This window comes from Halomonas sp. C22 (assembly GCF_007655045.1).
GTDB lineage: Bacteria > Pseudomonadota > Gammaproteobacteria > Pseudomonadales > Halomonadaceae > Vreelandella > Vreelandella hamiltonii.
The window spans coordinates 1-113,355 of sequence record NZ_VBVC01000008.1 but is presented as its reverse complement, the minus strand read 5'-3'; the positions used below and the strand labels follow the sequence as shown (position 1 = coordinate 113,355).

104 protein-coding genes and 1 other RNA gene (1 of these 105 only partly in view) are annotated in these 113,355 nt (G+C 59.2%); 40 read left to right on the top strand and 65 right to left on the bottom strand.

The features are described 5' to 3' along the window. The 4 genes from FEU76_RS14840 to FEU76_RS14825 all read right to left on the bottom strand — a co-directional run. On the bottom strand, positions 1-376 hold the start of the coding sequence (locus FEU76_RS14840) for an ABC transporter ATP-binding protein (protein WP_144984016.1). 689 nt of this gene lie to the left of the window's left edge; 376 of the gene's 1,065 nt are visible here — the first part of the coding sequence; it begins with the start codon at positions 374-376; its stop codon lies off the left edge, out of view. 91 nt (positions 377-467) lie between these two features. Next, complete coding sequence (locus FEU76_RS14835; RefSeq protein WP_144984013.1) at positions 468-1,502, bottom strand: ABC transporter substrate-binding protein; 1,035 nt, start codon at positions 1,500-1,502, stop codon at positions 468-470. A gap of 165 nt (positions 1,503-1,667) precedes the next feature. After that, complete coding sequence (locus FEU76_RS14830; protein WP_144984010.1) at positions 1,668-2,597, bottom strand: LysR substrate-binding domain-containing protein; 930 nt, start codon at positions 2,595-2,597, stop codon at positions 1,668-1,670. 13 nt (positions 2,598-2,610) lie between these two features. After that, positions 2,611-3,519 carry a LysR family transcriptional regulator gene (locus FEU76_RS14825; protein WP_186299156.1) on the bottom strand — a complete coding sequence of 303 codons (909 nt, stop codon included), beginning with the start codon at positions 3,517-3,519 and terminating at the stop codon, positions 2,611-2,613. Positions 3,520-3,621: 102 nt separating this feature from the next. On the opposite strand from FEU76_RS14825, the gene FEU76_RS14820 reads away from it, so the two are divergent. Next, positions 3,622-4,734 (top strand): NAD(P)/FAD-dependent oxidoreductase, encoded by a 1,113-nt coding sequence (locus FEU76_RS14820; RefSeq protein ID WP_144984005.1) that lies wholly within the window; start codon positions 3,622-3,624, stop codon positions 4,732-4,734. 65 nt (positions 4,735-4,799) lie between these two features. Beyond that, positions 4,800-5,543, top strand: a complete 744-nt coding sequence (locus tag FEU76_RS14815; protein WP_144984002.1) for a transporter substrate-binding domain-containing protein — start codon at positions 4,800-4,802, stop codon at positions 5,541-5,543. 118 nt (positions 5,544-5,661) lie between these two features. Here the strand turns inward: FEU76_RS14815 and FEU76_RS14810 are convergent, their stop codons facing one another. Then, positions 5,662-6,429, bottom strand: coding sequence for an exodeoxyribonuclease III (locus FEU76_RS14810; protein WP_144983999.1), 768 nt, complete (start codon positions 6,427-6,429; stop codon positions 5,662-5,664). 151 nt (positions 6,430-6,580) lie between these two features. Between FEU76_RS14810 and pyrE the strand changes: the two genes are divergently transcribed. Next, positions 6,581-7,246 (top strand): orotate phosphoribosyltransferase, encoded by a 666-nt coding sequence (gene pyrE / locus FEU76_RS14805; protein ID WP_144983997.1) that lies wholly within the window; start codon positions 6,581-6,583, stop codon positions 7,244-7,246. Here pyrE and FEU76_RS14800 read toward each other — a convergent pair. Beyond that, entirely contained in the window at positions 7,243-7,725 is a 483-nt protein-coding gene (locus FEU76_RS14800) for a tRNA (cytidine(34)-2'-O)-methyltransferase (protein WP_039178973.1), read from the bottom strand. The two genes, pyrE and FEU76_RS14800, sit on opposite strands and share 4 nt — an antisense overlap. Before the next feature lie 94 nt (positions 7,726-7,819). On the opposite strand from FEU76_RS14800, the gene rep reads away from it, so the two are divergent. Continuing rightward, on the top strand, positions 7,820-9,889 hold the full coding sequence (gene rep / locus FEU76_RS14795) for a DNA helicase Rep (RefSeq protein ID WP_144983994.1): 2,070 nt from the start codon (positions 7,820-7,822) through the stop codon (positions 9,887-9,889). Positions 9,890-9,989: 100 nt separating this feature from the next. On the opposite strand, the gene FEU76_RS14790 is transcribed toward rep, so the two are convergent. Together FEU76_RS14790 and FEU76_RS14785 are read right to left on the bottom strand one after the other, a co-directional pair. Next, complete coding sequence (locus FEU76_RS14790; RefSeq protein ID WP_039178981.1) at positions 9,990-10,802, bottom strand: c-type cytochrome; 813 nt, start codon at positions 10,800-10,802, stop codon at positions 9,990-9,992. 210 nt (positions 10,803-11,012) lie between these two features. Further along, on the bottom strand, positions 11,013-11,942 hold the full coding sequence (locus FEU76_RS14785) for a GNAT family N-acetyltransferase (RefSeq protein ID WP_144983991.1): 930 nt from the start codon (positions 11,940-11,942) through the stop codon (positions 11,013-11,015). A 56-nt stretch (positions 11,943-11,998) separates the two neighbouring features. On the opposite strand from FEU76_RS14785, the gene FEU76_RS14780 reads away from it, so the two are divergent. The 3 genes from FEU76_RS14780 (at position 11,999) to FEU76_RS14770 (ending at position 14,808) form a co-directional block, all read left to right on the top strand. Beyond that, positions 11,999-12,670 (top strand): response regulator transcription factor, encoded by a 672-nt coding sequence (locus FEU76_RS14780; RefSeq protein ID WP_016915565.1) that lies wholly within the window; start codon positions 11,999-12,001, stop codon positions 12,668-12,670. After that, positions 12,670-14,073, top strand: coding sequence for an ATP-binding protein (locus tag FEU76_RS14775; RefSeq protein WP_144983988.1), 1,404 nt, complete (start codon positions 12,670-12,672; stop codon positions 14,071-14,073). The genes FEU76_RS14780 and FEU76_RS14775 overlap by 1 nt, the downstream gene beginning before the upstream one ends. 117 nt (positions 14,074-14,190) lie before the next feature. After that, a complete protein-coding gene (locus FEU76_RS14770) occupies positions 14,191-14,808 on the top strand; it encodes a CBS domain-containing protein (protein ID WP_144983985.1) in 618 nt (205 codons plus the stop codon). 96 nt (positions 14,809-14,904) lie between these two features. Here the strand turns inward: FEU76_RS14770 and nhaD are convergent, their stop codons facing one another. The 5 genes from nhaD to FEU76_RS14745 all read right to left on the bottom strand — a co-directional run bounded on the left by nhaD (position 14,905) and on the right by FEU76_RS14745 (position 21,705). Beyond that, positions 14,905-16,371 carry a sodium:proton antiporter NhaD gene (gene nhaD / locus FEU76_RS14765; RefSeq protein WP_144983981.1) on the bottom strand — a complete coding sequence of 489 codons (1,467 nt, stop codon included), beginning with the start codon at positions 16,369-16,371 and terminating at the stop codon, positions 14,905-14,907. Between the two features lie 155 nt (positions 16,372-16,526). Continuing rightward, positions 16,527-18,353 carry a glutamine--fructose-6-phosphate transaminase (isomerizing) gene (gene glmS / locus FEU76_RS14760; RefSeq protein ID WP_144983980.1) on the bottom strand — a complete coding sequence of 609 codons (1,827 nt, stop codon included), beginning with the start codon at positions 18,351-18,353 and terminating at the stop codon, positions 16,527-16,529. Positions 18,354-18,396: 43 nt separating this feature from the next. Beyond that, positions 18,397-19,764, bottom strand: a complete 1,368-nt coding sequence (gene glmU / locus FEU76_RS14755; protein ID WP_144983977.1) for a bifunctional UDP-N-acetylglucosamine diphosphorylase/glucosamine-1-phosphate N-acetyltransferase GlmU — start codon at positions 19,762-19,764, stop codon at positions 18,397-18,399. A gap of 15 nt (positions 19,765-19,779) precedes the next feature. Next, entirely contained in the window at positions 19,780-20,877 is a 1,098-nt protein-coding gene (locus FEU76_RS14750) for an FAD:protein FMN transferase (protein WP_144983974.1), read from the bottom strand. A gap of 27 nt (positions 20,878-20,904) precedes the next feature. Further along, positions 20,905-21,705: an undecaprenyl-diphosphate phosphatase gene (locus tag FEU76_RS14745; protein WP_039179009.1), complete on the bottom strand. Its 801-nt coding sequence runs from the start codon at positions 21,703-21,705 to the stop codon at positions 20,905-20,907. A gap of 181 nt (positions 21,706-21,886) precedes the next feature. On the opposite strand from FEU76_RS14745, the gene FEU76_RS14740 reads away from it, so the two are divergent. Further along, on the top strand, positions 21,887-23,080 hold the full coding sequence (locus tag FEU76_RS14740) for a cation diffusion facilitator family transporter (protein ID WP_039179012.1): 1,194 nt from the start codon (positions 21,887-21,889) through the stop codon (positions 23,078-23,080). On the opposite strand, the gene mgtE is transcribed toward FEU76_RS14740, so the two are convergent. From mgtE to argC, 19 genes are all read right to left on the bottom strand, one after another. Beyond that, a complete protein-coding gene (mgtE, locus tag FEU76_RS14735) occupies positions 23,077-24,459 on the bottom strand; it encodes a magnesium transporter (RefSeq protein WP_144983971.1) in 1,383 nt (460 codons plus the stop codon). The genes FEU76_RS14740 and mgtE overlap by 4 nt on opposite strands. A 119-nt stretch (positions 24,460-24,578) precedes the next feature. Next, positions 24,579-25,007 carry a F0F1 ATP synthase subunit epsilon gene (locus tag FEU76_RS14730; RefSeq protein WP_016915576.1) on the bottom strand — a complete coding sequence of 143 codons (429 nt, stop codon included), beginning with the start codon at positions 25,005-25,007 and terminating at the stop codon, positions 24,579-24,581. A 24-nt stretch (positions 25,008-25,031) separates the two neighbouring features. Then, positions 25,032-26,411 carry a F0F1 ATP synthase subunit beta gene (gene atpD / locus FEU76_RS14725; protein WP_016915577.1) on the bottom strand — a complete coding sequence of 460 codons (1,380 nt, stop codon included), beginning with the start codon at positions 26,409-26,411 and terminating at the stop codon, positions 25,032-25,034. 76 nt (positions 26,412-26,487) lie between these two features. Next, positions 26,488-27,375 carry a F0F1 ATP synthase subunit gamma gene (atpG, locus tag FEU76_RS14720; RefSeq protein WP_096921749.1) on the bottom strand — a complete coding sequence of 296 codons (888 nt, stop codon included), beginning with the start codon at positions 27,373-27,375 and terminating at the stop codon, positions 26,488-26,490. 65 nt (positions 27,376-27,440) lie between these two features. Next, positions 27,441-28,985, bottom strand: coding sequence for a F0F1 ATP synthase subunit alpha (atpA, locus tag FEU76_RS14715; RefSeq protein WP_039179021.1), 1,545 nt, complete (start codon positions 28,983-28,985; stop codon positions 27,441-27,443). Between the two features lie 16 nt (positions 28,986-29,001). Further along, a complete protein-coding gene (locus FEU76_RS14710) occupies positions 29,002-29,538 on the bottom strand; it encodes a F0F1 ATP synthase subunit delta (protein WP_039179024.1) in 537 nt (178 codons plus the stop codon). 11 nt (positions 29,539-29,549) lie between these two features. Then, entirely contained in the window at positions 29,550-30,020 is a 471-nt protein-coding gene (locus FEU76_RS14705) for a F0F1 ATP synthase subunit B (RefSeq protein ID WP_039179028.1), read from the bottom strand. A gap of 78 nt (positions 30,021-30,098) precedes the next feature. Beyond that, positions 30,099-30,326, bottom strand: coding sequence for a F0F1 ATP synthase subunit C (gene atpE / locus FEU76_RS14700; RefSeq protein WP_039179032.1), 228 nt, complete (start codon positions 30,324-30,326; stop codon positions 30,099-30,101). A 65-nt stretch (positions 30,327-30,391) separates the two neighbouring features. Then, a complete protein-coding gene (gene atpB / locus FEU76_RS14695; RefSeq protein ID WP_039179035.1) occupies positions 30,392-31,219 on the bottom strand; it encodes a F0F1 ATP synthase subunit A in 828 nt (275 codons plus the stop codon). Positions 31,220-31,234: 15 nt separating this feature from the next. Further along, complete coding sequence (locus FEU76_RS14690) at positions 31,235-31,633, bottom strand: ATP synthase subunit I (protein ID WP_227407380.1); 399 nt, start codon at positions 31,631-31,633, stop codon at positions 31,235-31,237. Between the two features lie 202 nt (positions 31,634-31,835). After that, positions 31,836-32,780: a ParB/RepB/Spo0J family partition protein gene (locus tag FEU76_RS14685; RefSeq protein ID WP_144983968.1), complete on the bottom strand. Its 945-nt coding sequence runs from the start codon at positions 32,778-32,780 to the stop codon at positions 31,836-31,838. Positions 32,781-32,846: 66 nt separating this feature from the next. Further along, complete coding sequence (locus tag FEU76_RS14680; RefSeq protein ID WP_039179044.1) at positions 32,847-33,614, bottom strand: ParA family protein; 768 nt, start codon at positions 33,612-33,614, stop codon at positions 32,847-32,849. Further along, positions 33,614-34,279: a 16S rRNA (guanine(527)-N(7))-methyltransferase RsmG gene (rsmG, locus tag FEU76_RS14675; RefSeq protein WP_096921747.1), complete on the bottom strand. Its 666-nt coding sequence runs from the start codon at positions 34,277-34,279 to the stop codon at positions 33,614-33,616. Before rsmG ends, FEU76_RS14680 begins: the two co-directional genes overlap by 1 nt. Next, complete coding sequence (mnmG, locus tag FEU76_RS14670; RefSeq protein ID WP_096921746.1) at positions 34,276-36,180, bottom strand: tRNA uridine-5-carboxymethylaminomethyl(34) synthesis enzyme MnmG; 1,905 nt, start codon at positions 36,178-36,180, stop codon at positions 34,276-34,278. The genes rsmG and mnmG overlap by 4 nt, the downstream gene beginning before the upstream one ends. Before the next feature lie 542 nt (positions 36,181-36,722). Further along, entirely contained in the window at positions 36,723-37,481 is a 759-nt protein-coding gene (locus tag FEU76_RS14665; RefSeq protein ID WP_144983966.1) for an amino acid ABC transporter ATP-binding protein, read from the bottom strand. Between the two features lie 10 nt (positions 37,482-37,491). After that, positions 37,492-38,163 (bottom strand): amino acid ABC transporter permease, encoded by a 672-nt coding sequence (locus FEU76_RS14660; RefSeq protein ID WP_016915590.1) that lies wholly within the window; start codon positions 38,161-38,163, stop codon positions 37,492-37,494. A 98-nt stretch (positions 38,164-38,261) separates the two neighbouring features. Next, positions 38,262-39,029 (bottom strand): transporter substrate-binding domain-containing protein, encoded by a 768-nt coding sequence (locus FEU76_RS14655; RefSeq protein ID WP_052196408.1) that lies wholly within the window; start codon positions 39,027-39,029, stop codon positions 38,262-38,264. A gap of 149 nt (positions 39,030-39,178) precedes the next feature. Continuing rightward, the gene (gene erpA / locus FEU76_RS14650) at positions 39,179-39,532 is read right to left on the bottom strand and encodes an iron-sulfur cluster insertion protein ErpA (RefSeq protein ID WP_026001913.1); all 354 of its coding nucleotides are present in this window, start codon (positions 39,530-39,532) and stop codon (positions 39,179-39,181) included. Positions 39,533-39,630: 98 nt separating this feature from the next. Continuing rightward, positions 39,631-40,665 (bottom strand): N-acetyl-gamma-glutamyl-phosphate reductase, encoded by a 1,035-nt coding sequence (argC, locus tag FEU76_RS14645; RefSeq protein ID WP_039179056.1) that lies wholly within the window; start codon positions 40,663-40,665, stop codon positions 39,631-39,633. Positions 40,666-40,828: 163 nt separating this feature from the next. On the opposite strand from argC, the gene FEU76_RS14640 reads away from it, so the two are divergent. From FEU76_RS14640 to FEU76_RS14620, 5 genes are all read left to right on the top strand, one after another. Next, positions 40,829-42,634, top strand: coding sequence for a chloride channel protein (locus FEU76_RS14640; protein ID WP_144983963.1), 1,806 nt, complete (start codon positions 40,829-40,831; stop codon positions 42,632-42,634). A gap of 22 nt (positions 42,635-42,656) precedes the next feature. Beyond that, entirely contained in the window at positions 42,657-43,088 is a 432-nt protein-coding gene (gene hemJ / locus FEU76_RS14635) for a protoporphyrinogen oxidase HemJ (protein WP_016915595.1), read from the top strand. Next, positions 43,088-43,897, top strand: coding sequence for a bifunctional hydroxymethylpyrimidine kinase/phosphomethylpyrimidine kinase (thiD, locus tag FEU76_RS14630; RefSeq protein WP_100731119.1), 810 nt, complete (start codon positions 43,088-43,090; stop codon positions 43,895-43,897). The genes hemJ and thiD overlap by 1 nt, the downstream gene beginning before the upstream one ends. Positions 43,898-43,934: 37 nt before the next feature. After that, positions 43,935-45,215 (top strand): glutamate-1-semialdehyde 2,1-aminomutase, encoded by a 1,281-nt coding sequence (gene hemL, locus FEU76_RS14625; protein ID WP_144983960.1) that lies wholly within the window; start codon positions 43,935-43,937, stop codon positions 45,213-45,215. Positions 45,216-45,409: 194 nt separating this feature from the next. Beyond that, positions 45,410-45,679, top strand: a complete 270-nt coding sequence (locus tag FEU76_RS14620; RefSeq protein ID WP_227407384.1) for a hypothetical protein — start codon at positions 45,410-45,412, stop codon at positions 45,677-45,679. Between the two features lie 50 nt (positions 45,680-45,729). Here FEU76_RS14620 and FEU76_RS14615 read toward each other — a convergent pair whose 3' ends face one another. The 6 genes from FEU76_RS14615 to FEU76_RS14590 form a co-directional block, all read right to left on the bottom strand. Next, positions 45,730-46,512 (bottom strand): curlin subunit CsgB, encoded by a 783-nt coding sequence (locus FEU76_RS14615; protein WP_144983957.1) that lies wholly within the window; start codon positions 46,510-46,512, stop codon positions 45,730-45,732. Positions 46,513-46,569: 57 nt separating this feature from the next. Further along, on the bottom strand, positions 46,570-47,088 hold the full coding sequence (locus FEU76_RS14610) for a hypothetical protein (protein ID WP_144983954.1): 519 nt from the start codon (positions 47,086-47,088) through the stop codon (positions 46,570-46,572). A gap of 222 nt (positions 47,089-47,310) precedes the next feature. Further along, positions 47,311-48,141 (bottom strand): CsgG/HfaB family protein, encoded by an 831-nt coding sequence (locus FEU76_RS14605; RefSeq protein WP_039179075.1) that lies wholly within the window; start codon positions 48,139-48,141, stop codon positions 47,311-47,313. A 60-nt stretch (positions 48,142-48,201) separates the two neighbouring features. Next, on the bottom strand, positions 48,202-48,579 hold the full coding sequence (locus FEU76_RS14600; RefSeq protein WP_373294998.1) for a curli assembly protein CsgF: 378 nt from the start codon (positions 48,577-48,579) through the stop codon (positions 48,202-48,204). A 41-nt stretch (positions 48,580-48,620) separates the two neighbouring features. Then, complete coding sequence (locus FEU76_RS14595) at positions 48,621-49,136, bottom strand: CsgE family curli-type amyloid fiber assembly protein (protein ID WP_039179081.1); 516 nt, start codon at positions 49,134-49,136, stop codon at positions 48,621-48,623. Positions 49,137-49,153: 17 nt separating this feature from the next. Beyond that, on the bottom strand, positions 49,154-49,846 hold the full coding sequence (locus tag FEU76_RS14590; RefSeq protein ID WP_039179084.1) for a LuxR C-terminal-related transcriptional regulator: 693 nt from the start codon (positions 49,844-49,846) through the stop codon (positions 49,154-49,156). A gap of 281 nt (positions 49,847-50,127) precedes the next feature. Between FEU76_RS14590 and rdgB the strand changes: the two genes are divergently transcribed. The 4 genes from rdgB (at position 50,128) to FEU76_RS14570 (ending at position 53,536) form a co-directional block, all read left to right on the top strand. Continuing rightward, complete coding sequence (gene rdgB, locus FEU76_RS14585) at positions 50,128-50,736, top strand: RdgB/HAM1 family non-canonical purine NTP pyrophosphatase (protein WP_026001914.1); 609 nt, start codon at positions 50,128-50,130, stop codon at positions 50,734-50,736. Next, a complete protein-coding gene (hemW, locus tag FEU76_RS14580; RefSeq protein ID WP_039179088.1) occupies positions 50,729-51,898 on the top strand; it encodes a radical SAM family heme chaperone HemW in 1,170 nt (389 codons plus the stop codon). Before rdgB ends, hemW begins: the two co-directional genes overlap by 8 nt. Before the next feature lie 44 nt (positions 51,899-51,942). Beyond that, entirely contained in the window at positions 51,943-52,614 is a 672-nt protein-coding gene (locus tag FEU76_RS14575; protein ID WP_039179089.1) for an OmpA family protein, read from the top strand. Between the two features lie 76 nt (positions 52,615-52,690). Next, complete coding sequence (locus FEU76_RS14570; RefSeq protein WP_144983951.1) at positions 52,691-53,536, top strand: 23S rRNA (adenine(2030)-N(6))-methyltransferase RlmJ; 846 nt, start codon at positions 52,691-52,693, stop codon at positions 53,534-53,536. 20 nt (positions 53,537-53,556) lie between these two features. On the opposite strand, the gene mnmE is transcribed toward FEU76_RS14570, so the two are convergent. The 4 genes from mnmE to rpmH all read right to left on the bottom strand — a co-directional run bounded on the left by mnmE (position 53,557) and on the right by rpmH (position 57,401). Beyond that, positions 53,557-54,936 (bottom strand): tRNA uridine-5-carboxymethylaminomethyl(34) synthesis GTPase MnmE, encoded by a 1,380-nt coding sequence (mnmE, locus tag FEU76_RS14565; RefSeq protein WP_144983948.1) that lies wholly within the window; start codon positions 54,934-54,936, stop codon positions 53,557-53,559. 117 nt (positions 54,937-55,053) lie between these two features. After that, positions 55,054-56,736, bottom strand: a complete 1,683-nt coding sequence (gene yidC, locus FEU76_RS14560; protein ID WP_144983945.1) for a membrane protein insertase YidC — start codon at positions 56,734-56,736, stop codon at positions 55,054-55,056. Positions 56,737-56,851: 115 nt separating this feature from the next. Next, positions 56,852-57,253: a ribonuclease P protein component gene (rnpA, locus tag FEU76_RS14555; protein WP_144983942.1), complete on the bottom strand. Its 402-nt coding sequence runs from the start codon at positions 57,251-57,253 to the stop codon at positions 56,852-56,854. A 13-nt stretch (positions 57,254-57,266) separates the two neighbouring features. Next, complete coding sequence (rpmH, locus tag FEU76_RS14550) at positions 57,267-57,401, bottom strand: 50S ribosomal protein L34 (RefSeq protein ID WP_009723348.1); 135 nt, start codon at positions 57,399-57,401, stop codon at positions 57,267-57,269. Positions 57,402-57,934: 533 nt separating this feature from the next. On the opposite strand from rpmH, the gene dnaA reads away from it, so the two are divergent. The 4 genes from dnaA to gyrB all read left to right on the top strand — a co-directional run bounded on the left by dnaA (position 57,935) and on the right by gyrB (position 64,229). Continuing rightward, entirely contained in the window at positions 57,935-59,404 is a 1,470-nt protein-coding gene (gene dnaA, locus FEU76_RS14545; protein ID WP_039179107.1) for a chromosomal replication initiator protein DnaA, read from the top strand. A gap of 55 nt (positions 59,405-59,459) precedes the next feature. Beyond that, a complete protein-coding gene (gene dnaN / locus FEU76_RS14540) occupies positions 59,460-60,563 on the top strand; it encodes a DNA polymerase III subunit beta (RefSeq protein ID WP_016915609.1) in 1,104 nt (367 codons plus the stop codon). Between the two features lie 102 nt (positions 60,564-60,665). Further along, entirely contained in the window at positions 60,666-61,769 is a 1,104-nt protein-coding gene (gene recF, locus FEU76_RS14535) for a DNA replication/repair protein RecF (RefSeq protein ID WP_096921738.1), read from the top strand. Between the two features lie 39 nt (positions 61,770-61,808). Beyond that, positions 61,809-64,229, top strand: coding sequence for a DNA topoisomerase (ATP-hydrolyzing) subunit B (gene gyrB, locus FEU76_RS14530; RefSeq protein WP_096921737.1), 2,421 nt, complete (start codon positions 61,809-61,811; stop codon positions 64,227-64,229). A 157-nt stretch (positions 64,230-64,386) separates the two neighbouring features. Here the strand turns inward: gyrB and gmhB are convergent, their stop codons facing one another. The 4 genes from gmhB to glyQ form a co-directional block, all read right to left on the bottom strand. Further along, positions 64,387-64,980 carry a D-glycero-beta-D-manno-heptose 1,7-bisphosphate 7-phosphatase gene (gene gmhB / locus FEU76_RS14525; RefSeq protein WP_039179117.1) on the bottom strand — a complete coding sequence of 198 codons (594 nt, stop codon included), beginning with the start codon at positions 64,978-64,980 and terminating at the stop codon, positions 64,387-64,389. Between the two features lie 7 nt (positions 64,981-64,987). Continuing rightward, the gene (locus tag FEU76_RS14520; RefSeq protein ID WP_039179119.1) at positions 64,988-65,785 is read right to left on the bottom strand and encodes a hypothetical protein; all 798 of its coding nucleotides are present in this window, start codon (positions 65,783-65,785) and stop codon (positions 64,988-64,990) included. A gap of 179 nt (positions 65,786-65,964) precedes the next feature. Beyond that, the gene (gene glyS, locus FEU76_RS14515) at positions 65,965-68,031 is read right to left on the bottom strand and encodes a glycine--tRNA ligase subunit beta (protein ID WP_039179121.1); all 2,067 of its coding nucleotides are present in this window, start codon (positions 68,029-68,031) and stop codon (positions 65,965-65,967) included. Further along, on the bottom strand, positions 68,031-68,990 hold the full coding sequence (gene glyQ / locus FEU76_RS14510) for a glycine--tRNA ligase subunit alpha (protein ID WP_026001915.1): 960 nt from the start codon (positions 68,988-68,990) through the stop codon (positions 68,031-68,033). The genes glyS and glyQ overlap by 1 nt, the downstream gene beginning before the upstream one ends. A gap of 109 nt (positions 68,991-69,099) precedes the next feature. Here glyQ and rfaD point away from each other — a divergent pair, with 109 nt between their 5' ends. Together rfaD and waaF are read left to right on the top strand one after the other, a co-directional pair. Then, a complete protein-coding gene (gene rfaD / locus FEU76_RS14505) occupies positions 69,100-70,056 on the top strand; it encodes an ADP-glyceromanno-heptose 6-epimerase (RefSeq protein ID WP_016915616.1) in 957 nt (318 codons plus the stop codon). Further along, positions 70,049-71,068: a lipopolysaccharide heptosyltransferase II gene (gene waaF / locus FEU76_RS14500; RefSeq protein WP_039179124.1), complete on the top strand. Its 1,020-nt coding sequence runs from the start codon at positions 70,049-70,051 to the stop codon at positions 71,066-71,068. Before rfaD ends, waaF begins: the two co-directional genes overlap by 8 nt. A gap of 19 nt (positions 71,069-71,087) precedes the next feature. Here the strand turns inward: waaF and FEU76_RS14495 are convergent, their stop codons facing one another. Further along, positions 71,088-72,740 (bottom strand): sulfatase-like hydrolase/transferase, encoded by a 1,653-nt coding sequence (locus FEU76_RS14495; protein WP_039179128.1) that lies wholly within the window; start codon positions 72,738-72,740, stop codon positions 71,088-71,090. A 167-nt stretch (positions 72,741-72,907) separates the two neighbouring features. Between FEU76_RS14495 and FEU76_RS14490 the strand changes: the two genes are divergently transcribed. Beyond that, positions 72,908-73,669 carry a glycosyltransferase family 2 protein gene (locus FEU76_RS14490; RefSeq protein WP_096921735.1) on the top strand — a complete coding sequence of 254 codons (762 nt, stop codon included), beginning with the start codon at positions 72,908-72,910 and terminating at the stop codon, positions 73,667-73,669. Here FEU76_RS14490 and FEU76_RS14485 read toward each other — a convergent pair. After that, on the bottom strand, positions 73,631-74,674 hold the full coding sequence (locus FEU76_RS14485) for a glycosyltransferase family 9 protein (RefSeq protein WP_096921734.1): 1,044 nt from the start codon (positions 74,672-74,674) through the stop codon (positions 73,631-73,633). The genes FEU76_RS14490 and FEU76_RS14485 overlap by 39 nt on opposite strands. A gap of 84 nt (positions 74,675-74,758) precedes the next feature. Here FEU76_RS14485 and FEU76_RS14480 point away from each other — a divergent pair, with 84 nt between their 5' ends. Then, entirely contained in the window at positions 74,759-75,877 is a 1,119-nt protein-coding gene (locus FEU76_RS14480) for a glycosyltransferase family 4 protein (protein WP_096921733.1), read from the top strand. On the opposite strand, the gene FEU76_RS14475 is transcribed toward FEU76_RS14480, so the two are convergent. After that, positions 75,859-76,602 (bottom strand): 3-deoxy-D-manno-octulosonic acid kinase, encoded by a 744-nt coding sequence (locus FEU76_RS14475; RefSeq protein WP_096921732.1) that lies wholly within the window; start codon positions 76,600-76,602, stop codon positions 75,859-75,861. The genes FEU76_RS14480 and FEU76_RS14475 overlap by 19 nt on opposite strands. On the opposite strand from FEU76_RS14475, the gene FEU76_RS14470 reads away from it, so the two are divergent. The 3 genes from FEU76_RS14470 to waaA are packed head-to-tail and all read left to right on the top strand — an operon-like array spanning position 76,601 to position 80,416. After that, a complete protein-coding gene (locus FEU76_RS14470) occupies positions 76,601-77,698 on the top strand; it encodes a glycosyltransferase family 9 protein (protein WP_096921731.1) in 1,098 nt (365 codons plus the stop codon). The two genes, FEU76_RS14475 and FEU76_RS14470, sit on opposite strands and share 2 nt — an antisense overlap. After that, positions 77,688-79,118, top strand: a complete 1,431-nt coding sequence (hldE, locus tag FEU76_RS14465; protein ID WP_081193783.1) for a bifunctional D-glycero-beta-D-manno-heptose-7-phosphate kinase/D-glycero-beta-D-manno-heptose 1-phosphate adenylyltransferase HldE — start codon at positions 77,688-77,690, stop codon at positions 79,116-79,118. The genes FEU76_RS14470 and hldE overlap by 11 nt, the downstream gene beginning before the upstream one ends. After that, positions 79,118-80,416, top strand: coding sequence for a lipid IV(A) 3-deoxy-D-manno-octulosonic acid transferase (gene waaA / locus FEU76_RS14460; protein WP_096921730.1), 1,299 nt, complete (start codon positions 79,118-79,120; stop codon positions 80,414-80,416). Before hldE ends, waaA begins: the two co-directional genes overlap by 1 nt. A gap of 34 nt (positions 80,417-80,450) precedes the next feature. On the opposite strand, the gene pelG is transcribed toward waaA, so the two are convergent. The 9 genes from pelG to rpiA form a co-directional block, all read right to left on the bottom strand. Further along, positions 80,451-81,833: an exopolysaccharide Pel transporter PelG gene (gene pelG, locus FEU76_RS14455; protein WP_096921729.1), complete on the bottom strand. Its 1,383-nt coding sequence runs from the start codon at positions 81,831-81,833 to the stop codon at positions 80,451-80,453. A 17-nt stretch (positions 81,834-81,850) separates the two neighbouring features. Further along, positions 81,851-83,428, bottom strand: a complete 1,578-nt coding sequence (gene pelF / locus FEU76_RS14450; protein WP_096921728.1) for a GT4 family glycosyltransferase PelF — start codon at positions 83,426-83,428, stop codon at positions 81,851-81,853. Beyond that, on the bottom strand, positions 83,425-84,495 hold the full coding sequence (locus FEU76_RS14445) for a HEAT repeat domain-containing protein (protein WP_144983939.1): 1,071 nt from the start codon (positions 84,493-84,495) through the stop codon (positions 83,425-83,427). Before FEU76_RS14445 ends, pelF begins: the two co-directional genes overlap by 4 nt. Next, the gene (locus tag FEU76_RS14440; protein ID WP_144983936.1) at positions 84,482-85,843 is read right to left on the bottom strand and encodes a PelD GGDEF domain-containing protein; all 1,362 of its coding nucleotides are present in this window, start codon (positions 85,841-85,843) and stop codon (positions 84,482-84,484) included. The genes FEU76_RS14445 and FEU76_RS14440 overlap by 14 nt, the downstream gene beginning before the upstream one ends. An 11-nt stretch (positions 85,844-85,854) precedes the next feature. Further along, complete coding sequence (locus FEU76_RS14435) at positions 85,855-86,385, bottom strand: hypothetical protein (protein WP_096921725.1); 531 nt, start codon at positions 86,383-86,385, stop codon at positions 85,855-85,857. An 82-nt stretch (positions 86,386-86,467) separates the two neighbouring features. After that, positions 86,468-90,157: a tetratricopeptide repeat protein gene (locus FEU76_RS14430; protein ID WP_186299155.1), complete on the bottom strand. Its 3,690-nt coding sequence runs from the start codon at positions 90,155-90,157 to the stop codon at positions 86,468-86,470. Beyond that, positions 90,144-92,954, bottom strand: a complete 2,811-nt coding sequence (locus FEU76_RS14425) for a bifunctional glycoside hydrolase 114/ polysaccharide deacetylase family protein (RefSeq protein ID WP_260851408.1) — start codon at positions 92,952-92,954, stop codon at positions 90,144-90,146. The genes FEU76_RS14430 and FEU76_RS14425 overlap by 14 nt, the downstream gene beginning before the upstream one ends. 39 nt (positions 92,955-92,993) lie before the next feature. Further along, positions 92,994-93,965 carry an NAD-dependent epimerase/dehydratase family protein gene (locus FEU76_RS14420; RefSeq protein ID WP_144983931.1) on the bottom strand — a complete coding sequence of 324 codons (972 nt, stop codon included), beginning with the start codon at positions 93,963-93,965 and terminating at the stop codon, positions 92,994-92,996. Positions 93,966-94,188: 223 nt separating this feature from the next. Next, complete coding sequence (gene rpiA, locus FEU76_RS14415; protein WP_039179177.1) at positions 94,189-94,863, bottom strand: ribose-5-phosphate isomerase RpiA; 675 nt, start codon at positions 94,861-94,863, stop codon at positions 94,189-94,191. 157 nt (positions 94,864-95,020) lie between these two features. Here rpiA and ilvA point away from each other — a divergent pair, with 157 nt between their 5' ends. Next, complete coding sequence (ilvA, locus tag FEU76_RS14410; RefSeq protein ID WP_039179180.1) at positions 95,021-96,535, top strand: threonine ammonia-lyase, biosynthetic; 1,515 nt, start codon at positions 95,021-95,023, stop codon at positions 96,533-96,535. 399 nt (positions 96,536-96,934) lie between these two features. On the opposite strand, the gene FEU76_RS14405 is transcribed toward ilvA, so the two are convergent. The 3 genes from FEU76_RS14405 to FEU76_RS14395 form a co-directional block, all read right to left on the bottom strand. Continuing rightward, entirely contained in the window at positions 96,935-97,555 is a 621-nt protein-coding gene (locus FEU76_RS14405) for a 5-formyltetrahydrofolate cyclo-ligase (RefSeq protein WP_144983928.1), read from the bottom strand. Between the two features lie 20 nt (positions 97,556-97,575). Next, positions 97,576-97,757, bottom strand: a non-coding RNA gene (gene ssrS / locus FEU76_RS14400) — 6S RNA. 59 nt (positions 97,758-97,816) lie between these two features. Further along, on the bottom strand, positions 97,817-98,125 hold the full coding sequence (locus FEU76_RS14395; RefSeq protein WP_039179187.1) for a cell division protein ZapA: 309 nt from the start codon (positions 98,123-98,125) through the stop codon (positions 97,817-97,819). 168 nt (positions 98,126-98,293) lie between these two features. Here FEU76_RS14395 and FEU76_RS14390 point away from each other — a divergent pair, with 168 nt between their 5' ends. From FEU76_RS14390 to FEU76_RS14375, 4 genes are all read left to right on the top strand, one after another. Beyond that, complete coding sequence (locus FEU76_RS14390) at positions 98,294-98,872, top strand: UPF0149 family protein (RefSeq protein ID WP_081193777.1); 579 nt, start codon at positions 98,294-98,296, stop codon at positions 98,870-98,872. Positions 98,873-98,908: 36 nt separating this feature from the next. Continuing rightward, positions 98,909-100,246, top strand: coding sequence for a Xaa-Pro aminopeptidase (gene pepP, locus FEU76_RS14385; protein ID WP_144983925.1), 1,338 nt, complete (start codon positions 98,909-98,911; stop codon positions 100,244-100,246). A 94-nt stretch (positions 100,247-100,340) separates the two neighbouring features. Then, complete coding sequence (ubiH, locus tag FEU76_RS14380) at positions 100,341-101,585, top strand: 2-octaprenyl-6-methoxyphenyl hydroxylase (RefSeq protein ID WP_016915633.1); 1,245 nt, start codon at positions 100,341-100,343, stop codon at positions 101,583-101,585. A gap of 50 nt (positions 101,586-101,635) precedes the next feature. Beyond that, positions 101,636-102,889: a UbiH/UbiF/VisC/COQ6 family ubiquinone biosynthesis hydroxylase gene (locus tag FEU76_RS14375; RefSeq protein WP_144983922.1), complete on the top strand. Its 1,254-nt coding sequence runs from the start codon at positions 101,636-101,638 to the stop codon at positions 102,887-102,889. Here the strand turns inward: FEU76_RS14375 and FEU76_RS14370 are convergent. The 3 genes from FEU76_RS14370 to gpmI form a co-directional block, all read right to left on the bottom strand. Further along, positions 102,886-104,181, bottom strand: a complete 1,296-nt coding sequence (locus tag FEU76_RS14370) for a S41 family peptidase (RefSeq protein WP_144983919.1) — start codon at positions 104,179-104,181, stop codon at positions 102,886-102,888. The genes FEU76_RS14375 and FEU76_RS14370 overlap by 4 nt on opposite strands. 100 nt (positions 104,182-104,281) lie before the next feature. Then, positions 104,282-105,418, bottom strand: a complete 1,137-nt coding sequence (locus FEU76_RS14365) for a murein hydrolase activator EnvC family protein (protein WP_144983916.1) — start codon at positions 105,416-105,418, stop codon at positions 104,282-104,284. Further along, entirely contained in the window at positions 105,418-106,980 is a 1,563-nt protein-coding gene (gpmI, locus tag FEU76_RS14360) for a 2,3-bisphosphoglycerate-independent phosphoglycerate mutase (RefSeq protein ID WP_144983913.1), read from the bottom strand. Before gpmI ends, FEU76_RS14365 begins: the two co-directional genes overlap by 1 nt. A 252-nt stretch (positions 106,981-107,232) precedes the next feature. Between gpmI and FEU76_RS14355 the strand changes: the two genes are divergently transcribed. The 7 genes from FEU76_RS14355 to ruvX all read left to right on the top strand — a co-directional run bounded on the left by FEU76_RS14355 (position 107,233) and on the right by ruvX (position 111,947). Next, entirely contained in the window at positions 107,233-107,655 is a 423-nt protein-coding gene (locus FEU76_RS14355) for a rhodanese-like domain-containing protein (protein ID WP_016915639.1), read from the top strand. A 61-nt stretch (positions 107,656-107,716) separates the two neighbouring features. Then, the gene (secB, locus tag FEU76_RS14350) at positions 107,717-108,226 is read left to right on the top strand and encodes a protein-export chaperone SecB (protein WP_016915640.1); all 510 of its coding nucleotides are present in this window, start codon (positions 107,717-107,719) and stop codon (positions 108,224-108,226) included. Between the two features lie 3 nt (positions 108,227-108,229). Next, on the top strand, positions 108,230-108,997 hold the full coding sequence (locus tag FEU76_RS14345; RefSeq protein ID WP_144983910.1) for a 16S rRNA (uracil(1498)-N(3))-methyltransferase: 768 nt from the start codon (positions 108,230-108,232) through the stop codon (positions 108,995-108,997). 138 nt (positions 108,998-109,135) lie between these two features. Further along, on the top strand, positions 109,136-109,840 hold the full coding sequence (locus FEU76_RS14340; RefSeq protein WP_039179221.1) for a CvfB family protein: 705 nt from the start codon (positions 109,136-109,138) through the stop codon (positions 109,838-109,840). Between the two features lie 69 nt (positions 109,841-109,909). Then, positions 109,910-110,875 (top strand): glutathione synthase, encoded by a 966-nt coding sequence (gene gshB / locus FEU76_RS14335; RefSeq protein WP_039179303.1) that lies wholly within the window; start codon positions 109,910-109,912, stop codon positions 110,873-110,875. Positions 110,876-110,915: 40 nt separating this feature from the next. Continuing rightward, on the top strand, positions 110,916-111,473 hold the full coding sequence (locus FEU76_RS14330) for a YqgE/AlgH family protein (protein ID WP_039179223.1): 558 nt from the start codon (positions 110,916-110,918) through the stop codon (positions 111,471-111,473). 18 nt (positions 111,474-111,491) lie between these two features. Continuing rightward, positions 111,492-111,947, top strand: a complete 456-nt coding sequence (gene ruvX, locus FEU76_RS14325; RefSeq protein ID WP_016915645.1) for a Holliday junction resolvase RuvX — start codon at positions 111,492-111,494, stop codon at positions 111,945-111,947. Between the two features lie 27 nt (positions 111,948-111,974). Here ruvX and FEU76_RS14320 read toward each other — a convergent pair whose 3' ends face one another. After that, positions 111,975-113,000, bottom strand: a complete 1,026-nt coding sequence (locus FEU76_RS14320; RefSeq protein ID WP_016915646.1) for an aspartate carbamoyltransferase — start codon at positions 112,998-113,000, stop codon at positions 111,975-111,977. Positions 113,001-113,355: the final 355 nt, after the last annotated feature.

Below are 113,355 nucleotides of genomic sequence, written 5' to 3'. Positions count from 1 at the left end.
GATGATCAAGACACACCAGTTCCAGTGCTTCACTGACTTGCTGACGGCTTTCACCGGCAGGGACCTTGCGCATTTCCAGGCCGAAACGAACGTTTTCCGCCACGGTCATGTGGGGAAACAGGGCATAGCTCTGGAACACGATGCCGATGCCCCGTTGATTAGACTTGCAGGACGTAATGTCCTCCCCCTTCATCAGGATACGTCCGCGAGTGGGCTCAACGAAGCCGGCAATCATTTGCAGGGTGGTCGTCTTACCGCAACCCGACGGACCGAGTAGCGAGACGAACTCGCCTTGGTCGATATCGAGGGTGATGTCTTGCACGGCAGTATTGCTGCCGAAGCGCTTGGTCAATGACTCTAAACGAAGAAAACTCATAGCAGGACTCCCCCACACCCTTGCTCATCGAACGAGGCAAGGGTGTGGTGTCTTTAGTGGATATCAACGAAGGAACGGGATTGACGCGTGTCTAGCGCTCAACCTGACGGTTCCAACGATTGGTCCAATCGAGACGATTGGGATTGATGACATCCCAGTCCACGGCTACTAACTGGTCGACCTTTTCACCATAGGGAAGCACGCTTGCCAATTCGTCGGATAACTGGGCATGCCGCTGTGCGGGGCCCCAGCCCTGGGTGTCGGCCAGCAGTTCCTGAGATTCCGGTGCCAGCAGGTGTTCGATAAAGGCCTCGGCCAACTCGCGCTTCTCGCTGCCTTCGATGACACAGGCAGCCACCATCAAGGCGACGGCACCCTCTTCGGGGTAAGCGAAGGCGCCCGGGAAGCCTGTGCTGGCCAGCGCACGCAAGCGCCCACTGCCCCAGACCGACAGAGCGATTTCTTCATTCTGGAACAGCTCGGACATCTTGCCCGCCGAAGGCTCGAAAGAGAGGATGTTAGGCGCGACTTGTTCTTTCATGAATTCGAAACCGGGGTCGATGTCGCTTTCGCTTCCCCCGTTGAGACGCGCCGCCATTACCAAGGCATGCACACCATAAGTGTTACTGATGGAAGGAACGACCAGCTTGCCGGCGAATTTCTCATCGGCCAGGTCTTTCCATGAGGAGGGCGTCTCCCAGCCATTACGCTCGAACATGTCGGCATTGTAGGCAAACCCAGAAGCGACCAGGCCAACTCCTACAGCCTTGTCATCGGGGAAACGTGCGATGTCGTAGACGTCATCCAGCATGGTGGTATCTTGCATCGGCGAGCAGAAACCCAGATTGACAGCTTGGTACATGGGGCCATCGTCCATAAGCACCACATCCAGCTCCTGGTCGCCACGCTGAGCTTGTAGCTTGGCCAGGGTATCAGTGGAGTTACCTGCCACGTAGATGATTTCCGCGTCATGCTCTTCGAGAAATGCTGGAATGATCTTATCGCGCATGGCTTGCTCGGTAGAGCCCCCGTAGGAACCAACATAAAGCGGTTCAGCGAGAGCGGTATTCATGCCGAGAAACAGCAGTCCCGCCATAGCAGTCGTTTGGCTAGTCATTTTTTTCATGCTTGCAGTGTCCTGTCATTGATGTCGATGTTTTGCTTGTTGTTATCAATGGCCGCCACCGCTTCTGGTATTGCTAGAAAACGGTCAGAAGGCGTGGGCAGTGCGACCTGCAATTGAAGCTAGCATCGCTTTGGTCATCAGGGCTAATGCCGTTTGTTAGCCATCCTATTCGCTAATGTTATGGGTCAATGGCGTAGGCGATGTATCGAGCTGATCGGCAAGGTGTCGTTTCAACTCCTCGAGAAACTCCAGTACCAATCGTGACGGGGGCCGGAAAGCGGGAAGCACTGCACTGTAATGAAAGGGAATTTCAGGAGTAAAGGGACGGGATACCAGGCCTTGCGAAAGGTAGCTATCCGCAGTGATAGGGTCGATCAACGACACTCCGGCTCCCGCCAGGACCAGTTCGCACGCCACACTCGACAATTGGGTCTCGATCCGCATTCGGCGCTTGATGCCCGCCTGCTGGAAGACCTGGTCGATAAGCGGCCTGACATCCTGGGTTTGTCCGAGAGAGACGAAAGGTTCTCCCTCGAGATCCTCGATGTTCACGACCGGCTGGCTGGCAAGGGAGTGGTCGGGCAGCATCACTAACCGCAACGCCCCACTGGCAATCGGACGAATGGTGACGGAGGGGTCGACCAGTTGCATGCCTATCAGGCCGGCATCGCACTGTTGTGTTGCCACCCACTCCAGCACCCGCTGGGAGCTATGCACCTGCAGGGAGATGGTGATGCCGGGATGTCGCTCGGAGAAAGCGTTGATCATCGTCGGCAGCGCATTCAACGCCAGGGCGGGCATACAGCTCAGCAGCAATCGACCGGTGCGAAATTCACGAATTTCGCGGGCCGTATCGGTAATTTTATCCAGGCCGACGAAGGCTCGCTCCACGTCTTCATAGAGAGCTAATGCTTCCGGCGTGGGAATCAGTCTCCCCTTGTGACGCTGGAAAAGTGCAAACCCCACATGGAATTCCAGATCCCCGACCAAACGACTGACGGCAGGCTGGGAAACGTGCAGTGTCTGAGCGGCACGCGTTACCGTCTTGTGAACCATCACCGCCCGAAAGGCTTCTATCTGGCGAAGATTAATCATCTTTCTAACGCTCCTATGGCAGTCGGGTGGCTTGCGAAAAGCGTTGGCGAAACACGCCGATAAACTCCTGTGCAAGCTGCGATACAGGCTGGTCACGTGGTGTCAACAAAGCAAAATCTTCTCCTAACAAGGGAGAAAAAGGCCGTAATACCACGTTCATGTCGCTGAGGGCTCTAGCACTGATAGGATCAAGGACCGCAATGCCCACTCCTCGGCCGACTAGCCGGACCGCTTGCAAGGCCAGCGAGACTTCCAAGCGCCGTCTGGGGCGTAACTGTCTTGCTTCCATCAACCGCTCCAGATCGAGACGTAAGGGATCCTGCGGCTCGAAGCAGATCAGGGTCTCATTGACAAGATCCTCCACTTCCACCGTGTTACGTTCCGCAAGAGGGTGGCCAGAGGGTAGCGCGCATACGCTGTCGAGATGAAATACGTCGCTGTCCATGCGGTCATCGATTGCAGAAACAATAGCAAAGCCAAAGTCACAGCGTTGGGTGAGTACGTCTTCTACTACCTGGTCTGAGCGGAAAGTGGCCAGCTCGATCCTGGCATCGGGATGGTCAGACGCGAAGTCGGCCAATACATCGGGGAGGAAGGTCATTCCTAGCAAAGGCATGGCACTGATGCGCAATCCTCCGACTTCACGTTCTCTGATCCGCCTTGCAGTGCTGCGCAAGTGCTCCATGCCGCTCCATACCTTCTGTACCTCGCGATGAAATAGGCGCGCCTCCGGTGTCGGCACCAGACGCCCCCGAACACGCTCGAATAGCGTGAACCCTACGTCATGTTCCAGTTGCTTGAGCAGGCGGGTGACACCCGGTTGTGCAATCAGCATACGCCTGGCGGCACCGGAAACTGTACCGATCTCCATGACATGCTTAAAAGCGAGGATCTGGCGGTCGCGCAAATGAAGAGAGGGCATAGTCATAACTTTTACGCATTAAGTGGACAATTATTGATATTGGATCGTATAGCACATCCCTACCTATAGTCGAGCTTACTTAAACTAGATTGAGCTAGCGGCATGAAATTTGACTTCTTAATTATTGGTGGTGGCGTAGTAGGCATGGCTGTTGCCTATGGCCTACTGCGCAGAGGTCAAAAAATTATCATGCTAGACGAAGGAGATGATGTTTTACGTGCATCACGAGGTAATGCCGGGCTAACGTGGGTACAAGGAAAAGGTATAGGCATGCCTCGCTATGCCGAGTTGAGTCTACAGTCGAGCGATGTATGGCCTTTTTTTGCTATTGAGCTTAGCGAGCGCAGTGGTGTACCGCTTGAATACTCTCGCCAGGGCGGTATTGATATTTTCTTTGACGTTCAGGAGGCCGAAGCACGTGTGGCTAGCTATCGTAAACTTCAGGCTTCATCACCCTGTCTCGCAAGCTATTTTCAATGGGAATACTTAGACAGGCCAGCCCTGATAACCCATCTCCCTGGCTTAGGTGAAAGCATTCACGGGGGCACTTGGTCTCCCCATGATGGCCATTGCAATCCGCTATTGCTTTTGCGTGCACTTTTAACAGCTAGCCTTAAGATGGGTCTTAGCTATCATCCAGGCTGCTCGGTTCAGCGCCTCGAATCAAATATCGTTGGCTTCACTGCCAATACTCTAGGCGGTAACTTTACAGCTGAGCGTATTATCGTAGCTGCAGGCCTTGGAGCGAAGCACCTCTCACCCATGTTGGGCCTGAGCGGGGAAGTGTTTCCCTTACGAGGGCAGATCCTCGTAACGGAAAAAATGCCTTTGATACCGCAACTTCCTACACCTCAGATAAGGCAAACCGGTAACGGTAGCTACTTGATCGGTGACACCCATGAACATGCAGGCTTAAACCGGGATGCGACTACCAGTATCATGGCGAAATTAGCAGCTCGTGGGGTGCGTATTTACCCGCACTTGAAGAACGCCAACATAGTGCGTGCTTGGAGTGCATTACGAGTAATGACACCTGATGGATTTCCACTGTATGAATCATCCAGAGCCTGCCCAGGTGCCTATAACATCAATTGTCATAGCGGAATTAGTTTAGCTGCTTTCCACGCTGAGGAGCTGGCTCAAGCCTTGCTCCATGACCGACTGAGCCATGAATTTAGCGAATTTTCCAGTGCGCGCTTTAGCAAGATTAAATAACAAAAACGTTACACCGAGAGTACGACGCCTCACGCAACCATCGATAAAATCAAGAGGAATGCGAAATGCGACAAGTCACCTGCTGTTTAGTTTTCACGACAGTATTAATCAGCTGCCTTGCTCATGCTGATAGTAAACCACTACGTATTGGAGTCGATGTTCCCTATGCGCCTTATCAATATAAAGAGCCTGATGGCACCATCACAGGGTTTGAAGTTGAATTAGTCAATGCTGCTTGTGAACGCATGCAGCGTGAGTGCGAATGGGTAGAACAAGGTTGGGATGGAATTATTCCTGGGTTAATGGCGCGCAAATACGACCTGATAGCGTCAGCGATGAACATTACAGAAGAGCGTTCTAGGCAAGTTAGCTTCTCGGCTCCCTACTACCAAGTACCATCCGTTTGGGTTAAAAACGTAAATAACGAGTACGATATAGAAGGTGACTTGGCAGATGTAGCAATCGGTGTGCAGCAAGCCACTATTCAAGATGAATATGTTACTACCTACTATCCTGATGCGGATATTCATCGGTATGGTGATTCAGGCTCTGTAGTTACCGATATGCATGCGGAGCGCCTCGACCTTGTTTTCACTGCCTATTCTCTTGCTCAAGAAACGATGCTCCAGGACGAGCGTTTTATACAAACGGGAGATTTAATTACCGGCCCTGAGTCGATTTATGGCCCCGGTATTGGTGCTGCTTTCCGCCCACGAGATGAAGCGCTGATAGAAGCTTTTGATAAGGCGATGCAAGAAATTAAAGAAGATGGAACATTCGACAAAATTTATAACGATTATTTTGAATAATCAGTAACTAATGATTATTTAGATTCTTTCTTAGGCATAAAGCAACAAGCCGACTCTTGGGTCGGCTTGTTGCTTATTACCACTACTGGCAGACGGCGACGCGGGAAGTAGCTAACGCTTAGAGCGCTAAATCATACTCAACGATCAGCGGTGCGAACTCGGAGAAGGTCGCATCGTAATCAATCCACGCGTCGACCACATGGCGCCGGAAGTTGGGGCCGACCAGCTGGTAGTCGATCCGCCAGCCTTCCTGCCGGTCACGGGGTACTTCCTGGTCCAGCTTGGGCCACCAGGTGTATTCGCCAGCATCGCGATTGATCTCGCGGAAGGTGTCGATGAAACCGGTTGGGCCCAGCACCTGGTCCATCCAGGCACGCTCTTCCGGGCGGAAGCCGGAGGTGAGCTGATTGTCCGACCAGTTGGCCAGGTCGACGGTCTTGTGGGCAATGTGCCAGGTACCGCAGATGATGTATTCGCGGCGCTTGCGCGACATCTTCGTCAGGTACTCCTGGTACTGCTCCATGAACGTCTGCTTGGCTTTCTGGTCACTTCCGTCGGGCATCAGGAAAGTGGCAATGCTGAAACGGTCATAGTCCGCCTGCAGAAAGCGCCCTTCGTGATCGCACTGAGGAAACCCCAGGCCGTACATGATGGCCTTGGGGATTTTGCGGCAATAGAGCGCCACACCGGCGAAACCATCCTCCTCGGCATCCAGGAAATAGCCTTCGTAGCCTTCCGGATAGAGAATATGGTCACCCAGTTCAAAACTTTTTGCCTTGATGTTCTGCACGCAGACCACGTCGGCATCCTGCTGAGCCAGCCAGTCCAGGAAGCCACGGTCGACGGCATCACGAATACCATTGACATTGATGCTGGCAATTTTCATAAATCGTCCCTTTTGCGTCGCTGCTGTATGATACCCGACGTTTAGACGTTTGGGTAAATAGACAAACCAATTCTTGCTATTTAGCCCCGTTTTATTGTTGCGTTTGACTTACATTCCTATCGACCACACCTACCGACAAGAGAACACCGCCGTGGCCACCACTCTACAACCCTACCAACGCGATTTCATTGCCTTCGCTATTGAGCAGGGCGTGCTCAAGTTTGGCGAGTTCACGCTGAAGTCGGGGCGAGTAAGCCCTTACTTTTTCAACGCGGGCCTGTTCCAGACGGGCCGAGCGCTGGCCAAGCTGGGGCGTTTCTATGCCCAGGCGATTGTCGATAGCGGCCTGCAGGCCGATGTGCTGTTCGGCCCTGCCTACAAGGGCATTCCCCTGGCGGCGGTCACCGCGTCGGCCCTGGCCGACCACCACGACCGCGACATGCCCTACGCCTTCAATCGCAAGGAAGCCAAGACCCATGGTGAAGGCGGTAACATCGTGGGGGCTGAGCTGGCGGGTGATATCTTGATCATCGATGACGTGATCACGGCGGGCACGGCCATCCGCGAAGTCATGACCCTGATCGAGCAGAGCGGCGCTCGGGCGGGCGGCGTGATCATTGCTCTGGACCGCCAGGAGCGTGGCCAGGGCGAGCAGAGCGCCATTCAGGAAGTGCAGTCCCAGTATGGCATGCCGGTGGTCAGCATCGTGTCGCTTGAGCAAGTGCTCACGTACCTGGAAGAGCAGTCAGGTAGCGACCTCAGCAGCCACGCCGAGGCCGTACGTGCGTACCGCGACCGCTACGGTATCGCCGGTTAGGTTGCGTCGCCCATGGGCAGTGCGCCAGCGTAGTCTTGTTGGCGCCACGCTTCGTAACTGACCACCGCCACGGCGTTGGAGAGGTTCAGGCTGCGGTTGTTGGGCTGCATGGGAATGCGCAGTTTTTGCTCTGCGGGCAGCATGGCGTGCACCTCGGGGGAGAGCCCAGCGGTTTCCGAGCCGAACAGCAGCACATCCCCCGGCTTGAAAGCGGCATCGCTGTGGGCGCGGGTGCCTTTGGTGGTAATCGCCCAGAGAGTACGCCCCTGCATGGCCGTGTAGAACGCCGCGAAATCAGCGTGACGGGTGACGTTGGCCAGGTCACGATAATCGAGCCCCGCACGCCGCAGCTTTTTCTCTTCGAGATCGAAGCCCAGCGGCTCGATGAGATGCAGGCGGCAGCCGTTGTTCGCCACCAGGCGCATAATATTGCCCGTATTGGGAGCCATGCGTGGCTCGAAGAGCGCTACTTCAAACATCACTACCTGCCATGATTGGTCTATGGTGCCGTTGTCAGCGCGGCTGATTGTAATGGAAATCACTCGGAAACACTTGTAGAGGTCACCCTTCGCCATGATGCCCCAACCGCCAAAGACGATTCTTGAACGTATCAAAGGGCTCAATCCACGCCAGCAGGAAGCGGTGCGCTACATCGACGGCCCCTGCCTGGTACTGGCGGGCGCGGGGTCGGGCAAGACCAGCGTGATCACCACCAAGATTGCCTATCTGGTGCAAGAGTGCGGCATGAGCGCCCGCCGGATCGCCGCGGTGACCTTTACCAACAAGGCCGCCCGTGAGATGAAAGAGCGGGTGGGCCAGATGCTGAAGGGCAAGGAGGGCCACGGGCTGACGGTTTCGACCTTCCACAACCTGGGGCTCAACATCATTCGCGGCGAGCTGAAGACCTTGGGCTACAAGCCGGGGTTTTCGCTGTTCGACCCGGAAGACGCCAAGGCGCTGCTGCGGGACTTGATGAACAAGGACGCTCAGGTGGATGCCGAGCAGATCAACGCCGTTCAGGCGAAGATTTCCCAGTGGAAGAACGACCTGGTGCTGCCCGGGGATGCGCTTTCGTTTGCTGCCGATGACGACGAGCATTTCGCGGCACGGGTGTACGAAGCCTACGTTCGCCACCTGAAAGCCTATAACGCGGTGGATTTCGACGACCTGATTCTGCTGCCCGTGGTGCTCTTGCAGCGTGACCCGGAAGCACTGGCCCGCTGGCGGCGCAAAATCCACTACATGCTGGTGGATGAGTACCAGGACACCAACGTTTCCCAGTACCTGCTGGTGAAGCTGCTGATGGCCGAACGCGCCACCTTTACCGTGGTCGGCGACGACGACCAGTCGATTTACGCCTGGCGGGGCGCTCGGCCGGAAAACCTGGTCACCCTGGGGGAGGATTTCCCGCGATTGAAGGTCATCAAGCTGGAGCAGAACTACCGCTCTACCGGCACGATACTGCGCGCCGCCAACACGCTGATTGCCAATAACCCCCACGTCTACGACAAAACCCTGTGGTCGGAGATGGGCGACGGCGCGCCGATTCGCGTGGTGGTGAACCGCCATGAGGAGGCCGAAGCCGAGCGAGTGGCCAGCGAGATGCTCACTCGGCGCATCAAGGAAAAAGCCGAGTGGCGCGATTTCGCGGTGCTTTACCGAGGCAACTTTCAGGCGCGGCTGCTGGAGCTGAAGCTGCAGCACTACCAGATTCCGTACAAGCTCTCCGGCGGCACGTCGTTTTTCTCGCGTAACGAGATCAAGGACGCCATGGCGTACCTGCGGCTTTTGATCAACCCCGCCGATGACAACGCCTTTTTGCGCATCGTCAACGTGCCCCGGCGTGAAATTGGCCCCGGTACGCTGGAAAAGCTTGCCAACTACGCCACCGAGCGCTCCATTTCGCTGTTTTCCGCCTGCCACGAGCTGGGCCTGGAACAAACGCTGCCCACCCGCGCCGTGGAGCGGCTGTCGCGCTTTACGCACTTCATCGATGGCGTGCGCAAGCGGATGGACCAGGGCGATGCCATTGCCGCGATACGCGACATGCTGCGGGATATGGATTACGAGGCGTGGCTGTACCAGAACGCCAGCGCCCCGACCATTGCCGAGCGCCGCATGGCCAACGTGTGGATCCTGATCGACCAGCTGGAAAAGTCGCTGAACCGCGACCCGGAAGAGAGTACCGCCAGCACCGAGACGGAAACCGACAGCGTCGAGGCCGCTATCTCGCGGCTGGTGTTGCGCGACATTCTGGAGCAGCAGGCCGAAGAGGACGATTCGGATCGCGTGCAGCTTCTCACCATGCACGCTTCCAAGGGGCTGGAGTTTCCCCACGTTTACCTGATGGGCTGGGAAGAGGATCTGCTGCCCCACCGTAACGCCATCGAGATGGGCACCGTGGAGGAGGAGCGCCGCCTGGCCTACGTGGGCATTACCCGCGCCCGGCGGACGCTGACGCTGACCCTGGCGCGCCAGCGCAAGGCGTATGGCGAACTGATGGACTGCCAGCCTAGCCGCTTTCTGGACGAGCTGCCCGCCGACGACCTGGAGTGGGAGGGCCGCGCCGACAAGGAAGACCCGGACAAGAAGCAGGCTCGGGGCAAGGATGCCATTGCGGGGCTGCGTTCCTTGCTGGGCTGAGGGCGTTTGACAGGAAGGCGGTTTTTCAAGACAAAAAAATATCCACAGGGGGTAGGAAAAACCCGCCTGTGGATAGTTTGGAGCATCCGCTAACGAAGGATTACTCGGCTTCGGCGACCATGTAGTCGACGATAGCCATGATCTCTTCATCGGAAGCGCTGCTGCCACCGCGCGGAGGCATCACGCCCAGGCCGTTGAACACGCTGGCGTAGAGCTCATCCATTCCTTTGTCGATTCGCGCTGCCCAGGCATCCGCATCGCCCAGCACCGGTGCACCGGCCACACCAGCGGCGTGACAAGCAACACAGCCTGCGCTGGAGTAAAGCGCGGCGCCATCCAGATCGCTACCGCCATTGGCGGCTTCTTCTGTGCTGGCCACGGCTTCGTCTTCGCTGGTGGCTTCTTCAGCCGCGGCGACGTCCTCGCTGGCACCTTCGTCTTCGGCAGCCGCTTCTTCACCGCCGCCCAGCTCAGGCACGTCCATCACCGGCTCGACCAAATAGGCCGTGGCGGCTTCCATTTCGGCATCCGACAGGTTGGGGTTGCCGCCGCGAGCAGGCATCGCGCCAATGCCGTTGATCGAGTGCTCGAGCAGCGTGGCAAAGCCCTGCTCGGTACGCTCGGCCCAGGCGCTTTCATCGCCACGTACCGGTGCACCGGCAGCGCCCGTCTCGTGACACGCCATGCAGATACGGTTGTAAATGCCCGCGCCGTCGATCTCGTCGCCACCACCGCTAGCCGCCGCCGGTGCCGATGCGGTACCACAGTCCTGGCCTTGGAGGCAGAGCTGGCCTACTGGTGCCAGGCGCTCAGCCATTGCGTCACGTGCGGCGTCGTCCAGAGCATAAGCACCCGATGTGCCTGCCATGACGCCGAGGGCCGCCAGCCCGCTCATGATCAGCTTAGATTTCACTCTCACCACCTCTTTGAGTTTTATATAAAACGTTGTGCTTAAGAATCGTGCTTGAAGATCGAGCTCAGGAACCGTGCTCAGGAACCGGACGCTCGAAGATGTAGCACTGAACCCCTGCGCACCAGCGCCACTACGCACTCTGCCGCCGAAACGCCAAGACATGCCTCTTGGAGTTAGTATACCGAGAACACAAAGGGTAGGAAAATGCTACTAAGCGCGGCAATTCAACTCGGTGGCGGGCAAGACACACCAGCCCAGCAGTTGATGCTCACCCGCAGGCAGCATCCCTGCCTGCCGATAGGCTCGTTGCGCGGGCAGGTTGTCACGGTCTACCGTCAGCGCCAGCTGGCTGGCGCCCGCCTGGGCCACCATGGCCTGCGCTTGCTGCACCAGTGCCTTGCCTTGCCCCTGGCCGCGCCAGCCAGGCACCAGCCCCATCAACTGAACGCTCCAGTGCTCGCGGCCTGGGCTGGCATCCAGCAGCAGCAGGCCCGCATGGCGGCCCTGCTCCCCCTGCAGGTAATACCAGTGTTCGCAAGCGCTCGATGCCTGGTGATAAAAGCCTTCCAGCAGAGCCTGCGCAGGCAATACATCGCGCAAGGCAGGGCAATCCAGCGAGCCCTCCCCCACCTGCTCGACCAGTGCCTGCTGCTGAGCGGGCGTCAGCTCATCAAACGGCCGTAGCGGTGGCAGCCCCCGCACGTGAGAAACCGGCCGACAGTGCCAAGCCAGGTGATCGAGGGTGGCCAACCGCTGCATGCCCAGGTTCAGCAATGGTGCTTCCCAGCTCGCCATGGTCTCATCCAGGGCAACGTGACACAGCACCAGCCCTTGGGTCGCCACCCAGCGGTGCAGTTGACTTAGCAGGGGCTCGACAAATTGGTTATTCTGCTTGGGCAACCATAGCTGCGCGATGCGGTTTTCCTGGCACTCTACCCAGGCGGCAGCGCAGACTCGCCCTGCCTGGCAAGCCACCCACAAGCCCGACCAACCCTCGGGCCGTGTGCTGGCCTTGACCAGCGCCTGCTGTAGCGCAGCCTGCTGGGCAGGATGGTGGACAGCAGCCAACTGCAGCAGCGCCTCGCGCCGTTGCTGCGCCGGGCAGACCATGATCGACGTTGCCGGGTGGGTCGAGAACATGCCAGATAGCCTTGTCGCCAGCAGGCGCAACACAACAAGAGGAGTGGCCCGTCAGTATGCGAATTTTATTGGTGGAAGATGACCCTAGCCTGGCATCGGGCATTCGCATGGCGCTAAAGCCCGAGCATTACACGGTCGATCATCTGACCGATGGTGACACGGCCCTGGTCGCACTGCAAAACGAACCGTTCGATGCCGTGATTCTGGACCTGGGCCTGCCCACCATGGACGGCATCGAACTGCTGCAAACCCTGCGCCGCCAGGGGCATCAGGTGCCTATTCTGGTGCTGACGGCCCGCGACGCCGTCGAGAGCCGCATTGCCGGGCTGGACGCGGGTGCCGACGACTACTTGACCAAACCCTTCGAAGTGGATGAGCTGAAAGCGCGCCTGCGGGCCTTGCTGCGCCGCAGCCAGGGCCAGCCCAACGGCCTGCTCTCCTGCCGGGGGATCAGCTTGAACCCTCAAACCCTCACCGTGCACTACCAGCAGCAGACCATTCCCCTGTCGCGTCGCGAGCTGGCGCTGCTGCAGGAGTTCATGAGCCACCCGGGGCGCGTCTTCACCCGTGATACGTTGGCCCGGCTGGTGTACGGCTGGGAAGAGGACGTGGAAAGCAATGCCATCGAGGTCCATATCCATCACCTGCGGCGCAAGCTGTTTCCGGATGCCATCCGCACCGTGCGGGGCATTGGCTATGTGATGGAAAAAACGGGCAAGGAGAGCTGATGCGCTCCATTCGTCGCCGCACGCTGGGGCTCGTGCTGCTGGTATTCGGCGTGAGCATGTTCATCATCGGTTTCATCAGCTATCGCTTTGCGGCACAGGAAATCGAAGAGTTGCACGACCGCAGCCTGGCGCAAAACGCCCGTTTGCTGGAGGGCCTGCTGCAAGCTCCCTTGCCTGCCCAGGACCGCACGCTGCTGCTGAGAAGCCTGGAGAGCGCCTTGCTGCAGCCCGGCGCCACAGAACCACCGGATCTGAGCGATGGCTATACCCACCAGCTGGCGTTTCAGCTTTGGGAAGGCAACCAGCTGCTGCTGCGTTCCGATAACGCCCCGGCGACCCCGCTGGTGAGCCAGCCGGCCGGGTATTCGACCGCCACCCTGGGGGAGCAGACCTGGCGGGTCTACGTGCTTTCGATGGCAGATGCCAACAAGCGGGTCATCGTCAGCGAACGCCAGGATGTGCGCGCGGCGCTGACCCGAGAAGTAGCGCTGCGCACGCTACTACCCGACCTGATCGGCCTGCCTCTGCTTACCCTGCTGCTGTGGTGGTCGATTGGCTGGGGGCTGGCACCGCTGTCACGCATGGCGGAACAGATCCGCAGCCGCGACCCTAACAACCTCCAGCCGCTGTCGTTGCAGCGCCTTCCTCAGGAGCTGGATACCATTGCCGGGGCACTCAACCGTTTGCTGGCGCGTTTACAACAGATGCGTATTCGCGAAAAGCGCTTCATCGCCGATGCGACCCATGAGCTGCGTACGCCGCTGGCGATTCTCGATCTGCATGCCCAAAACGCGCTGGCTGCCGATAACCGCGCGGATCGTGAAGAGTCGCTGCACCATTTGCGCAGCGGCGTGGCCCGCTCGACGCGGCTGGTGGCCCAACTATTGACCCTGGCAAGGCTGGACCCCGAAGAGGAGCCGCTGCCCGAGATCCGCCATGCCGACGTACGGCAAGAGACCCAGGAGACCCTGGCGAAACTCCTGCCGCTGGCCACGGAGCGCCGCCAGCAGCTGCACATGGAGGTCGAGGAGCAGCAGAGCTGGCTCATGGAAGAGGAGCCCGGGGCCATCGAGACCCTGGTACAGAACCTGGTGGGCAACGCCCTTCAGCACTCGCCCCCGGAAAGCGCTGTGACGGTGCACCTGAGCGCGTCCCGTCACCACATCACCCTGATGGTCGATGACCAGGGCAAGGGAATCCCACCCAGCGAGCGCAGCCGGGTCGTGGAGCGCTTTCAGCGTGCAGGGCCTGGAGCGGGCGCTGGCCTGGGCTTGTCGATCGTCGAACGCATCGTGAAACGCCATGGTGGCACCCTGTTACTGGAGGACGCACCCAGCGGAGGGCTGCGGGTACGCGCCACGCTGGCGAGAGATTCACTGACTCAGCGCCATGCAAAAGAATGAGAAAAAATGTAACAGATTCTGGCTGTTAAGATTTCGATAAGAATTCCGTGCAACTGTGAAGGTACAGAGCAGGCAATCAGTCAATGACCTGCTGTTCACCCCACGGAGGTACCCCCGATGAATTCACTGCTGAAATCTCATAAAGCCCTTATCCAATTTGGCGCAACACCGCTGCTGACCACCCCGGCCGCCAAGACGTTGACACCCAATAGCCCGGCGCTGTCGGTTCTGACCGATTTCACCAAGGTGGTGCCACAATCTGTCGCTGGCGATACGCCCATCGATGAAGCCCACCTGAAGATGCGCCATGGCGGTGTTCGCCTGCTGTTCGTGATGGACAAGCAGAATCACTGCGTCGGCGTGCTGTCGGCCAAGGAAGTGATTGGCTCACGACGCATCAATATTGCCATGCAGCAGCGTAATCTGGAACGTTCCGAAGTGACGGCTGCCATGATCATGACGCCCTGGGAAAAACTCAGCGCCATGCCGCTGGAGCAGCTGACAGCGCTCACCATCGAGGATCTGGTGCGTTCCATGGAAACGTTTGCCGAGCAACACCTGCTGATTACCGAGCAGACGGCCAACCACGAACTCAGCGTACGGGGAATCGTGTCGGCCACGGACATTCAAGCCGTCATGGGCAAGCAGACCAAGGGAAAAGCCGATGCCACGGTAGTACCCATGGCCCGCAGCTTCGCCGACATTTGCCAAGTGGTCACCGGTCACGATTTGTAAGTTTCAACCCGCTTACTGACCAAAACGCCCCTTATCTTCGATAAGGGGCGTTTTGCTTGCCTGCCCAGCGGCCAGCGCTGGGCAAACGGTGGGTTTTCAAAACATGCTGGCGTTGATCATCAGATGCGCCGCGATACTGGCCACATAGCCCAGCAGGATGGCGGGTACCCAGCGCAGATGAACGGCAAAGGTGTATATGCCCCTTGCCTGGCCCATCAGCGCCACCCCAGCGGCAGACCCCATGGAAAGCAGGCTACCGCCCACCCCCGCCGTCAGGGTAATCAGCAGCCAGTTGCCTTCGCTCATGTCTGGTGCCATGGAGAGCACGGCAAACATCACGGGAATGTTGTCCACCACGGCGGAAATCAGGCCCAGCACCACGTTGGCCCAGACCGGGTTCCAGCCGCCGTACAGGGTTTCAGACAGCAGGCTGAGATAGCCCATGAAGCCAAGGCCACCGACACACATGACGACCCCGTAGAAGAACAGCAGCGTGTCCCACTCGGAGCGCGCAATCCGGCTGAAGATATCGAACGGCACCACGCTGCCCAGTTGCTCCAGCTTTTGCCAATCGCCACGGCGAGAGTAGCGCTCGCGCTTGCGCTCCAGCGAGCGTGGCAGGCTGCGACGCAGGTAGTAGCCAAAGAACTGCAGCAGGCCCAGACCAAACATCATGCCCATGGCAGGAGGGAGATACAGGATCGAATGGCAGAGTACCGAGATGGCCACGGTGACCAGGAACAGGAGAATGATGCGCTTCGCGCCGCGCTTCATCCAGACGTTCTCGGTCAGGGCGGCAGGCTGACGGTTGACGAGGAAGAAGTTCATGATCAACGCTGGCACCATGAAGTTGACGATGGCGGGCACCAGCAACGCAAAGAAGCCTTCAAACGGCACTTGTCCGGCTTGCCAAACCATCAGCGTGGTAATGTCGCCAAACGGGCTGAAGGCGCCCCCTGCGTTGGAAGCAACCACCACGTTGACACAGCACAGGCTGATGAACTTGTTGTCTCCCTCAGCCACCTTCAAGACGACGGCACACATCAACATGGCCGTGGTCATGTTGTTGGCAATCGAGGAGATGGCAAACGCGAGACAGCCGGTGATCCAGAAAAGGGTTCGGTAGCTGAACCCCTTGCGCACCAGCCAGGCACGCAGCGTATCGAAGACACGCCGCTCTTCCATGGCGTTGATGTAGGTCATCGCCACCAGCAGGAACAGCAGCAGCTCGGCGTACTCCAGCAGCGTCTCCTTGAAGGCTTCTTCCGCTTCATGAGGCATGCCTGCCTGAACGTACACCCAAGCCACCATGGCCCAGATGAGTCCCGCCGCCACCAACACCGGCTTGGACTTGCGCATGTGGATAATTTCTTCACTCATGACCAACGCATAAGCAAGAATGAAGATGGTCACCGCCGCAATACCGGTCAGTGAGGAGGTCAGGTCTAGCGGGCCGGCAGCAGCAAAAGCAAAGGAGGGCAAGAGGGTCAAGCAGAGGGCGGTCAACAACCAAGCGGCTCGGCGGGAGGAGTGCCGTGCTGCGAGGGCGTTAGGTGGTTTCATGGCAAGTGGTCCTGGCAGGGTAAGAGAGTACCGCCACGATAATAAGCACACTAACTATGTGCTGCAACGCAGCGATTGCGCATAAGATGCGGCCATTCGCCGCATCCTGTAAAGCGCTTTCATGCAGGCCTTTGCAATTAATTGTGTCTTGGGTTTTATTCCACCGTCACGCTTTTCGCCAGATTACGTGGCTGGTCCACATCGGTGCCTTTCAGCACGGCTACGTGATAGCTCAGCAGCTGTAACGGCAGGGTATATAACAGCGGCGCCAGTGCCTCGTGCACCTCCGGTAATTCCAGTACGCGGATATCTTCCTGGGCGCTGATGCCTACCTTGCGATCGGCAAATACGAACAGCTGACCACCGCGAGCGCGCACTTCTTGAAGGTTGGACTTCAGCTTTTCCAGCAGCTCGTCATTGGGCGCTACCGAAATTACCGGCATCTCATTATCCACCAGCGCCAACGGGCCGTGCTTCAGCTCACCCGCAGGATAGGCTTCCGCGTGGATGTAGGAGATTTCCTTGAGCTTCAGGGCGCCTTCCAGAGCAATCGGATAATGGGCACCACGGCCCAAGAACAGCGCATGATGCTTTTCGGCAAACGCCTGGGAAAGCGCTTCGATCTGCGCATCGAGGCCTAGCACCTGCTGGCAGAGCGATGGCAGGGCCTGAAGACCCGCCAGAATCTCCGGCTGCTCCGGCTGGCCTTTCGCTTTACTGACGGAAAGCGTCAGCAGCAGCAGTGCGATCAACTGCGTCGTGAATGCCTTGGTGGAGGCCACGCCGATTTCAGGGCCAGCGCGGGTCATCAGCGACATATCCGATTCGCGCACCAGCGAACTGCCGGGCACGTTGCAGATTGCCAGCGTGCCGACATAGCCCAGGGTTTTGGCAAACCGCAGCGCTGCCAGCGTATCGGCGGTTTCCCCAGACTGAGAGAGGGTGACGAATAGCGTGCCTTCCGGTACCACCGGATGGCGGTAGCGATACTCGGAGGCCACTTCGACCTGCACCGGCACGCCAGCGTAGCGCTCCAGCCAGTAGCGGGCCACCAAGCCCGCATGGTAGCTGGTGCCACAGGCAATGATGTGCACTTGGCGGGCTTTCTGGAACAGCGCCTGGGCGTCTGGCCCGAAGCTTTCGACCAGAACGCTGCTGGCGCTGATGCGCCCTTCCAGCGCTGCCTCGATGACCTTGGGCTGCTCGAAGATTTCCTTGAGCATGTAGTGGCGATACTCTCCCTTGCTGGCAGCGCCATCGCCATGCTCGAAGGTATGTACCGGGCGCTGGACATCGTGCCCCTGACGGTCGACGATGCGGATGACACCGTGTTCGCGCAGCTCGACCAGATCGCCCTCTTCCAGGTAGATGAAGCGGTCGGTGACCTGCAACAGCGCCAGCGGGTCGGAGGCCAGGAAGGCCTCATCGATCCCCACGCCCACCACCAGCGGGCTGCCCTGGCGCGCGCCCACCACCACGTTGGGCTCGTGCGTACTCATCACGCCCAGCGCGTAGGCGCCCCCCAGCCTGCTGACGATCTCCTGGGTCGCCTCGAACAGTGTCTTGTCGGTCGCCAGTTTGTCGGCCAGCAAGTGAGCAATCACTTCGGTATCGGTGTCGGAAGTGAAGGTGTAGCCACTGCCCTGCAGCGTTTCTTTGATCTGCTCGTAGTTCTCGATGATGCCGTTATGTACCACGGCGACATTGTCACTGCTGTGGTGGGGATGGGCATTGGCCTCGGAGGGCTTGCCATGGGTGGCCCAGCGAGTATGGGCGATACCGCAATGCCCCGGCAGTGCCTCGCTGGCCAGGCGCTCTTCCAGGGCCGCCACCTTGCCCAGGGCCCGGTGGCGGGTCAATGATCCGCTGCTGAGTATCGTCATGCCTGCCGAGTCATAACCGCGATACTCCAGACGCTTGAGTCCTTCCAACAATATTCCCTGCACATTGCGCTGTGCCACGGCTGCGACGATACCGCACATACTCCACTCTCCTGGAGGCGCCAAGCGCCTGTGTCACCGATAGTTAGTTTGCTTTCTTGGTGGGGCGCGGCCAGTCGGCCTTTTCCAACTGGCGGCTGCGAGTGACCACCAAGGCATGTTCTGCCACGTCCTTGGCGATGGTGGAGCCCGCGCCCACGGTGGCTCCCTGACCAATCGAAACAGGCGCGACCAGCGCGCTGTTGGAGCCAATGAACGCATGGTCGCCAATCTGCGTGCGATGCTTGTTGGCGCCATCGTAGTTGCAGGTGATGGTACCTGCCCCAACGTTCACTTCACGCCCCAGGGTGGCATCGCCCACATAGCTCAGGTGGTTGATCTTGCTGCCTTCGCCGACCTCGGCGTTCTTGGTCTCCACGAAGTTGCCCACTTTCGCCTTGACCGCCAGACGCGTGCCGGGGCGAAGACGAGCGTAGGGCCCAATCTGATTATGGCCAGCGGCCACCGTGGAGTCGATGACGCTGTGGCTATCGATGACGCTTTCAGCACCGAGGGTGCTGTTCTTGATCACGCAATAAGGGCCAACGCGCACGCCTTCGCCCAACTCCACGTCCCCTTCGAAGACGCAACCCACATCGATGAACACGTCGTGTCCACAGGTGAGCTTGCCGCGCACATCGATTCTCGCCGGGTCTGCCAGGGCAACGCCCTGGGCCATCAACGCTTCCGCCGTCTGCTGCTGGTAAGCACGCTCCAGACGGGCCATCTGCGCACGGTTGTTGACCCCTTCCACCTCGGTAGCATCGTGGGGCTGCGCCGTGGCCACCTTGATACCTTCGCTGGCAGCCATGGCAATGACGTCGGTCAGATAGTACTCACCCTGGGCATTCTCTGCCGAGAGCTGGGGCAACCAGCGCTTCAGTTGAGCGCTGGTCATGGCCATGATGCCGGTATTGCACTCGGTGATGCTCAGTTGCTCGTCGTTGGCATCTTTTTGCTCGACAATCGCCACGGCCTGCCCGTCACTATCGCGCACGATGCGCCCGTAGCCGCCAGGGTCGTCCAGCGTGACCGTCAACAGGCCCATATGCTGCTCATCCACCTGAGTCAGCAGGTTGGCCAACGTGTCACGGCGAATTAGCGGCACATCGCCGTAAAGCACCAGCACGACGCCGTTGCCCAAACGAGCCTGGGCCTGAGCCACGGCATGCCCCGTCCCCTTTTGCTCTTCCTGCAGAGCAAACAGCACGTCATGCTCTGCCAGCGCTTCTCGCAGTTGGTCAGCGCCGTGACCGATCACCACGTGGGTCCGTGCCGGATTCAGCGCCTGAGCGGTCTCCAGCACGTGCTGCACCATGGGTTTGCCTGCCAGGGTATGCAGCACTTTCGGCAAGGGAGAGCGCATCCGCGTCCCTTTGCCAGCGGCCAGAATGACGATGTCGAGATCATGCATGTTCAGTACCTACCGTTATTGGGCCACTGCCGGTGTCCAGGCATCGATGCCCAGCTCTTCCAGCAGCGCATCACCAAAATAGTTCGTAAACGCAGGGCTGGCGATGCTGCGCCAGCGGTCGCCGTCGCGCACCAGCAGCAGTACGCTCAGGTCGTGTTCAAGGGCCAGTGCCATTCCCTCTTCCGTGCCGACGACCAGCAGTGCCGTGGCCCAGGCATCCGCCCATGCATTGGAAGGGTGGAAGACCGACACCGATACCAGGTCATGGGTAATCGGTTTGCCGTCACGAGGATTGATGGTATGCGAGTAGCGCTGCCCGTCGACTTCGAAGTAATTGCGGTAGTCACCGGAGGTCGCCACCGACAAGTTGCTGAGCGGCACGATATGCTGAGCCCTTTGCTCACCGTCTTCCGGCACTTCGATACCTACACGCCAAGCCAGTTCCTCGTCGGGCTCCCGGTAACCACGGGCGATCATGTCTCCCCCCAGGTTCACCAGATAGTGCTCGATCCCCTGCTGGTCCAGATACGCACCCACTCGATCGACGGCATGACCTTTCGCCACGCCAGAAAGATCGACAAAGATATCCCGCGTGCGTCGCGCCTGCATCTGCTGGGTATCCACTTCCAGGGCGTCATACCCGACGGTCGAAAGGCGTTCGGCAAGGGCTTCATCGCTGGGCACTTCTTCTGGCCTCGCCTCTGGCCCGAAACTCCACAGATTCACCAGGCCGCCCACTGTCACGTCGAAGGCACCATCGCTATCTGTCGCAACGGCTTGGCTGACGGCCAATACCTCGACCAGCTCATTCGACAACGGCTGCCATTCGTCCAGCGGTGCATGATTGAACGTTACCAGCTCGGCGTCATCCCGATAGGTCGACATGGAACGGTCCACGCTCTCGAGTTCGGCCAGAAAGCCCTCTTCCAACGCCTGTGCCTGACCCTGGGTCAGCGGATCCATCACCGTCACCTGGTAGAAAGAGCCAAATACCCCTCCTTCAAACCGGGTGGGCGGCTCTAGGGGGCGATCACTCTCGGAGCAGCCTGCCATCAGGGGCAACAGGGTCAGTAAGCCAATGCCAGCCAAAAAAGGGCGATAGCCGATGTTCATCGCATTTTCCTTGAAATGTGCGCGGGGTCAGAAGTGGAAGAACCACAGCAGCCAGAGACCAAATACCACGCGGTAAACCACGAACGGCTGCATGCCCAGTTTCTTGATGACGACCAGAAAATAGTGAATACACAAGTAAGCGCTAATACCAGAGAGAAGCGTACCGACGATCATGGCTGGCCAGTCGATGGCCTGTGGGTCACGGAGCAAGCCAACGGCCTCCAGTCCTCCAGCCAGCACAATCACGGGAATCGACAGCAGAAACGAGAAGCGTGCCGCGCCCTCTCGGCTCATGCCTACCAGCAGGGCTGCCGTGATGGTGATCCCGGAACGGGACGTGCCTGGAATCAGCGCCAACACCTGGGCACCACCGATGATGAGCACGTCTTTGAGCGACATCTGATACTCACTACGTGTCCCACGCTTGCGCCAATCGGCAAAGCCTAGCAGCAGGCCGAAAACGATAAGGCTCGCCCCGATGATCAGGGTTGAACGCATATAGCCTGAAATCACATCGTGGAGCAGAAACCCCACCAGACAGACGGGTATCGTCGCAATGACGACCCAAATGCCCAAGCGAGCATCTTCATCCACCCCGCGCCCTACCAACGCCTTGGAGGTGCTGGTGATCATCTGAATGATTTCATGACGAAAGTAGATGACGACCGCGCTCAGGCTTCCCAAATGCAGTGCCACGTCAAAGGCTAACCCTTGATCTTCCCAAGAGGTCAGTTCAGGCACCAGAATCAGGTGTGCAGAGCTTGAAATAGGCAAGAATTCCGTTAGTCCTTGCACTAACGCCAGAATAATGACTTGAAGCCAATCCATGGTGCATCCTGTAAACAGTGAGTCAAAGGGCGATGGCTGGGAGTACCAGAGCTGCCAAGGATACACATCCCCGCTTTCATTGTCCGCTCTGGCCAAGGACTCCTGGCAAGAAGGTATAGAGCTTGCGCCGTGGTGCGCTACAATAAGCGCCTATCGAAAGAGCGAGTCTTCAAGGTACCCCATGACTCAGACCCCAGAATCATCAGTGGTTCCCAGCAACGCCATAGACAGCCAGGAAGCCAAGCGTGTCACGTACATTGGTGCCTGGCTGGATGGGTTGCTGAGTATCGTCAAGGTAGCGGTGGGATTTCTGGTCGGCTCGGCAGCCTTGATTGCCGATGGCATTCACTCCCTGTCTGACCTTGTCACCGATGGTTTTGTCCTGGCCGCCATTCATTATGGCCGTCAGGAACCGGATAACGACCACCATTATGGCCATGGCCGCATCGAAACGCTGACCACGCTACTGCTGGGCAGCGTGCTGATCTTCGTGGCCGGCGGTATTGCCTGGTCGAGCATCGACCGCCTGTTGAGCGGTACCGAAGTGGGCGCACCCGGCGCTTTTGCCATCGCGGTGACGGTACTGGCCCTGATCAGCAAGGAGTGGATCTTCCGCTACACCATGCGGGTCGCCAAACGGGTCAAGTCCAAGCTGCTGGAAGCCAATGCCTGGCACTCCCGCAGCGATGCTCTCTCCACGGCCGTCGTGCTGGTAGCGCTGGTGGGTGCCCAGTATGGGCTGGGGTGGCTGGACGCCGTGGCTGCGATCATCGTGGGTTTGCTGGTAGGTAAGGTCGGCATCGACCTGCTGTGGGAGTCCGCCAGAGAGCTGGTGGATACCGCCTTGCCCGAAGACGTGCAGCAGCAGATGCATGACGTGGCCTGCAGCGTGCCCGGCGTGGATAGCGTGCATGACCTGCGCACGCGCCAATCGGCGGGCTGGGTGATGGTGGACCTGCACGTGGTGGTAGGCCCGCGTATCACCGTTTCCGAAGCCCATGAAATTGGCAACGAAGTGAGCCGCCGCCTGCGCCACGAGTTTCCGCTGCTGACCGATGTCATTTTCCACGTGGACCCGGAAGACGACGCCGGTGAAGGCGACCCGAGCCGCCTGCCCGGCCTGCCCTTGCGCCCAGAAGTGGAAGCCGCCCTCGACGAACGCTGGTACATGCACCCGGTATGGCGCACGTTGAACGATCTGCAGCTTCACTACCTGGACGACAAGGTATCGGTCACGCTGATCATCGGTGACGCGGTCCACCAGCCGCCCCAGTGCCTGGCCAGCCAACTCAAGGCGCTGGCCAGCGACATCGAATGGCTGGGCCACGTGGAAGTGATGTTCATCACCCGCGCGGCCAGCAGCGCCATGCGCTAGACGTTGGTCAGAATGGCGGTGGCGATGGTGAAGTAGATCAATACCCCCGAGGCATCGATCAAGGTCGTCACCAGCGGTGCCGAGGCCGTGGCCGGGTCCACCTTGAAGCGCTCCAGCACGAACGGCAGACACATGCCCATCATGCTACCGAACAGCACGATGGTGACCATGCTCAACGCGACCACCATGGCGACTTCCTCACCGCCGCGCATGACCCCGATGGGCGCGACGGCCAACGCCATGGTCAGCCCCAGCGCACCGGCCACCAGCAGCTCCCTGCCCAGCATCTTGCTCCAGTCCTTGACCCCTACGTCCCCGGTGGCCATACCCCGCACCATCAGCGTGGCCGCCTGGGCGCCCGCATTACCGCCACTGCCAATCAACAGCGGCAGGAAGAATACCAGAGCGACCTGGGCGGCAATGGTATCTTCGAAGTACGCAATACCAGCCCCCGAAAACAGGTTGGCAAACACCAGCAGTACCAGCCAGGTCACCCGCTTGCGGTAAAGGCTGGCCAGGGGCACCCGACTGACACCATCTTCCAATTGGCCAATCGACATCCCCTTGTGGATATCTTCGGTGGCCTCGGATTCGGCCACGTCCATGGCATCATCGTGGGTCACGATCCCCACCATGCGCCCATCCTGATCGAGTACCGGCAGCGCCAGCAGGTCATAGCGCGCCACGATACGCGCCACTTCTTCCTGCTCTTCGTCTACGTGGGTGCTGATGACATCCTTGATCATGATGTCATCGACGATGGCACCCGGACGGGCGACCATCAGCTGCCGCAACGACATGGTTCCCACCAGCTCGCCTTCCTTGTCGAGGATGTAGAGCTGGTAGACCGTTTCCGCATCCGGCGCTGTCTGTCGTACCCGCATCATCGCCTGTGACACCGTCATGCCACTGGCTATCGCTACATAGTCAGAGGTCATGATGGCGCCGGCCGTGCCTTCTTCATAGCTGGCCAGACGCTTGAGATCTTCCCGCTCCTGGTGCGCCATGCGACGCAACAACGCTTCGCGGCGATCTTCATCGAGCAGGTTGAACAGATCCACCCGCTCGTCCGACCCCATCTCCTCCAGCAGCTTGAGCACTTGGGTGTCGCTCAGCTCACCGACGACTTCGAGCTGACTCTCGCCTGGCAAATAGCCCAGTACATTGGCGGCTCGCTCGGTGGAGAGTATGTCCAGCACCGTCAGGGCCGCACGTAGCTCCTCATCCTCTTCGATCAGCTCTTCCAGCACTTCGCCAATGTCGGCCGAGCGAATTTCGGCGAGGCGTTCCGCCAACTGCGCCTTGTTGGGCTCTTCCTTGACCAGCTCCTCGAGCAGCTCGGTTTTCAATTCCTGTAAGGCTTCTTCGTTCAGCGCCATCGCTCTCTCCTGATGCCCATACAAATCCGGGACGACTGACCACCATACTAACAGACAAAAAAAACGCCCCTTAAACCCTGGTCGGGTTTAAGGGGCGTTTGGGTACACAGTGCGTGTAACTAGCCTTTACCCGCCTTTTTGCGCAGTTGCTGGATCGTTCGCAACTGAGCAACGGCTTCGGCAAGTTCAGCAGCAGCACGGGTATAATCCAGCTCTGCCGACTTGTCGTTAAAGGCTTTCAGCGCCTGCTGACGCGCTTCCTCGGCGGCGGCCTCGTCGAGGTCACCGGCACGAGCAGCGGCATCTGCCAGGATCGTCACGACATCTGGCTGGACTTCCATGAAGCCGCCAGAGACAAAGAAGTTTTCTTCCTTGCCGCCATCGTGGATCACGCGGATCGGGCCCGGCTGAAGCTCGGTCAGCAGCGGGGCGTGCCCCGGCAAGATGCCGAGGTCACCCATGATCCCGGAAGCCACCACCTGCTCGACCTTGCCTGAGAAGATGGATGCTTCTGCGCTGACGATATTGCAAGTGAAGCTATTCGCCATAGCGAATCCCCCTAATGGACGGGATTACTTCTTCATCTGGTTGGCTTTGTCGACAGCTTCGTCGATGGAGCCGACCATGTAGAAGGCCTGTTCCGGCAGATCGTCATACTCGCCAGCCAGAATGCCCTGGAAGCCACGGATGGTGTCTTTCAGAGAAACATACTTGCCGGGTGAGCCTGTGAATACCTCAGCCACGAAGAACGGCTGAGACAGGAAGCGCTGGATCTTACGCGCACGAGATACGGCCAGCTTGTCTTCGTCAGACAGCTCGTCCATACCCAGGATCGCGATGATGTCCTTCAGTTCCTTGTAACGCTGCAGAACGTTCTGCACGCCACGCGCCACTTCGTAGTGCTCTTCACCGACGACCAGCGGGTCCAGCTGACGTGACGTGGAGTCCAGCGGATCGATGGCGGGGTAGATACCCAGCTCAGCGATGGAACGCGCCAGTACCACGGTAGCGTCAAGGTGGGAGAAGGTGGTCGCCGGAGACGGGTCAGTCAAGTCATCCGCAGGAACGTAAACGGCCTGCACCGACGTGATAGAGCCTGTCTTGGTGGAAGTGATACGCTCCTGAAGAACGCCCATCTCTTCCGCCAGCGTCGGCTGGTAACCTACCGCTGAAGGCATACGGCCCAGCAGTGCAGATACTTCGGTACCGGCCAGGGTGTAACGATAGATGTTGTCGACGAACAGCAGAACGTCACGGCCTTCATCACGGAATTTCTCAGCGATGGTCAGGCCGGTCAGCGCTACGCGCAGACGGTTGCCGGGCGGCTCGTTCATCTGACCATATACCAGCGCTACCTTGTCGATAACGTTGGATTCGGTCATTTCATGATAGAAGTCGTTACCCTCACGAGTACGCTCACCCACACCTGCGAATACGGAGTAGCCGCTGTGTTCGGTGGCGATGTTGCGGATAAGCTCCATCATGTTGACGGTTTTACCGACACCCGCGCCGCCGAACAGACCAACCTTTCCGCCTTTCGCGAAGGGGCATACCAGGTCGATGACCTTGATACCGGTCTCGAGCAGCTCGTTGGAAGCTGCCTGGTCGGCATAGCTGGGGGCTTTACGGTGGATCGGCATGCGCTCTTGCTCGCCAATCGGGCCCGCTTCATCGATCGGCTCACCGAGCACGTTCATGATGCGGCCCAGCGTTTCCTTACCCACCGGTACGGAAATCGCGGCACCTGTGTTGACCACGTCCAGGCCACGCTTCAGACCCTCGGTGGAGCCCATGGCAATGGCGCGTACTACGCCGTCGCCCAGCTGCTGCTGGACTTCGAGGATGGTCTCAACATTGGAGACCTTCAGCGCGTCGTAGACCTTGGGCACAGAGTCCCGCGGAAACTCTACGTCAATCACCGCGCCGATGATTTGTACGATACGTCCGCTCATCTTGGTTCCTCTCAAAAACCTGCAAATGAAACCTGTCTGCCGGGAATGACCTGTCAGTCAGACCACTCCCTCGGCGTTAAACGGCAGAAGCGCCGCCGACGATCTCGGAAATTTCCTGGGTGATGGCGGCCTGACGGGCCTTGTTGTAAACCATCTCCAGATCGTCAATCAGGTTGCCCGCGTTATCAGTGGCACTCTTCATAGCGATCATACGGGCGGCCTGTTCGCACGCACCGTTTTCGACTACCGCCTGATACACCTGCGATTCGATGAATCGAACCAACAGGCTGTCCAGCAACGCCTTGGCATCCGGTTCATACAGGTAGTCCCAGCTTCCGGGACGGGCGTTTTCTTCGTCATGCTTAGCGTCTGCGCCCATATCGGACGACAGAGGAAGAAGCTGACGCACAACGGGTCTTTGCGTCATGGTGTTTACAAACTCGTTGTACACCACAAACAAACGATCCAGGCGTCCTTCGTCATACGCTTCCAGCATGACCTTGACACTACCGATCAGACCCTCGACGGTAGGCGACTCTCCTAATCCGCTTTTCGCAGCAATCAAGTTGCCACCATAGTTGCGGAAGAAAGCACCTGCTTTCGAACCGAGGGCACAGAAATCCAGCTCAGCACCTTGCTGTTTCCAGGCAACAGCATCTTTCACCACTGCCTTGAACAAGTTGACGTTCAAACCGCCACACAGCCCGCGATCAGTGGAAACCACAATATATCCGACGCGTTTTACCTCGCTTCGCTCGACCATGTAGTCGTGCTTGTATTCGGGGTTAGCGTCAGCAATGTGGCCTACCACGTTACGGATCTGCTTGGCGTACGGCTGGCCGGCCTTCATCAGATCTTGCGCTTTACGCATTTTCGATGCAGCCACCATTTCCATGGCGCTGGTGATCTTCTGCGTATTTTTGATGCTCCCGATCTGGGTGCGTATCTCTTTTGCAGCTGCCATAGCGATCTACCCTTCGTTCGTGGCTCTCAGAAAGCATGCAAGCCCGCCCACAGGCGGGCCAGACATTACCAGCTCTGAGTCGCCTTGAACTTCTCGAGACCCGACTTCAAACCGTCCTGAATCTCGCCGTTGTAGTCGCCGGTCTGGTTGATCTTGTCGAGCAGTTCGCGGTGCTCGGACTTCATGTAGTCGTGCAGAGCACGTTCGAAGTCCAGCACCTTCTCGACGCTCACATCGTCCAGGTAACCTTCGTTGGCAGCGTACAGAGACAGGGCCATTTCCGCCACGGACATCGGCGAGTACTGCTTCTGCTTCATCAGCTCGGTAACACGCTGACCGTGCTCGAGCTGCTTACGCGTGGCTTCATCCAGGTCAGAGGCAAACTGCGAGAACGCCGCCAGTTCGCGGTACTGAGCCAACGCCAGACGCACACCACCACCCAACTTCTTGATGATCTTGGTCTGTGCAGCACCACCAACACGAGAAACCGACAGACCTGCGTTGATCGCCGGACGAATACCGGAGTTGAACAGGTTGGTTTCCAGGAAGATCTGACCATCGGTGATGGAGATGACGTTGGTCGGAACGAAGGCCGATACGTCACCGCCTTGGGTTTCGATGATCGGCAGCGCGGTCAAGGAACCGGTCTTGCCTTTCACTTCGCCGTTGGTGAACTTCTCGACGTAGTCGACATTGACGCGCGCAGCGCGCTCCAGCAGACGGGAGTGGAGATAGAACACGTCACCCGGGTAAGCTTCACGGCCCGGCGGACGGCGCAGCAGCAGCGATACCTGACGGTAGGCAACGGCTTGCTTGGAGAGATCGTCATACACGATCAGCGCGTCTTCGCCACGGTCACGGAAGTACTCGCCCATGGTGCAGCCAGAGTAGGCCGCCAGGAACTGCATGGGTGCCGGGTCGGCAGCGCCAGCCGCCACCACGATGGTGTGCTCCATCGCGCCGTGCTCTTCGAGCTTGCGCACCACGTTGGCAATGGTCGACTGCTTCTGACCGATGGCCACGTAGACACAGGTCACGCCCTTGCCTTTCTGGTTGATGATCGCATCGATGGCAATGGCGGATTTACCGATCTGACGGTCGCCGATGATCAGCTCACGCTGACCACGACCGATCGGCACCATGGCGTCGATGGACTTCAGACCCGTCTGGATGGGTTCGTCAACGGACTGACGGGTGATAACGCCAGGCGCTACCTTTTCTACCGCATCGGTCAGTTTTGCGTTGATCTCGCCTTTGCCGTCGATGGGGTTACCCAGCGCGTCGACAACGCGACCCACCAGCTCGGGGCCTACCGGAACTTCAAGAATACGACCGGTACACTGAGCGGTCATGCCTTCTTCAAGCTGCAGGTAGTCACCCAGGACAACGGCACCCACGGAGTCACGCTCCAGGTTGAGTACCATGCCGAAGATGCTGTTGGGGAATTCGATCATTTCACCGAACATCGCGTCTTCGAGGCCGTGAATTTTCACGATACCGTCGGAAACGCTGACGATGGTGCCCTGATTACGGGCTTCGGATGCGACGTCAAGCTTCTCAATTCGCTGCTTGATGATGTCGCTGATCTCGGAAGGATTCAGTTGCTGCATGCCATGTCCCTCAGACTCAAGCGGTCAGCGCTTCGGAAAGACGGTTCAATCGACCACGCACCGAACCGTCAATGACGGTATCGCCGGCACGCAGGATGACACCGCCAATGAGCGACTTGTCGACCTGAGTAGTAATGGAGATTTCGCGATTCAGACGCTTCTTGAGCGCGTTTGCCAGCTTGGTCTGCTGCTTGCTATCCAGCTTGTAGGCTGAAACCACAGTGACGTCGATACGCTGCTCATGCTCTGCACGAAGGTGTTCAAACTGTTCAGCAATTGCGTCCAGCGTCATGAGTCGACGCTGATCCGCTAAAGCTACTAAAAAGCGTTTGAAAGCATCATCCGCGTCGTCAGACAACATATCTGACAGCAATGCTACTTTCTGTTCGCTGCTCAGTTTGGGGCTACCTAACAGGCTAGCAACCTGCCGATCCTTCACGATCGCTGCTGCTACTTTCAACGCTTGTGACCAAACGTCTAGTGCCTGATGATCGCGCGCGTATTCAAACGCCGCTTTGGCGTAAGGACGAGCGACGGTCGTTTGTTCCGCCATAGATCACCTCCTTACAGTTCAGCGGCAAGCTTATCAAGCAAGTCGCGGTGCGCTTTCTCATCAACAGAGGCTTCAAGAACTCGCTCGGCGCCTACGATCGCAAGGCGGGAAACCTGCGCACGCAGCTCTTCTTTCGCACGATGAACTTCTTGCTCAATTTCAGACCGTGCATTAGCGACAAGACGTTCGCCTTCAGCACGTGCTTGTTCACGTGCTTCTTCAATCATTTGATTGGAACGCTTGTTGGCTTGCTCGAGAATTTGAGATGCCTGCTCCTTGCTCTCGCGCAGCGTCTGCTCGGCACGCTCTTGAGCGAGCTCAAGATCACGCGTCGCACGGCTGGCTGCGTCCAAGCCATCAGCAATTTTCTTTTGACGCTCATGAAGCGCGCTGCTGATCGGAGGCCACACATACTTTATGCAAAACCAGACAAAGATCGCGAAGGCGATCGTTTGCCCGATAAGCGTCATGTTGATATTCACAGGAATGTACCTCTGACAAGTTCGTGGCGACCGGAGTGATACTAAGCCGAGCGGTCATTCCGCTCGGCTAACACATCATTAACCGGCAACAACGAAGATCAGGTACATCGCGATACCAACACCGATCATGGGAACGGCGTCCAGCAGGCCAGCCATGATGAAGGTTTTAGTCTGCAGCTGATCACCCAGCTCGGGCTGACGAGCGGTGGATTCAAGCAGTTTACCACCCAGCATGGCGAAGCCTAGGCCAGTTGCCAGAGCGCTAACACTGATGATGATGGCAGCAGCAATGTAGACGATTTCCATGATGAAGCTCCTGATAGTGCGTTGATTACAAGGGTTTAGGGTTTAATGCAAAGCGTTGCTCGGATTTAGTGATGCTCGTGCGCGGCGCTCAGATAGACGATAGACAGTGTCGTAAAGATGAAGGCCTGCAGCGAAACCACCAGTATATGGAAAATGGCCCATGGGACATCTAGCAGCCAGATTGCCCAGAAAGGTAGCAGGGCAATCAGGATAAAGATAACTTCACCGGCAAACATGTTTCCGAAAAGACGCAGCCCAAGGCTGATAGGCTTGACGATCAAGCCAACGGTTTCAAGAACCAGATTGAAAGGGATCAACGACCAATGGTTGAAGGGGGTCAGAGAAAGCTCCTTGGCAAACCCTCCAGCTCCTTTCACCTTGACGCTGTAGTAGATGATCATCAGAAACACACCGAACGCCATGCCCAGGGTGGCATTCACATCGGTTGTAGGAACGATCTTCATGTACTCAAGACCAAGCTTGTTGAACAGTACAGGGAAATAGTCGACCGGTATGATTTTCAAGCTGTTCATGAGCAAAATCCACATGAACAGCGTCAGTGCGATAGGCCCTATATGCTTGTTTTGGCCGTGAAAAGTTGAACGTGTCAGGTTTTCGATGAACTCGAAAACCATCTCTACAGCGTTCTGGAGACCGCCAGGGACACCGGTAGTCGCCATTTTCCCAGCTTTATGGAATAACCAAAGAAACAGGGCACCCATACCGATGGACCAACCCATCGTATCCAAATGAATTGCCCAGAAACCCATCTCTGCCGCTTCAGCAGAAGTGGATGCAAGCGACCAGCCGTTTTCCGGATGTTTTCCGAACGTCAGGTTCTGGAGGTGGTGCTGTATGTAATAGATGGCCGATACTTCATTATCCGCTGCCATACTGCTTCCTCAAGTTTAAAGGGTTGACCGCTCACGCACGAGCCAGGGGGCTAGCCAGTGCATCAGTTGGGCCACCACATAGGCGACAAAGAAAAAAGCTGGGTTTGAAGGGGGCGCTGTTGTCAGCACTATGGCGAATAACGCCACCGTCAAACCAAACTTGCCCGCTGCAGCCTGATAAAGACTGAGCACATTACGCTGTGGTTGTCGATTATTTCGCTGACGCTGCCCACGCCACACAAAATAGATGGTCGGTAGAAGGCTGATCAGCCCCCCCGACAGGGCAGATACTGCTGCCTCGATGCCGACCATGACGCTTGCCAACATGGTCACCAGCAAGAACGCCACCAGTTGAGCAAGAAACAGCCGCCGAAAATCCAATAGACGCCGACGGGCAGGCGCTGCACTTTTCACTTTGACCACGACTCCGTGCAGGCTGGGCTGCTGCTCAATGGGATACCGAGTACGCCCGTTCGTCCAAGCAAGCTTTCGACAAACACGGCGGATTATAGGGAAGCGCTATCACACCTTCAACCGAAGTTGCACGGATTTCGTACGTTTTGGCGTTTACTTGCGACCAAAGGGTTAAAAAAAGGCCACATATTTCATTAGCCTGCTACTTTATGTGCGCAAGAATGCCATCCAGCTCTTCAAGACTTGTATAACGTATGGTGACTTTGCCTTTGCCCTTCTGACCGTGATCGATGGAGACAGGCGCGCCCAAAAGTTCGCCAAGGTGCGTTTCGAGACGCGCCACATCGGCGGTCTTGGCCACTTTTTTGGCCGATGCCGCCGGCGCCTGCTGGGTGTCGTGCACTTTTTTTACCAGCGCCTCGGTGTCTCTCACCGTCAGGTCCTGGTTGACCACTTCATGGGCCACCTGGCGTTGCTGGGCGCTGTTCAGCGACAGCAGGGCACGGGCATGCCCCATGTCCAGATCGCCACGCTCCAGCAGGGTCTGTACTTCCGAGTCCAGGGCCAGCAAACGCAGCAGGTTGGCCACCTGCGTGCGGGATTTGCCCACGGCATCGGCCACCTGCTGCTGGGTAAGCTCGAACTCTTCAGCCAGACGTTTCAATGCCAGCGCTTCTTCAATGGCATTGAGATTTTCACGCTGAATGTTCTCGATCAGTGCCAGCGCCAGTGCCACGTCGTCGCTGACATGGCGAATGACCGCCGGAATGACATCCAGCTCGGCCAGTTGGGCAGCGCGCCAGCGCCGTTCACCGGCAATGATTTCATAGCGATCCGGGCCAATCGGGCGAACGACGATCGGCTGCATGACCCCCTGGGCGCGAATGGAGTCGGCAAGCTCCTCCAGTGCCTCGGGCTGAATGTCGCGGCGAGGCTGGTACTTGCCCCGCGTCAGTTGCCCCAGCGGCAGCCGCTCCAGGCGTTCGGCATGGGCATCGTCCTGCGCTGCCTCCGCGGAAGCACCTTCCGGCAGAAGGGCCTCTGTGCCTTGTGAGGCGCTACTGGTCAGGTCCAAACTGTCACGACGACGGGCGCCCGCACCAATCAGGGCATCCAGGCCACGTCCTAGCGCGCGTTTACGCGTCATTCGCTTTCCCTCGTTGAACGTTACGTACTTCGAACCTTACAGCGACAGCCGCCGTAACGACAGGCGTTACAGTGACAACCGTCGAATCATCTCTTTGGCCAGCACGCGGTAGGCCTGGCTGCCCCGCGAAAAACGGGCGTACTGGGTCACGGGCAGGCCATGGCTTGGCGCTTCTGCCACTTTCACGTTGCGCGGAATGGTGGTTTTCAGCAGCGCATCGCCGAAAAAGTCGCGTAGCTGCTTGTCCACTTCCCGCGTGAGGCTGGTGCGCTTGTCGTACATGGTGCGCAGGATACCGGAGACGGCAAGCTCGGGATTCACGCTCTGCTTGATCTGTTCCACGGTATCCAGCAGCGCCGAGAGTCCTTCCAGAGCGTAAAATTCACACTGCAGCGGGATCAGTACGCCATGGGCTGCAGTAAGCGCATTCACCGTGAGCATGTTCAGCGACGGCGGGCAGTCGATCAGCACCACATCGTATTCGTCGGCCACGCTGGCCAACGCCTGAGAAAGGCGACTCTGCCGCTGCTCGGCGTCCAGTAGCTCGACTTCCGCCGCCGTCAAATCGCCATTGCCCGGCAAGACATCGTAACGAACCGACAAACCGCGCACGATAGCGTCGCTGGCCGAGGTTTCCCCCAGCAGCACGTCCAGCACGCTCTTTTCCAGATCGTACTTGTCGATCCCACTGCCCATGCTGGCATGCCCCTGGGGGTCGAGGTCGACCAACAGTACGCGCCGGTCCAGGGCGGCCAGGCTGGCGGCCAGATTGACGGCTGAAGTGGTCTTGCCCACGCCGCCTTTTTGGTTGGTCAGGGCAATGATCTGGCTCACTACTCAACTCCTTTTGGGGTCAGGATCAACAGCTGCCGCTCGGCCGTCTCGAAGGGTACATTCAACAGGTGCCGAGCCTTCAGTTCAACACCTGCTGGCAGGTCGCGCAGCTCGTCATCGGCACCGGGGCCCTTCATGGCCAGCCACTGGCCGTCGGCGGTCGGTAGCGGGCGCGTCAAGGTCACGAAGTCCACCAGGCTGGCGAAGGCCCGCGAGATCACCTGATCGAAGTGCTGGCCCGCAAACTGTTCGACTCTTGCCTGAGTGGGCGTCACGTTGCTCAGCGCCAGCTCCATGACGGCCTGCCGTTGGAAGCGAACCTTCTTGCCGTTGCTGTCCAGCAGCGTCACCTGAAGCTCGGGCTTCAAAATCGCCAGCACCAGCCCAGGCAAGCCTGGCCCGGCGCCTACGTCCAGAAGTCGGGGCCCCCGTATGAAGGGCGCCACCGCCGCGCTGTCCAGCACGTGGCGAGACACCATTTCATCGACGTCGCGTACGGCGGTGAGGTTATAAGCCCGGTTCCACTTGTGCAATAGCGCCAGCAGCCCCAGCAGCTGCTCACGCTGGGTGGGCGTAATGGCGATATCCAGTTGGGCCAGCCCTTGCTCCAGTCTGGGGGCTACGCTACCGGGCAGGCTTTCAATCAGCGGCGGCAAGAAACTCATCCGTTGGCAACCTCGGTATGGCTGATCAGGCGGCGCTTTTTCAGGTGAATCAGCAGTATCGAAACGGCAGCAGGCGTCACTCCCGAGATACGGGCAGCCTGGGCAAGGGTTTCCGGCCGCGCGGCGCTGAGCTTCTGGCGAATCTCGTGGGAGAGCCCCTCCACGTTGTGATAATCCAGCTCAGCGGGGAGCGCAGTGGCTTCGTGGCGCTTGAGCTTGTCGATTTCGTCCTGCTGACGATCGATGTACCCCTGATACTTGGCCTGAATCTGCACCTGTTCGGCGACAGCTTCATCCTCCACGCCGCCGCTTTCCATGCCCGGCAGGTCGGCAATATCGGCGTAGGTCAGTTCAGGGCGCTTCAGCAAATCGCTCAGGCAGTACTCCCGCGACAGCGGCTTGCCGGTTTTCTCGGCGATACTGGCGGCAGCCGGGCTGTCGGGATGTACCCAGGCGCTGGACAAGCGCGTGGCTTCACGCTCGATGGCATCACGTTTCTGGCTGAAAGCCGCCCAGCGGGTGTCATCGACCAACCCCAACTGGCGGCCCTGCTCGGTCAGGCGGAGGTCGGCATTGTCTTCACGCAGCAGCAGCCGATACTCGGCGCGCGACGTGAACATGCGATAGGGTTCCTTGGTGCCCATGGTGATCAGGTCATCCACCAGAACGCCTAGATACGCCTCGTCACGACGTGGGTACCACGCCTCCAGCTGCTTGGCTCGCCGTGCCGCGTTGAGCCCCGCCAGCAACCCTTGAGCACCCGCTTCTTCGTAGCCAGTGGTGCCGTTGATCTGTCCGGCAAAAAACAGGTTGTGGATAAATTTGGTTTCCAGCGAGTGCTTCAAATCCCGCGGGTCGAAGAAGTCATACTCGATGGCATAACCCGGGCGCGTGATATGGGCGTTTTCCAACCCTTTGATGGAGCGCACGACCTGCAGCTGCACATCGAAGGGCAGTGAGGTGGAGATCCCGTTGGGGTAGAGCTCGTGGGTATCCAGGCCTTCCGGTTCGATGAACACCTGATGGCTCGATTTGTCGGCGAAGCGATGCACCTTGTCTTCGATCGACGGGCAGTAGCGGGGGCCGATGCCTTCGATTACCCCAGAGTACATGGGGGAACGATCGAGGTTGTTCAGGATGATCTCGTGGGTGCGCTCGTTGGTGTGCGCAATATGGCAGCTCACCTGCTGAGGATGCATGCCCCGATGCCCCAGGTAGGACATGATCGGCGTGGGCGTGTCGCCTGGCTGCTCTTCCAGCTGTGAAAAGTCGACGGATTTGGCATCGATACGCGGAGGGGTACCGGTCTTCAACCTGTCGACGTGAAAAGGCAGTGCCCGCAGTCGCTCAGCCAGCGCATTGGAAGGCGGGTCGCCTGCGCGGCCACCACGGCTTTGATCCAACCCGATGTGGATAACCCCGCCAAGGAACGTGCCCGTGCTCAGCACTACCGACTCGGCATGAAAACGAATGCCTGTCTCGGTCACTACACCGCGTACGGTGTCGTTATCCACAATGAGGTCGCCAGCCGCCTGCTGAAAAATCGTCAGGTTCGGCTGGTTTTCCAGCATGCCACGAATGGCGGCCTTGTAGCGGATCCTGTCTGCCTGGGCGCGGGTCGCGCGTACGGCAGGCCCCTTACGTGCGTTGAGTACTCGAAACTGGATGCCGCCCAAATCCGTGGCTAGCCCCATGGCACCACCCAACGCATCGATCTCCTTGACCAGATGGCTCTTGCCGATCCCACCAATGGCGGGATTGCAGGACATTTGGCCCAGCGTCTCGATGTTGTGGGTCAGCAATAGGGTTTGACAGCCCATGCGAGCAGAGGCCAATGCGGCTTCGGTTCCCGCATGGCCACCGCCGATGACAATCACGTCAAAGCGGTCGGGGTAGTTCAAGAGACACCTCGTCTTGTGCCCAAGGCACGGATGATGTGGTCAGCGGATCACCGCTGTTGGAATAAGCCCGCCAGTATAAACCTCCTGTGGGTAACCGTCAGGTTTTTCCACACCCCTGCTATCAGTGGTTTTATAAATTAATAACAAAATAAAAATATATAAGAGAAGTTCTGTAAATGTAGTTACTAATGGTGTGGACAAAATCTGTTGATAAATGGTTTTTTTCTATATGAATCATTATTTTGTATTGTTGACCAAGTAGTGGCGAACCGGCGGAGTGCCTGCGTAGAAGCGGTGACGGAGCTGTGGATGAAAAGCTTACTTACCCACAGGCCAGGTTAACGACGGCTTATCCACCGCTGGCTACCGCGCTTGTTACCGCACCTGTGAACAAGTGATCTGGTGACCATCATATGCGTTGAAAGATGCCCATGGCGCGGGTGTTAGCCAGATAGTGACCGCCGAGGAAAAAATATTATCCACAGGCAAAAAAAAGGCCTGTCGCAAGGACAGGCCGGTCTCTGAGGTGCCCTGATGGGCTGCTAGTGTTTCAATACGCGCGCCAAGAAGGACTGGGTGCGTTCGTGCCGAGGTGCGTCGAACAGCTGTTCCGGTGGCCCTTGCTCGGTGATTTCCCCTTTGTGAATGAAGATGACGCGGTCGGCTACTTCCCGTGCAAAGCCCATTTCATGGGTCACGATAACCATGGTCATGCCTTCCTTGGCCAGCTCACGCATGGCGTCCAGCACTTCACCGATCATCTCCGGGTCTAGCGCCGAGGTGGGCTCGTCGAAGAGCATGAGCCGGGGTTCCATGGCCAGCGCACGCGCCAGTGCAACCCGCTGCTGCTGCCCTCCAGAGAGCTGGCTGGGGTACTTCTGTGCCTGATCGGCAATGCCGACGCGTTCCAACAGCCGCTGAGCCGTCTCTTCGGCATCCGAACGGCTCCAGCCACGCACTTTCATGGGGGCCAGGGTAATGTTGTCGATGACGCTCAGATGAGGGAAGAGGTTGAACTGCTGGAACACCATGCCGACTTCGGTGCGGATGGTTTGCAGGGCCTTGCTGCTTTTGCCATCCGGCAGCAGCGTATTGCCATCGACATCGAGGCTGCCGGACTGAAACTCTTCCAGCCCGTTGATGCAGCGGATCAGCGTGGATTTACCGGACCCGCTGGCGCCGATCACGACGACGACTTCTCCGGGGACGATTTCCAGGTCGATGTTCTTGAGCACATGCAGGCTGCCAAAGTGCTTGTTGAGCTTCTGCATTTGCACAATGGGCGATGAGGTCGAAGTCATTGTGCGCTCCTTATTGGCCAACGACGCCGCGCCGTTCCAACTGGCGCAGGATGATAGAGAGGGTCCAGGTAATGGCCAGGTACATCAGGGCGACCATGAAATAGACTTCCAGCGCCGTAAAGGTGGTGGCAATGTAGATCTGCCCTTGGCGCACCAGCTCACCCACGCCAATGACGGAAAACAGCGAGGTGTCCTTGATGCTGATGATGCCCTGGTTGCCCAGCGGGGGGATCATGCGGCGGAAGGCTTGAGGCCAGATGACGTAACGAAACGACTGCGCTCGGGAGAGCCCCAGCGACAGCGATGCTTCGCGTTGCCCGCGTTCGATCGACTGCACGCCTCCACGTACGATTTCGGAGATATAGGCCCCTGAATTGACGGCAATGGCGGCAATGCCGGCCACCAGCGCATTGATGGGGCCACCCAGCAGTTGGGGCAGGCCGTAGAAAATGAACAGCACCTGCACCAGGATGGGCGTACCGCGAAAGACTTCGACATACAGGATGGCTGGCCAGCGTAGCCAGCGCGTGCGGCTGATGCGCAGCAGGCCAAAGAAGATGCCGATGAAAAAGCCAATGGCCAGGCCGCCGAACGAGATCAGCAGTGTCCACGGAATACCGGGTAACAAGTAGGGAATCGAGCGGAAAGCGGCCGCCCAGTCGAATTGAAAAGTGACTTCCACGTGACGTCTCCAGAACAGCACCACACAATGATTCAGGGCCGGGGGCTAGGCCGCCCGGCCCTGTAAACGCGAGATAATGCACTTACCTCAGACAGTGCTTACTCTTCGTCGGAGGACTCACCAAACCATTTCTGGTAAATCTCGTCGTAGGTGCCGTCTTCACGCATGGCCGCGAGTGCTTCATTGGCGGGTTCTACCCACTGGCTACCCTTGTGGAAAACGATGCCGTACTGCTGGCCTTCGTACAGGGGGCCGACGACCTTGGTGCGACCTTCACCGCGTGTTTGCGAGAAGTAGGCAACGTTGGGGGCATCGTAGAACGCCGCATCGACGTTACGCCCCAGCAGGGCCATGTACATGTCGCTATTGCCTGGATAGGGAGTGATATCGGCGTCGTCGCCCAGCTGTTCTTGCAGGAAGTCGTAGCTGGTGGAGCCGATGCGCGTGGCGATGGAGAGCCCGGCCAGGTCTTCGATGGACTCTACGTCATCGTTGTCGGCACGCACGATGATCTGCAGGCCCGAGTCGTAGTAGGGGTCAGAGAAGTCGACGATCTGCGCACGCTCTTCGGTGATGGTCACACCGGCAATGGCAATTTCCTGGCTGCCGGTCTGGACGGCCGGAATGATGCCCGCGAACTCCATGGTGGTGAGATTGACTTCGAAGCCAGCCCGTTCGGCGATTTCGTTGATGATGTCCATGTCGAAGCCGATCATTTCACCGGTTTCGGGGTCGAGCATCTCGAAGGGCACAAAGCTTGGGTCAGTCACCACATTGACCGTGGGTGTGTCAGCAAACGCAGTGGTACTGCCCAAGCCCAGTGCAACGGCAGTGGCGATAGCGGAGGTGGTAAAAAAGTGTTTCATTAGTTTCCCCGAGTTTTATGTGGTTTCCGTCACCGTTTATAGCGTGTTTCTTCTTATAAACCGGTCGATGAACCGTTATTGACCTTTTTACCTTGGCGAGAAACCGCCAAGGCGTCAAGTCATGGGGAAGTCGTTGCGACCAACGCTGGTCATACCATGAACGAGGCACCACAGCCGCAGGTGGTGGTGGCATTGGGGTTTTGCACGCGAAAACGCGCCCCTGCCAGGCCCTCTTCGTAGTCCACGGTAGAGCCGACCAGGTATTGGTAGGAGAGGGGGTCTACCACCAGCGTGGCATCTCCGAATTCGATCAGGGTGTCGTCCTCTGCCACGTTGTCGGCAAAGTCAAAACCATACTGAAAGCCGGAACAGCCACCACCGGTGACATAGACACGCAGCTTGAGGGCTGGATTGTGCTCTTCGGCCATGAGTGCCTTGATGCGCTGGCGTGCACTGTCGGACAGCATTAAAGGGGTTGGAACAAAAGCTTCTGCACCGCTCATGGGTACCTCCCGCGAGCTTTAGGAACGAATAGACGGCATGGGGGGATTATGGGTAATTCCCAGCAAAATGGTCAACTATTGCCGGGAATTACTGCGGCTCAAGGCATCAGAGCGGGGGCTTTGAGGCCCATCTGCTCATCGAAGCCAAACATCAAGTTCAGGTTCTGGATGGCCTGGCCGGAGGCACCCTTGACCAGGTTGTCGATGACGGAAAGTACCACCACCGTATTGCCGTTGCCCGGACGATGCACGGCGATGCGGCAGGTATTGTTGCCTTTTACGCTGCGGGTTTCCGGGTGGCTGCCGGCGGGCATGACGTCCACGAACGGCTCATCGGCAAAGCGTTTTTCGAACAGTGCCTGCAAGTCGCCTGGCTCGGTGCTGAGGGTGCTGTAGAGCGTGGCGTGGATACCGCGGATCATGGGAGTCAGGTGGGGGACGAAGGTCAATCCCACGGTGTCTGGCTGCATGTCGCCCAGGCCCTGACGAATTTCCGGCAGATGGCGATGGCCGCCTGCACCGTAGGCTTTCATGGACTCGCTGGCTTCGGCCAGCAGCGAGGCGACCTTGGCACCCCGCCCAGCGCCGGTGACCCCGGACTTGCAGTCGGCAATCAGCTGATTCGGGTCGATCAGGCCCGCTTCCAGCAGCGGCAGGTAACCCAGCTGAACGGCGGTGGGGTAGCAGCCGGGTACCGCGATCAGACGCGCGGTCTTGATCTTTTCACGATGCATTTCCGGCAGGCCGTAGACCGCCTCTTTCAACAGTTCAGGGGCGCCGTGGGGCTGGTCGTACCAGCGGCTCCACTCGTCGGCATCGCGCAGGCGAAAGTCGGCCGACAGGTCGATGATGCGGGTTCCGTTGGCCAATAGCTCGCCTGCCAGCGCATGGGCCACGCCATGAGGGGTGGCAAAAAAGACGGCGTCCATGGCCCCCAGGGCCTTGGCATCGGGCTCACTGAAGGTCAGGGTATCGTAGTGGCCTCGCAGGTTGGGGTACATGTCGCAGACCTTGACGCCTGCTTCCGAGCGCGACGTTATCGCTTGAACATTTACCTCGGGGTGCTGGGCCAGCAGCCTCAGAAGTTCAACACCGGTGTAGCCAGTGCCGCCTACAATGCCAACGTTTATCACAGATCACTCCTTGCGCCTTCTGCACAGTCCTGGCAGCGGTAATTAGCAGCCTAGCAAGTTTTGCGAGGCTGTTGATGTGTCTCCAGCTATGATACACAAGAGAGCAGGCGCATAAGAGCACTGCGTGTCGTAGACCCACTCTACCCAACCAAGGACGAGCGTTGTGGCAGGTTTTTCGCGGTCAGATTTCACCTTAGAGGGTTTTCGTCGCCAGCTGGCCAATGTGGATGCCTTGCCGCAACTGTGTGTGCTGGGCCTGGTGTCCGGTGTCATGACCGGGGCCGTCATGGTGGCATTCAGGCTGCTGCTGGAGGCGGGAGCCGCGCTGTACATGCCGGACGGTAACCCGGAAGGCTTCGAAGCGCTGCCCCCGTGGGTCAGAGTGCTGCTGCCCCTGCTGGCCGTGAGCGTCATCGGTGTGCTGCTGTATCGTCAGAAGGCCACCGCACGCAAGCTGGGCGTCGGCCATGTCATCGAGCGCCTGACCTACCATCAGGGGCGTTTTCCACTGCGTAACTGGCTCAACCAGTGGTGGGTCGGGGTGGTATCGGTGTTGGGCGGTCTCTCTGCTGGCCGTGAAGGACCGGCGATTCATCTGGGGGCGGCGGCTTCCAGTGGCCTGGGGATGCGGCTGCGGCTGCCGCACAACAGCCTGCGTGTGCTGGTGGCCTGTGGAACGGCGGCGGGTATTTCTGCCTCTTTCAATACGCCCATCGCGGGGGTCATCTTTGCCATGGAAGTGGTCATGATGGAGTACACCCTGATGAGCTTCATGCCGGTGATCCTGGCTTCCACCATGGGTGCGCTGGTGGCTCAGCTGGCGTACGGCAACGAGCCAGCCTTCCGCATCCCTGAAGTAGCGCTTGGCTCGCTGATGAACTTGCCCTGGATAGTGGTGACGGGGCTGGTGATTGGCCTGATGGCTGGCGTATTCATTCATCTGGCACGCCATGCCTTCCTGGAAGGGCTGCCGTTATGGCTGAGGCTGGGCAGCGTTGGAGTGGCCACGGGAGCACTGGCGTGGTGGTTTCCTGAAATACAGGGCATTGGCTACGATAGCCTGGCCGCGGCGCTGAATAACCAACTGACCGTTAGCGTATTGCTGGCGCTGATGATCGGCAAACTGCTGATCACGGCCCTGACCGTGGCGGGCGGGGTGCCGATCGGTATCATCGGCCCCGTGCTGGTGTCGGGTGCAGCCACCGGCGCACTGGCAGGCATGCTGGGTGGCTGGCTATGGCCCGACAAGGCGGCAGATCCCGGGATTTATGCCATGCTGGGGATGGCCGCCATGATGGGCGCCGTGCTGCAGGCTCCGCTGGCGGCCTTGATGGCACTGCTGGAGTTGACCCACACTCCCCACATGATGTTGCCTGGCATGCTGGCGGTGGTGGTGGCTTGCCTGACCTCGCGACAGTTGACGGGCTGTGAAGGGTTTTTCGTCAGTTCGGTGCGGTATGGCATGCACCCCTTGCAGCAGCCGTTGATGCAGGCGCTTTCCAGAGTGTCGGTGCCTGCGGTCATGGAGCGCTCTCTGGTGCGTACCGAGCGCATGATCACCCTCGAGCAGGCCCGCCAGCGGCTGGAGACCAACCCTACCTGGCTGGTGATCGAACGATCCAGCGACGACAAGCCGGTATTGGGCTTGAAAGCGGCAGAGCTGGCCCGCTGGTTGCTGGAGCATGACGAAGCCTTGAAAGAGGGAGCCGCGCAAGAGGAGGAGTTGATCGACCTGCTGGAAATTCCCGGGCAGCGGCTGGAAATGGCCCCCATCGGTTTGCAGTCCACCCTGTCGGAAGCCTTCCTCAAGCTGCAGGACAATACGCTGGATGCGCTCTACGTGATTCATGGCTACCGACCAAAGCAGCAGCGAATTTCAGGTATCATTACTCGCGGCGCCATCGAGCGCTATTACCACTATACCGATACACGTCATTCTGACCCCCGTGACCCCACTGTTTCGCAATGAGCGCACCTATTAAGGAGAGACCATGTACGAGTGGATAAAGGCCATTCACCTGATGGCCGTTGTGACCTGGTTTGCTGCACTGTTCTATCTGCCACGGCTATACGTGTACCACGCGATGGCGCGCGACAAGGGGGATGTCCAGGCCATCGACTACTTCAAGACCATGGAGCGCAAGCTTTATCGCGGCATCATGACGCCCTCCATGATCGTCGTGCTGCTGTTTGGCGGCTGGCTGCTTTACCTGGTACCTGCCTGGTTCACTCAGGGCTGGATGCACGTGAAGCTGACGCTGGTAGTATTGCTGGTGGCCTATCACCACGTATGTCTGATCTATTTGAAGCAGTTGGCCCAGGATCGCTGCACCAAGAGCCACGTGTTCTTCCGCTGGTTCAATGAGGCCCCTGTCGTGGCCCTGATCGCCATCATTCTTCTGGCGGTAGTGAAACCCTTTTGATGCGCCAACCACTTCCTCCCGTTGTACTGGTATTGGCAGGCCATGATCCTACCGGCGGCGCTGGACTGGTTGCCGATAGCGAAGCCATCGCCGCGTGTGGTGGCTGGGCAGTGACCATTCCCACCGCCCTGACCGTGCAGAACTGCCATAATGTCACCACGGTATTGCCAGCCGATGCAGCTGCCATGCGGCAAATGGCAGAAGCGCTGGTCGACATGCAGATTGCCGCCATCAAGCTAGGCTTGCTGGCGGACGAAGCAACCTTGCGTGCGGCCGAGCAGATCGTGCGGCGTTTTCCGGGTGTACCGGTGGTGGCAGACCCCGTCTTGAAAGCGGGCGGCGGCACTGAGTTATCCACACCCCGTTTGCAGAAGCTTTATAGTGACCGTCTGCTTCCCCTTGTGGATATCCTGACGCCCAACCGTCATGAACTGATCGCGCTCACGCCTGAGATCGACGCACCGTTCGATGATACGGCCCGCGCTGTTTCGTTGTTATCGCGCGGGTGCCAGGCGGTACTGGTCACCGCCACGGATGAGCCTCTGCCCGGCAGCGGGCAGCAGGTGGTCAACACACTGCATTCGCCCGATACCACTCGCCAGTGGCAGTGGCCCAGGCTGCCGGAAGTATTTCACGGGTCCGGATGTACGCTGGCTTCCGCCCTGGCCGCTCGTTTGGCGGTAGGTGAGCGCTTACCTACGGCTTGCGAACAGGCACAGCACTTTACCTGGGAGAGTTTGTCACACGGCTATCAGCCGCCCAGCGGGCAGTGTTTGCCTCAACGTTTATCACGCCCTGCACGCTTTTGATTTTTATTGTCCGTCAGCTATTGCTATAGAGGATGCCATGACCACATCTGCAGAATTATTTGATCTGGCCAGTCGCCATATTCCCGGTGGCGTGAACTCGCCGGTGCGCGCCTTCAAAGGCTTGCATCGTCCCCCGGTGTTCATGGAGCGCGCCCAGGGGGCCTACCTGTTCGACGTCGAGGGCAATCGTTACATCGACTATATCGGTTCCTGGGGGCCGATGATTACCGGTCATGCCGACCAGGACGTGCTCGCCGCCGTGCGAGCGCGACTGGATAGTGGGCTCTCCTTTGGCACGCCTACGGCAGTAGAGACCACCATGGCGGACCTGATCTGTGAGATGATTCCGTCCATGGAGATGGTCCGCATGACCAGTTCCGGTACCGAGGCGACCATGTCGGCCATCCGGCTGGCGCGGGGCACCACGGGAAGAGACAAGATCGTCAAGTTCGAAGGCAACTACCATGGCCACTCTGATTCGTTGCTGGTCAAGGCGGGCTCTGGCGCGCTGACCCACGGTGAGCCCAGCTCGCCCGGTGTGCCTGCTGCGCTTGCCGAGCACACCATCACGCTCTCTTATAATGACCCGGAAGGTGTAGAAGCGTGCTTTGCCGAGATCGGCGAGCAGATTGCCTGCATCATCGTCGAGCCCGTGGCGGGCAACATGAACTGTATCCCACCCCAGCCTGGTTTCCTGGAAACCCTGCGCCGTGTGTGCGACCAGTACGGTAGCCTGCTGATTTTCGACGAGGTGATGACTGGCTTCCGTGTGGCCCTGGGCGGGGCCCAGGCCTATTACGGCATCACGCCTGACCTCACCTGCCTGGGCAAGATTGTGGGCGGGGGCATGCCGGTCGGGGCGTTCGGCGGCAAGCGTGACATCATGCAGAACATCTCGCCGCTTGGCCCGGTGTATCAGGCAGGCACCTTGTCGGGTAACCCGCTGGCCATGGCCGCAGGCGTCGCGCTGCTGACCAAGCTGCAGGTGCCGGGTTTCCATGATGCTCTTACCCAGCGTGTGCAAACCCTGTGCAACGGCCTGCAGGAGCGTGCCAACGCCGCGCGGGTACCCATGTTGACCCAGTCGGCGGGGGGAATGTTCGGCGTTTTCTTCACCTCGCAATCTCGGGTCGATAATTTCGCTCAGGCCACGGCGTGCAACCCGGATGCTTTCCGCCGCTTCTTTGGTGCGATGCTAGACCATGGCGTCTATCTTGCACCGTCTGCCTACGAAGCGGGCTTCATGTCCAGCGCCCATACCCCAGAAGATATCCAGCTCACGCTGGATGCCGCCGAAAAAGCCTTTGCCGTCATGTAATATTCAGTAACGGAGGGTATGTCGACTGCTACACTACAAGGGCCGCTCAACATGAGCGGCCCTTGTGGTTACCGAGGTAGCTCACCATGATACGACGGCCGGTTTATCACGCTTCACGCTTTTACGGCGCGCTATTCACCGCCGTTCTCACCCTTGGCTCGCCCTTGGCAGGGTTGGCCGCACAGGAGCAGGATATGACCCAGATCCACATCACCATGAGCGGCTCCCCTGGCGCAGAGTTCTCCGCCGAGTGGCGCATTACCCATGACGGCGAAACCGTCGAGCATCCGGAAACCCGTGGTACGGTTCCAGCAGAATTCACCTTCGAAGGCGATACGTTGGAAGGCACCGTCAAGCTGTTGAGCGATGACGAGCGGCTGGAAGTCGATATCGTCAAGGGCAGCAACCGTTCCCGCTCTTCGACTCAGGGCAAAGGTGGCACGCTGACGCTGATGGTGCGTTAAGGCATAAAAAAACCGCCCCCGAAGGGGCGGTAGCGAGCATTCGGTATTGCTTAGTGGCCTTGGCTGACCACGTTGTAGTTGCCATTGCCGTTGGTCACGATTTGCGAGAAGTGCTGGCCTGCTCCGTTAAAGGCACCACTTTGGTTGACGAAGTGGGTGTTAAGACTTCCATTGGTGCTGATGAAAGAGTCATGACCGTAGCCGGTTTGAGTGACGGCTGCGTAGTTGAAGCTGCCATTGAGGATGATATCGCTGTCCAGCTCATCACCGGTTTGGGTAGTGTAAGTGCGGTTGAAGTTGCCGGATGCTTTCACGTAGCTATCGTTAAAATCGCCATCTTGCACCACGTTGGACTCGTTAGCCCAACCTTCCTGCTGTACCCAAGAGTCGTTGAGCTGACCTTGCTGGTCCACGTTGGCCAGGTTGCCTTTGCCACTCTGTACGACGATGGAGTCGTTGGTGACGCCTTCCTGGGTAACGTAGGCAGTGTTCAACTGGCCGGACTGGGTAATCGTGGAGTAGTTGTTACCAGGCGCGGTGCTGGCAGTGCCGACGATTTCGTCTTGAGTGACGTTAGCACGGTTGAAGCTACCTTCCTGCTTGATGCGAGAATCCTGGGTGCCCCACTGGGTGACCGAGGTACGGTTCAAGTCACCGTTTTGCTCGATCTGGGAGTCGCTGCCTACGGCACTGCCGGCATACAGTGAACCAGCCATGCTATCGACCGCTGCGCGGGAGCCGTTGAACTGCCAGCTGGGAGCCGTTTGTGCCATGGCGGCAGCGCTCATGGTCAGTGCGATGGCAGCAGCGATAGTAGTGATTTGAGTTTTCATGGTTACATCCCCTTTATGATGGCTTGCTTCGTTGGTTACTGAGATAGCGGCAGCAACTCAGTAAGTTTCGACGGTGACTGGGCGCAGGGTGCTGGAGTAGGCTTGTTGCTCTACGCCGATGCTGCGGTAGCCACTCCCCGATTGTGAAACTTGGATATCGCTTTGATGACCCACTTGATTGATATAGGCTTCAAGCGATTGTTGGTTTCCAGCTTGGGTGAGATGTGCTTTGTGATGGTTGCCTTGTTGGAATACCACCCCGAAGTTATTTCCCCCACGTTGCTCCATGACGGCAATGTTTCTGCTGCCCAGCTGAGTGATTCGAGAAAAGTTGCCTCTCTGGTAACTCGCTGAGTAAGACTGTGAAACCATTGCCTGATTGTTATTGCCGACTTGCTCGATGATGCTGTAGTTGCCTTGCCTGGCAGTGTCTACCGAATTGAAATACTGTTCGATACGTTGGTCAGCGGCGTTGGCCGAGGCTGAAATCGATACCATCGCTGCCACCAGGCTTGAAGCGGCGATCTTCAGGAGTCGCGTCTTGTTACTGGTGTGAGATGCTGCGGAAGGTTTCATTTTTCATCCCTCTGAAACTTTTTGTATCGTTTTGTATTTCATGTGTTGAGTTTGATCGATTATTGGGTTGACGCCATAAGCAGTTTGAATAGTTACGAGAGGGTTTTTCTCATAATTTACTACCAAAAAAGTATGAGTTTCCTAATGCTGTGATGGCATAAAAAGACGCGGCCCTATCCAAAGATAGGGCCGCGTCTTTTTATGAACTAACGCCGTCATTGATTACAAAGCAGGTATTGGCGCATTCAGATAGTCTGCTAGTACGGTATTTTGCAGCGTCGTGCCGTTGGGCAAGTTCCATAGATTGTTTTCGACGCCACGTGCGATCAGGTGAATGACCGCAGATTCAATGGCTGACATGACGGCCAACTGAACGGGCTCGTTCGTGGTGATACCTGCTTCGGCTTCCAGAAGACGCCTGAAATCGATGAAACGGTAAACACCGGCACGCAACTCTTTGGAATAAATGGTTTTGGTCGTGGTCACGTTGGCCAGGATTTCACCCGTCGAGATCTCCACGGCGCGCAAATTCACGGTGACCTGGTCTACTTGATACTGCCCCGACGCACCAATACCGAAGTATTCAGCCCCGGCACCCCCCGTACGGATGTTGGATTCATAGGCAATGATGCCGCCTTCCAGCATGACGGAAGCTGCTCTGAGAGAAGGCAAATTATCGGGTTGGCCAAAACGCTCGAACTCTGCGCGGATGATACGTCGCTCCGTCAACAGGTTTTGTAACCCTACCCGCTCCAGCGGTATGAACCATCCCGAATCAGCCAAAGCGCCGGTCAGCATGGCGGCAGCCCCCTGCGTCACCGCCGTTGAAAAGGTGCTGGCAGGTGCGGGACGGTACTGCCCGGTCTGATCACGAAAGTCATACACAGAAACAAAAATCTTGCCTGCGGGTGGCGGTAGCGATACCAGGTCCTGGTACGTGGCTCCTCTGGGGGTAAGTGTGGCCTGTGCTCCTTCCAGGTTTTCGGAGTTGGCCACCATTCCTGCGCAGCCACTCAAGAGGCTGACAAGGAGCATGGACGCGATGATTTTCATGTTGATCCCCTGACGACACTGTAAGTGATGGTGTTATGTGTTGTGTGTGCCGAAACGCTGCTAAGGGTTGAATAGCCCACCGACGCTGATGTTGGTCACGTCGCCAGTGACTTTATCCACCACTCTCACGATCAGCTGCCCCCCTTCATCGCGGACGACGACGCTAAACTCACCGCTATCGAAGGAGCCCTCTCCAATGTTTCCCGCCCCGACATCCGTGATCAGCTGAGAGATCAGCCGACTCTCCAGGCTTTGGATGAGTCGCTCGGTGGAAGAGATCGGCTCGATACCGCGTGCGTTGGGATCGACGTTGGTATCCTGTGACTGGGCTTTGCCCAGCAGATAGGTGCCCATGAACGGGTCTCCTCCAAACGAAGGGTTCAATGGGCGATAGATCAATTCGCCTGCAACGCTCTCAAGAGTAACGACTCCCAACATGACAGCCGTAGCGAAAGCGCAGGCTTTGCGGTGAGTGTTCATCAGTTCAACTCCTCTCTACCCAGGTCTTTATCGGATGTGATGGCGGCGGTAAGCTGCTGTTGAAGCAGCGCTTCTTCCACGATATTTACAGCTTCTCCGGCAACACGGTCCGCTTCGTTGATTCGGGGAGAGAGCTGTGTTCTGAAATACATGCGGTTGCCTTCCATGACCCAGATCTGGCTTCCCCAGCGAGCATCTGGGCGCTCTTGAATGGTCAGGGTGGCGTTGCCGATGATCAGGTTATCCATCGCCCGCTGACTGAAGGCGCGATAGAACGTTTTTCCGGCCATGGTGATCGTTCGATCTACCATGATGCCGGTCAGCTCACTGCCCCTGTTCACTCGGCCTTGAACTTCCGGGCCATCTGGGCTCGACAGCTGATTGATGGCATCTATCTCCGCTTGCTCATTGACGGGCAAGGTGCTGGCGGGGTCAGCAGGTTCATTGGCGTGACTGTAAAGCCCTGATCCTGAGCTCAGCAGTACCGTCATGATCAAGAAATGGCGAAGGTTCATGGCGTTTACCCCTGTGCCTAGCGATGCCGTTGCAGGCTTCGCGCGGCCTCCATGTTGGGGAGGATGGGGCCCAGGTTCTGGTGGATCCAGTTGAGCGCCTGAATACGATTGTGTACGTTGATTTTTCTGAAGATATTGTAAAGATGTGACTTCACCGTATGCTCACTGACGAACAGCTTGTCGGCGATTTGCTGGTTGGACGACCCATTGCTCAGCAGTGAAATGATTTCCATCTCTCGATTGGTCAGGCCACAAGCCGGGCGAAAGGCGTTGCTCTGATACTTGCGGTAAAAAAGGATAAGCCGCGCCATCAAGTCGCGTGACATCCACAACTCCCCCTCCAGCAATGAGAGGATGCCCTTGCAGATCACTTCCAGGCTTTCGTCCCGGTAAAAAACGCCTTTCAAATGAGCGCAGGAGAGTGCTTCCAAGGCGTGATCCATATCTCGCACATTGAAGGCTGCCAGCGGTGATTTCGCGAGCGAATCCGACAGTTTGTCCTGCCATTCTGGCAGTGCATCGACGCCGATATGGTCGCTGTCGATGAGGATCAACAGTCGATCGGTGATTGTGGCAGGCAGTTGAGCAGCAGGTGAGTGAACGCTCACACTGCAGCCCGTGTGCTCATGCAGGTAATCAGCAAATAGCTGTGCTTGAGGGCTTTTTTCGGTGACGATGTACACCAAGCCGGGGGTCTTTTGCTGGGACATTGGGGGAGCCTCATTCAAGGAGAACATCAGCAGGCGACCCTAACAGTGTTGCCTATAAGATACTTTTCGTAAAGAAATGTTATCAAAATAATGAGTAAAGTAATTTTCATATTGTTATTCTTTTTTTATCTAAAAGCCAAGTTATTGATTTATATTTTATAAATGAGTCATCTTCGAACGATTGGGCGGTAACCATAAAAATACGCTGGGTAAACATTCCATGTGCTTTAGCTGTGTTTCTGTTCAGCGTAAACTGAGGCTCCCTGTTTGGAGGTTTCGATATGTCGACGGGTACGACGCTTGTCCTGGCCAGTGGAAACGCAGGAAAACTTAAAGAGTTCAATCAGTTACTTGCCCCGCTTGGGCTCGATGTAAGAGCACAGGCAGAGTTTGGCGTGCAAGACGTGGAAGAAACCGGACTGACCTTCGTTGAGAATGCGCTGTTAAAAGCTCGTGAAGCCAGCCGAGTCAGCGGGTTACCTGCCCTGGCAGACGATTCGGGGCTGGAGGTGGATGCACTGCAAGGAGCACCAGGTATCTACTCTGCGCGTTATGCCGGTGAGCCGAAGAGTGACGAACGCAACAATCAGAAACTGCTGGCGGCGCTTGCCGACTGTGCGGAAGGCCAGCGCAGTGGCCGCTACTGGTGTGTGCTGGTCTATTTGCGTCATGCCGAAGACCCTGTCCCCGTCATCGTACAGCGCAGCTGGGAAGGCGAAATTCTGGCGCATCCCCGTGGGGATGGTGGGTTTGGTTACGATCCTCTGTTCTGGTTACCGGATCAAGGCATGAGCGTGGCTGAGCTGGCGTCAGAGTCCAAGAACCGGTTGAGCCACCGCGGGCGTGCGCTGCACGATCTCGTGGATATCCTGAAGGTGGCGCATGGCTGAGGCACTGCCGCCCCTGTCGCTTTACATCCACACCCCGTGGTGTGTTCGCAAGTGCCCTTATTGCGATTTCAACTCTCACGAGCCAGGCGCCCAGGGGCTTCCTGAAGAGGCGTATCTGGCTGCGCTATTGGCTGATCTGGAGCACGATCTTCCTCTGGCAGCCGAACGCCCTCTGCAAACGATCTTCATTGGCGGCGGGACGCCTAGCCTGCTCTCGCCGGACTTCTATCAGCGGCTGTTTCAGGGTATTCAGCAGCGTTTGGCGTTTGCACCGACCATCGAGATCACTCTGGAAGCCAATCCAGGTACGACCGAACAGCAGCGTTTCGTAGGTTACCGAGAGGCGGGTATCAACCGGCTGTCGCTGGGGGTACAGAGTTTTCGTCCGGCGCAGCTAGAGGCCCTGGGGCGCATCCATAGTGGGCAAGAGGCATTGACGGCCGTGGGGCAGGCCAGGTCGGCGGGCTTCGATAATATCAACATCGACTTGATGCATGGGCTTCCCCAGCAAACGCCTGAACAGGCCATGGAAGACATCGACCAGGCCTTGGCATTGGCGCCGGAACACCTCTCCTGGTACCAATTGACCCTGGAACCCAATACGGCTTTTTTCTCACATCCTCCTCCGTTACCGGAAGAGGAAGCGCTGTGGGACATTCAGGAAGCAGGGCATGTGCGCCTTGAACGGGCAGGGCTGCAGCGTTATGAAATATCGGCCTATGCGCGCCTCGGCTCACAAAGCCAGCACAATCTGAACTATTGGCGCTTCGGCGACTATCTGGGCATTGGAGCGGGTGCCCACGGCAAGTTGACGTGTATCGACGAGAATGGCCAATGGCAGATCGAACGCCGCTGGAAAACCCGCCAGCCTCAGTCTTATTTGAGGCGTCTCGACGATCCACGTGGTTTCGTGGCCGGCAAACAGCCGATCGAAGCCGATGAGCTGCCGCTGGAATTTGCCATGAATGCACTGCGATTGACGGAAGGGGCAAGCCTGAAGACATGGCAAGCGCATACGGGCCAGCCTGTCGAACTGTTACTTGACCGTTTACAAATCGCTCACGAAAAAGGACTTTTGGTGGAAATGCCCGAAAAGCTGCGTGCTTCTCCTCAAGGTCTATTATTCTTGAACGAACTGCTGGCACTGATCAGTGATGAGTGAGCAGTGATAACAAAGGCAAAACCTAATCGTAAAAGGAGTGAGTGATGCGTATGTTCCGACTACTGACCCCGTTGGCGGCGGCTATTCTGGTGGCGGGCTGTGCCACCACCGACCCTTATGGTGGTCAAACACAACGCTCCAGTACAGCGGTGGGTACGGGCATTGGGGCAGCCATTGGTGCCGCAGCGGGTGCCTTGTCTGGTGATGGAAGCACTAGCCGTCGTGACCGAGCGTTGATCGGGGCAGCGGTTGGCGCCGCCGCCGGTGCTGGGGTCGGGGCCTACATGGACCGCCAGGAGCAGCAGCTGCGTGAAAACCTGCAGGGGTCTCGTATCGAGATCGACCGTCGCGGCGACGACATCGTCTTGAACATGCCCAGCAGTGTGACCTTTGGTTTCGACTCTGCTGACCTGACCAGCGACGCACGCAGTGCACTCAATGAAGTGGCCAATGTGTTGACCCAGTACACGGATACCCGCGTCAACATTGCTGGGCACACCGACAGCACGGGCAACGCGGATTACAACCAGCGGCTTTCCGAGCGCCGTGCCGAATCGGTAGGTCGTTACCTGGGGCAGAATGGCGTTTCCTCCATGCGTCTGAACACCTTGGGTTACGGTGCGACTCGGCCGGTTGCCAGCAATGACTCCGAACAGGGGCGTGCACAAAACCGTCGTGTCGAAATCACGCTGACGCCGACAGGCAATGGCCAATAAGCCGTAAAAACTCTGCATTGCTCTAGAACGCCCGCTATGCTCACATAGCGGGCGTTCTGTTTATATAGGCATCCTCATGCTGTCATACCAACACGCCTACCATGCCGGTAACTTCGCCGATGTTCAGAAGCATCTGACGCTCTATGCCGTCATCGACCATTTGTTACGTAAAAAATCAGCAATTACATATGTGGATACCCATGCGGGCAGAGGCTTCTATCCGCTGGCTACCGAAGAGACACAGCGGTTGCTGGAGTATCGTGAGGGCGTTTTACCGCTCTGGCAGCATCGCCAGCAGTTGGCAGATCCGCTGCTAGGCGCCTGGCTCGAGTCCGTGGCCAGTGCCCAGCCAGACGCTGATACACTGGCCTGCTATCCGGGTTCTCCCTGGTGGCTCGCCCAGCGTCTGCGCTCAGAGGATCGGCTGATCCTGTTCGAACTGCATCCCGGTGAGCACGAACATCTCGCCAGCCAGTCGCTGCCCAAGCGGGCGACGCGTATCTTCGGCGATGGGTTGGTCGGCCTGCGCCATCAGGTACCGGCATCGACCCCCAGGGTGTGTGTGTTGATGGATCCCAGCTACGAGCGCAAGATCGAGTACCACGAAGTGGTGGAAAGCACGGCCTACGTGCTCGAGAAAGCCAGGCATGCCGTGGTGATGATCTGGTATCCGTTATTACCTGCCGAACACCATCAAGCGCTGCTGGCAGGCCTGCGTGACAGCGGAATTCGCAAAATCTGGCAAAGCGAACTGCTGCTACGTGCCCCTGAAGCGGGTGCCCGCGGCATGTACGGAAGCGGCATGCTGGTCGTCAACCCCCCCTGGGGGCTGGAGGAGCGTCTGATCAATGCCATGTCACAGATAACACCGACGCTGGGCGAGCACAGCCGCTTCCGTACGTCCTGGTTGGTCCCGGAGTAAAGGTGGAGGAGTAGTCGAGTCTACTTGCCGATACAGAAGCTGCCAAAGATCTCTCCAAGCAGGTCGTCGGCGCTGAACTCCCCGGTAATCTCTCCCAGTGCCTGCTGGGCATCGCGCAGATCTTCGGCCAGCAGCTCTCCTGCACCGTAGCCTTCCAGCTGAGCGCGCCCTGCTTCCAGTGCGGCCATGGCACGGTCCAGGGCATCCAGATGGCGGCGGCGCGCCGAGAAACGACCTTCGGTAGTGGCGGAAAAGCCCATCACCTCTTTCAAATGGGATTTCAAGTTATCCACACCTGCCCCCGTTTTGGCCGAGAGCCTGACGATAGGAGTGCCTGTGGGTAACTCAGATGCTTCGAGCCCTGGCGCTTCGGCGCTGCTGTCGATCTTGTTGCGCACCAGGGTCAATCGCTGCTGGTCCGGCAGGCGGGCCACGAACTCGGGCCAGATGGCCATGGGGTCCGTTGCCTGGGTAAGCGAGGCATCGACCAGCAGCAGTACGCGATCGGCTTTCTCGATCTCTTCCCAGGCCCGGGCAACGCCAATTTTTTCTACCGCGTCCGGCGTATCGCGCAGGCCAGCGGTGTCGATAATATGCAGTGGCATGCCGTCCAGGTGGATGTATTCACGCAGCACGTCGCGGGTGGTGCCCGCAATGTCCGTGACGATGGCCGTGTCCTGCTCGGTCAGCGCATTGAGCAGGCTGGACTTGCCCGCATTGGGGCGCCCTGCAATCACCACGCTCATGCCTTCACGCAGCAAGGCGCCTTGGCCTGCGGCCTGGCGCACACGCACCAGTGCCTGCTGCACCTGCTCAAGATGCGTTGCCACGTGGCCATCGGCAAGAAAGTCGATCTCTTCTTCGGGGAAGTCGATGGCGGCCTCAACATAGACACGCAGCTCGATCAACTGCTGAACCAGCCCAGAAACGCGCTGTGAAAACTCGCCTTGCAGCGAGCGAAGGGCATTTTCGGCAGCCGAGCGTGAGCTGGCATCGATCAGGTCGGCAATCGCCTCGGCCTGGGCCAGGTCCAGCTTGTCATTCAAGAACGCGCGTTCGGAGAACTCGCCAGGCCGAGCCAGGCGGGCGCCCAGGGCGAGGCAGCGCTCCAGCAGCATATCCATGATCACGGGGCCACCGTGCCCCTGCAGCTCCAGCACGTCCTCCCCGGTAAAGGAGTTAGGCCCGGCAAACAGTAGCGCAATGCCTTCGTCGATAATGCCTTGAGCGCCGTTGAAGGGGCCGTAATAGGCATGACGCGGGGGAGGGCATTGCCCCAGTATGGCCTGAGCGATATGGCGGCTTTCCGGGCCAGATACGCGGATGATGCCAACGCCGCCGCGCCCCGGGGGGGTGGCCAGGGCGGTAATCGTGTCTTGGGTATAGAGTCGTTCAGCCATAACGCGTCCTGGAGATCCAAAAAGAAAGTGTATCGTGTATGCAGCGGAAGAAAAGGGCAGGCCTGAAACGCCAGACCCCCGCTTTAGCGGGGGTCTGGTGAAGAACGGGATGAGAGGCTACTTGGTGCGCATCCCTTTGCCCACATTGGGGTCTTTCTCGATATTGCGGGTAATCACGTACTGCTGGGCTACCGAGATGATGTTGTTCACCACCCAGTAGATGACCAGACCCGCCGGGAACCACAGGAAGAAGAACGTGAAGATAATGGGCAACATCTTCATGATCTTGGCCTGCATGGGGTCCGGAGGCGTCGGGTTGAGCAGCTGCTGAACGTACATCGATACACCCATCAGGATGGGCAGAATGAAGTACGGATCTTTCACCGACAGATCCTGGATCCACAGCATGAACGGCGCATGGCGAAGTTCAACGGATTCCAGCAGCATCCAGTACAGCGCGATGAAGACCGGCATCTGGATGAGGATCGGCAAGCAGCCACCCAGCGGGTTGATCTTCTCTTTCTGGTAGAACTTCATCATCTCTTGAGACATTTTCTGGCGGTCATCGCCATAAAGCTCTTTGAGACGCTGCATCTCCGGCCCGAGCTTGCGCATCCGAGCCATGGACTTGTAGGCCTTGGCTGAAAGCGGGAATAGCGCGAGCTTGACCAGCACGGTCAGCAGAACGATGGACCAGCCCCAGTTGCCGACTACGTCATGAATCTTGTCGAGCAGCCAGAACAGCGGATTGGCAATGAACCACAGCCAGCCGTAGTCCACGGTCAGACGCAGATTCGGTGCCACCTGCTCCAGGTACTCCTGGACCTTGGGCCCCATGTAGAGGGTAGCCCCCAGAGTGGCTTCGCCTTCGGCGGCCACGCTGGTCACCGGCCCTGCAAAGGCGGCAACGTTGCGGTTGCTGGAGTCGGTGGTTGCGTAATACAGGTTCTGCTGATTCTGAGCAGGTGCCCAGGCAGAGACGAAATAGTGCTGAATGATGGCTACCCAGCCACCTTGGGCCTCACGGTTCTCGAACCGACCGCGCTGGATATCATCGAAATCGACTTTTTCGTAGCGGGTATCGGGTGACGAGTAGGCAGCGCCCAGATAAGAGCTCATGCCCATGGCGACGCCACTGGAGGGGTCCGGGCTGTTATCGCGAGCCAGTTGGCCAATGAAACGGGCACTGACAGGTTCATCAGTGTTGTTGGCCAGGTAATAGCTGACATTGACCGCATAGCTGCCGCGCTCGAAGGTCAGGCGCTTGATCACGTCAACGCCGTTGACTTCTGCCGTCAGGTCGACGGTGAGCTCTTGCTCGTCGTTACCCAGACGGTATTCGGTGTTTTCAGGCGTAAACGTGATGCGACTTGCCTGGCCATCCAGCTGCAGGCCAGAGCGTGCTACGTAGCTGCGCGTGGCGTTATCCGACAGCAACACGTAGTTGCGTTCAGAGTCCAGCGTCAGCTTGTGCTGTGGCAGAGCGGCATACACGATATCCCCACCAAAGGGGTCGATGCGTACGTCCAGCACATCGGTAGTGACTGCGATGAAGTCACGACTGGCGGTCGAACTTGGCGAGTCGCTCATGCCTTCATCGATGGCGGCCTGAGGTGCGGAAGTACTGGGAACGGAAAAATCGTCGCTGCCGCCTTCACTCGCAGGTGCCCCATTGCTTGTCTGGGTCATTTCGGGAGTGGAGTCGTAGCTGGTCTGCCCGTAATCCTGATTCCACTGTACAACCAGTAGGTAGGCAAGCACTGCCAGTGGAATCAGTAATAAAAGTCGTTTTACGTCCATGAGGGTTCTGCCCGATGGGTGGTGAACATGCTAATGGCGCAGTGTCATTTGCTCGGCCCATGACACACGAAAGCCTGCCAAGCGGCAGGCCGAGGTCGAGCGGCGAGGTGTGTCGTCAAGTGTCACGTGTCAGGCCATGTGATGGCGGAGATGTCGATACCGCCGGAACCTCGCGCTGGAGTCGTTTCCACATGCCATGCAATTGGCGAGTCAGCGTCTCGTTGTCGATCTCCTGAACGCCTCGCTTGGCCATGATCACGATATCCACAGCGGGCAAGCGATCCTGACGAAGGCGAACGGATTCTCTAACCAGGCGCTTGAAGCGGTTACGTTCCACAGCAAGCTTCACATTTTTCTTGCTGACTATCAGGCCAATGCGGGGGTGCCCCAGAGTATTCAAGCGCGCTAGCGCCATCATGCCCTTGCCATGGACTTTCAAGTCGGCTTGTTCGAACACGTGACTGAAATCCCCAGCGTTCAGCAATCGCAAGCACCGGGGAAAGCCTTGAGGCGACACACGCAATCCGAGATCAGGCGCTCAGACGCTTGCGGCCTTTGGCACGGCGGCGTGCGATGACGGCACGGCCGTTCTTGGTTGCCATACGAGCACGGAAGCCATGCGCGCGCTTGCGCTTGAGAACGCTGGGTTGAAAAGTGCGTTTCATAACTCGTTATTCCCACGTGGTTTAGGACGGAAATTGAATTCCAGATGACCCGGTCCAGTGAGGAACCAGCCGGGGAGTTTCAATTCAAGACCGGAAATTGTAGAGACTTCCTGGCCTCGGTGCAATTTTTCCTTGCATGAAAAGCGTGAAAAGGGCAATGGCGGCCCACGATGCCCTGTCAGTCTGACGAACGTCGATGACACTACTATTACTAATGGGTTTACTTAAACCTGTTGTTATTAATAGTGGGGATACTAATTGTGGATAACTCATTTATCCCTATCTTTATCAAAACCTTAAAATGATAAAAAATCTGTGGGTAACTGGCTGTGAAGTAGCGTAAAAGCTGTGATTTATGTGTGATTAACGCAGCACAACTCGGCAATTTGCGGTTTTGTACCCATGCCGTCCGCTGTTTTTCCTAAGCTCTCATGGTCATTTGTCCACAGGCGGAAAAGAGCCCCGAGTGCGTGTGGATAACCGTTTCGTTGGGCGCTACAATGGTCGGCCGTTTTCAACCGATGGTGAGATGAGTGTCACTCGCGCTTTGGCAACAGTGCCTGGACTACCTGCAGGACGAACTGAATTCGCAACAGTTCAATACCTGGATACGTCCACTGCAGGCAGAAGAAGGAGAGTCCAACGAGCTTCGCTTGTTGGCGCCGAACCGCTTTGTGCGCGATTGGGTGAGCGATAAATATGCGAAGCGAATCAGTGAACTGATGCGCGAGCTTGCTCCTTCCAAACCTCCCAAGGTCAGCTTGACCGTGGGTAGTCGTCGCACCTCGGCACCTGCGCCACAGCCTAGAGAGCTGGGTAATCCCGTCTCCGCATCGCCTGCTCAGGCGCCTGCTCCCGCCGTCCATACTCCGCCCCGCGGTGAAGTGGGCGATGAGCGTGAAATCGAGCAGTTGCGCGAAGAGTCGGGCGCCGGCCGACGCGGCAACGAGCGCCAGGTACAGGTAGAAGGTAGCCTGAAGCACAGCAGCGGCCTGAATCCCAACTTCACCTTTGATACCTTCGTGGAAGGTAAATCGAACCAGTTGGCGCGTGCGGCCTCTCGGCAGGTATCCGAAAATCCGGGTGGGGCCTATAACCCGCTGTTCCTCTACGGCGGGGTAGGCCTGGGTAAAACCCACTTGATGCATGCCGTGGGCAATGCCCTGGCAGGTAGGCGGGAAAATGCCCGAGTGGTGTATCTGCACTCCGAGCGCTTCGTGGCGGATATGGTGAAGGCGCTTCAGCTCAACGCCATCAATGACTTCAAGCGTTTTTATCGCAGTGTCGACGCCTTGTTGATCGATGATATTCAATTCTTTGCTGGCAAGGAGCGCTCCCAGGAGGAGTTTTTCCATACCTTCAACGCCCTGTTGGAAGGTGGCCAGCAGATGATCCTGACCTCGGATCGCTACCCCAAAGAGATCAGTGGCGTCGAAGAACGTTTGAAGTCGCGGTTCGGTTGGGGCTTGACGGTAGCCATCGAGCCGCCTGAGCTGGAGACGCGGGTCGCGATCCTGATGAAGAAAGCCGACCAGGCCAAGGTCGAGTTACCGCATGATGCAGCCTTCTTCATCGCTCAGAAAATACGTTCCAACGTGCGGGAGCTGGAAGGTGCGCTCAAAAAGGTCATTGCCGACTCCCACTTCATGGGCAAGCCGATCACCCAGGACTTCATCCGTGAGTCTTTGAAAGACCTGTTGGCCCTTCAAGACAAGCAGGTGGGGGTGGATAATATTCAGCGCACGGTGGCTGAGTATTACAAGATCAAGGTGGCGGACCTGCTCTCCAAGCGACGCTCTCGTTCGGTGGCGCGCCCTCGGCAGGTGGCCATGGCGCTGGCCAAGGAGTTGACCAATCACAGCCTGCCGGAAATTGGTGATGCCTTTGGTGGGCGAGACCATACGACGGTATTGCACGCTTGTCGTAAAGTGAAGGCGTTGCAGGAAGAGAGCGCAGATATTCGCGAGGACTACAAGAACCTCCTGCGCCTGCTGACCAGTTAACCCATTATGTCGGCCTGCTGCGGTGGGCCTTTCAGGATAGAAAACCGGAGTTTCGATGAAATTTACCATTTCCCGAGAGGCGCTGCTTCGCCCGCTGACTCTGGTGGCGGGGGTCGTAGAACGGCGCCAAACGCTACCTGTGTTGTCGAACGTCTTGATCCAGGTCGAAGGTGATCAGGTAGCGCTGACCGGTACCGACCTGGAAGTCGAATTGGTGGGGCGCACGGTGGCCAGCCAGGTGGACCAGCCAGGCGCAGCAACGGTACCTGCGCGCAAGCTGATGGATATCTGCAAGTCATTGCCGGATCAGTCGGATATTCAACTGGCTGTGGAGGACGGGCGCGCTGTATTACGTAGTGGTCGTTCGCGCTTTACACTTTCTACACTTCCGGTTGCCGAGTTTCCCAACATCGAAGATGCGGATGGTAGCCAGGAACTGAGCGTACCGCGCGGTACATTGAAGCACTTGATCGAGTCGACATCCTTCGCCATGGCCCAGCAGGACGTGCGCTACTACCTGAATGGCATGCTGCTGGAGATTCAGAGCAATCTGCTGCGCACGGTGGCCACCGATGGGCATCGGCTGGCCATGTGCTCACGTCCGGTAGAAGTGGCCGTCAGCCAGGCGCAGAAACTGATCGTGCCGCGCAAGGGTATTCTGGAGCTGTCTCGCTTGCTTGACGACAGTGACGAGCCCGTAAGCCTGACGCTGGGTGCGACCCATGTGCGTGCTCACACGGGCGACTTTACGTTCACGTCCAAGCTGATTGACGGCAAATTCCCGGACTACGAGCGTGTCGTGCCGCGCAATGGCGACAAGGTGCTGATTGCCGAGCGCGCGGAGTTGCGTCAGGTGCTGTCGCGGACCGCCATTCTCTCCAACGAGAAGTACCGTGGCGTACGTCTCTATCTGGAAGAGGGCAACCTCAAGGTCATGGCCAATAACCCGGAACAGGAAGAGGCCGAGGAGAACGTCGCTGTCGAATACAATGGCAGTGCCATGGAAGTCGGCTTCAACGTTGGCTATCTGGTAGACGTGCTTTCCGTGTTGGATGAAGACCGCGTTCAGATGACGTTGGCCGACCCCAACAGCAGTGCGCTGTTGGAAGAGCCAGGTGGCGGTGATGCGCTGTACGTCGTCATGCCCATGCGTCTATAAACGGCAGCAGGACGTTATCTATGACGGCGCTTCTGGCTTCAGAAGCGCCGTTTTCACGTGTGCTGGACGGCAATCAATGGTCTTGAAGAGTGACATCGACGCATGAGCATCAATGAGCTTACTTTCCACGGCCTGCGTAACCTGGCCCCCACCACCTTGCAGCCATCGCCGCGCATCAATGTGCTGCACGGCGATAATGGCAGTGGCAAGACCAGCGTTCTGGAAGGTATTCATGTGCTGGGTATGGGGCGCTCCTTTCGAACCCGTCAGCTCAAGCATGCCATACAGACGGAAGCCCCATATATGACTCTGTATGGCCGTTTGGCGGGTGACCCTGAGGTTACCCTGGGGGTCAGGCGGTTACGCACTCAGCGCGAGCTGGAGCTGCGTTTGAGGGGGGAGAAGGGGGTGCGCTTGGCCGAGCTCGTGGAGGCGATGCCCCTGCAGCTCATCAATCCCGATGCCTTCAGATTGCTGGAGGGCTCTCCTGCCGGGCGTAGAGAGTTTCTCGACTGGGGTGTGTTTCACGTGAAACATCATTTCCTGGATGCCTGGCGAAGAACGCGCCGAGCAGTGAAACATCGGAATGCCCTTCTCAGGCGTGGTAGAATGGTGGCCAGTGAGCTGGTTGTTTGGGAGCAAGAGCTTGCACAGTGGGGCGAAGAGATGGATCGGCTTCGCCTTGAGTGGTTTAGCCAGTTCTTGCCCATGTTCGAAGAAACGCTGCATAAATTGCTGCCGCTACCTGGCCTGACGCTGCGCTATGCCCGAGGGTGGGATAAGCAGCGCTCTCTGGCAGAAGTGCTGAGGGATAGCCGAGAGACGGATCAGCAGATGGGGTTTACCCAGCAGGGCCCTCAGAGAGCAGATTTACGTATTCGATTGAACAAGCAGCCAGCCGTCGAGGTGCTTTCCAGAGGCCAGCAGAAATTGGTCGTCAGTGCGCTGAAGCTGGCTCAGGGGCGGCTTCTGGAAAGTACCACGCAGCGGCACTGTATCTATCTGATTGATGATTTACCTGCGGAGCTGGATGACAGGCACCGCCATCAATTTTGCCATTTACTGGAAGAAATGCAGTGTCAGGCTTTTATTACCAGCGTTGAAGCCACGGCTCTAAGGAATAGTTGGCAAGCCAGTACGGACATAAAAATGTTTCACGTGAAACATTCCCCGGCTGGATGGAGTCAATTGGAGACGGATGGCTAAACGACACGGAACGAGACAGACTTCACGACGGAGTGGTCAATGAGCGAGCAGGCTTACGATTCATCAAGCATCAAGGTGCTCAAAGGACTGGACGCAGTACGCAAGCGTCCGGGCATGTACATCGGTGATACCGACGATGGCACCGGGCTGCACCACATGGTTTTCGAGCTGGTGGATAACTCCATCGATGAAGCTCTGGCAGGCCACTGCAGTGAAATTCGCGTCGTCATCCACCCGGATGAATCGATCACCGTGAGTGATAACGGCCGCGGTATTCCGACTGAACTGCATGAAGGCGAAGGCGTTTCGGCAGCTGAGGTCATCATGACCGTGCTGCACGCAGGCGGCAAGTTCGATGACAACTCCTACAAGGTGTCTGGCGGGCTGCACGGGGTAGGTGTCTCGGTGGTTAACGCGCTTTCAGAAGAGCTGCGTCTCACCATCTGGCGGCAAGGCGAAGTATTCGAGCAGATCTATCACCACGGCGTGCCGCAGGCTCCCCTTGGTGTCGTGGGCAAAACTGAAAAAAGCGGTACACGTGTACATTTTCGTCCGTCTCCTGCCACGTTCGCCAATATCGAGTTTCACTACGATATTTTGGCCAAGCGGCTACGTGAACTCTCCTTCCTGAACTCCGGCGTTGCAATTCGCCTGATGGATGAGCGTAGTGGCAAGGAGGAGCTTTTCCATTACGAGGGCGGCTTGAAAGCCTTTGTTGATCATCTCAACAAGAACAAGACCGTTCTCAACCCGGTTTTCCACTTCAATGCGGAGCGGGAAGATGGGGTGGAAGTCGAAGTAGCCATGCAGTGGAGTGATGCGTTTACAGAAAACATCTTCTGCTACACCAACAACATTCCCCAGCGGGATGGTGGTACTCACTTGGCAGGGTTTCGGGCAGCGCTCACACGGACATTGAACCATTACATCGAAGCCGAAAATCTGCTCAAGAAATCGAAGGTCAATACCTCCGGTGATGACGCTCGTGAAGGTTTGACGGCCATCATTTCGGTGAAGGTACCGGACCCTAAATTCTCCTCGCAGACCAAGGATAAGCTGGTTTCTTCCGAAGTGAAAACGGCGGTAGAGCAGGAGATGGGGCGTCTGTTCGCAGAATACCTGATCGAAAAGCCCAATGAAGCCAAGTCGATCGTCAACAAGATGATCGACGCGGCGCGAGCCCGTGAAGCCGCCCGTAAAGCGCGTGACATGACGCGTCGTAAGGGGGCTCTGGACATTGCTGGCTTGCCCGGCAAGCTGGCTGATTGTCAGGAGAAAGACCCCAGCCAGTCAGAACTTTACCTGGTGGAGGGTGACTCGGCCGGCGGCAGTGCCAAGCAGGGTCGTGACCGTCGTACCCAGGCCATCCTGCCATTGAAGGGCAAGATTCTAAACGTCGAGAAGGCACGCTTCGACAAGATGCTCTCTTCCGCCGAGGTAGGCACGCTGATCACGGCATTGGGATGTGGTATCGGCCGCGAAGAGTTCAACCCCGACAAGCTGCGCTATCACTCGGTCATCATCATGACGGATGCCGATGTGGATGGTTCGCATATCCGTACGCTGCTGCTGACGTTCTTCTTCCGCCAGATGCCCGAGCTGATCGAGCGGGGCCATATCTTCATCGCGCAGCCACCGTTGTACAAGATCAAGCGTGGCAAGCAGGAGCTCTACCTGAAAGACGAGCAGGCCATGGTGGACTACCTGACCACGACGGCACTGGATGGTGCAGGGCTCCATGTGAATGCCGATGCACCGGGCATCGCAGGCTCGCAGCTCGAGGCCCTGGTGAATCAGTACCGCAATGTCATGAAGCGGATTGATCGCCTGGCACGTGTTTACCCCATTGAGGTATTGAAGCAGGCAGTACATGCCATTGCACTGCAAGGGGAAGCCAGCCTCAAAGATCGCGGTACCATGCAGAACTGGATTGCCGAGCTTCAGAAAGCCATGGATGACAAAGTGGCGTATGAGGGCGGCCCGCGTTATCAGTTCCATCTTCAGGAAGACACCGAGCGTGGTCTGCACCTTCCCGCAGTGTCACTGATTGCTCATGGCGTGACGACCGATTATGTGTGGGGTCTGGATTTCTTCGAGAGTGCCGACTACCGTGCGATTGCAGGGCTTGGGCAAACGCTTAACGGCCTGTTGGAAGAGGGCGCCTACATTGCCCGTGGCGAGCGTCAGAAGCCGGTCAGCCACTTCTCTGATGTGTTGGCTTGGTTGATGCAGGAAGGCCAACGTGGCTTGTCAGTACAACGCTATAAAGGGCTAGGGGAGATGAACCCTGACCAGCTCTGGGAAACCACCATGGACCCCGATAGTCGCCGCATGCTGCGCGTGACCATTGAAGATGCCGTTGCTGCTGACATGATGTTCAACACGCTGATGGGCGACGAAGTGGAGCCTCGCCGAGACTTTATCGAAACCAACGCTCTGGTGGCCAACCTCGACGTATAAGGCTGACCTTCACCAGCTATTGGCCATTGATGAAAAATGTTTCACGTGAAACATTGAATCAAAAAGCCGCAGTGGGCATATGCGCCACTGCGGCTTTTTTATGGGAATTTATGTGAAGAACTGTCCCGCGTGATCAGGCTTGGCGCTTTACAACCGTTTAGCGATTTCGCTCGCGCGAATCTAGTGTTCCGGCTAACAACTGTTCAACGAATTCGGCAAGGTCACTGACGACCAGAGTGTTCTCCAAGCCCACACCTTTGGCTAGCGTTCTCGCACCTTTGCCTGTCTTTACCAGCACGCTTTGGCAACCTGCCGCCTCTCCGGCCTGCAGATCTCGCAGGCTGTCACCTACCATCCAGCTGCCCTCCAGGTGATCCAGGCCAAGTGCCTGCTGTATTTGCGTCAGTAGGCCGGGCAACGGTTTTCGGCAGGGGCAGTCATCTTGCGGGCCATGGGGGCAATATGCGATGTGCGCAATATGGCCACCTTCGGCTTCTACCAGGCTGCTCATTCTATGATGCATGGCTGCCAGGGTGGCTTCATCGTAATAGCCCCGTGCAATACCTGATTGGTTGGTGGCCACGGCTACCGTAAAACCAGCCTGTGAAAGCCGCGCGATGGCCGTGATGGAAGCAGGGTAGGGCACCCACTCCGCCAGGGACTTGATGTAGTCATCCGAGTCATGATTGATGACGCCATCTCGGTCAAGTATCACGAGCCGTTCTGGCATCAGAGAAGTCGTCGAGGGCATGAAAGTCCTATTTGCTGCGTAGGTGCTGATTCAGTAGCGCCAAGGCGTGCAGGGTATGGGCAATCTTTTTGCCATCGCTGCCAAAGCGCTGGAAAGGAATTTTCTGGAGGCGTTGCAGGCGCGGCAAGGTCGCCAGAAAGCGTTCGCGTACATCGTCGCGGGTGGCCTGCAGGCCGTCCATCAGGGCTGCGGTCAGGCGTTCACGATGAAGAGGTCGTTTGCTCAGCTTGCCATAGAGAGAAAAGATGAAACAGTGCCAATCGCGCACCATGCAGTCGGTGAGTTCATGTACCTGGCCTGGGTCCGTTTCGAAATCGATGAAAACGACTCCATCTTTGTTGACCAGGATGTTGCGTGCAAAGGCCTCGCTAAGATAGCAGCTGCGTTCATGAACATCATTGAGCGCTGAAATCCCAAGGTTTAACAGTTGGTCGATTTCATCTGGTGTTTGCGCCTGGGTCAATTTCTCCAGCAGCGTGGCTGCGGGTTCCTCCGCGCTGCCTGCATCGGCCAGCAATAGGGCGTCAGGGGTTTCTGCCAGAATGGTCGGTACGGCGATACCAGCGGCAGACAATGCTTTGATACGACTGGCTTCCAGCGCCACGCTCTCTTGGCCGCCCAGATTGGGCACCGGCTTGAGCGCTTCGATGTTCAGCCACCGCGCCATCAAGGTCAGTGGCAGGTAAGCCAGCCGTGAGTTACGTTTGGCGGCTTTTTTCAGCCAGACCTTGCGTCCTGCCATCTGGTAAGACGCCATGTTGGACTGCTGCTGAGGCAAGGTGTCGAAAAGAAACATATCGTACATGGCCAACTCCCTTGGCGACGTGAGTGCATAGCCGCCAGGTATGTCAGACGCAGCGGCAATTGAAATGTTTCATTAATTTTACCTTGATGTTTCACGTGAAACAAAAGCTTCGTCAAGCACGAAGAAATAAAAAGCCCGGCCACCTGGGCCGGGCTGCAAGCGTTTCTGACGTGAGGCGCTTACTGGGGTAGCTGAGAAATATCCGCGACTTCCAGGAAAAGCGCCTGCAGGCTGGCGAGCAGAGCAAGGCGATTGCGACGCACGGCCTCGTCATCGGCCATGACCATGACCTGATCGAAGAACGTATCGACCGGCTCACGCAGCGTTGCCAAGGTGTCCAGGGCCTGCTGGTACTCACCGGCGGCAAATAGCGGAGCTACCTGCTGCTGGCAGTGGATGACGGCCTCCGCCAGTGTCTGCTCGGCGCTCTCTTGAAGCAGAGAGGTATCGACTTGCGTGCTGCCATCGTGCGCCTGCTTGCTCAGGATATTGGAGACACGCTTGTTGGCAGCCGCCAGAGCGGTGGCTTCCTCACGCTGGGCAAAGGCTTTGACGGCACGTAACCGACGCGCAAAATCCAGCGGCTTGCTGACGGGACGAGCACGCACGGCCAGGTACATCTCGGCGGTAATGCCTTCGTCCTGCCCCCAAGCGCGGAAGCGGTCGAGCATGTAGGTCAGCACTTCCTCTACCAGTCCTTCGGCTTTGGGCAGTTGCTGGTGCTGGTCAACGGCGACCTGCAGCAGTTCACGCAAGTCGAGGTTCAGCTCGCCTTTTACCAGGATATTCAGCACACCAATGGACGCGCGGCGCAGGGCAAAGGGGTCCTTGGCGCCCGTGGGGCGCTGGCCGATGCCGAAGATGCCCACCAGCGTATCAAGGCGGTCTGCCAGGGCCAGTGCTTGGCCAGTCAGACTGGCGGGGATGGCGTCGCTGGCAAAGCGCGGAAGGTACTGTTCTTCCAGTGCCTGGGCTACTTCGGCAGGCTCGCCATCCTGCTCGGCGTAGTAGCGGCCCATGATGCCTTGCAGCTCGGGGAACTCGAGTACCATCTCAGTGACCAGGTCGCATTTGGCCAGTGCCACGGCACGCTGAGCGTGGGCAACATCACCCTGGATGCGCTCGGCGATGAAGGTAGCAATGGCCGTGCTGCGGCGTGCCTTGTCTGCCAGCGTGCCGAGCTGCTGCTGAAACACGACGCTTTCCAGCTGAGGAATGCGCGATGCCAGCGTTTTTTTGCGGTCGGTATCGTAGAAGAACGCAGCATCCGCGAGGCGAGGTCGGATGACCTTCTCATTGCCGGCAATGACCTGGTCAGGGTCCTGGCTTTCGATGTTGGAAATGGTAATGAACAGCGGCTTGAGCTTGCCGTGGTCATCCAGCAAGTGGAAGTATTTCTGGTTGGCCTTCATGGAGGAGATCAGGCACTCGGCGGGCACGTCCAAAAAGCGCTCATCGAAGCTGCCGGTCAATGCCACGGGCCACTCGACCAAACCGCTGACCTCGACCAGCAGGTCTTCATCGATGACCGCATTGGCTTCCTGAACTTCTGCCTCGGCCAGCACCTGCTCACGAATACGCTCGCGGCGCTGCTGACGGTCGGCCAGCACGTAGGCGTTTTCCAGTACTGCCAGATAATCGTCGGCGTGTTCGAGCTGGATCGCATCCGGGGCGTGGAAGCGATGACCGTAGGTGGTGCGGCTGGCCTGCAGGCCTAGTGCTTCTGCGGCAATCACTTCCTTGCCATAAAGGGCGACCAACCAGTGTACCGGGCGGGAGAACTCCACACGAGACGCGCCCCAGCGCATGTTCTTGGGCACCGGCAGCGACTGAAGCGTCTTGCGAATCATCTCTGGCAGTAGTGCTTGGACACTCTCGCCTTGCTGCTGCTCCTGGAAGCCCAGCCAGGTGCCTTTGTCGGTTTCCAGGTGAATCAGCTCATCCACGCTGACGCCACAGGAGCGCGCAAAGCCTTCGGCGGCCTTGGTGGGCACGCCATCCTTGAATGCGGCGGCCAGCGCGGGACCACGGCGCTCCACTTCACGATCCGGCTGCTTGTCGGCCAATCCCGATACCTGGACGGCCAAACGACGCGGTGTTGCATAGGCAGTGACGGACTGAAACGGAACCTCTGCTTCCTGCAGACCTTTTTCAATACCCGCAGCAAACGCATCAGAGAGCGCGTCCAGGGCGGTAGGCGGCAGCTCCTCGGCACCCAGTTCCAGTAAAAGCGTATCAACGGCCATCATGCGTCTCCTTGGTCGGCTAGCAGTTCGCGGCGCAGGGCCTCGGGCGCCATGGGGAACCCTGCTGCTTTGCGTGATTCGAAGTAGGCGGTCGCCACGTCACGGGCCATGGTGCGCACACGCAGGATGAAGCGTTGACGTTCGGTGACCGAGATGGCGTGGCGCGCATCCAGCAGGTTGAAAGTGTGCGACGCCTTGAGCACTTGCTCGTAGGCGGGTAGCGGCAGGCTGGCGGCCAGCAGTTTGCTGCACTCTTTTTCCTGATGGTCGAAGGCAGCAAAGAGCTGGTCGACGTCGGCGTGCTCGAAGTTGTAGGCTGACTGCTCCCGCTCGTTTTGCAGGTAAACATCGCCGTAGCTGACCTTGCTGCCGTCCGGCGCAATGGCCCAGACCAGATCGTAAACGCTATCGACGTTTTGCAGGTACATGGCGATACGCTCGAGGCCGTAGGTCAGCTCGCCGGTGACGGGGTAGCACTCGATGCCGCCCGCCTGCTGGAAGTAGGTGAACTGGGTGACTTCCATGCCGTTTAGCCATACTTCCCAGCCCAGGCCCCAGGCCCCGAGCGTGGGGGATTCCCAGTTGTCTTCCACGAAGCGAACGTCGTGAACCAGCGGGTCGAGGCCCAGGCGCTTCAGTGATCCCAGGTACAGGTCCTGCAGATTGCTGGGGGAGGGCTTCATTACCACCTGAAACTGGTAGTAGTGCTGCAGGCGATTGGGATTTTCGCCGTAGCGGCCGTCGGTGGGGCGGCGGGAAGGCTGCACATAGGCAGCGTTCCAGGTTTCGGGGCCAATCGCCCGCAGGAAGGTGGCGGGGTGGAAGGTGCCCGCGCCGACTTCCATATCGAGGGGCTGGAGAATCACACAGCCCTGTTCTGCCCAGTACTGTTGCAGAGCAAGGATCAAGCCTTGAAAGGTCGACACATCGGGTGTCGATTGGTTTGTCGAGACACTCATCGCGGAAAGCACCGTTGGCCATGAATTCATAAGCCGTCAAGTATACAATTACAGGCAGATGGGTTATAGGCACGTTAGCAAAACAGCCGCTTTTGATAAGGAGAACGAGATGATCGTGGTAACAGGCGGCGCCGGGTTTATCGGCGCCAATATTGTCAAAGCGCTAAATGCTCGTGGCCGTGACGATGTGATGGTGGTCGACGACCTGCGCGATGGCACCAAATTCGTCAACCTGGCGGACTGCACGCTCGCCGACTACCTGGACAAGGATGATTTCATTGCCCGGGTGAAAGCCGCGCTGCGCGGTGAAACGGTGGACCTGCCGACCATCGATGCGATTTTCCATGAGGGTGCCTGCTCGGATACCACGGAGTGGGACGGCCACTACATGATGGAGAACAACTTCGAGTACTCCAAGGTGCTGCTCAACTACTGTGAGAAGCTGGGCATTCCGTTTCTGTACGCCTCGTCAGCGGCCACCTACGGCGGCAGCGACGTGTTCAAGGAAGCCCCTGAGCACGAGAAACCGCTCAACGTCTATGGCTACTCCAAACTGCTGTTCGATCAGCACGTGCGTTCGCGCTGGAACGAGCTGACTACCCAGGTAGTAGGTTTCCGTTATTTCAACGTCTACGGCCCTCGAGAGCAGCACAAGGGCAAGATGGCTAGCGTGGCGTACCACAACCATCTCCAGATCCGTAACGGCGAAACGCTGAAACTGTTCGGTGCCTACGGCGGCTATGAGGCGGGCATGCAGAGTCGCGATTTTGTCTACGTTGGCGATGTGGTCGACGTGAACCTCTGGTTCCTGGACAACCCCAGCGCGTCGGGCATCTTCAACCTGGGTACGGGCCGTGCCGAACCTTTCAAGGCGATTGGTGAAGCGGTGATCGATTTCTATGGTCAGGGCGAAATCGACTATATCCCGTTCCCCCAGGAGCTGAAGGGGCGCTACCAGAGCTATACCCGTGCGGACATCGGCCACCTGCGTGCAGCGGGATGTGATGTCGAGTTCAAGACGGTGGCTCAGGGGGTCAAGGCCTATCTGGAGTGGCTGAATGGCTGACTCTGCCAAGCGACTGCTGGTGGTCGGCCCTTCCTGGGTCGGCGATATGGTCATGGCGCAAAGCCTGTTCATGACCTTGAAGGCGCGCACCCCAGGGGCCACGCTGGGCGTGGTGGCCCCGGCCTGGTCGCAGCCGATTCTCGAGCGCATGCCCGAAGTCGATGAGGTGTTGCCACTGGAGGTCGGCCATGGTGAATTTGGCCTGGCGAGTCGGCGGGAGCTGGCCGCTCGGTTGCGGGGCCGCTTTGACCGCGCCATTGTGCTGCCGCGCTCCTGGAAGGCGGCGCTGGTGCCTTTCATGGCACGGATCCCTGAGCGGGTAGGGTTCCTGGGGGAGCATCGCTACGGGCTGCTGAAAGAGCGCCGCAAGCTGGATAAACAGGTGCTGGATCAGACCGTCAAGCGCTTTGTCTCGCTGGGGCTTCCTGCCTCTGAAGCGCAAACTGGCCAGTTTGCCATTCCCAAGCCCAGGCTCACCATTGACCGTGACAACCTGGTGAATCTGCGGTTGAGCCACGCGCTCTCTTCCCGCCCCGCAATCGGCATGATGCCAGGCGCTGAGTATGGGCCGGCCAAGCAATGGCCATTGGCCTATTTTCATCAGTTGGCGGCAAAACTGGTCAAAGACGGCTTTGAGGTGCGCGTGCTGGGGGGAGCAAAAGACCGTGAGGCGGGGCAGGCGATCGTGAAGGGGCTGTCGCATGCACACAACCTGTGCGGGAAAACCCAGCTGGCCGACGCCGTCGATCTGTTGGCCGACTGCCGTCAGGTGGTCACTAATGACTCTGGCCTGATGCACGTGGCGGCAGCGGTCGGAGTGCGTATTCAGGCGCTATATGGTTCGTCGTCTCCTGCCTATACGCCGCCTCTCACCGAACAGGCGTCCATTCACTACCTGGGGCTCTCCTGCTCGCCATGCTTCGCGCGAGTGTGCCCGCTGGGGCATACCAACTGTCTCAACGATTTGCCCGTCGAGCGCGTCTATCAGTCGATCTGCGCCGACCTGCCGTGAGGGGCTGACGAAGGCGCTGTCAGTGCAGGATCTCGACTTCCTCGGCTTGATCGGCCGGGGTCTCCATGACTTGCGCCGAGGAGCTCTCCTCAGGCTCTCTGCGCTGGGGGGCGAGGCCTTCCCATAGGCGATGCTGAAGCGCTGTTTCTTCGCGCAGACGGGCATTGAGCGTATTCAGCCCGTGGTTTTCCGCCAAGGTAGTACGGCGGCCCAGCAGGGAGGTGCCAAGGCCTGCTCGGCCTTCGTGTAGCGGTAATCCCATGGCGTCCAGTATGGTGGGAAACACATCCAGCATGGTGGCTTCGCGGCGTATCCGCTGGGGAGTCACCCTGTCGCCCAGCATGATCATGGTATTGTCGCGATCCAGCACCGTCAGTTGGTCCCATACCGACACGCGCATGGTCAGGTGGTCGCTGAGCACCACCACCAGCGTATTCTCCAGCAGGTTTTCTGCTTCCAGCCGTTCGATCAGATCGCGGGCCAGCCAGGCCGAACACTCCACTGAGTAAAGAATGTCCTGGCCATCGAAGGCCCCTTGACGGTCAATGCAACGCTGGGCGGGAAAGCCGCTGGGGGCATGGCCCGCGATGCTCAGGTTGACCACTGCCCAGGGGCCATCGTCTTCACGGTTCAAGCGGCGTATTTCGTCGACGGTGAAGTCGTAGAGGGTATCGTCATAGAGGCCCCAGCTATTGAGATACTCGGGGTCCTCCATGTCCGTGATGAAATCCTCCTTGCCCTTGACCGTGTCGAACTGATGCCCTCGGTAAAAGAGACCTTTCCCCGCAAACTGCGTGCTGGCGCCACCCAGATAGCTGAGCCGATAACCTTGACCTGCCAGAATGTCACCCAGGCAGTCTACGCCAGGCACGACCTGGGAAAGGGGTTCGAACTGGCTGTCATGCAACAGGCCAGCAGGCATCAGGGGAACGCCGCACTGGCTGGCGATCATCCCGGCCATGGTCCAGCCGGTGTTGTCCATTTGCTGCACACCTTCGAAGACGATGCCACGCTCACCCAGCACATCCAGGTCATCGTAGGCGTTGCCGAATATGTCGTGACGATAGGTACGCTCGAGGCTTTCCAGGTAGAGGAGCAGCAAGTTAGGTGCATTGGGCTGGTCTTCCAGCGGTGGCTGAACGTAGCGCCGATCCAGCCAGGCCCCGTCATCGGTCACGATGGCGGCACTGCGTTGCCCCAGCCCATACAGCAGCGGGTTCCCGGCTAACAAGGCAATGGCAAAAAAGCGTTCGGTCAGACGCCAACGCTGGTCGTGGCGTGCGATAGAGATGACGGAGATCAGCATGGCGAGCACGACCAGCGTATACACCACTGCCATGACCATTTTGCCGCCACCGCCATGGTCGGCCATGCCCGCTTGCAGATGGAAAAATACCGCGCCCAGGTCCACACTGCCAAAGCTGTCGACCAGGTAGACGTAAATGCCAAACAGGCTCAGCGGTAGCAGCGACCATGGCCAGACGGGGCGGTAGCGGGCATTCAAGGGAGCACCCCAGCGCAGCTTGAGGCCTACCAGCATCCACACGGTGGCGGTGATGAAAAGCGTCCACCAGGGCAAGCGCGTCAAGACAGTAACGGCATAGCCCAGGCTCGCGCCAATCACGACCAGCGGTAGCCAGGGAGTCAGGGGGGGTGACTTGGAAGCGAGCATGCCATGTCCCTTTTCGTCGCTTGCTGAATGAGCCTGTTAGCTTACCAAATCTCGACGTTCATGGTCGTGGTAGCATGCAACGAAACTGGTCATGAAGCATGAGCGAATGGATCGCTCATCTCGTTGTTATAGATTCGTTGATATAAATTCGCTGGGATAGGTGAACTGTGACTATTGCTGCTGTGTTGATCGTCAAAAACGAAGCCCACCATTTGCGTGAATGCCTGGAAACGCTCACCTGGGCCGATGAAATCGTCGTGCTGGATGCGGGCAGCCAGGATGCTACCTGCGAGATTGCCCGCGCGTTCACGGACAAGGTCCATGTGAATGCCGACTGGCAGGGGTTTGGCATTCAGCGCCAGCGAGCAGAAGCCCTAGTGAGCAGTGAGTGGATTTTGATGGTCGACGCCGATGAGCGCGTGACCCCTGAATTGCGTGACAGCATTCAGGCCGCCGTTCAGCAGCCGCCTGCTGCCTACAGCGTGAGTCGGCTCTCCTGGTGTTTTGGCCGTTTCATTCGCCACTCGGGCTGGTACCCAGACCGAGTGCTGCGTCTCTACCCGAAAGGTCAGGCAGGGTATAACGCCGCGTTGGTGCACGAGAAGCTGGTCGTCGACGCAGGCCTTGCCGAAAAGCCGTTATCCGGCGACCTGCTTCACTACACCTACCGCGATCTGCGCCACTATCTGGAGAAATCCGCCCACTATGCCCAGGCCTGGGCAGAGCAGCGGGCTGCGCAGGGCAAAACGGCCACGCTATGGCAAGGCATTCGCCATGGTCTGGCCTGCTTTCTCAAGATGTACGTGCTCAAAGCCGGGTTCAAGGATGGCAAGCAGGGGCTGCTGCTGGCTCTGCTCTCTGCGCATTCCACGTTCGCCAAGTACGCCGATCTATGGGTGCGTACCCAAACCGCCGAGAAGCAGCGCTGAGATCTGGTGGGCTGCCGCGTCGAGATCGATGGCAGTCATGTCCTGTGTGTCAGCGCCTGAAGGCGGGCTAAACGCCAGGCGCTTTTCCGCCCGGTTGCAAGTTTGCCAGCGCAGCGGCGTGGCTGAGCGCTTGGCCGGATAAAAGCCCGCCGTGGCGATGTCCAGGCAGCCTGCAATGTGCAGCGGGCCGGTCGAGCCAGCAATCAGCATGTCCGCTCCGCCTAGCTGTAAGGCAAAGGCGTCGACACTTGCGGTGTCGGGGAAGTGGTCTGCTTCAACACCCTGTTTGGCTAGCTGCTCCCTCAACTCTTGTGCCTGAGGCTGCTCACTGGGGCCAGCGCTGATCAGCCAGCGTAGTGGCAAGTGCTGGCACTGCTGGTGAACGTGAGTAATCAACTCGGCGTACTGCGCTACCGATAGATTCACCGCCGAGCCGCCACTGCCAGGATGAACTACCACCACGCGCTCTGACGTATCGTTTATCAACGCTTGGCGCTGTGCATGGCGCAGTGCGTCATCCAGCGGCCAGAAGGGTGGTGAAGGCAGGGTAGAGAGTTTCAGAGAAAGGCGTGCCAGCAGCTCACAGGCCAGATCGACGTTGTACTGGTACTCGGGTTTGGCGGACTGGGAGCGACGTTGGCGCACCCGCACGTTATAAAACACCTGGGCCCATTTGGTCGCGGGGGCAACGCGCAGCGCAATGCCTGCTCTCATGCCCAGCCAACCGATACGCGGCGTCGAGAACAGCGTTAGCAGGGCATCGAATTTCGATTGTTTCACGTGAAACAATAGCGCTTGCTGCGCCGCTTTATCGGCCTGGCTACCGGGGTCGATAATGACCTCATCGACCCATGGGCACGCGTTGGCTAACGGGGCCGTATAAGCGGGCACCAGCACCGTAACGTGGGGCGCAGGCGATGCCTGTTTCAAACACGCCAAGGCTGGCCACGCCAACATAAAATCGCCGATTTTGTCGTTACGCACGACAAGCAGTCTCTGCGCCATGATTTAGGCCCCATTAATAGCAGCCTGTATACTACAAGAGATTTTAAGGATTGTTTAACAGTGGGCGGCTAGGTGGGGCAAGCGATGGCAAATAAGGTACTGCAACTGTGTCTTTCCGATGGTAAAGGCGGAATGGAGCTATACGTAGACCGAGTGATAGAAGACCTGCTGGCGGAAGGCTGGGACGTCATCGGCATCTGCCTGAAAGACACCAAGGTAGAAACTTACATGCAGCGCAACGGAGTGCCGCATAAGGCCTTTGCTAGCAACGGGCAGGCGCTGGTCAACCTGCTGTCGATACGTCGCTGGTTGAGGGAGGAAAACATCTCCGTCATTCACTGTCATAAATCGAGTGATCTGCGCCTCACTACGCTGTTAAAAGCGCTGATACCAAAGTTGAGAATACTTTATACAGATCACGTTGGCGGTCAGCGCCCTAAAAAAAGCCCCTATCACCGTGTTGCCTATGGCAGCGTTGATCGTGTGCTATCTATTAGCCAGGCAACGTATCAGCGCAATATTCGCAATTTACCGCTTCCCCAGGAGCGGGTGGTTTGTTTACCCCACGGAGTCGATATCGATAAGTACCAGCCCAATCGTGACCCCGCTGCCATTACGGCTAAGCGCGAAGCGCTGGGTGTACCGGCAGACGCGGTGCTCATCGGGCTTCCGGGCCGGGTGACGCCTGGCAAAGGCCAGGACGTCTGGGTAAACGCGCTGCTAGCGCTTGACCCCACGCTTCACTTTTATGCGCTCTCTATCGGTGGCACTGACTATGCGTCAGGTGGCGTGGAAGCGTTCTATGCCGAGCTGCAGCGCACCATCGCGGGCACGCCGCTGGCGGATAAAATCACCTTTCTAGGGCATCGCAGCGACTTGACGGAGATTCTGCCCGTGCTGGACGTGGTGTGTATTCCTTCGGAAAACGAAGCGTTTGGCCTGACGATCATCGAATCCATGGCCTGCGGCATGCCGATCATTGGCTCGAATACCGGGTCGTTGCCGGAGCTAGTGGATGCTGATTCCGGCGTGTTGGTAGGCCCGTTTGACGTGCCCGCCTGGCGCGATGCCATGGACACGCTCATTCGTGATGCGGCCACACGTCAAGCCATGGGGCGTGCCGCGCGGCGGCGCGTGGAGGAGCACTTCAGTAACAAGCAGCACGTGAAGCGCTTAATGGAGATCTACTCAGTGTCGGCATAGCCTGCGTAAAGCGGTGCCATTAGGCGCTTCTCTTGGCTAGGGGCAAACTTCACCACAGACCGTTCCAGCCGCTGCAAGTTGCCCGCTTGCCATTTGCCCGGCGGGCGCAGTCGGCAGCGGTCGAGATCGATGAGCCAGGGCTTGCCTGCCTCATCCACCAGAATATTGCGGGCGTTGAGATCCACATGATCAAGCCCTGCCTGGTGAAACCGCTTGATCATGGCGCCTACGCGCATCAACAGCGCCTCGTCTGCCTCTTCGGCGCTCAGTAAGGAGGCGAGCGCTCGGGCGCCCGGGATGCGTACGGTCAGCAGAGCCGCCTCATAGGTCAAACCGAACCGAGTGACGCAGCAGGCCACTGGGCGAGGCACGGGAAGCCCTTGCTCATACAGCGAGGCGGTCAAGCGCACTTCACGAAACGCTCGTGTGCGCTCTGCCCCCAGCCAGACATAGCGCTGCTTGTTGACCTTGGCGATGAGCCCGCCGCGCTGGTAAGGGCGCAGCACCCACTGCTCATGGTCGCATGCTTGCAGGAACAGGCTGCTGCCACGGCCGGGTGCTTCGCCGACTACCAGGCCTCGCGATTGCCAGTAATCTGCCTCGAACAGCGCCGTGCTCAGTGGGTGAGTCGGGGAGGACAGTTGGTGTGATGCGCAGGCGTCACTTAAACTGTCTGCATCATGTAAAATCAGCCCATTTTTCTGCTGGAGTGCCGCTAAGCGCATGAAGCCCTCTCTGCCTGCTCAACCAAACCATATTGCCATTTTGCGCCTCTCCGCGTTGGGAGACGTGTGCAATCTCGTGCCCACGGTGCGAGCGTTGCAGCGCCAGTGGCCGCATGCGCGCATTACCTGGATTATCGGCAAGGGGGAGCACAGTTTACTGGCCGGGCTTTCCGGGGTCGAGTTCGTCGTGTACGACAAAGCGACCGGGCTTGCCGGCATGCGGGCCATCTGGCGTGAGCTGGCCAATACCCGCTTCGACGTGCTGCTGCATATGCAGCAGGCCATTCGTGCCAGTGTGCTCTCGCTCGGTCTCAAAGCCAGCGTCCGGGTAGGGTATGACAAGGCCCGTGCCAAGGACGCCCAGCACTGGTTCACTCAGCACCAGCTAGCCCCCCACGAGAACGCCCATGTGCTGGAGTCGTTCATGGATTTTGCGCGTCTGCTGGGCGTCGAAGACGAGCGTCTGGAGTGGAATCTCGCGGTGCCTGCCGTTGCCTACGAGGAAGCCCGGGCGATCAGTGGCGACACGCCTTATTTGGTGATCAACCCCTGTAGCAATGCGCGCTTGCGCAATTTTCGCAACTGGTCCGTGGAAGGGTATGCCAGCGTGATTGAACATGCCTGGGTACAGCATGGTCTCAAGAGCGTGCTCACGGGGGGCGGCAGCCCCCTGGAGCGTGAAATGGGCGACCATATCGAGGCGCTCTGCCAGCCGGGGAGCGTCATCAATGCCATCGGCGGCACCTCGCTGAAGGGCGTGCTGGCGCTGATCGATAACGCTCGCGCGGTGATTGCCCCGGATACGGGTCCTGCGCATATGGGCAACGCCATGGGCACGCCGACGCTTGGCCTCTATGCCACCACCAACCCCCAGCGGGCTGCGCCCTATCTGTGGCGCGATTTTGCCGTCAATGCGTATCCCGATGCGGTACGCACCTATCTGCATAAATCGGTGGACGAAGTGAGCTGGGGGCAGCGGGTGCGGCATGCCGATGCCATGGACCTGATCAAGGCGGACGACGTCATTGCCAAGTTAGACGCGCTGCTGGCGCATAGCGCAGCGCACACCACAACAGGACTCTCGGATGAAAGTTGATCTAACCGCCCTGGAACATGCCCGCGTACTGGTGGTCGGGGATGTCATGCTCGACCGCTACTGGCATGGCGGCACCTCGCGTATCTCACCGGAAGCGCCGGTGCCCGTGGTACGCGTGGAAGATGCCGATGACCGCCCCGGCGGCGCGGCCAATGTGGCGCTCAACGTGGCGTCATTGGGTGGGCACGCCGCGCTGGCGGGCCTGGTGGGAGAGGATGACAATGCCGAGCTGCTCACCAAGCGCCTGGCGGCAGCCAATGTAAGCACTTACTTCCAGCGCAGCCCTGATGTCCCAACGATTACCAAGCTGCGTGTAATGAGCCGTAACCAGCAGCTGCTGCGCCTGGATTTCGAGCAGCGCCTCGATAGCGTGGACACCAGCGCCCTGCTGGCACAAGTGGAACAGGCGCTGCCCGAATGCGACGTGGTGATCCTGTCGGATTACGGCAAGGGCACGTTGAATCAGGTCGAGCGGCTGATCGAGATGGCTCGCCAGCACGGCAAGCGGGTACTGATCGACCCCAAGGGTCAGGATTTCACCAAGTACCGGGGAGCCAGCCTGATCACTCCTAACCTGGCCGAGTTCGAGGCCGTGGCGGGCCCCTGCGCCACCGACGCTATCCTGGCCGAGCGTGGCGAAGCGCTGCGTGCCGAGCTGGCACTGGAAGCGCTGCTGATTACCCGCAGCGAGAAGGGCATGACGCTGATCCGTGAAGGCCATGCACCGCTGCACCTGCCCACCCGTGCCCAGGAAGTGTTCGATGTCACGGGGGCTGGCGATACCGTGATTGGCCTGATGGGCCTGGCCCTGGCCGCTAACCATGCGCTGCCGGAAGCCATGATGCTGGCCAATCTGGGCGCGGGCCTGGTGGTGGCCAAGCCGGGTACCGCCACGCTCTCCATTGCCGAGCTTTACACCGCGCTGCATGGCGACAAGCTGGCCGAGTTCGGCGTGATCGAGCCAGCGCCTCTGATCGATGCCGTTCGCGCTGCGCAGCTGCGCGGTGAGCGGGTGGTGATGACCAATGGCTGCTTCGATATTCTCCACGCAGGCCATGTGGCCTACCTGGAACAGGCCAAGCGCCTGGGTGACCGGCTGGTCGTGGCGGTGAACGACGATGCGTCCATTGGCCGGTTGAAAGGGCCGAAGCGCCCCATCAACCCGTTGAACCGACGGATGCAGGTGCTGGCGGGGCTCGGCGCGGTGGATTGGGTGGTGCCGTTCAGTGACGACACGCCTGCCGCCCTGATCGAGCAAGTATTGCCGGATATTCTGGTCAAAGGCGGCGACTACCGCCCCGAAGACATTGCTGGCGGCAGCGCCGTGATTGCCAACGGGGGCGAAGTCAAGGTGCTGGGCTTCGAGGATGGTGTTTCCACCACGGCAATGATCAGCTCGATTCTGGATCGCGAAAGTTGATGACCGCCCCCCGCTGGCCACGGCTGGCCTATTCGGCTGTGCTGTATGGGCTGGCGCCCTTGATTGGCTGGCGCATCTGGCGTGAGCAAGTCCCCACTTGCTCACGACTCCAGCGGCTGGGACTGCGCCTTGCACCACTCCCGCCCGCGCCGCGCCTTTGGCTGCACTGTGCTTCCGTGGGGGAAGTGCGCGCCGCACGCCCGCTGATCGAAGGGCTGCTGGCGCGCTTTCCTCACCACAGCCTGCTGCTGACCACCATGACGGCTACCGGCGCCAGACAGGCACAGGCGTTGGTAGCAGAACAGGAGACTGCCGACCAGACGCGCCTTGCCCACCGTTTTTTGCCGTTGGATTTTCCCGGCGCGGCCAGGCGTTTTGTGGCTCGCGTACAGCCGGACCTTGCCATCCTGTTTGAAACCGAGCTGTGGCCGAACCTGCTTCACGCCTGCCATCGGCAGGCGGTGCCCGTTGCCGTAGTGAACGGCCGACTATCGCCCCGCGCGTTTGGCCGCTACCAGCGTTTGCGCCCGCTGATGCAGGGGGCCTTGGCCAACGTGACGTGGCTGGCTGCCAAGTCGCCAGAGGACGCCGAGCGTTTTCACGCGCTGGGCTGTGCGGCTGAATCCACCACCGTGGTGGGGTCACTGAAGTTCGAACAAGCCTTTCCTGAAAGGCTATTGGAAGAGAGTGAGTACTTACTTAATGTGTGGGGTCAGCGTCCAGTGTGGGTCGCGGGCTCTACCCGAGACGGGGAAGAAGCGCTGCTGCTGGCTGCCCATCGTCAATTGCTCACGCGCTTCCCCGCGGCGCTGTTAGTGCTGGTGCCCAGGCATCCACAGCGGTTTGATGAAGTGGCGGCCCAATGTGAGCGCGAAGGGTTCAAGGTGAGTCGTCGAAGCCAGCAACAGCCCGTCACGCCCGCCACCCAGGTCTACCTGGGGGATACGCTGGGCGAGCTGGCGACGCTGTACGCTGCGGGCAGCGTCGCCTATGTGGGGGGGAGTCTGGTGCCACTGGGCGGACACAACGTGTTGGAACCTGCTGCGCTGGGTAAGCCCGTGCTGTGTGGTCCATCGCTGGAGAACTTCAGCGATGTTGCCGAGCCGCTCTTGGCGGCCAAGGCACTGACGGTGGTAGCTTCCCACGATGCGCTCGCCAGTGCGCTGGTAGATGCCTTTGCCCACCCGGCCCGTGCCCAACAGGCGGGCCAAGCGGGCAAGGCGGTCATTCAAGCCCAGCGCGGGGCGCTCGCACGTACCTTGACGGGCATTGAGCAGCTGATCCCGAGGCCTTCCTGATAGTGGGCACTCACTCTCTTCATGCTCTGGCTGCTTACCGATGGGGCTGAAGCATGAAGGTCTGGAAGGTGAGTTGCTCAAACTCATGATCGAGTACCGCAAGCCCCACCAGCGATGTAAACAGCAGCGACAGCGCATAGCCATAGCCGTAAAACACTGGGCCCAGCATCTGGCTGAGCAGAGTGAGTAGCACGTTGGCGATGAAGAACAGCAGGCACAGCCAAAGCGCAGGCTTCAGGCGGTCGAGATAAAACAGCACGTTCAAGATGGCCATCAGCAGCACTTGTATGGCGACCGCCACGATGTCGATGTTGAACAGCGGCAGATACCAGTGGGAGAAGCCGAGCCAGGTAAACAGGGTTGGCCCACTGAGTAGCAGGGCCATGACCGTCATGCCCTGCACCTTGAAGATGTCGTAAATGCCATGCCGAACACTGGCCACCATCTCGCCGCGCAGATCTTCAATGTGCAGCAGCGTATCGCCTTGGCGTATGGCGTCGTAGTAGGCCTGGCAGCGCTCTGCAAAATCCGTTTCCATACGCATGATGAACACGGCCATGCCCGGTACGATGGAGAGGTAAGCCAGAAAAATGGGCAAGTCGTAAATGGGTGAGGCGCGCAGCGGGCCAATAATGGTTTCCGAGGTGCCAGGATGAAACCAGAAGACGAGCTTATCTGCCCAGATACCGAGCTGATAACACAAGCCAATCGCCATCAGCGCCCGATGACACTGTCCAGCCCGGTGCAGGTCAAAGGCCCATAGCCGATCGCTGGGATAGTGGCGAATCACCATCGCCAGCAGCGTAAAGAGCAGCAGGCTCTGACCCAGCACAAAGCCGCCTAGTAATCCGACTAGCCCGTAGCTGCTCAGCAGCATGCCGCCCACAAAGGTGGCGCCGTAGCCAAACGCAAAGGCCCACAAGACCTGGCGATACGCTTTTACGCCGGCAACGAACACCGTGACGCACCAGATCATGCTCAGCACGATGAAGCTGATCAGCATTTCAAGCTGATAGAGCCAAGGCGTGTCTTGAAAGGTGAACCATAGAAGGCTTGCCCCGACGCTGGCCGCGACGAGTACCACCAGCGTGAGCAGGCCAAACAGGTTCGGCAGAATCGCGCTGTCGCGCTTTTCAAAGAGTCGATCGGCCACAAAGCGGGTAAACAGCAGCTGCACCAGTGACGTCAGCAGCAGTGAGCTGGCCACCAGCCAAGTGACCGAGACCAAAAACTCCGTCACATGAGCACTGCCGCCAGGGCTTGCCGCCGTCGACAATACCCCTAGTGCCATCACTGCCAGTATCGACAGTACCCAAGGGCCAGAGCTGATCAAGCCTGCGTAGCCATACGCACGCAGCAGGCTGACGTAACTGTCCTGGCGCAGTAACCGCCGAAGTTCGAAACCAATGCCCGCCATGACCCCTCCTCCAATAGCTATTGGCGCCTGCCCAGCGCGGTGAACAAGCGAGCCGCTGCCGACATCGGAATGGCGGTGGGCGACATGACCTCGTCATACAGCTGCTGATAGCGCGTCATCATCAAGGCGTCTGTGTAGTCGGCCTCTACGCGGGCTATGCCCGCCGCGCGAGCGTCCAGCCATCTAGCGGGCTGCGTCAGCAGTTGCTCCATGGCATGGGCAGTGGCCATGGGATTGGCGATGGGCACGATCTGCCCCGCCGCCTGTTGGCGTGTCGCGTCGCCGGTCACCAGCTCGCGGCAGGCACCGACATCGCTGCACACCACCGGTATGCCCGCCGCCATGGCTTCCAATACCACCAGCGGCTGGGCTTCGCTGATGGAGGTCAGCACCACCAAGCGCACCTGGGCCAGTATCTCCTCGGTACGTTGGAAGCCGAGAAATCGCACCTGCTTCTCTACCCCTAGTTGCTGGACCAAATCGCGGCACTCCTGGGCATAGGCAGGATCTTCACTGTCGGGCCCGACAATCCAGCCTTGGGCATCAGGGACTTGGCTGATGAGCTGGCGCATCGCGCGAATGAAGGTCTTGATATCCTTGATAGGCGTCACGCGCCCCAGTAGCGCCACAATCGGTTGCTGATTGTTGGCGGTCGCGCTGCGTAGCGGGGCGAAGCGCTCGATCTGAATACCGTTGGGAATAATTCGCGTGCGCGCCTTCTCGGCACCGTCCTGTATCTGCCGTAGGCGGTTGCCTTCGTGTAGCGTGGTAATGTGCGAGGCGCTGGCATAGCTCATGCGGCCAAGGCCCTGGAAAAAGCGAATCCACATCTGGCGAAGGTAGCCCGTATCGATCTGAAAACCGTGTGAAAGCGCGTCGGTGGAGGTTTTGATCCACTTCGCTTCCAGTAGATCGATTTGTCGCTCCTTGGTGTAAATGCCATGTTCGGTAATCGCGAAGGGGAGGTGATGAATATGGTGCGCCAGTGCGCCGAGAAACCCCGCGTAACCGGTGGATATGGCATGTAGGCAGCGCCCTTTAGGCAGCCCTTGCGCAATGCTGGCCAGCAAAAACAGTGGCGCATGGATATTGCGCACTGACCAGAAGTAGTCGATGAAGGAGGGCTCGGTGACGTGGGTGAGGTAGTGGTCAACGATTTGCTGCCAAGCCGCTTGGCTATGCAGAAAATCCTCCCGGCTCAAGCCGCCCCGCTGGCCAATCATTTGCGCTACATCACACAGGGCACGTAGCGGGTCCTGCTGCTCGGGGTTGCGCAGGTTGTCGTGCAGTTCACGCACGGTGTTGAACGTACTGGCTTTGCCTTGACGCGCTTTGATGACCGATAACGAAGGCAGGTCGTCCATCAAATAGTGGCACTCCAGATGCACGACGTTTGCGGGCCGCTCAAACAAAATACCCTGGTAGTGATCAGGGCGACCACCCAAGAAGACCAAGGCAAAGCGCAGGTGGGGAAGCCCTCGAATCAGCTGATCCACCCAGGCACTGACGCCGCCCCGCACCATGGGGTACGTGCCCTCGAGCAGCAAAATGACATCTGCCGGTATATCGTGTTTACCCAACGTGGGCCATGTCATCGCCAATACTCCATCAAGGGGTGCAGCACAGGGTGTTGGGCGGCGCCAGGGCTCAGCCGGGCAAGCTGCGCCTGCATGTCGTGATAACGCCGTGTCTGGAAGGCCAGCTCAGCGCGGTAAGAGGCCAGGTCATCCTCCTCCATGCCTAGCAATGCGCACTGCGTAAACGCGGCTTCTGCGCTGTCGAACGCTTTCAGTGCCAAGCACAAGCGACCGCGTAACAGCTGGCGATGGGCGGAGTTGGCAAGCCGAATGGCGCTGTCGATCTCACTCAGTGCCTGGGTCAGATAGAACTGTGCCGTGCTGCCCTGAGCGAGATGCAGGTAGTCGTACTCCCAGTTCAGCATGGCGAGCGCTTCGGCATGATGGCCATGTGGGTCACCGTGCTGGTCACGGGTGGCTGTCAGCTGCTGAATACGCTCGTCTAAATCACGCTCGATGCCGCTCAGCATGGAGTAGGCCAGCAAGCGCACATCATCGGTCGGGTCTGCCAGCCCTAAACGCAGTAGGCCAATGGCCTGCCTTGGCGGCAAATGGCGGCAGGCCAAAATCGCTTCTTGTCGAGCTACCGGGCTATCAGTGAAGTTAAGGATGCTGGTGAGTCCCTCGCGCATGGCCATCGAATCCGCGCTGGGGGGCGTCAGGGGCCGATAGGGTAGCGGCGGCAAGTCCAGCGTTTGCCAAGCGCGGTCACGTTCCGGTGCCGCGAAGTAGAGCGCTGGCAATACGGCCAGCAGTAGCCCTACCAAGGCAATGCCTGGCAACAGGAACAGCAGCAAGAACAGCAGCAAAAGGCTGCCCAATACGGGCTGCTGATAGTGGAGGGGGAGCGCCCGCCGAAGGCCTTCGGCCAGCAAGATGCTTCCTGCCGCGTGTCCGGCCAGGAGCGTCAGTGAGGGTGCCCCAAGGCTGGCGCTCCCGCTATCCACGACCCAGCTATCCACGACCCAGCTATCCACCACCCAGCGGTTGGCTACCCACCCCTCCATGCCCAAGCCCGCTACCAGCCAGCACAGGCTTATCAACACGCGCCAACTGGCATGGGGGGGCGCATCAGGACGGCGCATGGGACACCTCTGGGGGATTGCGAAGCGAGAGGAGTTTTTTGGCCGATAGCCGCCCATCAATCACTTGGTAGCCGAGGCGAATGGCCTGACAGGCTTCGCCAAGGCCAGGCTCCGAGGCAAAGAGTTCCTGCAGCCGCTCTGCGTAGATGGCAAAGGCGCGTGGCTGGGTCAAGGGGAGGAGTACATGAAGGCGCGGGGGTAGGTTTGCCTGATGCACCACCCAACTACGGTCCAGGCCGCGCTGTTGGCGTACCACGCTGTCGATGATTCTTTGAATCTGCAAGTCGTTCAGCGGCTGTGCAAAAGCGATGGTCACAAGCAGCGAGGTGAGCTGATGCTCTCGTGCATGGCGTACCCATTGAGCGACCACGGCATGCTGGTCGCCACTGTTTCCTTGGCCAGGGTGCTGAGTATGGTGAAGCATATCTCCAAGCTGTGCCCCAAGCACCGCCAGCAGGTGTAGATGCCCGCGATGAAAATCGATGAAGGGCATCGAGGTCACTGCCACCACCGCGTGAATATGCTCTTCGACATCGATCAGCGGAACCACGGCGAGCAGGGGGGCGTTATCCACATTGAACCCTTGGGTCATGGCGCTTTTCAGGCAGATCATGCGGCGTTGTTCCAGGCAGGCCGCCAGCATCGAGTCATGCCAATCCAGGGACTTTTCGCCCCCAAACCAGATCGCTGCGTGAGGTAACAGCCGCCGCTGTTGATTCACCGGCAGCAGGACGGCTTGCTGGATGCGTGTGTGCAGCGCCAAGAAGTTCAGCAGCTCGCCACCATGCTGCGCCAAGGGATCCTGATGCGAGGAGAGCGACAGGAATTTCTCTTCCAGTGCCCGTAGCGCATCTCGCAAGGTAAACGGATTGGCGGCCAGACGTTCGGCTAGCTGATCGTGGGAGACCCGCAGCAGCTGATAGTGGCGCACGAACTCTTCCAGGCGAGTCGATTGGGCACGGTGCAGAATGGCCATTTGCTGCAATCGCCGCCGCCATACGTCCGCCATTTCACCCGCCACCATGCCTACCAGAATGAGCGCAACGGCAATGGGTAGCCGCTGAGCACGCTCTGCCAGTACATCCCCGTGGTACCAGAACCCTTCCAACCCCATGATGGCAACGCTGAGCAACGCACTGCCAAAGCCCATGGCAAAGCCATAGCGCATCCCCACCAGTAGGGGGGCAATGGCCAGCAGCCAGGTCAATCCGCTACCCAGCAGCAGCGGGTCGTTTGGGTTAATGATCCAGCCAATCACGGGCAGCGCCAGGGTGATGACGAGGGATTCCAGATAGCGCAGCCAGCGAGGTGCAAGCGCGGGTTGCAGTTCGTCGATGTGCGTGGCCATGGCAGACCTCTCTATTGCAAAGGCAGCGTATCGACGAGATCCGCCATGAGTTTTTGCGCGACGCCACTGGTGCTGCTGAATCCCCAGCCAGTGCGCGCCCCGCTGGCGCTCCACACGATCTCGCCGCTATTCACATCCACCACTCGCAGGCTGATGCCAATCGCCGGTTCGCCATCCAGCCCCGCCTTGTATTGCCACTCATCCACCGAGCCGGTCACGCCGTAGCGCACGCCTTGCTGCTGGGCCCAGGCAAGGACCGCCTGGTAGTCCTGGTCGCTAGGCAGGCTGAGCAAATCCAGGGCGCTTGATCGCGGCGCTTGGCGGAGCGATTGAATGCCACGTTGCTGTAGCAATGTGACCAGACTGGCTTCCGCCTTATGCCCGGCGAGCGGTGTTTCAGAGTGATTGGCGAGGGGCAGCAGGGCCCAGCTGGCTTGTCGGCTGATAGGGTCGCTGCGATGCACGTCAGTGACAGCGCAGCCGCTCAACAGCAGGCCAAGCAGCGCCAGCCAGATCAGGGGGCGTGATAGATAGATTTGCATGGCAGTATCTCCGAGGGCGCTTGAGCGGCGCCGCAAGCAGTGGGGGAGCAACGGCATGGCCGTTGAGTGACCTGTGGCATGGCTAGTGTCCCAGGAAGTAGTGATAGGTCAGCGATACACCCAGGTTGGTATCGCCTTCGCTGCCAGACCCTTGATCCGCTTCCAACTGCAGGCTGAGCGCATCGTTGCCAAACAGGCGGCTGCCTATGGCCACGCGAGCGTTCAGCCCAATATCGTTATCGGGCAGCCGATAGCCTGCTTCCAGCCCGACTTCCAGCATGGGAGAAGCCAGCTGTGGCGAAGTGGCGTACGGGTCGCCGCGCCGCAGTGTGATGCCCACACCCATAAAGCTGCTGCTGTCGGTGAGTAAATCGGGGGCTTGGGTGTCCGCGGTGAGCCGCCGCTGAATATCGTCAGGCAAAGGGTCGTCGATACGGTAGTCGGCGTGATTGGCGAGCAGGCTGATCTCCAACTGCCGCGTTGCCCCTTTGATCAGCGCATGGCGCCAGGCGGCATCTACCCGGTAGCCACTCCCGAGGCTTGCACGGGTTTCTCGGCTGCGCAGGTCGATATGGCTGGCGTTGAGGGTCAGGGTGTCGCGGGCAGTGGGCGTCCACTCCAGCTGGGCTCCCAGGCGATCTTCGATGGCCAGTAACCTCAGGCGCTCATTGATCTCCGAGGTCTGACTGATCTCCCCATACAGCGTACCGGCAAGGCGCGACGTGGCCTGCCAGCGCTGCGCCGCGCTGCCATGAGTGCGGTTGACCCGGTCTGTTTGCAGCTGGCCTACGTGGAGCGTGGTATCGAGCCTGGGGCCATTCCAGCCCAGGGTTAATTCGGCTCCGCGCTCATCGGTGATACCGCTGCTATCAACGTCATTAGCAGGCACATCCAACTGGCGCTGTACCAGCGTTAGCTGGCCCCAAAAGCGCTCGCCGCCGAGTTGGTAAACGGCGTCTTGCTCGGCAATCTCCAGCTCGCCCAGGCGTTGATAGGAAGCGCTGCTGGATAGCCGATGGGGCATTTCCTGGGCGAGCTCTACGAGGTCCTGGCGATGGTCTTCCCCTGCATGGGTAAGCGTTTCGGCAAGCGCTCGGGCGTCCTGGCGACGGTCAAGCTGGCGCATAATGGCCAGCCGGTCGGTGGCGGAAAGCGTGCGGCCCAGGTCACTCTCCAGCAGCTGTTCTAGCGTATCGCGATCATTTTTTTCCATGGCGACGGCGAGCACTTGCCATGGCGGGCTGGGATAGCCCAGGGCCTGGGCGCGCAGCAGTAGATAACGGGCATGAAGTGGACGCTGCAGGGCGAGGTTGGCGTCGAATAACCACTCGCTATCACTGGCTTGCACGGGCGTTGTGGCAAACGCGTCAGCGACGATATGGTGATACCAGCCACGCACGCTGTCTGGGCCCTGGCGCTGGCCGACCAGTGCCATGACTTGGTTCTGTTCACGGCGCTGCTCACTGCTCAGCGGTGTGTCGAGGTCTTTCATCAGCCCTGGTGAGAGCTGGCTCAGTGCCGCGATACGGCGGGTAAAGGCAACGTTATGCTGGCCGCTTTGATCCAGCGCATCGGCGTAATAAAGCTGCTGCCAGTCATCCAGCACGCGGGCGTCGCTGGCCAAGGCGTACCACATCAGGGCCTGGTCCAGATTGCCTAAATAGCGATGGCCCTCTGCCATCGCGCTCATCATGGTGGGCGTATTGGCAGCCGTGGGCTGCCACTCTGCGAGGCGTTGGCGCAGCACTTCCGACTCGCCTGCCGCAGCCAGGGCGTAGAGCATTCCCGCCTGTAGGCTAGGGTCGTTGGGGGAGAGTTCCAGGGCGCGCTGATAAGCCGCCAAGGCCTCGTCTGGGGCACGCTGAAGGAGCGCTTGCTGTGCGACGGCTCCCCAGTAGTCGGGAGACTGCGCAAACTGCTCTGGGGCTTGTTCGGCCAAGGCCAATAGCGTTTGTGTCAGCGCAGGCTGGCGCTCACGCTGGGCGAGGTACAGCATTTGAATCAAGGCATCGCCATCTCTCGCTTGTGTCCACCGCTGCTCCGACACCCGCATCGCCAGGTCTAACCGTTGCTGATCGGCGGCGGTTTGGATAAGGCGAGAGGTGCCGTCTGCATCGAGTGCCCCCTGTTCAAACAGGGCGGTATAGGCTTCCAGGCTTGCCGCGCTGTCACCTAGCTGCCACGCCAAGGCAGCCCGCTGTTGCCAGTATCCGGTAGCTGTGCCGTGGGCAGCGGGTTGGGCGTTGGCAAGGACATCGAGTGCGCTATCCAGCTGCCAGGTTTGTGCCAGTATGTTGCTTTGTGCCTGAACAAACGCAGGCTGAGCACCGTACTGGGCATTGATGGCCGCCCAGGCCTCGCCTGCTTCCTCCAGGCGTCCGGTTTGCTCAAGCCATGTGGCGGCGCGAATGGCCAGCGACTGGTCGCGAATGCCGGCGGCTTGCCAGGATTGAATGCGGGCGATGGCGGTATCCGGATCGCCCAGCTGTTCCAGCAGGTCTGCCCAAAGCCGACGATCCTCTAGCGTGATGGTGCCATTGCGCTCCAGGCGGGTGAGTGCCTGCAGGGCGACACCGCGTTCACGCACGCTGAGGGCCAGCGCTATCACCCATCGGTCATGGCGCTCTTCGCCTGTCAGCTGTGCCAGCGCTTGCGCACTTCGCATGGCCCCTGCTGCATCGCCCGACCACTGCTGCGTTTGCGCTAACTGCTCCAGATAGCGCGGCTGCTCTGGATGGCGTTGGCGGAGAAGGGCCAGCGCGTCCAGGGCGCTGGCGAGCTCGTTGAGCCCCAGCGCGATGGTGACATGACGCTCCAGCGTTGCAGTGTCGGGCTGTACGTCGATAAGTTGCTGTGACCACGCTAGCGCCTGTTGGGGCTGGCCGTGGGCAAGCGCTAACCGAATGCCGAGATCCAGTAGCTCAGGGTCTCTTGGAAACACGCTGAGGTATTCGCGGGCGTAACCGACGCCGTCGTCGTCCTGGCTTTGCTGTGCAGAGCGCAGCGCTTCTAGCGCGGCAGCCCGACGGGGAGACTCTGGCGATGCCTCGTCAGCTTGGGCGTAAGCAGGGCTCACCAGCCAGCCTAGCCAGCCCAGTGTCACCACGGGTGTTTCCGCCACTTGGTAAGCGCGATGCCAAGCCGCAGCGGAACGGTCTGGGTGCCCGGCTCTTAGCCACCAATGGCCTGCCAGAGAGAGCCAATGATATTGACGCTCCACATCTTGCTCCCCTAACCGCTCGTACAAGGCCGCTGCATTGGCCGGGTGCTCCGTGGCCAGCCAGTAAGTGGCCATGGTTTCCAGATACGCAGAGGGCAGGAGAGCATGATGTTGAAACGCCAGCAGCAAGCGCTGAAAGCTCTGAACCGCGTCTAGCCGCTCTGCATGGTCAGAGGCAATGGCAGCCAACAACTGCCATTCGATGCTGAGTCTCAGCCACTGCACTGTGATATCACGGCTGTCATGCAGCGGTTCCAGGGTCGCTTTGGCGAGCGCAAACTCGCCTACCTGAAACAGCTTGTTGGCGAGGCTGATACGCAGCTCGACATTGCCGGGGTTGGCATTCAGCAGTGCCTGGGAGTACAGAATGGATATCCGGCTGGGCATGCTGTCGCTGTTTTCCAGCATGAGCAGATGATGTGCGGGAAAGAGCAGCACCAGCATCAAGGCCACGACGGCTGCAATGAGACGTAGCGTGAGTGGCCGAATGAGCCGCCGGGCAGGCAGCGCCACCGCTTTACGAACCGTGGGGGCGGGCTTATCGGTTAGCACAGCGCACCTCGATACGCTCACCGCGAGCGCTGCCATAGTGTAGGAAGGTACTGGTGCCGCGTTGCTCCAGGCGTGCATTCGGGGCCGAGACTTGGCAGCCCTGGGTGGCGGCAAGCTCCACCTGCAAAGGCACGTGCTCCGCCGCGATAGATAGCGTGATCTGCCCCGGCGACGTTTGTTGCCACGTTTCAATGCGCCCGTTGGCGTAGCGCAAATGAGGTGTCTGGGGGGCGTGAGGCGAGAGATAGAGCTGGGCACCCGTGGCCCCCGAGAGCGCCACATAGCGGCCTGATGCAATCTCGCGAACACCCGCCACATTCGTCGAGCGCTCTAGATCGGGCCAGCCAAGCGATGTCGGCAGGCGCAGCGTACGCATATGGTGGGTTCCCTGAATCACCCAGCCGCCGTCCAGGTGGCGTGCCACCCCTGTGTGGTACCACTGGGTGGCCACATCGCTCCAGGTGCTGGTGTATACCGGCAGTGTCTCTTGGGTGAGCACATACTCGTACACCTGATGCAGTGCCCGTAACGCCCCGGGGCTGGCGGCCGAATAGAAGTGGTAATAGATATCGATGGGCTTCAAACGGCGAGGCTGGTCGGTAATCTGGTAGGTTTCAATGGCGCGACGATAGCCCCAGAGTGGGCCCAACATGTTGTTGGTGTAGACGTTTTCATTGATCTGCGGTGCGTAGACCTGCAGATAGCGACCCACCGGCCGTAGCATGGGATACACCCGGGTCATGGTGGGATTGCTGTGCGTCACGCTGGTGTTGCCGCCATTGATATTGCGAAGACCGAGCTCGTCGGCAATGGCCAGGGCTTCTTCCGGCGGCAGCGCGTTGCCTGTCCAGAGCACGACGCTGACGGGCTTTCCGGCAGGCGCCAGCGTACGGTTGATATAGTTGGCAGACCCCTCGATTTCTCGACGTAATGAAAACCGATAGTTAGGGATCGGCATGTTGTAGTTGAAGCCTGCCGTGGTTTTCCCTTGGCCGGCCAAATCGTTTTCGTTGAGGCTTTCCCACTCGAAGGGATGGCTGAAGGTATGGGTCGCCACCTCTACCCAAGGCAGGGCAAAGATGCGTCGTGCCAAGGGTTCGAGTACCGAACGATACTGCGGGTAGAGACCGTCTGGGCCTATTTCACCCTCGATGATCGATACCGTCGTAGGCACTTGGTAGCGCATCAGAATATCGGACAGCATCAATTCGCCGGTAAAGGGCGTGCCCGGCAGGTCGGCTCGACTGACAAAGGCGTCGCCATCGATCTGGGTCATCCAGTACCGGGCGCCATTCTCTGTCGTGGCGTCGGGTACGGGAATATCGGGCAGTGCCAGGGCGCGCTGTAAAAATTTGAATGGGTCGAGGTTCCAGCGTTTTTGGTACTCGTTCGCCTCTTCGACTACCCATGGGTAGCTGGCCAGGCCTCCCCAGGCACCGGTAACGATGGGCGCAAAGTGACGGCCAGCGTTATCACGAATAGTGAGATGAGCGGTGAGGCCACTGCCCACCATTTCGTAACTGGTTTGTGGCACGGGGGGTGGCAATGGCATGCCTTCAAAATTGGCCACGTCATCATGATTCACCACGCTCAGGCCCTGAGCAGCAATGCCATGGACTTCACGCAATCCCATCGAGCGGCCCAGCGTACCGGCAATCGGCACCCCCGGTACGCCCACTATCGCGGCCCGTAAGCCGTGCTCCATTTGATGTTGTAACCAAGCGCCGTAGTGGGGAGCGTTGGTGATTGGCTCGTTGAACCATGTCACGACACCGGCGTAACGGCCATGTAGTAGATCGCTGGGCAATGGCCCGTTGACGTCCAGATACTCTGCGCCGTAACCCAGGTATTCCAGTGGCATCGCCAGGTAGCGGTGAGCATTGGTGTACGCCAGCTCTCCGGCTTCCGTTTTAGACTTGTCGAACAAGACCAGCACTCTGCGTGGTATGGGTTCAACAAGTCCCACACCCATTTGATTGAGCTGCGGCACGCTGACCCAGGGAATGAAGCCTTCGGCATGGATACGCTGTGCGGTGGTTCTGGCCAGTTCACGTTGAGCGGCAGGCACGTAATCGATGGCGATGGCGGGTAAGCGGTAGTGGTCACGAACACGGGCGAGCTGCTGGTAAAGCCAGGCCTGGTCATTGTCGGAGACTGCCCCGTATACCTGGGTCGTCGGGTTCCATCCCCGGTAGAGTGACTCTGCGGCCACGCCAACAATCTCTCCATGCACTTGCTCCAGGACTTCAAAACCGCGGTTGAGCAGCAGCTGCATCTCAGGAAACTGCTGCTTGATGGCATGAATAATGTCCACCAGTGCGTCCTGCTGACGCTCGGCGGCTGGTCCATCGGGTGCAAATAAGCGATAGCTGTCTAGCGTATCCAGAAACAGTCCGCGATAACCTGCTTGCCACAGCGGCCGGATGTGCTCTTCAAGAAGGTATGTGCGCCATGCTGGGTGTGTCAGATCCGCCACCTGGCTATTCCAGGCAGCGTTGGAAGCGACGAGCGCAGCAGCGGGCAGCGAAGTAGTGGCACCCCGCCACGCGTCGAGCTCACCGATGCTGACATAGGCAAACGGCTGGCCTCCATGCTGCGCCAGCAGGCGCTGCTCGGCGCTGTCGACATTGGCGGCCTCCACCACGATCCAGTCAAACTGAGAGAGCAGTTCAACCGGGGGCTCATTGCCATAATAGAACGCGACGCTAGGCTGCCGGGCGGGGGAGTCTGCGTAGACGAAGGCGCTGACAAGCCCCAGCAGCCAGCACAGCAACGTGCACATGAAGAGCCTACTCATCGATGCCACCTGTCGTGTCGGGAATTGAAAAGCGGCCTGCTAGGCGTTCAAACGTGTGGGCTCGTCCATGTAGCCCCGTGTTGCGCTGACATGGTGAACCAGCTCGCTTAGTCCTTCTTGCAACGTCCACTTTGGCTCGATGGTCAACCAGTCGTGCAAGCGCTGATTGTTGCCGCACGAGTCGCGAATATCTTCAGCCTTGGCAGGCAAATGCTGGGGAGACATATGGCAGTGAGTCAGTTGTTGCAATAGGTCGATAAGCCCCAGCAAATCAATTTGCTGGCCTGTCGCCACATTGCACACGCCACATTGTGTACTGATCAGGGCTGCGACGTTGGCGCGGGCGATATCGCCGACATAAATGAAGTCGCGTGATTGCAGTCCATCACCAAAGACGAGAGGAGCTTGATGGTTGAGTAAGCGGTCGAGAAAACGTGCGATGACACCGGCATACGGAGAGTTAGGGTCCTGGCGTGGGCCATAAACGTTAAAGTAACGCAGCCCCAGGCTGGGCAGGCCATGCAAGCTACCCAGCAAAGCGGCATAACGCTCATCCACCCACTTTTCCAGGCCATACGGAGAGAGTGGCTGCAGCGCCACCTCCTCCAGCAGGGGCAGCTGTGCGGGAATGCCATAGACCGCTGCGGAAGAGGCATAAACGAGTTTGGTGACCTTTGCCGTGGCTGCGGCATGCATGACGTTCAGCGCACCCAGAATATTATGGGTTGCCGACCCGAGCGGGTCCTCGACAGAGCTTGCCACAGACACCTGCGCGGCTAAATGCAGGCAGTGAGTAATGCCTTTCATCGCTGCTTGCACGTCGTCTACACAGCGGATATCGCCTATGACGACGTCTAATAACGGGTGAGTGGGAAGGTTGCTCAAATGGCCGCTAGATAGATTATCAAGCACCCGGACGCGGAAGTTTTCCTGGAGCAGCAGCTCGACGGTGTGAGAGCCGATGAAACCGGCTCCGCCAGTGACGAGTACGTAATGCGGATACGTTAGCATGGACGTTCTCCCGTGGGGCTCAAAGCAGCCATAAGACCCGTGAAACTCGCTTTGAAACTTTGTGTATCTTTATGTTTAATTCAATTACATTTTGATACAAGAATCGGGAGACTGATATTTCTCACACTGCAGGCAGGCTTCTTCTAAGGAGGGGGAGTGCAGCACATCGCGCCGAGAAAAGAGGGCCAGTCATACTGACCCTCAGAAGGATGTCATGGGCAAATTAGCGTAAGGCCGTGCGCTCTACGCCATCCGCTTTACCCAGCAGCAATACATCGGCACCGCGTGCAGCAAACAGGCCGTTGGTGACTACGCCGACGATGCCATTGATACGCGCTTCCATGGCTACCGGGTCGTCGATCATGAAGTTGAAGCAGTCGATGATCTGGTTGCCGTTGTCGGTGATGACGCCCTGACGGTAAACGGGTTCGGCACCGAGTTTGACCAGCTCGCGGGCCACATAAGAGCGCGCCATGGGAATCACTTCTACCGGCAGGGGAAAGTTGCCGAGCTGGGCGACGTATTTCGAGCCATCGGCAATACAGATGAAGCGCTCGGCGCAGGCGGCGACGATCTTTTCACGCGTCAGTGCGGCACCCCCACCTTTGATCATATGCAAGTGAGCATTCACTTCGTCGGCACCGTCGATGTAAAAGGGGACGTTGCCAACGTGATTGAGTTCGAAGACCTCGATACCCTGTGCTTTCAAGCGCTCTGCGCTGGCCTCTGAGCTGGCCACGGCCCCTTTGAAGCGGTCGCGTAACGCGCCCAAACGATCAATGAACAGGTTGGCGGTGGAGCCGGTGCCAATGCCCAGCACGGTGCTTTTTTCGAGATATGGCTCGATTTCATCGAGCGCGGCATCGGCGACAGCGGCTTTTAGTTCGTCTTGTGTCATGATGGAGTCCAATCAGGGTGGGCAGTCGTCCTTAGTATAACGGCCTGAACGCCCGCTGCCGATGGCAACGCCGCTAGACGTTGGCGGCTGTCATCTGCTACCAATAGAGGTTTTGTTCGCACCCGCCAGGGTCACGCCATTTTTCCGGGATATCAGCATGCTCGAAGCAACCGTCAAAAAGATTCTCCAGGCCCGTGTCTACGAAGCGGCCTGCGAGACGCCTATTTCCCCCGCTCCCTTTTTGTCGCGTCGTTTCAACAACCAGATTTTGATCAAGCGCGAAGACTTGCAGCCGGTGTTTTCGTTCAAGATCCGCGGGGCCTACAACAAGATGGCCCAGCTCACGGAAGAACAGAAAGCCAAAGGGGTGATTGCTGCCTCGGCGGGCAACCATGCACAGGGCTTGGCCATGGCGGCCAAATTGATGGGCGTGAAGGCCGTCATCGTGATGCCTCGCATCACGCCGGATATCAAAGTGCAGGCGGTACGTGCGCGGGGTGCAAAAGTGGTGCTGAAGGGCGACGCCTTTGCCGCCGCAGCCGAGCATGCGCAGGAGCTGATCAAGGAGCATGGCTACACCTATATTCCGCCGTTTGACGATATCGACGTCGTGGCGGGCCAGGGCACCATCGGGGTCGAGATCCTGCGCCAGCACAGCGGGCGGCTGGATGCGATTTTCATCCCGGTAGGCGGTGGTGGGCTGATTGCCGGGGTGGCGGCCTACGTGAAATACCTGCGTCCTGACATCAAGATCATTGGCGTCGAGGCCGAGGATAGTGCTTGCTTGAAAGCGGCTCTGGAGGCCGGAGAGCGCGTCGTGCTGGAGCAGGTGGGCGTGTTTGCAGAAGGCGTGGCCGTGGCGCAAATTGGCGACGTGCCGTTCTCTCTGGTGCGTGACCTGATCGACGATGTCATTACCGTGAACACCGATGAGATGTGCGCGGCGGTCAAGGACATTTTTGAAGACACCCGTGCCGTGGCGGAAACGTCTGGAGCGCTGTCGTTGGCCGGCCTGAAGAAATACGTGCAGCAGACCGGTGCCGAGGGAGAAACCCTGTTGTGCATCAATTCGGGAGCCAACACCAACTTTGACCGCTTGCAGCATATTGCCGAGCGGACGGAGCTCGGTGAGCAACGTGAAGCCATTCTGGCCGTCACCATTGCTGAAAAGCCTGGCAGCTTCAAGAAGTTCTGCCGAACGCTGGGCAAACGTATGGTGACCGAATTCAGCTACCGTTATGCCGATGACAGCGAGGCCCATATCTTTGTTGGCGTGCAGGTAAAACCAGGTGGCGAAGACCGCCTGGCGGTGATCGAAAAGCTGCGCGAAGGCGGGTATCAGGTCGAGGACTTGACCGATAACGAATTGGCAAAGCTGCATATTCGCCATCTCAGTGGTGGTCGTCCCAGCGAGCACTTCGAGGAAGAGCTTTATCGTTTCGAGTTTCCGGAACGCCCAGGGGCTTTGATGAACTTCCTCACTCAACTGCCCCATGACTGGAATATTTCATTGTTCCACTACCGTAATCACGGCGCCGCTTACGGCCGTGTGCTGGTGGGCATGCAGGTGCCCAGTGAGGACCGAACCCATGTCACCGAGTACCTGGATGCCATTGGTTACCGCTATTGGCAGGAGAGCGACAATCCCGCCTATCGGCTTTTCATGGCGTAAATGAATGTAAGTGTTTGCTAACTTCGCAGACAAGGACTGCCCGCCAGGTTCGCAAGACTAAAACGTTTAATTAAGGGGTGAAAATAGTGCCAATAGCGGTTGTCACTACCCCCCTTATAGCCCTATAGTCGTCGGCGAAAATAATGAGGTGTGTCATCTTTCCAAAGGCAACCCCTTGGTGACGCACCCAGGGCTACCGGCATTTGGAAAGACGTTGGAGATTAGGCATGCGGCGAAGAAAACCTGATATGGTCATGGCGCTAACCGTGGTGTTTCTACTGGGGGTTTTGGCGACTGGCTATGCCCAGGCAATATCGGGAAGTTGATCGATGGTAGCAGGGTAGAGCGGTATCGACGTCGCGAGCCTGCAAAAGGTCAAACAAGAGGGCTGATCATGGATCAGCCCTTTTTTATGGGGCGTACCGTGGCTTGATCGCTGACCACGGCCGTGAGCGGAATATCCCAGGGCTCCAACGGTAGCCTGTCGACCTGTTGGCAAGCGTGTGCCACCCCAATCAAGGCGGGAGCCGGGCCAGGTCTGCGCATGAAGGCCAGGCTGCGGTCGTAAAACCCTCCCCCCATGCCCATGCGGTTGGCCTGCTGGTCGAACCCGACCAGCGGTACGATCAGCGTATCCAGTGCCCAGGCGGGCAGCCGATGGCCACGGTGGGCAGCAAACCGTGGGCAGGGCTCGGCAATGCCGAAACGATTCTTGACCATGGGGGTATGCTGGTCGTAACGCACGAACCATAGGCTATTGGCGCTGAAAGGGCGTAGCACAGGAAGGTAGATCGTGGTGCGTCGCTGGCGAAGCCAGTCGATCAGGGGTGTCGGGTCGATTTCGCCATGGATCGGCAGGTAGAGACTGATGCGTTTGGCGCGTCTGATTTCGGGCTGACGCCTCAGGCGATGGCAGAGTGAGCGGGCCGCCTGCTGTTGCTGTCTGGCGGTCAGCGCCTTGCGTCTACGTTTGAGTTCTCGGCGCAGGGCCTGCTTCTCATCGGGCGTCGTATGCGTCATCGCTATCAGGCCATGTTGAAGTGTTCCCCAGAATGCCGCTGTCGTTCTGGCCCTGAACCTATTGGTTCAGGTGGGTGGCCGCAGCCAGACCGTCAGGCTTTCCGACGCACGGACATGCACACGGGTCTGGCTAGCATTTGGCCCCCTGGTACTGCGTATAGGCTCGAGGGACTATAACGACTGGCGCACATTCCAGAGAACGTCCCTATCCTAACAGAGGCGCTGCCAATGCCAAAGCATCCATGCCCCGAACGGCTCTCTTTACGCGTCCGTTGGCTTGCGAGTACCTGCCAACGCTCGTTCGAGGCGCTCATTCAAGCGGCTCAGGTTGGCCTCACCCGCGCGGTGCTCGTCCAGCGCTTCCAGCAATTCATGGGTAATGTTCAAGGCGGCCATGATGGCAATGCGCTCGTTGCCCAACACGCTGCTCTGCGCGTGAATACCGTGCATGGCTCTGTCCAGGTAGCGAGCTGCGCGCTCCAGCTGCACCTCCTGACCGCTATCGCAGGCAATGACATAGCTGCGCCCCAATAGGGTGATCTCTTTCGTTGGCCGCTTGGCGGTACTCATCATTGACTCCAGCACGGGCCAGTCAGGGCCCCAATGCGTTAACATCACATAAATAGGATGGATAGACGATATTCACTATAAGAGAGCCGCTCGTACGGGGTCAACGCACGTACCGGCCGCGCTCTGCGCAGAATCTTACTCTGACTTTTGCTAAAGCGAGCACAAAACATGTCATTGATTGACGAGCGCCAGGATTTTTCTGACGTGGCGGATGTATTTTTATTGCACGGGAGCATGCAGTCTCCCGCTTTTCTGGATGGGCGCCTGTGTGGCCTGCTGGCGCTGCGTGACGTGAGCGCCGAAGGGTGGCTGGAAGAGGTCTGCCTGGGGCTTGGTGTCGAGCAACCCCGAGATCAGGCAAGCGCAGAGCGACTGTTGGGCTGGCGACGTCAGACGCTGGAAGCCTTGAGCGCCAGCGATATGAACTACGCGCCGCTGCTGCCGGATGAGCTGTTTTCGCTTGCCGAACAGGCCCAAGGGCTCAAGGAGTGGACGTTGGGCTTCATGGAAGTCGTCGAAGAAGTGGCCGATGACACGCTGCGAGAGCGCTGGTCGCAGACCCTGCGTGAGGCCATCGAAGACCTGGCGGGGCTGAGTCAGATCGAAACCGATATCGACGATAGCCCGGACAACGAGAACGATCTGTTTGCCCTGACCGAGCACGCACGGATGGCGGCCATGCTGCTGTATACCGAGCAGCACCCGGGCCAGCCCCAGGTCGAGCAGGTCGACGCCCCCGTCCACTGATATCTGACTGTTCTTCAGGATATGCAAGGAGCCACTATGTTGCCTGAGCTATTGCCGCGCCCCGCGCCCATTGGGCCCGACGAGTACCGCCAGCGGCGTGAGGCGCTGATGGCCCAGCTGCCGCCGAACGCGGCCATGCTGATCCCCGGTGCGTCGCTGGTGACGCGCTCCCACGATAGCGAATACCGCTTCCGACAGCAGAGCGACTTTTACTACCTCACGGGCCTGCAAGAGCCCGACGGCCTGCTGGTGCTGCTGCCTGGGCGTGCCGAAGGTAGCAGCGTGGTGTTCTGCCTGGACCGGGACCCCACGCTGGAGGCCTGGACGGGCCGACGGTTGGGGGCGGGCGGGGTGGAACAGCAGTTGGGGATCGACCAGGCCTTCGAGAACGCCCAGCGCGATGTGCAACTGGCAGCGCTGCTCGATGGCCGCGAACTGCTCTACGCGCCGCTGGACAATCCCGAAGCGACCAGCCTGCTGGAAGAGGCGCTGGCCCAGGCTCAGGCGGGCGTGCGCCGAGGCAAGCCTGCCTTGAAAGGCTGGCTGGATTGCCGTCCACTCATCCATGAGATGCGGCTGTTCAAGAGTCCGGCCGAAATCGCCCTGCTGCGCCACGCGGCGGCCATTTCTGCTCAGGCCCATGTGCGTGCCATGCACACCTGCCGGGCAGGGCTGCATGAGTATCAGCTTCAGGCCGAGCTGGAGCATGCATTCATGTGGCAAGGGGCCAGTGGTCCCGCTTATAGCACCATCGTGGGCGGCGGCGCCAACGCCTGTGTGCTGCACTATATTGAAAACAGCGATGCGCTGGAGGCAGGGGCGCTGGTGCTGATCGATGCGGGCGCCGAGTTCGATCTCTACGCTGGCGACATCACCCGCACTTTCCCGGTCTCCGGTCGCTTCAGCGATGCCCAGCGAGCGCTCTACCAGGTGGTGCTGGAGGCTCAGGAGCGCGCTGTGAACGCCGTCGCTCCGGGCGCTACCTTGGCCGATATTCATCAAGGGGTCGTGCACGATTTGACCAAGGGCCTCATCGACTTGGGGCTTTTGGAAGGCGAGGTGCAGGCACGTATCGATGACGAGAGCTATCGACGCTTTTATCTGCACTCTACGTCGCACTGGCTGGGTCTGGACGTCCACGATGTGGGGACCTATCGACTCGATGAAAACACGCCCAGGCCGCTGGCACCGGGCATGGTACTGACCATTGAGCCCGGCCTGTATATCCCTTGTGATGACGATATTCCTACGGCTTACCGTGGGATCGGTATTCGTATCGAAGACAACGTGGTGGTCACTGCCCTTGGGGGAGAGGTGATCACCGGCGGAGTTCCCAAGCAGGTCGAGGCCATTGAACGATTGATGGCTAAATAGTGACCAGTCGACAAAGTTGATGAAGTCCTTATGTAAATTACGTTATGGGTTACGATGATTCTCGTGGGCTGAACAGCCAAGCCAGGAGAGGTGAATGCAGGTGTCCGCAGCGGTAACAGAAGCTTCCAGTGAGCGGCCTGCCACTCACGATATCGTGATCGTGGGTGGTGGCTTGGTAGGCGCCAGCCTGGGGTGCGCCCTCGCACCTCTGATAGAGCGTTTTGGTTGGCGCGTGGCCATCATCGAGGCCAAGGCACTGCCCGACACGAGCGACCAGGCCACCTGGCAGCCCAGCTTCGATGCGCGTGCCAGCGCCATTGCCGAGGGTTCCGCCCAGCGCTTTCGCCAACTGGGCGTGTGGCAGGAGATGCAGGCCGAGGCCTCGCCCATCCAGCGCATTCATATCAGCGAGCGTGGACGTTTGGGGGCGACGCGCCTGAGCGCGGAAGAGCTGGGCGTCGAGGCGCTGGGGCATGTGATTCCCAACGCCTGGATGGGGCAGGTGCTGCACCGTCGATTGCAGCAACTCCCCATCGAGTGGCACTGCCCCGCCTCGGTCACGTCGCTGACCCCGCAGGCAGGGGGGCAGCATCATCTTCGCCTGTCGAATGGCAGTGAACTGACTGCCACGCTGACGTTACTGGCCGACGGAGGCCGCTCGGGCTTGAAAGAGCAGTTGGGCATTCAAAGCCGTCGTCACTCTTATGAACAAACCGCCGTGATTGCCCATGTGGGGGTCAGTCAGCCGCACCACGGGGTCGCCTACGAGCGCTTCACCGCAGACGGCCCCATTGCGCTGTTGCCCTTGCCCGGTCAGGCCATGGAGCTGGTCTGGACACACCCCAGCGGGGGTGAGCAGGCGCGCATGGCGCTGTCTGAGCAGGCGTTCTTGAGCCAGCTGCAGCAAGCGTTCGGCGACCGGGTAGGCCGCTTCAATCGGCTGGGGCAGCGTTATTGCTATCCGCTTTCGCTGGTGACTGCCGAAGAGCCGGTAAGGCCGGGGCTAGCGGTGCTTGGCAATGCTGCGCACGCGCTGCACCCCGTGGCTGGGCAGGGCTTCAATCTTGCACTGCGCTCCGTGATGGATCTGGTCGAGGCGCTGGCCCAGGCTGCCCAACACCAGCAGCCCTTGGGCAGTCTGGCAACCCTGGCGGCTTTCGAGCGTCGTCGTGCCCATGACCGTGCCAACGTCATCCGTTTCAGTGATGGCCTGGTGCGGCTGTTCGGTGCTTCGCTGCCACTGCTGCCCCATGCCCGTGGTGCCGGATTGATCGGCCTGAACCTGGTGGGGCCGCTGCGCCGGGGGTTGGCACGGCGAGCCATGGGGCTAGAACGATAGCGCTGGGACGATAGCGCGCACCACTGGCGCTGACACATTAAGGATTGGCTATGACGATTCAAGCAGAACAGGGAACCACGGTCACGCGTTTCGATGCGGTGGTGGTGGGGGCCGGCATGGTCGGGGCCAGCGTGGCAGGGTTGCTGGCCAAGGCTGGTATGCAGGTCGCGCTGGTCGAGGCCCGTGAGAAGCCTCTGCAGTTGGAAGGGGTGGCCCAGGCGCTACCGGCGCCCCGTGTCAGCGCCCTGACGCCGGTGTCACAGCGGCTGTTGAACCATCTGGGCGCCTGGCCTGCCATGGCGGCGAGGCGTATCACTCCTTACCGTTACATGCAGGTATGGGACGCCGAGGGCAGTGGCAACATCCACTTTTCGGCGGACGAGGCGGGCACCGCCGTGCTGGGGCATATCGTCGAGAACGACGTGACCCTGGCCGCACTCAATGCACAGCTGGCCAACCTGCCGACGTTGACCCGGCTGAATGGCGTGCGCGTCTCCGCGCTGCAGACCAGTTCCAAAGGGCGCTGGCTGGTATTGGAGGATGGCCGCCAGCTGGAAACCCCGCTGCTGGTGGCGGCCGATGGTGCGCGCTCTGTGCTGCGCGAACTGGCGGGCATCGAGGTGGCAGAGGAGTCCATGGGCCAGGAAGCGGTGGTCACCACCGTGCGCTGTGAGCACGCCCATGGAGCGACGGCCCGTCAGGCCTTCGTAAGCGGCAGCCCGCTGGCTTTCCTGCCGTTGACCGTGGACGGCGATGATCGGCTGTGCTCGATTGTGTGGTCCGTGCCACCCGAGCAGGCGGCCCGGCTTGAGTCGCTGGCACCGCAAGCGCTGGGAGAGGACTTGGGTCGCGCCTTCGATCACCGTCTGGGGGCTGTCACGGTGCTTGATCGAGCCTATCGCTTTGCGCTGGTACAACGCCACGCCCGCCGCTATGTGCAGGAGCACTTTGCCCTGGTGGGGGATGCGGCGCACAGCATTCACCCCTTGGCGGGGCAAGGGGTGAACCTTGGGCTGATGGATGCGGCGGTGTTGGCGGAAGAAGTGGTTGCTGCCTGGCGGCGTGGCTCGCCCTGGGGCAGCCTGACCATCCTGTCGCGCTACGAACGCCGCCGTCGTCCCGACAATACGGCCATGCTGGCCCTGATGAAGGGCTTCAAGGGGCTGTTTGGCAGTCAGCAGCCGGGCCTGACCCTGCTGCGTAATGTCGGCATGAGAGGCATGAACCAGTGGGTGCCACTCAAGCGGCTCATCATGCGGCAGGCCACCGGTGAAAGAGGTCGCCTGCCGAGCACGTGCCGTTAGCGGCGCCGGTCGACAACATTGAGCGCTTTCAACAGGTTGAGCGCTTCGCTGAGCTGATAGTCGTCGCGCAACCGCTGCGACATGGCAGCGCGCTCGCGAGGCTGGTTCTGACTGCCCAGATGCCCTTCCAGGTCGGCTTCGCGCAGTTCACGGCGGCTTTCGGCCACTTCCAGGCGGCCACGCACCACTTCCACGTCCGGCTCGATGCCCTGGGCCTGGATGGAGCGGCCATTGGGCGTGTAGTACAGCGCCGTGGTCAGCTTCAGCCCTTCGCCATTGCCTAGCGGCATGATCTGCTGCACCGACCCTTTGCCAAAGCTTTCGGTGCCCATGATGACTCCACGGCGCTGGTCCTGAAGCGCACCCGCCACGATCTCTGCGGCGGAGGCGCTGCCGCTGTTGATCAGCACCACGAGCGGTACATCACGCGCAGGCGTATCGGGCGATGCCGAAAAGGACATCTCGGTATCCGACAGGCGACCTTCGGTATACACGATCAGCCCGCTATCCAGGAAGAGATCGGCCACGCCCACCGCCGCCTGCAGTACCCCGCCAGGGTTGTTACGTAAATCCAGAATCAGGCCTTCGAGCGGCTGTTCGCGTGCCATGCGCTCGAGGGCGCGGCGTGCCTGCTCCGGCGTGCGTGATTGGAACTGGCTGATACGTAAATAGCCGTAGCCAGGCTCCAGGGTTTCATGGCGCACGCTTTCGCTACGGATGATTTCACGGGTCAGCGTAAGGTCTCGTGGGGTATCTTCGCCCGCGCGCAGAATGGACAGCCGCAGCTGGCTGCCCGGCTCGCCCCGCATCAGGTTGACGGCTTCCTGCAAGGAGAGGTTATCGGTGGGTGTGCCATCGATGGCGATGATGATGTCCCGCGACAGCAGGCCCGCGCGGGAGGCCGGTGTATCGTCGATGGGAGTGATCACCATGAGTTGACCATTCTCGGTGCCGACTTCGATGCCGATGCCGCCGAACTCGCCCTGGGTGGACTCGCGAAGGCTCTGGTACTCGTTGGCATCCAGGTAGGCCGAGTGAGGGTCCAGCTCGCTGAGCATGCCACGCATGGCATTGCGCAGCAGCGTGCGATCATCCACTTCCTCGACATAGGCCCGTTTGATGCGTTCGAACACCTCGGCGAAGGTCTGGATCTCTTCCAGCGGAAGGTCGTCGGCGACGCTATTGGTCGTTTGAGCCGCCAAGGGTAAGGGAGCTGCCAGCAGCGCGAGCGGAAGCAGGGTCGCCAAGAAACGCTTGGCAGGGGCCGATACCTCGGTTACAGATAGCGTCATGCGTACTCCGCAAGGCGAAAGGCAGCGCCGCAGGGCGCCGCAGGGGTTGAGACGATTGGCGCGACACCTTCATGGATGCCGCTGCTATCAGCTTATCCCGTCAACGTCGTGCAATCCAACGTTGCGGGTTAATTGGTGCGCCCCCTCGCCGCACTTCGAAATAGAGCGCGGACGAAGGCTGCCCTCCGCTGTTGCCCACTCGGCCGATGCGGTCGCCTCGGTTCACTTGCTGGCCCGGGCGGGCATCGAACTGCTGAAGATGGGCATACAGGGTCATGATCTGATCACCATGATCGATGATCATCAGGTTGCCGAACCCCCGCATCCAGTCCGCAAAGACCACCCGCCCAGAGTGGACGGCCGTGACCGCCGTGCCGGCGCCCGCTTGAATCACGATACCGTTGTAATGCACGCCCTGACGGCGTTGGAAGCTGGCCGTGATGGCGCCCTGTACTGGCCAGGGCAGGTCGCCCTGGGTGCGGGTGATGTTGGTGGAGGGCGTCGGCTCGGCCAGTCGGGCAAGCTCGGCCTGGATGGCGCGTAGCTGCTGTTCGGCCTGCTCGCGGCTCTGGCTGAGATCGGCCAGACGGTCGGCTTCGCTCTCGTAACGGTCATCCAGCGTGGTCACGACGCTGCGCCGCTCCTCCGTGCGGCGGGCCAGCAGCGCACTCTGTGCTTCCAGCTCGTCCGCCAGGGTATCCAGCCGGGTCTGGCGCTCGGCCAGCGCCCGCTCGGTATCCACCAGCGCGGTATCCAGGCGGGCAATGTCGCCCAGGCGACGTTGCCGCGCCTGCGTCAAGCGGTTCAAGTAGGCCTGCATGCGGTCCAGCTCGGCGGGGTTGCTCTGGTTCAACAGCAGCTTGAGCTGAGGGGTGGGCCCCAGCCGGTAGAGGGCCGCCAGCTGCTGGCCCAGCGCTGCGTATTGCGCCGCTCGTTCCTGCTCGAGCCGCTCACGGTGCTGGCGCAGTTGCTCGCTCTCTTCGTTCAGTTGGCGGCGTTCCCCCTGCAGCTGGTCCAGACGCTGGTGCGTTTGGGCCAGCTCCGTCTCGACGGCACGCAGAGCCTGTTGGGCGCTGTCACGGGCCTGGTCCGTCACGCCCAACTGCTGGGTCATGGCATCGATTTGCTGGCCCAGCGCATCCAGCTGCTGCTGGGCGGCACGCTCATCCTGCGCGACGGCAGCGGGCGTGCCCAGCATCAGCAGCGCCAGCAAGGGCAGCCGTTGCCACGATGGCATTAGGCGAAGCGCAGCAGTGACTGGCCCGTCATCGCGTCTGGCTGTGGCTGATGCATCATCGCCAGCAGCGTGGGTGCCAAATCGCACAGACGGCCGTCCGACAGCTGAGCCTCGCGCTCACCGACGTAGATCAGCGGTACCACGAAGGTGGTGTGAGCGGTTTGCGGCTCGCCGGTCACCGGGTGCACCATCTGTTCGGCATTGCCGTGGTCGGCGGTGATCAGGCAGGCGCCACCGGCCCGCTCGATGGCCTCCACGACCCGCCCAACGCAGGTGTCGACGGTTTCAATGGCCTTGACGGCGGCGGCAAAATCCCCCGTGTGACCGACCATGTCGCCGTTGGCGTAGTTGCACACCATCAGGTCGAAGCGGCCGCTGTCGATGGCGTCCACCAGCTTGTCGGTGATGTCGAACGCGCTCATTTCCGGCTTTTCGTCGTAGGTTTTCACATCACGAGGCGACGGCACCAGGATACGTTCTTCGCCGTCATACTCGGCTTCGTTACCCCCCGAGAAAAAGAACGTCACATGAGGGTACTTCTCGGTTTCGGCGATGCGCAGCTGGGTCAGGCCGCGCTTGGACACCACTTCGCCCAGCGTATCGGTGAGGTCGGTGGGGGGGAACGCCGCCGGAGCGGCAATGTCGGCGGCGTACTGGGTCATCATCACCAGGCCGTCACCCGCCAGGGCAGGCCGGGTCTGGCGCTGGAAACCGGTAAAATCTGCATCGGTGAAGGCGCGGGTCAGTTCGCGGGCCCGGTCAGAGCGGAAGTTCAGAAAAATCGCCGCGTCGCCATCTTGTAACGTCATGGCGCTACCGTTGACGGGAACGCTGGTGGCCGCCACGAACTCGTCGGTTTCACCACGCGCGTAGGCATCCCGCAGGCCGCTTTCAGCGCTGGTGGCGGTATGCTCGGCGTGCCCTTCAGTGAGCAGGCGGTAGGCCTGCTCGACCCGCTCCCAGCGGTTGTCTCTGTCCATGGCGAAGAAGCGGCCAATGATGGAGGCCACGAAGCCGTTGTCGGCACCGACCAGTTCGGCAAGCCGGGCATTGGCGCGCTCGATGGAGGCCAGCGCGCTTTGCGGGGGCATATCGCGGCCATCCAGGAAGGCGTGCACGTAGATTCGCTGAGCGCCGCGCCGTGCTGCCAGTTCCGCGACGGCAATGAAGTGGTCTTCATGGCTGTGTACGCCTCCAGGGGAGAGCAGGCCCAGCAAATGTACCGCGTTGCCGTTGGCCACGGCGTCGTCGATAGGTTTGGTCAGCACGCCATTGGTATCCAGGTCGCCATCCTCGATGGCCTTGGTGATTCGCGTGAAGTCCTGGTACACGATGCGCCCAGCTCCCAGGTTCATGTGGCCCACTTCCGAGTTGCCCATCTGCCCATCGGGCAGCCCCACATGGCGGCCATCGGTGTGTACGAAGGCGTGGGGGCGTTTGGCCCACAGAGCATCCATGTTCGGGGTATGGGCGGCAGCCACGGCGTTATGTGCGCTATCGGGGTTGTGGCCATAGCCGTCCAGGATGATCAGGGCGACGGGGCGTGGTGCAGATGATGCCATGAGAAACCTCGTTATATGGGTCAGCCAAGCAACGAAAAGTGCTGTTTGAAACGCTGGCAATGGCCATTCAGCCAGTTTTCAGACAGTACCTGAGAAACAGGGTCGCGGCGGGCGCGTGCTTGGGGCATCATAACGCAGGCAGCCGCTGGGCGTCATGGCCTGCGCGGTATGCCCTGTGACGTGTATACTTGTCGCGTTTCTGATGGCGGCCAGGCCGCTTTTTTCTGCATAGACCAAGAGATTGTGTTCGCGATGATCGATCAGCTGTTCGAATTCGTAATGAACCACCCCCTGTTGGTGGGGGCATTTTTGCTGGTGCTCACGGCGTGGATTGTTTACGAAACGCGTAGCGCTGCCTCGAATGCCGTGTCCTCTAGCCAGGCCACCCAGCTCATCAACCGCGAAGATGCGGTGGTGGTGGACATTCGTGAAAGCAAAGACTTCAAGGCGGGGCATATCGCCGGTGCACGCAACATTCCGCAGAGCAGCCTCGATAGCCGCATGAACGAGCTGGAGAAAGTCAAAAGCCAGCCGATCATCGTGGTGTGCAAGCATGGCCAAAGCTCGGGTGCCGCACAAGCCAAGCTGGTCAAGGCGGGCTTCGAGCGGGCCACGAAGTTGCGTGGTGGCATGATGCAGTGGCAGGCCGATGGCCTTCCCGTAGTGAAGAAGTAAACGACGAAAGCGGCCTCTGGGCCGCACGCTTTTTTATTGAATGAATAACGAGGAGTCTCCCATGGCGGAAGATAACAACACCCCGCAGGCCGGTGCCGCTGAAGGCGAAAAGCCGCAGCTGAAATTCTCTTTGCAGCGTATTTACGTGAAAGACATTTCCTTCGAAGCGCCGAACTCTCCTTCCGTGTTCAAGCAGGCGTTCAAGCCCAAGGTCAATCTGGATCTGAACACTACCAGCCAGAAAGTGGCTGACGACCAGTACGAAGTCGTGGTCAAGGTCACCGCCCAGGTGAATGACAGCGAGTCCGGCACCACGTCGTTCCTGGCCGAAGTCGAGCAGGCTGGCCTGTTCCGTATTTCCGGCATCGAAGGTGCGCAGCTGGAGCAGACGTTAGGCGCCTTCTGTCCTAACCTGCTGTTTCCTTACGCCCGTGAGTGCATCGACAACCTGGTCAACCGTGGCGGCTTCCCTGCGCTGATGCTGGCGCCGGTCAACTTCGAAGCCATGTACGCCCAGCGCAAGCAGCGTGAAGCGCAGCAGGCAAGCCAGGCTGCCGAGAACACCCACTAAGCCATGCTCGAAGCGCATTCGGCAGCACACTGGCTCGCCACGCACGGCAAGATGCCGCGCCTTCATGTGCCCACCGAGCTGCGTGTCGGGGCAACCGTCACGCTGCCGGAAGGCCCTGCCAGGCACGTTACCCGCGTGCTGCGCATGGGTGAGGGCGCGGCACTGATCCTGTTCGACGGGGCGGGCCTGGAGGCAGGCGTTCGGCTGGCGGAGGTGGGGCGAAAACAGACCACCGCAACCGTCGAGTCGGTATGGCCAGGCAGCGCGGAGTCTCCGCTAGCGGTGCATCTGGGCCAGGCGATTTCCAAGGGAGATCGCATGGACTATGCCATTCAGAAAGCCGTGGAGTTGGGCGTCGCTGCCATCACCCCACTCTATACCGAGCGGGGGGATGTTCGCCTGAAAGGCGACCGAGAAGAGAAGAAGCTGGCCCATTGGCAGGCGGTGGCTGCCAGCGCCTGCGAGCAAAGTGGGCGTGCAGTGGTGCCTCCCGTATACCCGCCGCAGGGGCTGGAGGAGTGGCTGGCCGAACGGCAAGAGCCGCTGCGCCTGATGCTTCATCTGGCCACGGGCAATGGCTTTGCAAAGTCGTCTCGGCCCGCTTCGGCAGCGTTGCTGATTGGCCCCGAAGGAGGGCTCAGCGAGACCGATATCGCTGGGGCCACCGCCAGCGGCTTTACGCCGCTGACATTAGGGCCCCGTGTACTGCGTACGGAAACCGCACCGGTCGTCGCGCTGACCCTCCTGCAGCATCATTTCGGCGATTTGTAAGCGCTTACTGTCAGCCGCTGCCGCATTCTCTGTGGCAGCGGCTTTTGTATAGCAGGCTGTCAGGCCGAATACGGCCTCGCTTTGGCTAGCGTGAGCAAGGTACGCTACCGATTCTCAACCCTTCGCAAGGACACCTCCATGGCCCGTGAGTCCCATGCCTCTCCCCGTTCTGCCAGCGATGCGACTGCCCAGCTGGGAGAAGTCGCTTACTTGACCGTGACGGCAGTGAACAGTACGGGCGCCTTTCTGCGTTGGGGCCAGCCCAAGGACGTGCTGCTGCCCTATAGCGAACAGCGTTTTCGCCCGGATCCCGGCAAGCGCGTACTGGTCATGCTGTATAGCGATGACCAGGGGCGTCCCGTGGCATCCATGCGATTGGACCGCTTCCTGAGCGACGACGCCTGGGCGCTGTCGCAGGGTGATGAGGTCACGGTAGTGGTGGCCGATCGCACGGACCTGGGCATGAAAGTGGTGGTCGAGCACCGTTACTGGGGATTGATCTATCAGGACGACATGACCCAGCCGCTGCGCCGAGGGCAGACGCTGAAAGGCTATGTAAAACAGCGTCGCGAGGATGGCCGAGTCGATATCTCGCTGCTGCCGCCGGGGGCGGCACGCCTCGATGTGGTGGGTGACAAGATACTGCAAGCGCTGCGCGAAAGCGGCGGCTACTTGCCGCTGGGCGATAAAAGCGATGCCCACGCCATCAAGGCGCGTCTTGGGGTGAGCAAGAGCGCCTACAAACAAGCGATCGGGCGGCTTTACAAGCAACAGCTGATCACCCTGGCCCCCGATGCCATTCGCCTGGTGCCTGGCGCGCTCTCCGAAACCGCAGACAAATAGCCGCGGTTGGAGCCGTGCCTGCAGTACGGCATACTGAATAATGATTGTTCCTGCATGGACGGTATTTCGATGAGCCACTCAACGTTGCATCTCGGTGTCGTGATGGACCCGATCAGTGACATCGCCTACAAGAAAGACACCACCCTGGCGATGCTGTGGGCTGCCCAGGAGCGCGGCTATACCTTGCACTACATGGAGCAGGACGATCTGTTCTTGAACGCAGGGCAGGCCTACGCACGCATGCGTCCATTGACCGTGCATCGTGATCCTGCGCATTGGTACGACCTTGGCGAAGCAGTTCAGCGGCCACTGGCAGAATTGGACGCCGTGCTGATGCGCAAGGATCCGCCGGTAGATGCCGAGTTCATCAATGCGGTGCACCTGCTGGGCTTTGCCGAACGCGAGGGAGTGCTGGTGGTGAACCCCACCGCCGCCTTGCTGCAGTGTAACGAGAAGCTCTTTGCCCAGCAGTTTCCGCAATGCTGCGCGCCAACGGTCGTGGCCAGCCGTGATGACGTGCTGCGTGCCTTCCACGCCGAGCATGGCGACGTGATCTTCAAGCCGCTCGACGGCATGGGTGGCACGGGCATTTTTCATATCGGCCCTGATGGCCGCAACATTGGCGCCGTCATCGAGCAGCTGACGCTGCGCGGTCAGCGTCAGATCATGGCGCAGCGCTACTTGCCGGAAATCAAACACGGCGATACCCGTATTCTGCTGGTCGATGGCGAGCCTGTGCCCTTCGGGCTGGCGCGCATCCCCTCGGCGGGAGAGACCCGCGGCAACCTGGCCGCCGGTGGGCGTGGCGTGAGTCGCGAGCTGACCGAGCGTGATCACTGGCTGATCCAGCAGGTACAGCCGCTGATCCGTGAGAAAGGGCTGATGTTCGTGGGTCTGGATGTCATCGGTGACTACATCACCGAGATCAACGTGACCAGCCCCACCTGCGTGCGGGAAATCGACGATCAGCGTGGCACCGACATCGCCGGCATGCTGCTGGACGCCATCGAGCGTCGCCTTGCTTCCGCCCAATAACGCCCGACTTGCTGATTCAGCGGCAAGCCATAGGAGACGCATGCAAAGCTTAAAACACCATTTTTTAATGGCCATGCCGCATCTGGACGACCCCAACTTTGCGGGCAGCCTGGTGTACTTGTGTGACCATGACCACAATGGTTGCATGGGGGTGATTACCAACCGCCCTCTGGAAATCACGCTGGATGCGCTGTTCGAACAGCTCTCCTTGGGGGGCGATGAGAGCCCGCACCGCAATGCGCCTGTCTATTACGGTGGCCCCACCCATAAAGACCGTGGCTTTATCCTTCACGAAGGGGATAGCCAGGCGTGGGATTCCAGCGTCCAGGTAGAAGATGGCATTGCCCTCACCACGTCCATGGATATTCTTCAGGCGCTGGCGGATGGCACGGGGCCAGAGCACTTCCTCGTGTGCCTGGGGTGCGCGGGCTGGGAAGTAGGACAGCTGGAGGATGAGCTCAAGGACAACGCCTGGTTGACGGTGGAGGGCCAGCCAAGCGTGCTGTTCGACACCCCTCCCGCCGAGCGCTTGGCCGCTGCCGCTGGCCTGCTGGGCGTCGATCTCAACCTGATGACCCGTGACGCCGGTCACGCATGACGAAGGGGCAGTAACGCGATGGCCGACAGTGGGGAGCGCCTGATCCTGGCATTCGATTATGGAACGCGGCGCATCGGTGTGGCGGTAGGCAATGAGCTGCTCAATAGCGCCCGCGAGCTGACGCCTCTCCCTGCACGGGATGGCATTCCTGACTGGAACGTGGTGTCTCGTCTGGTTCAGGAGTGGCAGCCCGACCTGTTCGTGGTCGGGCTACCGTTGAACATGGATGGTAGCGAATCGCCCATGAGTACCCGTGCGCGCAAGTTTGGCAACCGCCTGCATGGGCGTTATGGCAAGCCGTGCGAAATGGTCGATGAGCGTGGCTCTACCCGTGAAGCCAAGCAGATCGCCCACGCATCGGGACATCGCGGCAACTATCGTCAGCAGAGCGTGGACGGCATCGCTGCCGTGCTGATTCTGGAAGGCTGGTTCGCCCACCGAGAAGGCCTTCCCGGTGGGCGAACCGCGCACTGAGCGTTTAGCTGCTCAGCCGTCTGCTCCTCAGCGGTCCAGCGTGCCAATTTGCGGCGGTACGAACCAGCGTACTGGCCGCATGTCCTGCTCGATCAGCTCGTCCACTTTCAAGAGCGTGGCAAAAATGGCCATCCGCATGGGGATGCCGTTATCTGTCTGGCGGAAGATCGCCAGGCGCGGATCGCCATTCAAATCGACGTTCAAATCATTGGCGCCTGGACGGCTATCGCGCGGTAGCGGGTGCATCACGATCGTGCTTTGGCTGCAGCGGTGATCCAGAAAATCGCGATTGACCATGAAGTCATCGGAAAGCCCCTGGAAGCTCTCGTTCATTTCATCCGTGAAGCGCTCCTTCTGGATGCGTGTCGTATAGACGACGTCCAGATCCGAGAAGTCGCTGGCCAGGGAGTCGCGCTGCTCGATGCGATGGCCCCGCGATGCCACCAGATCCACCAGATAAGACGGCATTTCCAGGCCGGGTGGGGAGACCAGCGTTATCCGCAGCGGATCATAAAGCGACAGCAGCTTGATCAGCGAATGCACCGTGCGCCCGTATTTCAAATCCCCGGTCAGTAGAATGTGGGCACCACTCAGGCGCTTGCCCAACCGCTGGAACTCCTTGTCGATGGTATAAAGGTCCAGCAGCGCCTGGCTTGGGTGCTCACCCGGACCATCACCACCGTTGATGACCGGCACATGCGTTGCGGCGGCAAACTCGGCAACCGACCCTTGATCCGGGTGGCGCATGACGATGGCATCACAGTAGCCGCTCATTACCCTGCTGGTGTCGTACAAGGATTCGCCCTTGGCCATGGACGAGAAGGTAAAGCCCGTGGTGTCACAGACACTGCCTCCCAGACGGCAGAAAGCCGCATTGAAACTCACCCGCGTCCGCGTACTGGCTTCGAAGAACAGGTTGCCCAGTACCGCACCTTCCAGCACTCGCGTGACCTGACGGCGACTGGCAATCGGCTCCATGCGTGCGGCCACCCGTAACAGGTGATCAACGCTTTCGCGATTTAATGAATCGACGGTTAACAAGTGCTGGCTCATCGAAGACCTCATATCCGTAGGTGCAATAGATGTGGCGAATGTTGCGGAGTGCCAAGTGTAACCGCCAAACAGTAAGCGCCGAAGTGCTTTCCACGAGTTGTGTGATCGCGTGGGCGACTTTTTTTGACTATTTGGTAAATACCCCTTGCCAACCCGGCAGCGAATCCGTAAAGTACGCATCCGCTGCCGGGGACGCCAAGCGTTACCAGCGGTGAAGAAGGTTGAAAAACCTTCGGTTTGTCAGGAAGTTAGCGTCATCTGTTGGTTGGATTGATCGCTCGCTTCACTCGCTGAAAACAGCCCTTGACAAACACCACGGAATGCGTAGAATACGCCTTCCTCGCTGAGGCAACAC

Excerpts from the sequence above, each read along its gene's own strand:
- FEU76_RS14495 (WP_039179128.1), bottom strand. The coding sequence starts at position 72,740 with ATGCTCGCTTCCAAGTCACCCCCCCTGACTCCCTGGCTACCGCTGGTC.
- FEU76_RS14820 (WP_144984005.1), top strand. The coding sequence starts at position 3,622 with ATGAAATTTGACTTCTTAATTATTGGTGGTGGCGTAGTAGGCATGGCT.
- FEU76_RS14605 (WP_039179075.1), bottom strand. The coding sequence starts at position 48,141 with ATGAAAATCATCGCGTCCATGCTCCTTGTCAGCCTCTTGAGTGGCTGC.
- FEU76_RS14390 (WP_081193777.1), top strand. The coding sequence starts at position 98,294 with ATGTCATTGATTGACGAGCGCCAGGATTTTTCTGACGTGGCGGATGTA.
- pelG (WP_096921729.1), bottom strand. The coding sequence starts at position 81,833 with ATGGCGGGCATTGGTTTCGAACTTCGGCGGTTACTGCGCCAGGACAGT.
- FEU76_RS14750 (WP_144983974.1), bottom strand. The coding sequence starts at position 20,877 with ATGAACATCGGCTATCGCCCTTTTTTGGCTGGCATTGGCTTACTGACC.
- FEU76_RS14370 (WP_144983919.1), bottom strand. The coding sequence starts at position 104,181 with ATGACGCTATCTGTAACCGAGGTATCGGCCCCTGCCAAGCGTTTCTTG.
- FEU76_RS14665 (WP_144983966.1), bottom strand. The coding sequence starts at position 37,481 with ATGACTTCGACCTCATCGCCCATTGTGCAAATGCAGAAGCTCAACAAG.
- FEU76_RS14425 (WP_260851408.1), bottom strand. The coding sequence starts at position 92,954 with ATGAGTAGGCTCTTCATGTGCACGTTGCTGTGCTGGCTGCTGGGGCTT.
- FEU76_RS14595 (WP_039179081.1), bottom strand. The coding sequence starts at position 49,136 with ATGAACCTTCGCCATTTCTTGATCATGACGGTACTGCTGAGCTCAGGA.
- atpA (WP_039179021.1), bottom strand. The coding sequence starts at position 28,985 with ATGCAGCAACTGAATCCTTCCGAGATCAGCGACATCATCAAGCAGCGA.
- FEU76_RS14470 (WP_096921731.1), top strand. The coding sequence starts at position 76,601 with ATGAAGCCCTCTCTGCCTGCTCAACCAAACCATATTGCCATTTTGCGC.
- yidC (WP_144983945.1), bottom strand. The coding sequence starts at position 56,736 with ATGGACGTAAAACGACTTTTATTACTGATTCCACTGGCAGTGCTTGCC.
- dnaN (WP_016915609.1), top strand. The coding sequence starts at position 59,460 with ATGAAATTTACCATTTCCCGAGAGGCGCTGCTTCGCCCGCTGACTCTG.
- FEU76_RS14785 (WP_144983991.1), bottom strand. The coding sequence starts at position 11,942 with ATGTTCTCGACCCACCCGGCAACGTCGATCATGGTCTGCCCGGCGCAG.
- FEU76_RS14800 (WP_039178973.1), bottom strand. The coding sequence starts at position 7,725 with ATGTTTGAAGTAGCGCTCTTCGAGCCACGCATGGCTCCCAATACGGGC.
- glyS (WP_039179121.1), bottom strand. The coding sequence starts at position 68,031 with ATGGCCGTTGATACGCTTTTACTGGAACTGGGTGCCGAGGAGCTGCCG.
- glmU (WP_144983977.1), bottom strand. The coding sequence starts at position 19,764 with ATGCATGATCTCGACATCGTCATTCTGGCCGCTGGCAAAGGGACGCGG.
- pepP (WP_144983925.1), top strand. The coding sequence starts at position 98,909 with ATGTTGCCTGAGCTATTGCCGCGCCCCGCGCCCATTGGGCCCGACGAG.
- FEU76_RS14655 (WP_052196408.1), bottom strand. The coding sequence starts at position 39,029 with ATGAAACACTTTTTTACCACCTCCGCTATCGCCACTGCCGTTGCACTG.
- erpA (WP_026001913.1), bottom strand. The coding sequence starts at position 39,532 with ATGAGCGGTGCAGAAGCTTTTGTTCCAACCCCTTTAATGCTGTCCGAC.
- rsmG (WP_096921747.1), bottom strand. The coding sequence starts at position 34,279 with ATGAGTTTCTTGCCGCCGCTGATTGAAAGCCTGCCCGGTAGCGTAGCC.
- FEU76_RS14830 (WP_144984010.1), bottom strand. The coding sequence starts at position 2,597 with ATGATTAATCTTCGCCAGATAGAAGCCTTTCGGGCGGTGATGGTTCAC.
- waaF (WP_039179124.1), top strand. The coding sequence starts at position 70,049 with ATGGCTGACTCTGCCAAGCGACTGCTGGTGGTCGGCCCTTCCTGGGTC.
- glmS (WP_144983980.1), bottom strand. The coding sequence starts at position 18,353 with ATGTGCGGTATCGTCGCAGCCGTGGCACAGCGCAATGTGCAGGGAATA.
- FEU76_RS14610 (WP_144983954.1), bottom strand. The coding sequence starts at position 47,088 with ATGAAACCTTCCGCAGCATCTCACACCAGTAACAAGACGCGACTCCTG.
- hemW (WP_039179088.1), top strand. The coding sequence starts at position 50,729 with ATGGCTGAGGCACTGCCGCCCCTGTCGCTTTACATCCACACCCCGTGG.
- FEU76_RS14835 (WP_144984013.1), bottom strand. The coding sequence starts at position 1,502 with ATGAAAAAAATGACTAGCCAAACGACTGCTATGGCGGGACTGCTGTTT.
- FEU76_RS14320 (WP_016915646.1), bottom strand. The coding sequence starts at position 113,000 with ATGAGCCAGCACTTGTTAACCGTCGATTCATTAAATCGCGAAAGCGTT.
- glyQ (WP_026001915.1), bottom strand. The coding sequence starts at position 68,990 with ATGAGTGTCTCGACAAACCAATCGACACCCGATGTGTCGACCTTTCAA.
- ruvX (WP_016915645.1), top strand. The coding sequence starts at position 111,492 with ATGGCCGACAGTGGGGAGCGCCTGATCCTGGCATTCGATTATGGAACG.
- mgtE (WP_144983971.1), bottom strand. The coding sequence starts at position 24,459 with ATGGCGCTGAACGAAGAAGCCTTACAGGAATTGAAAACCGAGCTGCTC.
- rdgB (WP_026001914.1), top strand. The coding sequence starts at position 50,128 with ATGTCGACGGGTACGACGCTTGTCCTGGCCAGTGGAAACGCAGGAAAA.
- FEU76_RS14710 (WP_039179024.1), bottom strand. The coding sequence starts at position 29,538 with ATGGCGGAACAAACGACCGTCGCTCGTCCTTACGCCAAAGCGGCGTTT.
- pelF (WP_096921728.1), bottom strand. The coding sequence starts at position 83,428 with ATGACATGGCCCACGTTGGGTAAACACGATATACCGGCAGATGTCATT.
- FEU76_RS14810 (WP_144983999.1), bottom strand. The coding sequence starts at position 6,429 with ATGAAAATTGCCAGCATCAATGTCAATGGTATTCGTGATGCCGTCGAC.
- FEU76_RS14365 (WP_144983916.1), bottom strand. The coding sequence starts at position 105,418 with ATGCCATCGTGGCAACGGCTGCCCTTGCTGGCGCTGCTGATGCTGGGC.
- FEU76_RS14600 (WP_373294998.1), bottom strand. The coding sequence starts at position 48,579 with ATGTTGGGAGTCGTTACTCTTGAGAGCGTTGCAGGCGAATTGATCTAT.
- FEU76_RS14485 (WP_096921734.1), bottom strand. The coding sequence starts at position 74,674 with ATGGCGCAGAGACTGCTTGTCGTGCGTAACGACAAAATCGGCGATTTT.
- hldE (WP_081193783.1), top strand. The coding sequence starts at position 77,688 with ATGAAAGTTGATCTAACCGCCCTGGAACATGCCCGCGTACTGGTGGTC.
- FEU76_RS14825 (WP_186299156.1), bottom strand. The coding sequence starts at position 3,519 with ATGCCCTCTCTTCATTTGCGCGACCGCCAGATCCTCGCTTTTAAGCAT.
- FEU76_RS14340 (WP_039179221.1), top strand. The coding sequence starts at position 109,136 with ATGGCCCGTGAGTCCCATGCCTCTCCCCGTTCTGCCAGCGATGCGACT.
- nhaD (WP_144983981.1), bottom strand. The coding sequence starts at position 16,371 with ATGAAACCACCTAACGCCCTCGCAGCACGGCACTCCTCCCGCCGAGCC.
- gyrB (WP_096921737.1), top strand. The coding sequence starts at position 61,809 with ATGAGCGAGCAGGCTTACGATTCATCAAGCATCAAGGTGCTCAAAGGA.
- FEU76_RS14615 (WP_144983957.1), bottom strand. The coding sequence starts at position 46,512 with ATGAAAACTCAAATCACTACTATCGCTGCTGCCATCGCACTGACCATG.
- FEU76_RS14395 (WP_039179187.1), bottom strand. The coding sequence starts at position 98,125 with ATGAGTACCGCCAAGCGGCCAACGAAAGAGATCACCCTATTGGGGCGC.
- gpmI (WP_144983913.1), bottom strand. The coding sequence starts at position 106,980 with ATGGCATCATCTGCACCACGCCCCGTCGCCCTGATCATCCTGGACGGC.
- rpmH (WP_009723348.1), bottom strand. The coding sequence starts at position 57,401 with ATGAAACGCACTTTTCAACCCAGCGTTCTCAAGCGCAAGCGCGCGCAT.
- rpiA (WP_039179177.1), bottom strand. The coding sequence starts at position 94,863 with ATGACACAAGACGAACTAAAAGCCGCTGTCGCCGATGCCGCGCTCGAT.
- FEU76_RS14520 (WP_039179119.1), bottom strand. The coding sequence starts at position 65,785 with ATGTACGATATGTTTCTTTTCGACACCTTGCCTCAGCAGCAGTCCAAC.
- gmhB (WP_039179117.1), bottom strand. The coding sequence starts at position 64,980 with ATGCCCTCGACGACTTCTCTGATGCCAGAACGGCTCGTGATACTTGAC.
- ubiH (WP_016915633.1), top strand. The coding sequence starts at position 100,341 with ATGCAGGTGTCCGCAGCGGTAACAGAAGCTTCCAGTGAGCGGCCTGCC.
- atpG (WP_096921749.1), bottom strand. The coding sequence starts at position 27,375 with ATGGCAGCTGCAAAAGAGATACGCACCCAGATCGGGAGCATCAAAAAT.
- FEU76_RS14475 (WP_096921732.1), bottom strand. The coding sequence starts at position 76,602 with ATGCGCTTAGCGGCACTCCAGCAGAAAAATGGGCTGATTTTACATGAT.
- FEU76_RS14815 (WP_144984002.1), top strand. The coding sequence starts at position 4,800 with ATGCGACAAGTCACCTGCTGTTTAGTTTTCACGACAGTATTAATCAGC.
- FEU76_RS14590 (WP_039179084.1), bottom strand. The coding sequence starts at position 49,846 with ATGTCCCAGCAAAAGACCCCCGGCTTGGTGTACATCGTCACCGAAAAA.
- FEU76_RS14445 (WP_144983939.1), bottom strand. The coding sequence starts at position 84,495 with ATGCGCCGTCCTGATGCGCCCCCCCATGCCAGTTGGCGCGTGTTGATA.
- FEU76_RS14480 (WP_096921733.1), top strand. The coding sequence starts at position 74,759 with ATGGCAAATAAGGTACTGCAACTGTGTCTTTCCGATGGTAAAGGCGGA.
- FEU76_RS14345 (WP_144983910.1), top strand. The coding sequence starts at position 108,230 with ATGCTCGAAGCGCATTCGGCAGCACACTGGCTCGCCACGCACGGCAAG.
- atpD (WP_016915577.1), bottom strand. The coding sequence starts at position 26,411 with ATGAGCGGACGTATCGTACAAATCATCGGCGCGGTGATTGACGTAGAG.
- mnmE (WP_144983948.1), bottom strand. The coding sequence starts at position 54,936 with ATGGCTGAACGACTCTATACCCAAGACACGATTACCGCCCTGGCCACC.
- FEU76_RS14770 (WP_144983985.1), top strand. The coding sequence starts at position 14,191 with ATGAATTCACTGCTGAAATCTCATAAAGCCCTTATCCAATTTGGCGCA.
- atpB (WP_039179035.1), bottom strand. The coding sequence starts at position 31,219 with ATGGCAGCGGATAATGAAGTATCGGCCATCTATTACATACAGCACCAC.
- FEU76_RS14685 (WP_144983968.1), bottom strand. The coding sequence starts at position 32,780 with ATGACGCGTAAACGCGCGCTAGGACGTGGCCTGGATGCCCTGATTGGT.
- atpE (WP_039179032.1), bottom strand. The coding sequence starts at position 30,326 with ATGGAAATCGTCTACATTGCTGCTGCCATCATCATCAGTGTTAGCGCT.
- FEU76_RS14440 (WP_144983936.1), bottom strand. The coding sequence starts at position 85,843 with ATGGCCACGCACATCGACGAACTGCAACCCGCGCTTGCACCTCGCTGG.
- FEU76_RS14435 (WP_096921725.1), bottom strand. The coding sequence starts at position 86,385 with ATGCAAATCTATCTATCACGCCCCCTGATCTGGCTGGCGCTGCTTGGC.
- FEU76_RS14775 (WP_144983988.1), top strand. The coding sequence starts at position 12,670 with ATGCGCTCCATTCGTCGCCGCACGCTGGGGCTCGTGCTGCTGGTATTC.
- thiD (WP_100731119.1), top strand. The coding sequence starts at position 43,088 with ATGCGCCAACCACTTCCTCCCGTTGTACTGGTATTGGCAGGCCATGAT.
- FEU76_RS14405 (WP_144983928.1), bottom strand. The coding sequence starts at position 97,555 with ATGACGCATACGACGCCCGATGAGAAGCAGGCCCTGCGCCGAGAACTC.
- recF (WP_096921738.1), top strand. The coding sequence starts at position 60,666 with ATGAGCATCAATGAGCTTACTTTCCACGGCCTGCGTAACCTGGCCCCC.
- hemJ (WP_016915595.1), top strand. The coding sequence starts at position 42,657 with ATGTACGAGTGGATAAAGGCCATTCACCTGATGGCCGTTGTGACCTGG.
- FEU76_RS14570 (WP_144983951.1), top strand. The coding sequence starts at position 52,691 with ATGCTGTCATACCAACACGCCTACCATGCCGGTAACTTCGCCGATGTT.
- FEU76_RS14375 (WP_144983922.1), top strand. The coding sequence starts at position 101,636 with ATGACGATTCAAGCAGAACAGGGAACCACGGTCACGCGTTTCGATGCG.
- FEU76_RS14355 (WP_016915639.1), top strand. The coding sequence starts at position 107,233 with ATGATCGATCAGCTGTTCGAATTCGTAATGAACCACCCCCTGTTGGTG.
- FEU76_RS14575 (WP_039179089.1), top strand. The coding sequence starts at position 51,943 with ATGCGTATGTTCCGACTACTGACCCCGTTGGCGGCGGCTATTCTGGTG.
- hemL (WP_144983960.1), top strand. The coding sequence starts at position 43,935 with ATGACCACATCTGCAGAATTATTTGATCTGGCCAGTCGCCATATTCCC.
- gshB (WP_039179303.1), top strand. The coding sequence starts at position 109,910 with ATGAGCCACTCAACGTTGCATCTCGGTGTCGTGATGGACCCGATCAGT.
- FEU76_RS14745 (WP_039179009.1), bottom strand. The coding sequence starts at position 21,705 with ATGGATTGGCTTCAAGTCATTATTCTGGCGTTAGTGCAAGGACTAACG.
- waaA (WP_096921730.1), top strand. The coding sequence starts at position 79,118 with ATGACCGCCCCCCGCTGGCCACGGCTGGCCTATTCGGCTGTGCTGTAT.
- FEU76_RS14780 (WP_016915565.1), top strand. The coding sequence starts at position 11,999 with ATGCGAATTTTATTGGTGGAAGATGACCCTAGCCTGGCATCGGGCATT.
- secB (WP_016915640.1), top strand. The coding sequence starts at position 107,717 with ATGGCGGAAGATAACAACACCCCGCAGGCCGGTGCCGCTGAAGGCGAA.
- FEU76_RS14620 (WP_227407384.1), top strand. The coding sequence starts at position 45,410 with ATGACCCAGATCCACATCACCATGAGCGGCTCCCCTGGCGCAGAGTTC.
- rep (WP_144983994.1), top strand. The coding sequence starts at position 7,820 with ATGATGCCCCAACCGCCAAAGACGATTCTTGAACGTATCAAAGGGCTC.
- FEU76_RS14420 (WP_144983931.1), bottom strand. The coding sequence starts at position 93,965 with ATGCTAACGTATCCGCATTACGTACTCGTCACTGGCGGAGCCGGTTTC.
- ilvA (WP_039179180.1), top strand. The coding sequence starts at position 95,021 with ATGCTCGAAGCAACCGTCAAAAAGATTCTCCAGGCCCGTGTCTACGAA.
- FEU76_RS14330 (WP_039179223.1), top strand. The coding sequence starts at position 110,916 with ATGCAAAGCTTAAAACACCATTTTTTAATGGCCATGCCGCATCTGGAC.
- FEU76_RS14730 (WP_016915576.1), bottom strand. The coding sequence starts at position 25,007 with ATGGCGAATAGCTTCACTTGCAATATCGTCAGCGCAGAAGCATCCATC.
- FEU76_RS14740 (WP_039179012.1), top strand. The coding sequence starts at position 21,887 with ATGACTCAGACCCCAGAATCATCAGTGGTTCCCAGCAACGCCATAGAC.
- rfaD (WP_016915616.1), top strand. The coding sequence starts at position 69,100 with ATGATCGTGGTAACAGGCGGCGCCGGGTTTATCGGCGCCAATATTGTC.